Origin of the sequence: Streptomyces sp. A2-16 (assembly GCF_018128905.1) — a bacterium.
GTDB lineage: Bacteria > Actinomycetota > Actinomycetes > Streptomycetales > Streptomycetaceae > Streptomyces.
Genome location: NZ_CP063808.1, coordinates 4,386,770 through 4,502,112, shown reverse-complemented (window position 1 = coordinate 4,502,112; position 115,343 = coordinate 4,386,770). Strand labels below are relative to the sequence as shown.

Genomic DNA, 115,343 nt, shown 5'->3' with positions numbered 1-115,343 from the left:
GACCACGCCTGCTTCACCGGCTACTTCCATGACCCGGCCGGACGGTTCGAGACACCATCGCCCTACCAGGCGCTTCAGTCGGGGCCGCTGGGCGAGACCCCGGTCCCGGGCCGGACCCGGGCCTTCCTTGCCGAACTGGCCGACCGCGGCCCCGCCCCCTGGTTCCCGCAGGCCGCCGAGGAGTTCGCCCGTCTGACCGGCGTGACCGAGACGGTGGCCCGGCTCGTCGTGGCCGGTCTGCCGGGGATCGACGTCTACGAGCGCAGCTTCCTCAAGTCCGAGACACGCACCCTCATCGGGGTGAAGGTGGCCCCGGCGGCGGTCGCCAAGGACGAACTGCGCGGCGTCGACGGCGCGGTGCGGGCCGCGGTCGTGGGCGCCCTGCTGCCCGCCGAGCCCGCCCGCCTGTGGACCGAGGGCCCGGACGTGGCGGGCGCCGCCGCGGTGTGGAACGCCAAGGTGGGCAAGCGGGTGGCCGTCCCGGAGGCACTGCTCGGTGACGCGATCCGCGCCTTCCGCCACCCCTCCTGGCCGATCCGGCAGGCGCTGCCCGCCCTGCTGGACCCGGCCGCCTCGCCCCGGCTCAGCCGGGACCTCACCTGGGCGATCAACGGCGATCGGGCCAAGCCCGTCGGCGACGACACGGACGGGTTCACCGCGGAGACGCTGGTCGGCGCGGTGGGTCTGCTCGCCTGGCTCGCCCACCGGCTGCCCGCGGGCGACCCGGTCCGCGCCGCGCTGCCCCCGGCCCTCACCGCGGTGCGTGAACGGCTCGCCCATCCCGGACTGATGCTCGACCTGAGGCGCTACATCAGTCTCCCCGACTTCCGGAAGACCGCCGGCACTCCCACCGAGGTCGGTCCGGGCTTCGAGCGGTACGGCGCCGTCGTCCTGGCCACCCACGACGACCAGCCCGCCCCGGCCATCCGTGTCGACCTTCTCGACGAGGCAGGCCAGGACCCCTACCTGCCCGCGGTGCGCGTCGACAACCAGCGGCCCTACGGCGCCGAGGTGGCACTGCGTCTGGTCCGCGACCGGAAGCTCGCGGCCCTGCTCGCCGACCCCGGTGAGCCGATCGCGGGAGACCGGGGCAAGGACGCCACCTGGTGGCCGCAGGACCCCGGTCGCTCGGTTCCCGATCTGGTCACCGAGGTGGCCAAGGAGTACGGGCTGGGCGAGGACGCCGCCACGCTCTATCTGATGCTGCTGGCCATGCCCGACCCGACCGACCGCATGACGGCCCGGTGGACGGGCTGGAAGCCGGCCCGGCTGAAGGCCGCGCGCGCCGAACTGGCCGCCACCGACCTCGTGGTGGAGGCCAGCCGGACCCGGGCAGGCCGATCGCTGTTCCTGCCCGGCGGCTGGGTCGAGCAGTCGGCGCCGCGGGTGCCGCTGGAGCGCTGGAAGCTGCCCTTGTTCGGCGAGATGAGCGACGAACACGCCCCGTTCGGCGTGATCGTGCCGTTCGAACCGGCCGCGGACCTGTTCCGCAGGGCGTGGCAGCGCGTCCAGGACGGCGACGCTCCCCGCTTCGAGGAGCTGAAGGTCCGCCGCGGCCGCCGCCGCTGACGTATCACCGGCCCGGGGCGCCGCCCACCGGCGGCGCCCCTCCCCCACCTGGAACTCCCCCCACACATCGACACCGACCGAGCTACCGAGCAAGGACATCCATGCCCCTGACCGACACGGCGACGGCCCTTCCGGCCCGGCAGACCCTGCCCGCCGAAGAACGCTTCGCCACCGAACTCGCCTTCCTCGCCGCCCACGACGACGGCCCCCGCCCACCCGGCTGGCTGCTGACGCCCCGCGCCGTGATCACTTTCGTCTGCGGCAGCGGCGGCGAAGCCCTCAAGCTGCCCGACGCGCCCGAGGGGCTGCCGGACGAACTCGTCGTCGCCCCGAAGTTCGTCGGTGAACGCGCCCTGGTGGAGCGGTGCGTGGTCACGCTCGCCGGAGAGCGCGGGCTGCTGCTCGTCGGCGAGCCGGGCACCGCCAAGTCCATGCTGTCGGAACTGCTGTCGGCGGCCGTCTGCGGCACCAGCGCGCTCACCGTGCAGGGCACGGCCGGCACCACCGAGGACGCCCTGCGCTACGGCTGGAACTACGCCCTGCTCCTCGCCCAGGGCCCCACCCCGCAGGCCCTGGTGGACTCGCCGGTGCTCGCCGCGATGCGCACCGGAAGGGTCGCCCGCGTCGAGGAGATCACCCGCTGCCTGCCCGAGGTGCAGGACGCCCTCGTGTCGATCCTGTCGGACCGGCGGATGAGCGTCCCGGAGCTGTCCGGAACCGACGACGCCCAGGTCGCCGCCGCACCTGGATTCACCGTCATCGCCACCGCCAACCTCCGCGACCGCGGAGTGTCGGAGATGTCCGCGGCCCTCAAGCGCCGCTTCAACTTCGAGACCGTGCACCCGATCGCGGACGTCGAGGCCGAGACCGAACTCGTCAAACGGCAGGCCACGGCCGCCGTCGCACGGGCGGGCGCCGCGTTCGGCGTCGACGACGCGGTGCTCGACGTCCTGGTGACCGTCTTCCGCGACCTGCGCGCCGGACGCTCCGCCGAGGGCTGGGACGTGGAACGCCCGGGCACGGTGATGTCCACCGCCGAGGCGGTGCAGGTCGCCGTATCCCTGGGGGTGGCCGCCGCCTATCTCCCCGGAGGGGACTCGCTCGACCTGGTGCCCGGCCATCTGCTGGGCGTGGTCCGCAAGGACGACCCGGCCGACCACGCACGCCTGCTCGGCTACTGGGACGGCCCGGTACGCCGCCGCGCCGAGGACGGCTCGGCGACCTGGCGGCGCCTGTGGGACCTGCGGGAGAACCTTCGGTGACACTCGCCCTGGAACCGAGGGCGGCCCTTGCCGCCCTCACCGACTGCACCGCCCCGTACCTGCTGGGCGTACGGCACCACAGCCCCGCGCTCGCCGCCGCGGTGCCCTCCCTGCTGGACGCCGCCCGCACCGAGGTCGTCTGCGTGGAACTCCCCGCCGACTTCCAGTCGTGGCTCCCCCATCTCGCCGCGCCGGGCACCCTCGCCCCGGTCGCGCTGGCAGGGACCGGCGAGGGCGGCCGGCTCGGCTTCTACCCCTTCGCCGACTTCTCGCCCGAACTCGCGGCGATCCGCTGGGCGAGGGAGCACGGGGCGGAGGTCGTCTGCTGCGACCTGCCGATGTCCGATCCCCGGTGGGGCACCGAGGGACCCGCCGCGGCCGACGACGGCCGCGGCCGGTCCGCCGAGGCGCCCACCGCGTTCGCCGCGGCGCTGACCGCGTCCGGGACCGGCCGCGACGGCGACGACATGTGGGACCGCAGTGTGGAGGTACGCGCCCCGGGCTGCGCCCCCGAGGCGGTCCGCCGGGCCGCACTGGGCGTCGGCTGGGCGCTGCGCCGTGACGCCGAGTCGGCGGGCGGCGTGCCCGCGGTCGATCTGGCGCGCGAGGCGCACATGCGCGAGGCGATCGCCCGCGTCTCGGCCGACGGCCGGCGGGTCGCGGCCGTCGTCGGAGCCTTCCACGCACCCGCACTGACGACGTGGAACACGGCCGGGCCTGCCCGGCCGGTCGATGCCGAGGACCACCCGGCCGTGGTCACCTCCCTCGTGCCCTACGCGTTCGACCTGCTGGACTCCCGTTCCGGCTATCCGGCGGGCATCCGCGACCCGCGATGGCAGCAAGCAGTGTTCACCGCGAGCGGCGACCCCGAGCGGCTGCACGACGCGGCCGCGCGGGCCGTCACCGACGTGTGCCGCGAACTGCGGGCCGCCGGACACGTCGCCGGCACGGGCGAGGCCCGCGAGACCCTGCGGGTCGCGTGCGACCTCGCCCGGCTGCGCGGCCTGGCGGCACCCGGCCGCGGCGAGGTGCTGGAGGCGCTCACCACGGTCATGGGGCAGGGCGAACCGCTCGGCCGTGGCCGGGCGCTGGCCCGGGCACTGGAAACCGTCCTGGTCGGCACCGACCGGGGCCGTGTCGCCCCCGGCACCCCCCGCTCCGGTCTCGGACCCTCCGTCGAGGCCGAACTCGCCTCACTGCGGCTGCCAGGGCCGGACGACCCCGCACCGCGCGAACTACGGCTCGACCCGCTCCGCTCGGCCCTCGACGCCCGCCGAGAGATCCTCCTCCAGCGCCTGACGGTGTGCGGCACCGGGTACGGCGAGCCGATCCAGGTCGCGGGCACCGGCGACGCCGCGCCTCTGACCACCCGGTGGCGGCTGGCCTGGAATCCGTCGGTGCCGGTCCGCCTGGACCTGGCCGGGATCCGGGGCGTCACCGCGGCCCTGGCCGCCGAGGGCACCCTGCGGGAGACCTTCCGCAAGGAAGCGGCGGAGGGCGGAGCCACCAGCGCCCTGGTCCTGGCGGGACTGCGCGACGCAGCCCGCTGCGATCTGCCCGCGCTGGTGTCCGAGCGGCTCGCCGACGCCGCCGAGGTCCTCCCCACCTGTGCCACCCTGCCCGAACTCCTCGCCGCCCTGGACTTGTTGGAGGCCCTCAAGCGCGGCCATCTGCCCGGCACCACACCCGACAGCCGGCGGGACGCCGCGCAACTGGCCACGGAGCTGATGGAGTCGGCCGTACGGTCTCTGCCGGGCCTGGCGGGCAGCGACGACCCGCAGGACGCGGAGGCCCTCGTGGCACTGGCCTCACGGGCGGGCGAACACCGCCTGGGCCTGCGCATCGACGGCGCCCTGGACGATCTCGCACGCCACGGGTCCCCGCTGCTGCAAGGTGCCGCGCTGGCCGCCCGGGTCATGCTCGACCTGGACGACGCCGACACCCTCGGCCGCAGGGCCGCGGGCTGGATCGACAACGCGACCGGACCGGACGCCCGGCACGCGATGAGCCGCCGCCTCACCGGGCTGGTCAGCGCAGCCGCACCGCTGCTCCAGTCGGCGCCGACCGCCCTGGACCCGCTGCTCGACCGGATCGACACGCTCACCGACCAGGGGTTCCTCGACCGGCTGCCCGCTCTGCGCGGCGGCTTCGACACCCTCAGCCCGGCCGGCCGCGACCGGCTGCTGTCCACGGTGACCGAACGCCTCGGCGACCGTCTCGACCTGTCGCTGAGCGCCTCACCGCAGTTGCTCGCCCTGTGGACGGCCGCCGACACGGCGGGCCGGGCGGCCGTGACCTCCCTGCGCCCACCCTTGGGAACGGGACTGCACAGCACCGCGGCCACCCTGGAGGACTCCAGCCGGGACGAACCCAGAGCTGCCGAGGCACCGGCCGGCCCTGCCCCGCACCTCACGCCGACCGACCGCTGGCGTCTGCTGCTCGGCCGGGAGAGCGAGAAACTGCCGCAGAGCGCCCGCCGTCTCGCCCACGCGCTCGACGAGCTGTACGGCACCGGCCGCGGCGAGGGCTCGGCGGACCTCGGGCGGGAGGGTGGCCAGGGCGGCGGCCAGGACGCCTCCTTCCCGACCGCCCGCGAGTGGGCGCAGGAACTCGACGCGCTGTTCGGCGCCGACGTCCGCGAGGAGGTCCTGGCCCGGGCCGCCGACCTGGGCCGCACCGACGTCCTGGCCGAGCTCGACCCCAATGCCGTACGCCCTTCCGTCGACCTGCTGACCTCCGTGCTGTCCCTGGCCGGCGGGATGCCCGAGCAGCAACTCGTCAAGCTGCGCCCGCTGGTGCGCCGCCTGGTCGACGAACTCGCCAAGGAACTGGCCACCAGGCTGCGCCCGGCACTGACCGGACTGGCCACCCCGCGTCCCACCCGCCGTCCGGGAGGACGGATCGACCTGCCGCGCACCCTGCGGGCCAACCTCGCCCACACGCGCCGCACGGACGACGGCCGCACCCTGGTCGTCCCGGAGCGGCCGGTGTTCAGCACCCGTTCGCGCCGGGAGGCGGACTGGCGGCTGATCCTGGTGGTCGACGTGTCCGGGTCGATGGAGGCGTCCGTCGTCTGGTCGGCGCTCACCGCGGCCGTCCTGGGCGGAGTGCCCACGCTGAGCACGCACTTCCTCGCCTTCTCCACCGAAGTGATCGACCTGACCGACCGGGTCGACGACCCGCTGTCGCTGCTGCTGGAGGTACGGGTCGGCGGGGGCACCCACATCGCCGCCGGCCTGGCCCGGGCCCGGTCGCTGGTGACCGTGCCCAGCCGGACCCTCGTGGTGGTGGTCAGCGACTTCGAGGAGGGGTATCCGCTCGGCGGACTCCTCGGCGAGGTGCGGGCCCTCGCGAGCTCCGGAGCGCATCTGATGGGCTGCGCCGCCCTGGACGACACCGGCACCCCTCGCTACTCGGTCCCGGTGGCTCAACAGCTCGTCGCGGCCGGCATGCCGGTCGCCGCCCTCAGTCCCCTCGCCCTGGCCCGCTGGGTGGGCGACCGCCTCCGCGGAGAGAACCGATGAACACCGAACTGCCGCCCGTGGCGCCCGAGGTGGTCGCCGCCGCCGTGGAGCAGCTGACGTCCCGGCTGCGCAGGAAGCTGGACGCCGCGATCGAGACGTACGCGACGCTGCCCGTCACCGCGGACGGCACCGTACGGCGCGTGCGGTGCGGCGAGGACGCCGAGGTCACCCTCGCGCCCGGCCCGTCGGGGGCGGTCACGGACCCCGCGCAGGCGCAGTGCAGCTGTCTGCTGGCACCGCGGTGCCTGCACCGTGCGGCGGTGCTGGGGGCCGCGCCGGTGGCCGACGCCGACGCGGTGGCCGAGCCCGCCGCGGCTGAGGCCGACGCGGTGACCGAGACCGCGGACCAGTCGTCCGAGGGCGGCGGCGAGGCGGCCGAACCGGACGGCGGCGCGCGGGAGTCCGGGACTCCGGTCGACGATGTGACCGCCGGACCGACGACCGGCCCAACCGACCCGACCGGCCCCACCGGACTGACGGGCCCGACCAACCCGCCGGGCCCGACCGCGGCACAGGTCGCCGCCGCGGCCGGGCTGTGGGCCGCGGCGGCGGCAGTGCTGGCCGCCGGCGTGCCCGGTGCAGGCGCCGTACCGCAGGCGGAGGTGTTGCGGGCCGCGCACACCGCCCGGCTCGCCGGCCTGCACCGGGCCGAGGCCGCCGCCCTCCGGGTGGTCCGTGCACTGCGCGCCGCCCGGGCCCGCCATGACGGCCACAGGCTGGCCGACCTGGTCGCCGGGCTGCGGGAGCTGCTGCTCACCAGCGGTCTGCTCGCCGCGTCCGATCCCCACCCGGCCCTGGTCGGCACCGCCCGGCGCAGCTACCTCCCCGGCGGGGGCCTCAAGGTGCAGGGTGTGTGCCGGGAGCCGGTGATCTCGGCCACCGGCTACGGCGGGGTCGTCACCCATGTCCTCGCAGACGACGGGCGCTGGTTCTCCGTGTCCGACGTCAGGCCCGGCGGACCGGCGCGGGCGCGCGGCGCCGCCACCGCCACGGTCTCGCTCGGCTCGGGCAGTGTCGATCATGCGCAGCTGTCCCGGGGCGGCCTGCTGATCTCGGGAGCGACGCTCTCCCCGGACGGCCGCCTCGGCGCCGGCAAGGGGGTGCGGGCCACCCCGGTCCCGGGTCTGTCCTGGACGTCGGGGCCGCTCGCCCGTCTGTTCGCCCGACCGCTCGCCCAGGCCGCCGCGGCACGGCTCGCCCCGGGCGACGACGTGGCGGGGGCCGGGCCTGAGGCCGGTGAGCTGATCGGTTGCGACGTGGTCGTCGTAGGGGCGGCCGAGGACCACCTGTTCGCGCGAGAACTGACTCCCGAGGGAGCCGACCGCGAAGGGCTGTTGATACGGCTGGTGCCGGCCAACAGCCATCCGGAGCTGGCTCACGCGGCCAACTTCCGCAAGCTTGCCTCGCGCCCGGGGCTACGGCTGCGCCTCGTGGGCCGCCTCGACCCCGACCGTGCCGCGACCCTGCGTCCGCTGGCGGTCGGCCCCGTCCCGGACGGTACCGCGACACTGCTGCTGCCGCCCGAGTGGGCCGGCCACGCCGATCTGGGGTACGACCGGCTCGAAGGCGCCCACTTCCCACCGGCCGGTGACCTGCCGCCGGTGGAGAGTCCCACGGCGCTGCCGCCGGATCCGGTGACCGAGGCGCCCCTGTGGCGGTTGCGGCGGCTGGTCGAGGTCGCGGTCTCCGGTGGTCGTCGCGCCGCTGCCGAGCCCGCCCGGGACGGTGCCCGGGCCTCCGGCTCCGCGGCGCTGCGCCGCAGCGGTTTCCGGACGGCAGCGGATCTGACGGAGGCCCTGGCCGCGGAGGCGGACCGGCGGGGCCGCGACGTGTTCGGCCGCACCCAGCAGGCTGATCCGGACGCCTACGCGCGGGTATGGCTGAGCGCGGCCGTCTACCTGTCCGGCACCGAACGGGCCCTGGTCGAGGCGACCTGGCAGCCCACGCCGGCGGCATGACCTTCGCACCGTTCCCTCCTGTCGGACACCGAGTCCGGCAGGAGGGAACGACCAGACCGACGCGGTGATCTTGACCTTGGACCGCACCGGGCCGCCGAGACGCTGCCTGCCGTTGGATCTCCCCGAACGCAACACCTTCAGCGTCCCGGTCACGATGCGGGTCATCGAGACCGCGCCGTACGGCGCAACAGGCCTCAGCCGACGTTGAAGTCGAGGTTGGTCACGTACCAGGAGCCCTCGATCCTGCTGGACTCGACCTTGATGTCCAGCTGGTCCTGCGTCACCCCGGTGGAGTGGGAAAGGACGATCTTGTCGAGGGCTTGGCCGTCGACGTTGATCCTGGCTGCGGGGACCGTGACCTTGTCACCTGTGCCGAGGGCCTGCGTGACCTTCACCTTCGGGTCGGCGGAAGGCGGGTCAGGGGTGAACGACTTCTTGAACTGTCCGAGCGTCGCCTCCATCCGCTTCCGCTCGGGCGCTTCGTCACCGCACGTCTTCTCGCTGCCGACCTGCGCTGGCTGGGAACCGTCCGCCGGTTCCGCCATCAGCAGGCACGCCTCCTCGACATCACCCTTGATGAGCGCCGCGACCCAGCCGGAGACCGCGTTCTCGGCCGAGGACCGGTCCACGCCCGTCGCCGATGACGAGTCCCCCTCGGGCGACTTGCTCTTGTCGTCGACGGGGGAGCTGCTCGCGGGCTGCTTCTGGCTCTCGCCGGACTTCGGGTCCTCCGAGCAGCCGGACAGACCCACGACCGCCGCGACCGCAGCTCCCGCGATCACACCTATCCGCCTCGTCCTCTGATCCACTAACACCACTTCGACAGCCTTTCCCTGGAACCGCAAATGCAACAGCGGAACCATGAGTTGACTCGCGTCTCGGTTCCGCTTCACCCTCAAGACGGCTGAGAAGTCGGAGCGGTTCTGTTTCGAACGGACGCTTTCGCATTCCGAGCACCAGTGACGGATCACGTGCGTTCGACGCGCGGTCGGGCACGTGTGCAGGTGCCGTGACGGTGTCGGCGTTCTCCCGCTCAGCACGGATGCTCTTCTATCCTGGGCCACATGTGTCCGGGCCCCGTCCGTGACCGTTCCAGCGCGAGCATGGGCCCGCCAGACCTTGGCCGAGGGGGCGTTCGTGACGGGGTCGGAACGTGTCGCTGTCATCGGGGCAGGAGTCGTCGGGGCCTGCGTGGGATGGAACCTCGCCCGGCTCGGAGCCCAAGTGGTCCTCATCGATGCGGGCCGGCCGGGTGAGGGGGTCACCGACTGGTCCTTCTCGTGGGTCAACGCGAGCAACAAGACCGTGCGCAGGTCCTACTTCGACCTGAACGTGGCGGGCATGGCCGCCCATCAGGCACTCGCGAGGGACATCGGAGCGGACTCGTGGTGGCATCCCAACGGCCATCTGCGCTGGCCGGACCCCGCAGCGCAGGCGCGGGTCCTGGAGACCGTCGACCTGCTGGCCGACTGGGGTTACCGGGTCGAGGTGCACAGCGGGGCCGAGGTGCGCCGCCGCCTGGAACCGGCGCTCGCGGTACCCGACGCGGCACCCGTCGTGTTCTACCCCGACGAAGCCTGGGTCCACGGACGCCGCCTCGTCGCCCGCCTGACCAGGGAAGCCGTCGGACGCGGAGCCGAGCACCGCTTCGACACCGCGGTCCGTGACATCTCCACCCGCACCGACGGCAGCATCCGCGGCGTCACCCTGACCGACGGAAGCCGACTCGACGTCGACGCCCTCGTGAACGCGGCAGGGCCCGACGCCGGCCATGTCGCCGCACTCGTCGCGCGGCAGCTGCCGATGCGCCGGGAACCCGGCATCGTCACCCGGGTCGACTGCTCCCCCGTACCGGTCCACCGGGCCCTGCACGCACCCGGCATCGAGATCCGCCCCGACACGGAGACCTCGGTCGTCCTCCACAGCCGCGACACCGACGCCCTCATCGACACCGACGCGGAGCCGGACGAACTCGCACGCCACCTCCACGCCTCGGCTCGGCGTGCCGTCCCCGCACTCGGCAGCGCCCGCATCGCTCGGACACGGGTGGTCAACCGGCCCATCCCCGCCGACGGATTCCCCTCGGTGGGGGCCGTGCCATCCGTGCCGGGGTACTTCGAAGCGGTCTCCCACAGCGGAATCACCCTCGGCCCGGTGATCGGCCGACTCCTCTCCACGGAGGTCGTGAGCGGGGAGCGCGACGCGCTGCTCGCGGACTTCCGCCCGCAGCGCTTCATCGAATGAAGACCCAGCTCTCCAACTGGACAAGATCCCGGCAGTGGCCGGAGTCGTCGACCGGCCGCGTAGACGGCCGGACATGCTCTTCATCGACCGCGACCAGATCTACGTCGCCGGCTGCAGCAACGGCGGCTACATGAGCATGAAGCTGACCGCCGTCTCTCCCACCCTGTTCGCCGCGTCCGTGCCGATCTGCGGCATCGTCACGGATCGCTGTCACCCTGCGCCGTCGGTACGCCGTGGTCGACGTGATCGGCAGGGACAGGAACGGCCATCAGGCGTTCGCCACCGCCGCCGACGTTCGCCTCGCCGTGCTCCCTGCGCGCTGCAAGCGGTCAAGGCGAAAAAACTGCGGATCTTTGCGGCAACCTTTTCGCGCTCTCGAACCACTCAGTGTTGTCCGGCCAGGTGGTCCGGTCAGAGCAACAGGTGAAAGAGAGAGCACAGGCATGTCCCTTGAACGGGAACACAGACATGTCCCCAGCCCGCCCGCGTCATCGGTGGCGTCTCGCGTCGGCGGCCACCGTACCGACGGCCGCGCCCGAGGTGGCGGCCCGATGCACCGTAGCCGTCGGTTGTTCGCGCGTCGGGGTTTCTGGGCGGCCCTCGTCATGGTCGTAGTGGCTGGCTCCGCTGTCGTGGTCAGCCAGGCATCGGCGGAAACACCCCTGGATCTGAAGAAGTGGTACGTGCTGGTCAACCGCAACAGCGGCAAGGTGCTGGATGACCGCGCCTTCGCCAAGAACGACGGCGCGGCGGTGGTGCAGGCGACGCGCACCGGCCGGGCCAACCAGCAGTGGCGGTTCGTCGACGCGGGTGACGGGTACTACCGGCTGCTGAACCGCAACTCCGGGAAGGTGCTGGACGACTTCGGCTGGTCGAAGACCCCCGGCTCCGCCATCGTGCAGTGGAAAGACCTGAACGCCACCAACCAGCAGTTCAAACTGGCCAAGTCGCAGAACGGCATCGTGCGTTTGATCAATCGCTTCAGTGGCATGGCCGTCGGGGTCCGCAAGGCCGCCAAGGCCAACGGGAGCGGCATCGTCCAGAACCGCGACCGGGGCAGCGCCGATCAGCAGTGGAAACTCGTCCCGGTCGGGAGCGTCGGCACAAGCCCGTCGTCTCCGTCGTCTCCGGGGCCGTCGTCTCCGGGGCCGTCGTCTCCGGGGCCGTCGTCTCCGGGACCGTCGTCTCCCGCGACCGGTAACGGCAGCTCGATGAAGAGTTTCCTGGGCAGCAACAGGGTGCTCATCGGCGGCTCGATGACTGACGCCTCGGCGAACGCCGCGCCGTTCGACGTGCGCTACGCCTATATACACAGCCAGCCCGCGCCCACGTCGGCCGCCTATACGGCGTCGCGTTGCAAGGACGAGTGGTCGGGCTGGTGGGGCTGCTGGGGCGGCAGCAGCACGGCGCCCGGAAACCAGGTGACCTGGCAGGACAGCGTGGCGGCCCAGGCGACCTACCAGGGCAAGTCGCGACCGCAGAAGTACCTGTGGACCTGGTACTCGCTGCGCGACCTCGGGGACGCGGCAGGCGAGGGCGACGGCCCGGGCGAGGTCAAGGCCATCAACAGGACCGACCTGCTCACCCGGTACCTGAACGACTACCGGTTCTTCCTCCAGAAGATCGGCACATCGCACGACATGATCGACCTGGAGCCCGACTTCTGGGGCTTCGCCCGGTCGCTCGGCAATCTGCACCAGGTTCCCTCGCAGGTCAAGGCCTCGAATCCGACCGACTGCGCATCGCAGGAGAACAGCGCCTCCGGTCTCGCCCAGTGCCTGATCCACATGACACGCAAGTACGCGCCGAACGCCGGCGTGGGGCTGCACCTTTCGTGCTTCGACTGGGAGAGCGACATCCAGAAGTGCGTCAAGGACTACGCGGACCTCGGGGCGAAGAACGCCGACTTCCTGGTCACCGATGTGTCGGACCGCGACGCGGGCTGGTACGCACAGCCTGCCCACGGCAGCCGTGACACCTTCTGGACCGACCAGAAGGCCGCCGCCTCACTGAAGTTCTGGAAGACGATGGCCGAGTCCGTGGGCAAGCCGATCGTCCTGTGGCAGATCCCCGTGGGCAACATGGCGGGGAACAACACTCCCGGCCACTTCAAGGACGACAAGGTGGACTGGTTCTTCTCCCACATGGACCAGGTGGCGAACGCCCACATCGCCGGCCTGCTGTTCGGTGCGGGGTGGACGGAGCAGACGACGCCTGAAACCGACGGCGGAAACCTGATCCGCAAGACGATCGCCTATCACAACTCGGGCGGTACACCGCTCAAGTAGGCGCTAGGGCGCCAGGCGCGATCGCGGCCCCATCTTCTTCGATGGGGCCGCATTCGTTGCCTGACGGCGGCGATGAGAGCGGTCACTGATCTGACCGTTTCCGAGCATCGAGCTGTGCGGCAAGGGGGCTCTTCCCTCTGCCGCACAGCGGTGTTCACCGGGTCGGGACGAACCCTCCCCGGACCGACGCGGAGCCGCCAGACCCCTGCGCGTCGACGCGGTAGCCGTCGCCCGCAGCACTGCGCACGGCGGTGCCGTTGTTGAACTGGGCGGCAAACTCGAAGCCGGCGGCCGGGACGGTGCGGCCCGGCTTGAGGACCCAGCGGTAGACCAGCGCGCCGTCGACCTCCTGGACGGTGACGGTGAAGTCATCACTCGGCAGGGTCTGCCAGGTGCCGGTGTTCTTCACCGCGCCGGTCTGCACGATACGGATCTCGATCGTGAGCGAGGTGAGCGGCTGGGTCGTCTTGAGGGCGAGGTTGCTCTGTGTCCAGTAGATGGTGCTGCGCGAGTCCAGCGAGCCGGCTGACCACAGCGGTCCGTTCTGGCTCTCGCCGGCGCTCGGCGATGGACTGGTGGTCGGCGGAGTCGGACGCGAGCTGCCCGGGGTCGTGGCCGGGGCCGGCGCAACAGGGGTGGGGCGGGGCGACGTCGGTCGCGGGGAGCTGACGGCAGGGGACGGGGTGGCGGGCGTGGTCACGGTGGCCGACGGCGACGGCGACGGGGCCGCCACGATGGCGGCGACGGCGAGACCGCCGGTCGCCAGAACGCCGGCGGCGGCGAGCCCAGCGAGCGCGACCCTGGTCCCAGACCTCGCGAAGGGCCGCGCGCGGTGGCGTACGGCCGGGCCGGCCATGCCGCGTTCCACCCGGGCCAGCATCCGCGCACGGTCGGGCCGGTGGGCCTCGGCGGCCTCCCGCAGCTGACGGGTGATGTCCTCGTTCACCGGTTCCTCCTCCCTGTCACCAGGTCCCCGGCCGCTCCTGCGCCCAGTATCTTTACCAGCTCGGCCATTCCCTTCGAGGTCTGGCTCTTCACCGTTCCGACCGAGATGCCCAGCGCCACCGCCGTGTCCTTCTCCGACAGGTCGAAGGCGTGCCGCAGCACCACGCAGGCACGCTTGCGGAACGGCAGCCGGGCGAGTGCCGCGCGGACGTCCAGTACGGCCGCCATGTCCGGCCCCTCCACCTTCTCGGGGCTGCGGGACCCGAAGAGCGTGATCCGGCGTCGCTCGCGCACCGCGCTGCGGATCCGTCCGCGCGCCAGGTTGGCCACCACACCGCGGGCGTAGGCCAGCGGGTGGTCGGCTTGCCGCAACCGGTCCCAGCGCTGCCACAGGGCGACCAGGGCATCCGCCGCGAGGTCGTCTGCCGCGTCGGTTTCACCGGTCAGGAGGTGTGCCAGACGGGCGAGTTCGGCATAGTGGCGTTCGAAGAATTCGTGGAACTCCGCGGACGCGTCGTCGAGGAGCATCCCTCCGTCGCCCTCTCCTGGCAGTGACGTGTGCATTGGTTGCACATTTAACAACATCGGGGGCGCAGCCTAACAGCGCTCAGCTCGGGACCAACCAGCGGTCGTGCCCGTTTGCGGGCCGGTGAAGGCCGGCCGGCGGGTCGGCCGATGGCGGGCGAACGGGACGCGGGTCGCTTGCGCGACGTACGGCTGCACGGCGATGCTGTCGACGGTCAGCTGCTCCCCGTAGACGCCGGTGATCCTGAGTGCCCCGCCGTGGCCGGTGGCCACTACCTGGCGGCTGACGGCCGGTTTGATCCGTCCGGCCAGGGCCGCCGCCTCGGAGCTCGCGGGCGCGGTGCGCACCCGCACCGCCGGCCGCTTCAGACCGGTATCGGACGGGGTGACAGCCCGCACGCCCGCGGCAGACGCCTCGGCCGCACGCCCGGCACCGGTTCCGCTCCCTGTGACGACGGTCACAGCCAGGCACGCCGACAAACCGACGATCAGCGGTCCCGAGGAATGCCCGTGAACAGTGCGTGCCTGCGCCACGGTTGGGCCGCTGCGTGTTTCGTTGCCCTCATGCCCGTCCATCCGATAGTTCCACTCGGTCTTCCGGCTCCCAGTTGCCGCCGAGGACGAGAAGGTTGCCGCCGCGACGCATATTTCTCGAAACCCCAACCGACGCGCGGCTGGGGTTCCTCGAGGTGGTGACTGTCGATCAGGCGGGTCAGCGCTGCAGGGTGAGGATGCCCGGCCGCCACGGCAGCTGGTCGTAGGGGCCGCTCGCGGAGGGGGACTTGCCCTGGTAGAGGAATTGCAGGTTGCAGGGGTCGACGGTCATGGTCTGGTCGGGGTTGTTGCGGACCAGGTCGCCATGGCTGATGTCGTTGTTCCAGGTGGCGCCGCTGTTGGCCTTGCCCGCGAAGGGGCTGCTCTCGCTGGCGGCCTGCGGGGTCCACGAACCACTCAGGCTGGTGGCGGTGAACGAGCGGAAGTAGCGCCCGTTCGCCCGGCCGCTGCCGGCCGCCGCATCGGCGAGCACGGTCGGCGTGCCGGCGCTCGGCGTCAATGCGGCCAGGGCGACCAGCGGTACGGCAGCACCCGCGGCGGCGAGCACCGAGGCGGCGGCGATCAGGCGGCGGGTTGCCGTACGGCGGCGATGAGAGGGGTTCTGATCTGGCAACGGCTTGTCTTTCTTGCACGGTGAGCCTTGCTCTGAGACCCAGTTGCCTGCGAGTTGCCGCAACGCGCACAAAGGTTGCCGTGATCGGGGAGGAATTGCGGCGGAGCCGTCCTTGGCGTCCCGTCCGCCGGTGGCGTGGTCGTACAGGTCGGCGAGGACGCGCTGTCCTGGATCTACTGTTCCTGCGGCCCGACCGCGAAGGCCGGGGTGTGGGACCGCACGGCGAAGAACAACATCACCGTCCCCTCCGGCGTAGTCGGGGGTAGGGCAAGCGCAAGACCATGACTGCACGGAGAACGCCGAGTCCCCGTGCAGCTGCCCATCGCGGCGGGCAGGTTTCCGTGACCTGGCACGGCACCGTGATCGTGGTCGGCAAGGTGCCTGCATCAAGGCGGCCGGCGCCCTTCAGCGAGCCTGCCCGTGCCCCTGCCGCGCCTCGGTCGCGTCACGGAACGCGGCCAGCGCGGCCCGGCGGCGGTGCAGATCCGCGATGTCTGCGTCCATCCGCTCCAGGTGCGCGGTCATCGTCCGCAGTACCTCCGGGCAGGGCTCGATCCCCGGCCCGGCGTCGGTGGCGCACGGCAGCATCTCGCGGATGGCGTCGGTGGTCAGCCCGGCCGCCAGCATGCCCCGGATGCGGGCCACGATGTACGGGGCGTCGGGCGCGTACACGCGGTATCCGCTGCTGTCGCGGTCGGGGCACAGCAGGCCCTGCTCCTCGTAGTACCGCAGCAGCCGGGCCACCACTCCAGTCCGCCGTGACAGCTCGCCTATCAGCACCGACTCTCCTCACCACGCCTGGGACTTGACCTTCACACCGGTGTGATGGGTCAACGTACGAGGCATGCGCGATTCATTCCCCGCCCTCGCCACCACCGTCACAGGAACCGGCCCAGGACTGCTGCTCGCCCACGGAGCCACCGGCAGCATCGAAGGCAACTTCGCCCCGGTTCTGCCCGCCCTCGCCGCCGCCCACACCGTCGTCGCCCCGGACTACCCCGGCTCGGGTGGCACCCCGGTCGCCGCCGCCCCACTGGACCTCGATGAGCTCACGGACGCGGTCGTCGACTCCGCCGTACGGCGCGGCGTCGGCCAGTTCGCGGTGCTCGGCTTCTCGCTCGGCACGCTGGTGGCGGTGCGCGCCGCCGTACGCCATCCCGAGCGGGTGACCGCGCTCGTACTGACCGCCGGGTTCGCGCGGCCCGACGACCATCTGCTCGGCCTCCTCCCCGGCTGGCGGGCCGAGGCGCCGCCCGCACTCCACCCGCACATCGATCTGGTCCCCTCCCTCGACACCACCGGTGACCTGGCCGAAGTCGCCGTCCCGACGCTGGTCGTCGCAACGACCGCCGACAGCATGGTCCTGCCTGCCGGCTCCCGCGCATTGGCGGCCGGGATCCGGGGCGCGCGGTACACGGAGATCGACAGTGACCATGTGGTCATGGTCGAGCGGTCGGAGGAGTGGCTGAAGCCCGTCCTCGACTTTCTCCACCCTCTTTCGCTTTCGGAAGGGCAGGACGGTGAGGCGGAGTGAAACTGCAGGTCGTCCTCCCGAACGAGGCCGCGGGGGCCGACCCGCGCCGACTCGCCGACCTGGCACGGCAGGCCGAGGCCCTCGGCTACGACACGGCATGGCTCCCCGACCACATCCTGCCGCCCGGTGAGTACGGCCCGGTGTACGGAGGGGTCTTCGAACCGTTGGTGACCATGGGCTGGCTGGCAGCCGCGACCACCCGGATCCGGTTGGGCACCTCCGTGCTCGTCCTGCCCCTGCGCAGTCCTTTCGTGGTGGCCAAACAGGTCGCGACCCTCCACGGGCTGTCCGGCGGACGGATCACCCTGGGCGTGGGGATCGGCTGGGACGAACGCGAGTTCACCGCCGTCGGCGCCGACTTCAGGAGCCGGGCGGCCCGCACGGACGAAGCCATCGCACTGCTCCGGCACCTGTTCCGGGCCGGCCGGGGGCCCTTCGAGGGCCGCTGGTACGGCTTCGAGAGAGGCGTCTTCGAGCCACGCCCCGACAGTCCGGTGCCGGTGATGACCGGCGGTGTCACAGACGCCGCCCTGCGTCGGGCGGCCCGGTATGCCGACGTCTGGCAGGGCGTGGGCCTGGACCCGGCAGCGTTCGCCGAACGGCTGGCGTACCTGCGGGCGCGTACGGACGGCCGCGCTGTGTCCCCCGGCACCCGGATCGACTGGCATGGCCCGGACAGCACCGTCGGCGAGGCCGCCCGCACCGCCGAGGCCTTCCGGGCCGCTGGAGCCGAGCACCTTGCGGTGCACTTCGGCGCCCCGGACGGTTACGCCCGACGGATGGCCGCCTTCGCCCGACACACTCCTGACAGCCTCTACCGACAGTGACCAACCACAGCGTCCAGGCCTCCCGATTGCTCACGCCGAACCGACGCGACGCGACGAGCATCGTCGGCAGAGAGACCAGCGGGGACAGGCTGCCCGCGATCGTGATGTCAACGCCGTAGAGCGAGCAACATGATCGTCGGAATCAGGAGCTCGCCGCCGGCGACGCCCATGATCGCGGCGCCGACGCCGATTCCGAACCCGGCGACGACGCCGATGACGGTGTCGACCGGTCGGCTGAACGGTTTCACCGCCGCACCGTTCCGCCCGGTCACCCGGTTGGCATCAGTGCCGGATGGGCGGCGCGGGGCGCTCTGGCTTGTACTGCGGCCTCGGGATCTAGGTGTATTGATCACGAGCGTTGTTAACAGTGGGCGGTGGAGCCGCGGTCAAGGCGGCGGCGCGTCAATCAAATGATCTCCTCGGAAGGTCCAACCCTCGCGAGGGCTCCTGACGCACGATCAGGTATGCGGAGCGCCGCCGTCCGATGCCAGACGCGTGAGCCACTCGCGAAGCAGGTGCTGCTCGGCGTCGCTCAGGACGTCGGTGTCGTCGGGGAGAGCTGCGCGCAGCGCGCGGGCCGCCGCGGCAGGGCCGGTCTCCGTGGTGGGGACCGTCGGTTCGACGCGGGTGATGGCGGCGACCATGGACTCGCGGAGGATGGCCAGCAGCTCTGGATTGCGGCGGTCCGCGGGAGTGGAGTGCCAGGCGGTGACCGCGCCTTGCCCGGTGGCCTGGATGATCTGGGCGGCCAGTTCCTCGTCGACCCGCAGCCACCCCCCGGCCGCCAGTCGGCGTACCCGGCCGTAGAGGATCTCCAGGCCCGCACGGTGGGCCATGTCCACGTCCCGACCGGTGGCCCTGCTCATCACCGCGAACAGCTCGGGGCGCGAGACCCCGAACTCCACGACCAAGTCCCAACCGCGGCGCAGCTCCCCCACCGGGTCCTCAGGGGCGAGGTCGAGCTGCGCGCGCTTGCTCTCCAGGAACTGCCTATAGCCGTGCTCGGCGACCGCCTCCAGCAGCCCCTCCTTGTCGCCGAACAGGCGGTAGATCGCCGGCGGCTGCATTCCGGCGGCGGCGGCGACCGCGCGGGTGCTCACCGCGTCGGGGCCGCCCTTCTCCAGCAGTTCGACGGCCGCCTCGACGATGCGGCGACGAGGGCTGTCGGTGGAGTCGCGTCTAACCATGAACCGATGGTATCGAAGATTTGATTCCACCGGAATTTCCAGTGTTATCATTGAAGTGATTCCACTGGAAACATCGCTGGGAGAACCCGATGATCATCGTGACCGGAGCCACCGGAAAGCTCGGCCGCCGTACCGTCAAATACCTCTTGGAGCGCGTCCCCGCCGACCGTGTCGGCGTCAGCGTCCGCGACCCCCGCAAGGCCCAGGACCTCGCCGACCACGGCGTCCGCGTCCGGCACGGCAGCTTCGACGACCCCGCCTCGCTCGTGCATGCCTTCGAGGGGGCCGAGCAACTGCTCCTCGTCTCCCTCGACCGCACGGGCGAGGAGTGCGTCACCGGCCACCGCACCGCCATCGAGGCCGCCGTAAAGGCCGGCGTCGGCCGCATCCTCTACACCAGCCAGATGGGCGCCGCCCACGACTCCCACTTCCAGGCATGCCGCGACCACGCCCAGACCGAGGACCTGATGCGCGCCACCGGCCTGCCCTGGACCGCGCTGCGCAACGGCTTCTACGCTTCGAGCGCCTTGCAGTTCCTGGAGTCCGCCCGCCGCACCGGCGACATCGCCCTCCCCGCCGACGGTCCCGTCGCCTGGACCGGTCACGACGACCTCGCCGAGGCCACCGCGGCGATCCTCACCGAGGAGGGCCGCTTCGAGGGGCCCACCCCGCCGCTCACCGCCTCGGCGACACTTGACTTCGCCGACGTCGCAGAGATCGCGACCCAAGTCACCGGACGGCCCTTCATCCGCACCGTCGTCCCGGACGACGCCTTCCGCGAGCAGGTCCTGGCGCACGGCGCCCCGGCCCCGGTCGTCGACCTGTTGCTGAGCATCTTCGCAGCGGCGCGGAATGGCGAGTTCGCCGCCGTCACCTCGACGCTGGCCGAGCTGATCGGGCGAAAGCCCGCCACCTTCCGCACTCAGCTGGAGCAGGCCTGGGCCGAATAATCCAGTGGGCGCGCAGACAGCCCCGGCCTGACTCACCGCCCACAAGAGCTCATCCTCTGTCGCCCGAGGACGTCGATCACCAGATCGGCGGCCTCGGGCACGAACCCAGGCTCCGCATCAGCTTCCGGACCATCCCAGAGGTTTCCCGTGCCCCACCCCGATGACAGGCTGACCATCCACGGCAGACGACTCCTCGTCGACCGCGTCCGCGCCGACAGGCCCAGCACCACGTCGCCGACGAAATGAGCATCTCCCGCACCACAGCCCACAAATGGGTCCGCCGCCGGCGAGCCGAAGCGGATCCGGGGTTGCATCGCAGTTCCAGTCGCCCCCTGGCTACACCGCACCGAACCCCTGCCGATGTGGAGAATCGCATCTGCGAGCTACGGCGCCACCGCGAGCTCGGCCTTGCACGGATCGACCCGATCCTTGGGATACCCCGACAACTACACAACGGGCAGTTGGAGCCGGTTCAAGGACTCCGCCGTGCTGCTGCCACGCCTGGCGGCTGCCGCTGTCCCGGCAACCAGCGCTTACGCACCTGCTGCGCGCCCACCCGTCGAGCCCGTGGACACCTCGTCGCCCGGCAATTTCGTTGAGCGCACACCCTGCAATCGTGTTGGCTGGCGGCACCGAACTGGCAGTACCGCAGGTGTCCGCTTGGCCGTAGCAGGGAGTTGAACGTGCAGGACAGTGTTGTCGATCCGGTTGCCCACAATCGGGCAGCTTGGGACAAGTACGTCCAAGAGGGCAACGAATGGTCGAGGCCGGTGAGTGCTGAGGATGTCGAGCGCGCCCGCGCGGGCGACTGGTCGATCGTTCTCATCGGGCATGAGCCGGTCGACCGTTCCTGGCTGCCGACGGACCTGACCGGCAAGGACGTGTTGTGCCTGGCCTCCGGCGGTGGCCAGCAGGGGCCGATCCTCGCTGCCGCGGGTGCGCGGGTCACCGTATTCGACAACTCACCCGGCCAGCTCGGCCAGGACCGGATGGTGGCGGCGCGCGACGGACTCGAGCTGCGCACCGTCCTGGGCGACATGCGCGACCTCGGCGCCTTCGGCGACGCCACATTCGACGTCGTGTTCCATCCGGTCTCCAACCTGTTCGTACCAGACCTGGCAGCGGTGTGGCGTGAGTGCTTCCGCGTCCTGCGACCGGGCGGAACTCTGCTCGCGGGCTTCCTCAACCCTGATGTGTACTTGTTCGACCACGAGGCGCTCGACGAGCGCGGCGAGCTGACCGTCGTGCACAAGCTGCCCTACAGCGATGTCACGCACTACTCCGCCGAGGAGCGCGCCACGAAGTTCGGCGCGGATGCCGCTCTTGAGTACAGCCACACCCTCACCGACCAGATCGGCGGGCAACTCGCCGCGGGGTTCGTCCTGACCGGCTTCACGGAAGCGCCGCACCAGTCCAACGCATCCGCTTCCTACATGTCGCACTATCTTGCGACGCTGGCGGTCAAGCCGGGCTGACCCGGATGCGGGGCCGACCGAGACGGCCGTGTCTCCGAGCGGCCAAGTGGAGCGCTGTGCCAGGCCGCCCCGCTCAAAGGCGAACCGATGGGAGCGTCGGGGCCCACGAGCTCGTCTGAGCCGGACTGCAGCATCGATGAAGTGCGGGAGGGCTGCGGATATCGCGTGGCGGGGCCGGCACCCCGTCATACCTCAGACGTACCGGAGCCCGGCGACGAGTGGTACCGCGGTTCCACTCGGGCGGCCAAGTGTCCCCCGTGGTCCCAGGGGCCCGGCCGGCCCCGCTCCTAACCTCGACTGCACAGGTCAGGCGCCCGGCCCGGCCGAGTCCCGAGGTGAAGGGCCCACCCCATGATCGAAGCGCGTGAGCTGACCAAACGGTACGGCGACAAGACCGTCGTCGACGAGTTGAGTTTCACCGTCAAGCCCGGTGAGGTCACCGGCTTCCTCGGCCCCAACGGTGCCGGCAAGTCCACCACCATGCGCATGGTGGTCGGTTTGGACACCCCCACCAAGGGCTCGGTGACCGTCAACGGCACGTCGTACGCGAGGCACGCGGCACCGCTGCACGAGATCGGCACTCTGCTGGAGGCCAAGTCCGTCCACCCCGGCCGTAGCGCGTTCAACCATCTGATGGCGCTCGCGTACACGCACGGCATTCCGCGCCGCCGTGTGGACGAGGTCATCGAGCTGGCCGGGCTGACCAGCGTGGCCGGCAAGCGGGTCGGGGCCTTCTCGCTCGGCATGGGCCAGCGGCTCGGCATCGCAGCGGCCCTGCTGGGCGACCCGGCGATCGTCATGCTCGACGAGCCGGTCAACGGCCTGGACCCCGAGGGCGTGCTGTGGGTGCGCAATCTGCTGCGCTCGCTGGCCGACGAGGGCCGGGCGGTGATGCTCTCCTCGCACCTGATGAGCGAGACCGCGCTGATCGCCGACCATCTGGTGATCATCGGGCGCGGTCGGCTGCTCGCGGACACCACGGTCGACGACTTCACCCGGGAGGCGAGCGGCGGCGGCGTGAAAGTCGCCACCGCCGAAGCGACCAGGCTGCGCTCACTGCTGGCGGGCCCGGACGTCACTGTCTCCTCCTCGTCCGCCGAGGAACTCCTCGTCTCCGGGCGCGACGCCCGGGAGATCGGCCGGATCGCGGCCGCGAACGGGGTGGCGTTGTACGAACTCACTCCCCAGGCCGTCTCGTTGGAGGCCGCCTTCATGGACCTGACCCGGGACGTCGTCGAGTACCAGAGCCATCCCGCCGAGACCGAACGAAAGGCAGCCTGATGACCGTCACCCAACTCTCCCCCACCCGGGCCTACAAGGTCACCGGTCCGCGGGTGCTGCGCGCGGAGTGGGCCAAGTTCTGGTCGCTGCGCTCCAGTTGGATCACCCTCGCCGTCGCCGTGGTCCTGCTGGTCGCCCTCGGTGCGATCGCCTCCGCCACCTACAGCCCCGACGCGACCACCCAGGGCGGGCCGCCCGGACCCGGCTCCGGCGAGCAGGACGCCGTCAGCCTCGCCCTGCTCGGGGTGACCTTCGCGTCTCTGGCCGTCGGCGTGCTCGGCGTCCTGCTGTCGGCCGGCGAGTACACCACCGGCATGATCCGCTCCACCCTCACCGCCGTCCCCCGCCGCCTGCCGGTCCTGTGGGCCAAGGCCGCCGTGATCGGCCCCACCGTTTTGGTCCTGACCACGCTCGGCGCCCTGGCCGCCTTCCAGCTGGGCACCCTGGGTCTGGACGGCGAGAAGATCGCCCTGTCCGTGGGCGACGACGGTGTGCTGCGCAGCCTTGGCGGTGCCGGTCTCTACCTCGCCCTGGTCGCCGTCGCGGGTGTCGCCCTGGGCATGCTGCTGCGCTCCAGCGCCGGCGCGATCGCCGTCCTGGTCGGTGTCCTGCTCATCCTCCCGGGCCTGGCCTCCCTGCTGCCCGACTCCCTCTACGACAACATCAACCCCTACTTCCCCAGCAACGCCGGCTCGGCGATGTACGCCCTGCACCAGTCCTCCGACGCCCTGTCCCCTGCGGCGGGACTCGCCGTCTTCGCCGGGTGGGTGATCCTCGCCCTCGCCGGAGCCGCCTGGCGTCTCCTCAAGAGCGACTCCTGAGCAGCGGTGCGAGACAGTGGGATCATGAGACGGGCCGCGACCATCGCCCGGGGAACGGCCACCGCACCGTCCCCCGGGCTCGCCGATGTCTGGGCGCATCCGCTCCTGCGCAGCATGCTGCGCGCTCAGAGAGCCCGACGCCGACTGGACCAGCGGCATCCATGGGTGCTCGACACCACGGTCGTCCTCGTCGTCGCCCTCTTCAGCCTCCCCGACCTGCTCTCCCACAGCCGCCGCGGCCCCTTCGGTGAGGCGATGGACCGCGGACAGTGGCCCACCCCGGTGCTGGCCGCCTTCGCCGTCGCAGTCGTCCTGCCTCTGTGGTGGCGCCGCAGGAACCCGACGGTCACGTACTGCGTGATCTCCGCGTTGTTGCTGGTCCAGTGGTCGCTGGGCGTGTGGCAGCAGACCGGCATGGCCGTGCTCGTCGCCCTCTACAGCCTCGCCCTGCACGGATCGCTGCGCGCGCTCGGCTGGGCCGCCGCTCTCACCGCGGCCCAACTGGTCCTGGCGGTTGGGCTGCTGGCCCCCGTCGAGCACCCGTTCCTCGGCCTCTTCTTCCTGATGGGCACGACGACGGCGGCCATCGCCATCGGCCTGACGCTGCGGATCCGCCGCCTCTACCTGGCAACCCTCGAAGACCGGGCCACGCGCCTGGAGATCGAGCAGGACCAGCGCGTCCGGCTCACCACCGCCGCCGAACGCACCCGTATCGCCCGCGAGATGCACGACATCGTCGGCCACAACCTCTCCGTCATGGTCAGCGTGGCCGACGGCGCCGCCATCCTCGCCACCAACCGCGGCGAGACAACCGCCGACGCCCTGCGGATCCTCGCCGACACCGGTCGCCAGGCCATGAGCGAACTGCGGCGGGTCCTCGGCGTGCTGCGCGAGGACCAGGGCGACGAACGGCTGCTCGGGCCACAGCCCGGCATCCGTGACCTGGACCCGCTGCTGACGCGGGTGCGCGCCGCGGGACTGCCCGTGACCTACCGGACGACGGGCGACCTCGACACCCTCGGCAGCGGCGTTCAGCTCACCGTGTACCGCATCGTCCAGGAAGCCCTCACCAACACCCTCAAACACGCCGGCCCGGACGCCACGGCCGACGTCACCATCGCCAAGGACACCGACACCGTGCGCATCACGGTCGCCGACACCGGCCTGGGCGACCGCGGAACGCGGTCCGGCGACGCCGGGCACGGCATTGTCGGCATCCGCCAACGGGCCGCCATGTACGGCGGCACCCTCACCCTCGGCCCGCGTACCGTCGGCCACGGCTGGCTCGTCGACGTCGTCCTCGACGTACCCCCGGGAGATCATCTGCCATGACCACCGTCCTCATCGCCGACGACCAGCCCCTGCAACGCATGGGCGTGCGCATGCTTCTGGAGGGCACCCCCGGCCTGACCCCGGTCGGCGAGGCCGCGCACGGCGCCGAGGCGGTCCGCATGACCGCCGAGCTGCGCCCCGACGTCGTCCTCATGGACATCCGCATGCCCGGCATGGACGGCATCGAGGCCACTCGTCGCATCGTCGCCGCCGGCGGCCGCACCCGGGTCCTCATCGTCACGACCTTCGACCTCGACGAGTACGCCTACGAAGGCCTGCGCGCCGGAGCGGGCGGCTTCCTCCTCAAGGACGCCCGCCCCGAGGAACTCGTCGCCGGCATCCACGCGGTCGCCACCGGCGACGCCGTCGTCGCACCCCGCCTCACCCGTCGCCTCCTGGACGCCTACACCCACCGGGCCCTGGCCCCCACGGACACCGCACCCGCCGAGGACCCCCGCCTGAGGGCTCTCACCCATCGCGAACGCGAAGTACTCGTCGCCATCGGACAGGGCTGGACCAACGCCGAGATCGCCGAGCACCTCGTCCTGACCGAATCGACCGTCAAGAAGCACGTCGGCCGCGTCCTCGCCAAGATCGGTGCGCGCGACCGCATCCAGGCCGTGATCACGGCGTACGACACCGGGCTGGTCAGAGCCAAGCCGTGATCGGCCGCGGACGCCGGGAGCAGTGCCGCAGGGGTTCCGCCGGCGTGTGGCGAGACCAATCCACTATGCCGGTCGCCCTGCCCAAGAGGGGACCCCCATGTGCGGAAACCTCTCGTCACCGCGCTCTTCGTTCTGGCCGTCGCCTGGGCGGGGGCGGCGCGCGGTCGCGGTGCCTGTCGGCGTCACGCTCGACGCCTGCGACACCCAGCCTGCCTGCTCCGCCCCGGACCGCACCCGTGCGCACCAACCGATCTCCACGGTTGCATTCGCGAATCAGATTCCCTGTGGCCGGGCACACCGCATCATTCCGTAGGGATACGGAACTCGAATGTAGGCCGGTCCCACGGCACGGCGGGCGGGTTCGCGAGGGCGGTTCCGGTTCGCACCGCACCGACCCGGCGATAGAAGTCCTCGGCGGGGACGTGCGACACGACCTCGACTCGGTCGAGTCCGGCGGCCCGGGCCTCGGACTGCATGTGCGCGACAAGCAGCCGTCCCAGCCCACGCCCTTGCGCTTCGTCGGCGACGAACAGCAGGTCGAGCTCCGGTGGAGCGAGGACGAGTGAGTAGAACCCCAGGACCCGGCCACCATCATCGTCAGCACCTACGGCCACGAAGGCGCGGTGGGCTTCGATGTAATCGGGACCGACGCGGTAGTCCGCGACTGCGGCCGCGTACATACCCGCGTAGGCGCTCGAGCCACGCACGATCCGCGTGAGCCGTTTGGCATCCCTCGGGACTGCCCTCCGTATGGTGATCGGCTGGCTGCTCGGGGACGTGCGTGAACTCATCGGGAGAGTATTTCGCACCGAGGAATACCTTCGTGCGGCGGGTCGGCTGCAATCGGCGACGTTCTCCTGGCGCGAGCCACCCACATCCCACCGGCAGGCACCGGCAGGCACCGGCAGGCACCGGCAGGCACCGGCACTGTCATCCCGCTGCCTCAGTCGGTCGGCGCGCGATGTCAGTGCCGTCTGCGACGATCCCGCAAGGTTCAGGGAGACCAGGGCGGGAGGGTTCATGTCGTTCGGCTTCAAGACGTCATGGCTGGCAGTGCGCGATGCCGGGCCGGAGGAACTGGCCGACGCCCTCGACCTGCGGCACCGGCAGCGCATCGACTGGGAGACCGGCACCGAACTCGCCTACCGGCAAGGTGTCTTCGTCGCCAGACCGGTTCCGGAGTGGACGCTCGCCCACGGCAGGTTCCACCTGACGCACGGGACCGACGCCGCGCACCCGGATTTTCCCAGCTGGCTGCGAGCGCTGGCCGCACGTGTCGGGGACCTTCAGTACTTCCACACCGAACGTGTCACCGACTACCACGCCTGGGCCAAGGTCGAATCCGGTGAACTGACCCGCGCTTACTGCTACATCGGCATGAGCGGTGAGATTCCCCTGCGCCAGGGAGAACCCACCGCCATTGAAAGGGAACTCGGCGTCGGGCTGGTCGGGTGGGAAGAGGTCCGGCAGGACTGGGGAGAAGCCGAATGGGACGCCTGGCATGACGCCATGCCCACGGAGCGGCAGGTGATGCGCATCGCCGCCGACTGGAGCGTCTGCCCGCCCATGATCGAGGACGGCTCCGTCACCGGGCCCGGAATCCTTGGATTCCCACCGGGCGTCGAGCCCGTACGCCCCTTCTGAGGCCCTGAGGCCCTGAGGCACTTGCAGTGCGCCTGACCTGCCTTCCGGGTTCGCCCCGAGGTGACGGTCGCCAACACCGTGCAGAGCCATGACGGCGCGCGCCGATGAGACTCCTGCCGTACCACCCTGGCCAGTGCAGCTCCCCACGCGACTTGGCCTACTGCTACTGCGCCTACAACTTCTCAACTCACCGCTGCCGTGGCGGACTTCCCCGGTCACACCTCTTGACGGCTTTGGTGTAGACCTTTAGGTTCACCAGCCAGCAGACCCTCCACGCATGCATCCTCCGCACACATACGTGAACACCTGTGTTCACCTCTCACCGCCCCAAGGCAGGCGGCGTCCACCCCCACCCAGGACGAAAGGCCCCCACCATGCAACGCCTCGCCCTGCGCTGCGCTCTCGCCCTCTCGCTCGGCCTCACCGCTGTAGGCACACTCGCAGCGCCCTCCGCCTCGGCCGCCACCGGCACGATCACCGGCCTGGGCGGCAAATGCCTCGACGTGGCCGGTGCGAGTTCGGCCGACGGCACGGCCGTACAGCTCTACGACTGCAACGGCACCGCCGCCCAGCAGTGGACGGTCGGTTCCGACGGCACCATCCGGGCTCTCGGCAAGTGCCTTGACGTCACTGGCAGTTCGACGGCGAACGGAGCCCAGCTCCAGCTCTGGACGTGCAGTGGCGGCGCCAACCAGAAGTGGACGGTCAGCACCGCCCGCGACATCGTCAACCCGGCCGCCGACAAGTGTCTCGACGCCACCGGCAACTCATCCGCCAACGGCACCCGCACCCAGATCTGGACCTGCACCGGTGCCGCCAATCAGAAGTGGAACGCGCCTGCCGCCGACGGGGGTACGACTCCGCCCGGCTCCGTTCCGATGGCCGTGGCGCCGTACCTCTACAACGGCTGGGGCAATCCACCCAGCCCTACGAATGTCATGAACGCGACCGGCGTGAAGTGGTTCACGCTGGCGTTCGTCCTGAGCAACGGCTACTGCAACCCGCAGTGGGACGGCGGCCGGGCGCTGACGGGCGGAGTCGACCAGCAGACCGTCAACACCGTGCGGGCGAACGGCGGCGATGTCATCCCGTCCTTCGGCGGCTACAGCGGCAACAAGCTGGAGAGTTCCTGCTCCAGCGCCGGCGAGCTGGCGGCGGCGTACCAGAAGGTCATCAGCGCCTACTCGCTGAAGGCGATAGACATCGACCTCGAGGCGGACGCGTACAGCAACGGCACCGTGCAGCAACGAACCGTGGACGCGCTCAAGACCGTCAAGGCCAACAACCCGGGCATCAAGGTGTACATCACCATCGGCACCGGGCAGAGCGGTCCCGACACGAGTCTGATCAACCGGGCCGCGTCGTCGGGGCTGACCGTGGACGCCTGGACGATCATGCCGTTCGACTTCGGTGGCGCGGGCCAGAACATGGGCACCCTCACCCAGCAGGCAGCCGAAGGACTGAAGGCCGCACTGAAGAACGCGTACGGCTACAGCGACGACGCGGCCTACCGCCGCATGGGCATCTCGTCGATGAACGGCATCACCGACGACCACGAGACCGTCACCACCGCCGACTTCCAGACCATCCTCAACTACGCGCAGGCACATCACCTGGCGCGGTTGACGTTCTGGTCCGCGAACCGTGACCGACCCTGCCCGGGTGCCTACCCGAACGACGACACCTGCTCGGGCGTGAGCCAGAGCAACTGGCAGTTCACCAGCATCTTCGCCCGGTACACCGGCTGACGTCGAAAGCGCTCTCGCCCGGGGGCTACCGCCTACCGGAGTGACCACCCGTAGACCACACGGAAGGGATCGACCAGAAGATGAGCACCATCAGATCCGGCCCCACCCGCGCACTCCTGCGGATCCTGCTCCTGCTGGCCACGCTGCTGGGCCTCGCGGCCGTACCGCCCGTCGCACAGGCGAGTACCACCGCAGCCCCGTTCAAGGTCCTCGCCCTCTACAGCGGCACCTACGACGCGGCGCACATCGACTTCGACAAGGAGGCGAACGTCTGGTTCCCGCAGCAGGCGGCCGCCAACGGCTTCACCTACACGGCCAGCACCAACTGGGACCTGCTCGCCAACGGCGGGGTCAACGCCTATCAAGTCGTCCTGTTCCTCGATGATCTGCCGCAGACGTCCGCCCAACGCGCGGGTTTCGAGGCGTACATGCGCGGCGGGGGCGGCTTCATGGGCTTCCACGTCTCCGCGTTCACGACCGACGCGGCGAGCTGGTCGTGGTACCACAACACGTTCCTCGGCTCGGGCAACTTCGCGTCCAACACCTGGGGGCCGACCGCGGTGACCCTGAAGGTGGAGGACCGTACGAGCCCGGCCACCGTGAACCTGCCGGCCACGTTCACCTCGTCGGTCAGCGAGTGGTACAGCTGGTCCAGGGATCTGCGGCAGAACCCGGACATCAAGATCCTGGCATCGATCGACCCGAGCAGCTTCCCGGTCGGCACGGACCCCAACCAGTCCTGGTACAGCGGCTATTACCCGATCCTGTGGACCAACACGAAGTACCGGATGCTGTATGCGAACTTCGGCCACAACGCGATGAACTACACGACCAACACGCGGCTCTCGTCGACGTTCGCGAGCGCGGCCCAGAACCGATTCCTGCTGGACGGGCTCAAGTGGCTGGGCGGGGGCGGAACCACGACTCCGCCGACCGGCGACCAGATCTCCGAGACCGCCTGGTACAGCGTGCAGAACGGCGGCAACGGCACATGTGTGGACGCCCGTTCGGCAAGCACCGCGAACGGGACAGCGATCCAGCAGTACGCCTGCAACGGCACGACAGCGCAGCAGTACCAGTTCCGGAGCACGGACAGCGGGTACATGCAGATCACCGCCCGCGGCAACCCCGCGCAGGTGATCGACGTGACCGACCGCTCGACAGCGGACAACGCGCCGTTGCAGCTGTGGGCCTACTCCGGCGGCACGAATCAGCAGTGGCAGCCGGTGCGTGAGACGAGCGGGCGCTATCACTTCGTCGCCCGGCACAGCGGCAAGTGTCTGACGGCCGCCGCACCGACGACGAACAGCGTCCAGCTCACCCAGCGGACCTGCGACGGATCGGCCACCCAGGCCTTCCAGCTCACCGCGCAGTCCTGAGCCACTGCGCGGTGTCACCGCCCCCTTGGGTCACCACGCCCAGGTGGTGAAGCCAACTCGACTCCACCCGGCCGCAACCCATGCCCGCGCGCGTGACATCGCACGCGGGCATGCCGGTTGACCGTCCGCACCGTCAGCGGGCAAGCGGGCACCGGACGCCCGACGGGCGTCGATCAGTTCGGCAAAATACCGCCACCAGTTTGACGGAAAGCCCTTCCATCAGTCTCTCGGCTTGCCAGTCTCTGTCTGCACACGCCGGATGTCATGTCCGCGATCATCACGTCGCCACGGAGACCCCCCATGCCTCGAACCACCAGCAGAACGTTGCGGCTTGTCAGATTCGCCGCCGTCACGGGTAGCGGCGCCGCTCTCGCCGTCACCTTGACCGGCAGCGCCTCCGCCGGCGTGCTGCAGAACCTGCCCGAGAACGCCACCGCCTTCCAGCAGCACTTCGAGCCCGTGTACGACTACGACACGGACTCCTGCTACCCGGCCGCCGCCATCGACGCGAACGGGAACCTCAACGGCGGCCTGAAGCCGACCGGCCCCGTCACCGGCCAGTGCCGCGGTGGTCACCTCGACCACGCCAACACCTACTCGCGAGCCAAGTGCAACAACGGCTGGTGCGGCATCATCTACGCCAGCTACTTCGAGAAGGACGAGGCCTCTCCGGGCATCGGCCACCGCCACGACTGGGAGTGCATGGTCGTATGGGTCGAGCAGGGGGCGGACACGCCGTCGTACCTGTCCGCCTCCCGGCACGGGGGCTTCAGCACGCACCCGATCGCCGATGTTCCGATGAGCGGCCAGCGGGTCATGGCGGTCTACCACAAGGACGGCGCCAGCACCCACGCCTTCCGCTTCGCCAAGTGGGGCGAGACGGCGGAGAACGACACCGGCGCCTGGCACCAGGAGAACCTGCTCACCTGGGACAACCTCGCACCCAACCTGCGCACCCTCCTGAACGGCTCGGACTGGGGCAACGCCAACCTCCCGCTCCAGGACTCCAAGTTCAACGACACGCTCAACAAGGCGAAGCCGGGCGAAATCCCCTTCGACCCGTTCGCATGACCCGTACGCGTCACCGGTATGCGTGACTGGCGGGCCGGCATCGCGCCGAGACCGCAGGACATGAAGGTCGCCGCCCCGCATGTCGGGGCGGCTGCCACCGACGTTGGCAGCTGGGCTGGGGCTTCGGCCGTCCGGCGACTGTGCCGGAGCGGTCATGCGTTTGAAGCTGCACACCTTTCCTGATCGCGTCAATGGCGTCGCCGACGCGAGGTGGCCGTGTCTACGCTGGCGGCGTGACGGTGGTGTGGGTGACGGGCAATTCAGGGACGGGCAAGTCCACGGTCTGCGGGGTGTTGCGGGCGCGTGGTCACGTGGCGCTCGACGCCGACGAGGACGGCTTCTGTCGCTGGATCGACCGGGCCACGGGCGAGGTCGTGCTGGATCCCCCCGATCCCGTTCCCGAGGGCTGGCTCGACCACTACGGGTGGACGATCGTCCGTGAGCGTGTTGAGGCCCTCGCCGAGGAGTCTCGTCTCCGAATCGCGTTCTTGTGCGGGTCGGCGGAGAACGAGGACGACGTCCGCGATCTTTTCGATGCCCTCGTGTGCCTGGTGATCGACGAGGACACCCTCCGCCACCGGCTCGCGACCCGCACCACGAACACATTCGGTCGACATCCCGAAGAGCTTGCAGCTGCCCTGAAGTGGAACCCTCGGATGCGAGCGCTCTACGACAGCCTCGGCGCGACGATCATCGATGCATCGAAGCCGGTGACCGAGGTGGTGGACAGCGTGATCGACGCAATTCAGGCGCCGAGAGGCGATGCGTGAGTTGCGGCCCGTTTCGCGCTTCCCGGCAGGCGAGAACCAGACGGTACGCCCCCTCCACCCCTACGAGGCGCTCCACCGAGGGTTCCGGCCGAGGTAGCGCAGCAGGAGCGCCACGTCGTCGTCGCCCGGCTCCGGGGCCAGGGCGGCGGCGTACGCGCCGTATGCGCGGAGCGGCTCGACGATCTCCCTGGCGACCTTGAGCAGGGGGCGGGCCAGATCGGGCGTGAGCGGTGACGGCCCGCCCGTCGCGCGGGCGATGTCCCAGGCGTGGACCGCCGCGTCCAGCCCGCACGCTGCCGAGCCGGACCACGGGGACAACCGGTGCGGCGGCACCGGCACGGGCACCTCGGCGGCATCCCGGTCGGCCCCCGCCCACGCCTTCGCCGCCCGGTCCAGGGCATCCTCCAGGAACGCCGCCGGGTCCGCCCCCTCCATGTCGCCCGACGGGTCGAACGGGTTGAAATCGGGGCCGGGCTCACCGGTCAGCGCGGCGGCGAAGCCGATCTGGTCGCCCACCGCGTGCTGGAAGACCTGGGCGACACTCCAGTTCTCGCACGGCGTCGGCAGGTGCCAGCCGTCCGCGGGGACGGCGTCCACCGTCGTACGCAGCGCTTCGTGGGAGGCGTCCAGGACGTCCCAACCGCTGGAGATCACGCCATCGCTCATCGAAAAAGCCCCCCATGCGTCCACTCCGGGCCCGTGACGACCAGGAGAACCAACACGTAGGACTATCTGTACCAGTGGTACCAAGCCTGGGACGAGCAATGCTCAAGACCTGTGGATCGGCCTCGGTAAGGGTGCCTCGCGGAACGCGGAGGGCGTACCTTCCCGAGTGATCGACTTCTGGTCATCGAGTATGCCCGCGTTGGCGCGCGGGTCGGGCGCGCCTGTGCTCAGCGTAGTCAACAACGACGGAACCACCGAGACCGGCTTCCTGATGGACGACATCGTCCGCGAGGGCGCCCGGCGGATGCTCGCCGCGGCCCTGGAGGCCGAAGTCAACCAGTACATAGCCGAGTTGGCCGACCAGCGTGACGAAGCCGGTCGCCGGCTGGTGGTCCGCAACGGTCACCACCGTGAGCGCACTGTGACCACGGCCGCAGGCCCGGTCCCGGTGAAGGCGCCGCGCGTGAACGACAAGCGCGTCGACACTGCCACGGGCGAGCGCGAGCGGTTCTCGTCGAAGATCCTGGCCCCCTGGTGCCGGAAGTCCCCGAAGATCAGCGAGGTCCTTCCCCTCCTCTACCTGCACGGACTGTCCTCCGGCGACTTCGTGCCCGCCATGGAGCAGTTCCTCGGCAGCTCGGCCGGGCTTTCGCCGGCCACCGTGACCCGGCTGACCAAGCAATGGAGCGATGACCACGCCGTCTTCCAAGCCCGCGACCTGTCGGAATTCGACTACGTCTACGTGTGGGCCGACGGCGTCCACCCCAAGATCCGCCTCGGCCAGGCCCGCTCCTGCGTCCTGGTCCTCATGGGAGTGCGCACCGACGGCCGCAAGGAACTCATCGCGCTCGCCGAAGGACTGCGCGAGTCCACCGAGTCCTGGGCCGACCTGCTACGTGACTGCCGGCGGCGCGGCATGCGGGCCCCCGAGCTCGTGGTCGGTGACGGCGCGATGGGCCTGTGGCGGGCTCTCACAGAGGTGTTTCCGCAGGCCAGGCATCAAAGGTGCTGGGTTCACAAAACGCGGAACGTCGTCAACGCCCTGCCGAAGTCGGCCCAGCCCGGAGCGAAGAAGGCACTGCAGGAGATCTACAACGCCGAAGACCGCGACCACGCCGAGAAGGCCGTCAAGGACTTCGATCGCGCCTACGGCGCGAAGTGGCCCAAGGCGGTGAAGAAGGTCACCGACGAGGCCGATGAACTCCTGGCGTTCTACGACTTTCCCGCCGAACACTGGGTCCACCTCAGAACGACGAACCCGATCGAATCCACCTTCAGCACCGTCAAGTTGAGGACGGCGGCTGCCCGGTACGACCTGGTCGGGATCGATCCGCGGTTCGTGGGGCGCAGTACGCCGATCGACTGCGGCTGGCCGACCGGTATCTGGATCCGTTCCGCCGGGACCGGCCGGGCCGCGTTCGACCACCAGGTCGCCGTCCAGCGGGAGCTGGCCGCAGGGTGCGTACGCCGCCACGGTGACGTACTGCCGTACGTGACGACCCGCAACACCGCCCGGGACATGGACGTCGTCCGCGCGGTGCTGGGCGAGCGCCGGATCTCCTACCTCGGGTACTCCTACGGCGCGTATCTCGGCGCCGTGTACACGCAGTTGTTCCCGGGGCGCACCGACCGGGTGGTCCTCTACAGCGCCGGTGATCCGCGCCGCTGTAATCCGAGGCCGTGGGTGGGCAACGAGCCTGTGGTGGAGCGGGCGTTGGGCGCATGGGCGTCCTGGACGGCGGCCCGGGACCGGGAGTACGGGCTCGGGGCGAGCCGGGACGCCGTGCTCGCGACCGTCCACCGGATCGTCGGGGCGGCGTCGGAGCGGGCGTTGCGCGTCGGCTCGTACGACATCGACGAGCATCTGGTGCCGTATCTCTTCTGGAACGGTGTCGGCACCGACCGCGCCGCGGGCCGGGCCGCGTTCGCGCGCTCGGTGGCGGTGCTGGAGAAGGCGGCGCGGCGGATCGCCGTCGCGCCGACTCCGGAATTGGAGGGGAGCCTGCGGTTCGTGCTGGACGCCGCCAGTTCACACTACGGCAGCCCGGCCGCCGCGATCCTGTGCGGCGACGCGGCGGCCCCGCGCGACCCGGAGGCGTACTGGCGCGACATCGAACGCGGCCGCGCCCGCCACCCCCTCTTCGGCCCGCTGACGAACAACATCTCCCCGTGCGCCTTCTGGCCCGATCCCCGCGCGAGTCCCCGACCCGGATCGCCAACGCCTCGTCCGCGCTGATCGTCTCCGCGACCGGCGACACGGCGACCACATACCGGGGCAGCCGCGCGATGCACCGCCTGCTGACGGGTTCCCGGCTGCTCACCCTGGACGGGGTGATCGCCCATGGGGTGTACGGCGTGTACGGCGACGCCTGCGTGGACGGCACGGTGAACGCGTACCTGGCCTCGGGCAGGCTCCCGCCGGGGACCCGACGTGCCGCAAATGAGGGTGTCGTCAACTGCCGCATGGGGGCCGGTACTTCCACTGCGGGAAGTACTGGCGCCATTCGGCGCGGGTGATCGTCGGGTGGGCGGTGGCGCAGATCCGTTCGGCGACGCGGTCGATGTCGGGGTCCCAGAGGAGGGCGGTCCAGTCCTCGCTGCCGGTGGCGAGGGTGCGGCCGTCGGGGCTGAAGGCGACGGTGTCGACCGGTTTGGTGTGGCCGGTCAGCAGCACCGGCTCCCGGGCCTCACCGCCGCCTGTCAGCCCGTACAGCCGCACCTTCCTGTCGGCGCTCGCAGCGGCCAGGGTACGGCCGTCGGGGGCGAAGGCGACGGACATGACGCCGTCGGTGTAGCCGGTGAGGCGGTCGCGGGCGAGGGGGTGGCGGAGGTCGGTGAGGTTCCAGAGGCGTACGGTGCGGTCCTCGCTGCCGGTGGCCAGGGTGCGGCCGTCGGGCGCGAAGTCGACGGACTTCACGGCGCCGGTGTGCCCGGTGAGGACGGACAGCCGGACGGGGCGGCGCGGGCCGGTGACGTCCCAGAGCGTGGCCTTGTGGTTCCGGCTGGCCACGGCGAGGGTACGGCCGTCGGGCGCGAACGTGACGGAGTCCACGGCACTGCTCCCCGGCAGGGCGGACAGCAGGCGTGGCTCGCTGACATCGGTCGTGCTCCAGAGGCGTACGGCGCCCTGCTCGCCGCCGGTGACGAGGATGCGCCCGTCGGGGCTGAACGCGAGCGTGTTGACGTGCCCGATGCGTGCGGGAACGGTACGCAGCAACCGCGGCCCCTTCCCCACGTCCCGCAGCCGCAGCGTGCCGTCGGCGCTGGCGCTGGCCAGGGTGCGGCCGTCGGGGCTGAAGGCGACGGAGTTTACGGGCCCGGTGTGGCCGGTGAGCGGCGGGAGTTGGCGCGGCCGGTCCCGGTCGGCGAGGTCCCACAGGCGCACGGTGCTGTCGTAGCTGGCGGTGGCGAGGGTACGGCCGTCGGGGCTGAAGGCGACGGAGTAGAGCGAGCTGGTGTGGCCGGCGAGGGCTGGCCCGGGGAGATCCCAGAGCCGGGTGCTCTGGTCCTCGCTGCCGCTGGCCAGCGTGCGCCCCCGGGGCCCGAAGGCCAGCGCCCGCACACTGCCGGTGTGCCCGGTGAGCACGGCCGCCTCCCGCACGGAACCGTCACCGTCCACGTCCCACCGGCGTACGGTGCCATCGGTACCCCCGGTGGCGAGCCGACGCCCGTCCGCGCTGAAGGCGACGGCGTTGACGGCATCGGTGTGCGTGGCGAGCGTCTGCGTCCGACGGGGCCGGTCGGGCCGACCCACGTCCCAGAGTCGCACGGTGAAGTCGGCTCCGCCGGTGGCGAGTTGGCGCCCACCGGGGGCGAACGCCATGGCGTTGACCTGGCCGGAGTGGGCGGTGGGGGTGGCGGGGGCGGTGGGGTCTGTAGCCCCGGTGGGGTCTGGTCGGCTGACCTGGTCGACCAAGCCCGCCTGCCCCGCCTGGTCTACCTGCCCCGCCTGCCCCGGCACCGTCGACAGTCGGCGCAGTCGCTCGCCCGACTCCGTCAGTTCCCAGAGCCGTATCGCCCCGTCGCCGTGCCCCGTGGCCAGCGTGCGGCCGTTGCCGTGGAACGCGGTCGCCGTGATGTCCGTGCCCGCGTCCAGCGTGGCGAGGCCGCGGGGGCTGTGGGGGTTCGTCAGCTGCCACACCCGGATGCCCGCGCGGGCGACGATCGCGAGAGTACGTGCGGCAGGGCCGACTCCGAAGCCGAATCCCACGCCGGCCACCGGACCGTCGCCGCCCGGCAGCCGTGCCGCGAGCCGGGGGCGGCGGGCGTCGCCGATGTCCCATACGCCCACCGTTCCGTCCTCGCCCCCGGCGGCCAGCAGCCGCGCGTCGGGGCTGACGGCGACCGTGCGTACGGAGCCGCCGAGGCGGCCCAGCGTGACCGGCCCGTCCGGGCGGTGCGGGTCCGGTACCCGGCGCAATCGCACCGTGCGGTCGGCGTCGCCGGTGACCAGGACGCGGCCGTCGGCTCCGAACGCCACCGCCGTGATGGCGCCGGACTGGCCGGTCAGCTGGGTGGCGTACGGCGTGGCGAAGGTGCTGAGGACGCTGCCGCGCGCCTCCGGGGTGGGTGACAACTTGTACGCGGCCAGGCTGAGTTGGGCGGCCAGGGCCGGGTTGACGCCGCGCAGTGCCGCCGCCCGTTCCGCCGCGCGCTGGGAGCCGACGACGTCGCGCTGCTGGTCGGCCGCCCGCTGGGCCCGTACGGCGAGGGCCGCCGTGGTCGTGGTCAGCACGAGCAGGACGCTCAGCAGCCCCACGCCGAGGCGCCGGAACCGGGCCCGGCGCCGCACCGCCGCGTGTTCCGCCGCCCGGGCGGCCAGACCGGCGTCCAGGAACTCTCGCTCCGGTACGGACATCGTCGTACGGTCGAGCCCGGCGGCGAGGGAGAGAGCGGTGCCCCGGTACAGGGCTCCGGGTTCGCGGCCCAGCGCCTCCCAGGCCTGGGCTGCGTCGGTGAGGCGGCGTGCGGTGCGGGTGGCCTCGCGGTCCTCTGTCAGCCAGCGGTGCAGTCGGGGCCAGCATCGGATCAGCGCCTCGTGGGCGAGTTCGACGCGCTCGCGGTCGAGGGTGAGGAGGCGGGCGCCGGCGGCGAGGTCGAGTACGGCACGGATCTCGCCGTTGAGGTCACCGCCGGCACCGACCCCCTCCCCCTCCCCCGTTTCCGGCCCCTTCCCCGCCAGCCCGTCCAGTTCCTCCAGGCGGGCCGGGCGCCGGGTGTCCTCCGTGCCGTCGCCGAGGGCGGTCAGCCGTACGAACACCTGCCGGGCCAGCTGTTGCCGGCCCGGGTCCAGACCCTGGTAGAACTCCTCGGCGGTGCGCGCGAGGGCGCCCTCCAGACCGCCCGCCGCCTCGAAGGCGTCCCGGGTGAGCGCGTTGCCCCGGCGCCGCCGCCAGGTCTGCAGCAGGGCGTGCGACAGCAGCGGGAGTACGCCTGCCTGGCCGTGGGCCTGGGCGATGAGCGTGGCGAGCAAGGCGCCCTCGATGGTGAGTCCGGCGCGCTGGGCGGGCTGTACGACGGCTCGGCGTAGTTCGTCGAGGCTCATCGGCCCGACGGGCACCTGGGCGTCGCGCATGGCCTCGACGAGGGGCGCGTGGTGGGTGCAGTGGGCGTAGAAGTCAGCGCGTGCGCCCAGGGCTACGCGGCATCGGCCGCCGGGGTCCGAGGCGGCGAGGACGAGGGCCTCGATGAAACGGTCGCGTTCGGCGGGGTCCCGGCAGAGCGTGAAGACCTCCTCGAACTGGTCGACCACCAGCACGAGTTCACGGTCACCGGTGTCGTCGTCCCGGGCGTTGATCTGCCGTACGACGCGCCCCAGGTTCTCGGGGTCGTCCCGCAGTTCCCCGTACAGGGCGCCCGGCGCGAGCCCCGCCATCGCCCCGAGCCGCACGGCGCACTCCTCCAACGGCCGGGCCCCGGGCGTCAGTACGAGCACGGTCGCCCCCTCCGCCTCCCGCAGCCGCGGCACCAGCCCGGCCCGTAGGAGCGAGGACTTCCCCGACCCCGAAGCCCCGATCACCACCACGAACCGCTGCCGTTCCAGCCGCCCGGCCAGCTCCTCCAGGAGCCGCTCACGCCCGAAGAACCACTCGGAGTCCTGCTCCCGGAAGGACCGCAGCCCGGCGTACGGCGCAGCCGGCCCGCCGCCCTCGGGCTCCGCCCTCACCTCCCCGAGAGCCCCGGCGACCTCCCGCCACCGCTGCCCCCACTCCTCGGTGTCCCCGTCACAGGCCCGTACGTACGCCAGCGTCACCGCGAGCGTCGGCAGCCGCTGCCCGGCGGCGGCCGAGGACAGGGTCGAGATCGAATAGTGCGCCTGCTCCGCGAGTCTCCGGTACGGCGGATTCCCCGCCTTCCGCCTCAACTGCCGCAACCCAGCGGCGAATTTGACTAACGGACCGTCCCCCGCGTCCAGCGGTCGCTCCCTGCGCGGCATGGCCGCACCTCCCCGATGGTCCCCGCAGCTCCCCGCGACTCCCCGTTCCCCCGTGTCACAGCTCGCACGGCGGGTCGCATTTTTCAGGAGTTGTTTGTTCGACACCAGGCTTCGAACACGAACAATCACCAACGGGCTACATCTGGGCAGATCCGATCCACAGCTCGGGGGAAACAGATGCGGCGCACCGAGATCAGGACATTCCGCCCACACATGGGTGGGCAGTCGCGATCCGCCGATGCCATCCTTCTCCCGATCAGGGGTGCCGGTGGGGCGGGGCGAGGGCGGTGGGTGTTGGCAAGATCGCGGTACCGGGGTGTCGTTGCTGTCATGGTGGGGCTTTCGGTCCTGCTCACGGGGCTGGGCGCGGGTGGCCTGACCAGGGAGAGGACTGCTGACGCGGCAGCGCCGCCGCCCGTCTCGCCCACCAGCTCGGCGCCGACTCCGGCCGAACGCACTGCCCTGACCCGGGCCCGGGAGTCCGGGAAGCGGGTCGAGGTGGTGGCGAAGCGGACCGAGACGATGGAGGTCTACGCCGACCCCAAGGGCCACTTCACCGCAGTGCTGCACCCTGGCCCGGTCCGGGCGCGCCAAGACGGCAAGTGGGTGGCGATCGACACCACCCTGGTGCGGCGGCCGGACGGTTCGGTCACCCCGCGTGCCGCGGCGGTGTCGCTGGCCTTCTCCAAGGGTGGTCAGGAGCCTTTGGTACGGCTCGGCCAGGGCGGGAAGCAGGTGGCGCTGGGCTGGCCGGACCCGTTGCCGGCACCGGTGCTCAAGGGCGACACCGCCACGTATCCGGAAGTGATGCTGGGCGTCGACCTCAAGCTCACCGCGGGGTCGGCGGGCTTCAGCGAAGTGCTGGTCGTCAAGACGCGCGCGGCCGCAAAGAACCCGGAGCTGCGCAAGGTGCGGTTCGGCGTGCAGACGAGCGGGCTCACCCTGAAGGCGGGCAAGGGCGGTGGATCCGAGCTCGTCGACGCCAAGGGGAAGACCGTCTTTTCCTCGCCGGCTCCCGCGATGTGGGACGCGGCCTCGAACGAGGCGGTCGGCCGTTTCGAGATGGCCAAGAACGCGATCACCGTCATCCCGGACCGGAAACTGCTCACGGCCCCGGACACCAAGTTCCCGGTGTCGATCGACCCGGACTGGTGGGTCCCCTTCGGCGGCTGGGCCAAGGTCTTCTCGGGAAAGCTGGACTCCTCGTTCTGGCACGGCGGCGGGGACGTCGAGCCGCCCGGCAGATTCGGCGGGCAGAACCTCGGCAAGGTCGGCAAATGCTGGCTCGCCAGCGGAACGTGCAACGGCATCGGCGCGGCTCGTACGTTTGTGCAGTTCGACATCAGAGGCCTGCACGGCGCGCAGGTCGTGACCCCGAACGGGTCGTCCGGTGCGGAGTTCAACGCGCACGAGGTGTACGCCCCGGCCTGTGGCGGGGGCACCAGGAGATTCGGGGTGAGCCTGGTCCACGCCAACCCGTTCGGCGCCGACCTCACCTGGCGTAACTCGCAGATGGAATTTCCGGCTCCCATCGGCGGGACACGCAGGGAGATGCACGGCTACGAGCCGGGCGGAGCATGCGGGCCGGCGAATATCGGCTGGGGCGTCGGCGACCAGGTGCGGTATTCCAACGACCAGCGCGCGACCCACGTCGCGTTCGCGCTGATCGCCGAGGATGAGACCGAGGACTACAGCTGGAAGAAGTTCGACGCGTACTCGCTGCTGGTGCACTACAACTGGCCGCCCGACGTGCCGAAGAATTTCAGCTGGTCGGCGGGAACCACGACGCGCCCGTGCAGTACGGACGTGAACAACCCGGACTATGCCAGCAACGCGGCCGCTCCGATCACGCTGCGGGCGACCGGGACCGACCGGGACGGCGACAACCTGTGGATGCGGTTCGAGCGGTGGACCCGGCATGGATCCATGCACGAGCCGCCGAACGCCCCTGGGCCGCTGGTCAATGGTTCGGAGTTCACCGACGTCATCCCGCAGGGGACCTTCCAGCACGGGTTCCAGCTCTCATGGCGGGCACGGGCCGGCGACAACTGGGGTCCCAGCCTGTTCGGGCCGCAGACAGGCACCGGGATGTGCCAGCTCGACATCGACAACGAAAAGCCCGGGAGGCCGTCGGCCAAGCCGCCCTCCGAGTCGACCGTGGGTGCGCCGGCCGAGTTCACGGTCAAGGCCAATGACCCCGATGTGGTCGAGTTCCGGTACGGCCTGGCACAGGGCGGCAGCCAATGCCGTACGACCCGCAGCGTGCCCGCGGAGGAACTGGGTGGTGAGGCCTCGTTCAAGGTGACGCCGATGAAGGCGGCGGACTGGGACATCTGGGTGACGGCCGTCGACCGGGCCGGCAATGTGAGCTCGGACTGCGAGCGCCATACGCTGAAGGTGGCGAAGGGCGCGAGCCCAGTGGCGCAGTGGGCGCTGGACGGTCGCTGGACCGATGCCGGCGTGACCGACCCGACGGGCGGTCACAACGGCACCGTGGCCCTCGGGCCCACACGCTGGACCAAGGGCCGGGCTGGGGACGCGCTGCACTTCACCGGCGCCAGCGACTCCTATGTCGCGCCCGGCGGTGGGCCCGCGGTGGCCACGAACGGGAGCTTCTCGGTGTCGGCATGGGTGAAGCTGGACCAGGCGAACGGTGTCACCCGTACCGCGGTCTCCCAGGTGGGCGACCGGATGTCCGCGTTCTCGCTGGGGTACATCGGCGAGGTCAACCGCTTCGGCTTCCGGATGGCGACCAAGGCCACCGACGACGCCGAGCTGATCACCGTGACATCGCTCAAGGCCGCCCAAGTCGGCGTGTGGACCCATCTCGCGGGCGTCTACGACGTCCCCACCCAAACGATGACCCTGTACGTCAACGGTCTACGCCAATACAACGTCACCGCCGTGGTGACTACACCGTGGGAATCCAGCTCGGTCCAGATCGGCCGCGGCAAATCGCGGGGGACCTTCGGGGACAACTGGGCCGGCGACATCGACGAGGTGCAGATCTATGACCGGGCGCTCAGCGACCTGACCTACCTCGATCCGGGGGAGGACACGCCGCGCAGCGAGGTCGATCGCCTGGCCGGGACACCGGTCGAGGAGGCGTACTACCCGCTGGACGAAGGCTCGGGCGGCAGCGCGGGCGACGCCTCGGGGAACTACCGCACCGTCGGCCTGAGCAACGCGAGCTGGGTCACGGGCAAGGTCGGCAGCGGTGCGGTGCGGTTCGCGGACGGGACCGGCGCCGGGCTGACCTCCCAGCCGCTGGTGGCGCGCACCGACACCAGCTTCACGGTCGCCGCGCGGGTAAGACCCGATGTGCTGGACGACACGGCGCGCACCGTGGTGAGCCAGGACGGCGGCCAGCACAGCGGGTTCTTCCTCCAGCGCCGCAAGGTCGGCAGCGACCACAAGTGGTCCTTCCACCTGGTCACCGCACCGGACCAGACCAACCCGACCCCGCTGTCGGTGGACGCTGCCGGGGCCGGGACGACGCCGGTCCAGGGGGAGTGGGCGGCGATCGCCGCCGTCCATGACGCGCAGACGGGCGAGATCCGCATCTACGTCAACGGGCACCTGGCCGGGACCAAGGCGGTCGGCACGCAGAACTCGAACGTGACGGGCCCGCTGGTCATCGGCCGGGGGAGGTGGAACGGCCAGCCGGCGGGGAACTGGATGGGATCGATCGACGAGGTCCACGTCTATAACGGCGTGCTGGCGGACCGGGAGATCGCCGAGCTCAGCGCCCAGACGGAGCCGCAGCCCCCGTCGGCCTTCGCGGGCGCCTTCGGACAGTTCGCCGGGCATGACGGAAGGCGCTACACCGGCCCTGGTCCGGTGCCGCCGGGGTACTACTTCGAGGGCACGCGCGGGTTCAGCGCACCGGAGGGCGCGCCGGACACCCGGCCGGTCTACTCCTGCCGCTATGACGGAGGGTTCTTCCTCGACCACGCGGCCAACTGCGCAGGATACGAGGTTCTCGGCACCGCAGGACGGGTTTACATGAACCCGCCCGAGGGCGTTCCCACATTGCCGGTCTACCGGTGCGTGGTGATTGCGAGCGGGGACCACTACCTGTCCCATAGCGACGCCTGTGAGAGCACGCCGGACAAGGTGCGTACCGAGTTCCTTTTCGGATACGTACGAACGCTCACGCCGCTCATCCGCTATCGCGGGCCGGACGGGGAGCGCTGGACCAGCACGCACGCGCAATTCCTGCCATCCGGCTATAAGACCGAGAAGGTGCTGGGCTACGTGTCGCTACGGAGCATCGAAGGCGGCCCACCGCAGCTGAAGCTGTGTGAGGACAGCCGCTCCGACGTGTTCGACGAGTTCGTGTCCACGGACGTCGCATGCGAAGGCCAGAACGACATGGGTGCCTGGCCCAGCGGCCACCTGTGGTCTGAGCCACCCGACGGCATGGAGAGCCAACAGCTGTACGCATGCCGCAGCGAGGGCGCCGAGTGGTTCGAGTCCCTCGACCCGTTCTGCGAGGGGAGCGCCGACTTCGGCCGCCCGCTCGGCTACGTGATCACCCGCCCCTGACGGACCTGAGGAAGTCGCCATGATCATGCGTCGTTTCATAGCTTCGGGTACCGCAGTGACCCTGGTGGTCGGGCTGGTCGCGGGCATCCAGTCGCCTGCGGGCGCGGACGAGAGCTGGCCGCCGATCAAGCCGGACCGCGCGCACCTGGTGGACACCGCCAAGGTGCCCGTCAAGGCACCGCCGCCCGACAAGGTGGCCGAGGCCGTGGCCAAGTGGAAGCCGGCTGCGTCGTGGCCCGCCGCGGGGAAGGCGGAGGTGACGCCACCGGCGGCGGCGACCCAATTCGGGGCGCGGCGGGTCCGGGCCAAGGCGCTACCGGTATGGGTCGGTGCCGCCAGCGGATCGGTCTTGCTGGGCGGTGCCGGGAAGTCGGCCACACCACCCACGGTCCAGGTGGAGATGATCGATCACCCAAGCGCGAAGAGGCGGAGCGTCGACGGGCTCATGCTGAAGCTGAGCCGTACCGACGGGAAGACCGAACCCGGCAAGGTGTCCCTGACCGTCGACTACTCGTCCTTCCGGCACGCCTACGGCGGTGACTGGGCGGCCCGGCTGCGCCTGGTCGAGGTCCCCAACAACGGCTCGGCGGGGAAGGTCCTGACGACGACCAACGACGTTGAGGCCGGGACGGCGACCGCGGACGTGACGGTGGCCAGGGCGGGTTCGACCTTCGCGCTCACCGCCGCCCCGAACGGGGAGACGGGCGACTACAAGGCGACGTCGCTGTCGCCCTCGGGTTCGTGGGCGGTGTCGACGCAGTCCGGCGACTTCACCTACTCGTATCCGCTGAAGGTGCCCGCCGCCCCCGGCGGCCTGGAGCCGGACCTGTCGCTGTCGTACTCCTCCGGGTCCGTGGACGGCCAGACGGCCGCGACGAACAACCAGGCCTCGGCGATGGGCCTGGGCTGGGACATGTGGCCGGGCTCGATCGAGCGCTCCTACATGGGCTGCGCCGACGACATCACCGACCCGCTCAAGAAGACCGGGGACCTGTGCTGGGAGACCGACAACGCGTCGCTGAGCCTTGACGGGCGCTCCTCGCGGCTCGTGTACGCAGGCGGCAACAGGTGGCGGCCGGAGAAGGACGACGGGAGCCGGATCGAGCGGCTGACCGGGGTGGACAACGGCGACAAGGGCGGCAGCGAGGGAGTCGGCGAGCACTGGAAGCTCACCACGACCGATGGCACCCAGTATTTCTTCGGCCAGACCAAGACGTCGGCGTGGACGGTGCCGGTGTTCGGCAACGAGGACGGCGAGCCGTGTAAGCAGGTCACGTTCGACGCGTCGTGGTGCGACCAGGCCTACCGGTGGAACCTGGACAAGGTCATCGACACCCACGGCAACACGATCACGTACTCGTACACGCCGGAGACGAACAACTACGGTCGCAACCTCAGCGGGGCGAAGACGACCCGGTACGTCCGCGGCGGGATCCTGGACCGCATCGAGTACGGCGGAAGGAACGGGGAGCATCCGGCCGCCCAGGTGGTCCTGGACCACGCCGAGCGCGGCGGCCCGGACCTTCCGTCCGACCAGGCGTGCGCAGACGGGCAGAACTGCGGGACGAAGTTCTCCCCGACGTTCTGGTCGACCAAGCGGCTTTCCACCATCACCACGCAGGTGTGGAACGGCAGCGCCTACAAGGACGTCGACCGGTGGACGTTCGAGCACAGCTACCCGCCCAACACCGACAACACCACGCCGTCGCTGTGGCTGCACGGCATCACCCACACCGGGCTCGCGTCCGGGGACAACATCGTCGGCCAGGCCATCGAGCTGCCGAAGGTCACCTTCAGCGGGACTCAGCTGCCGAACCGGCTGAACTCCGACACCGACGGCCTGCTGCCGATGAACAAGTGGCGGATCAACCAGATCAACAACGAGTCCGGCGGCACCGTCTCGGTCTACTACGACGGCACCGACTGCTCGCCGACCTCGCCCCCGGCCGCGCAGGGCAACACCAAGCGCTGCTTCCCCGCGATCTGGACACCGGACGGCGACATCCAGCGCAACGACTGGATGAACAAGTACCGCGTCCAGTCGGTCGCGCTCCAGGACCGGGTCGGCGGGCAGCAGACCGAGACGACCAGCTACGAGTACGTCGGCGGTACCGCCTGGAAGTACGACGACAACCCGCTGGTCCCGGCCGCGCGCCGGACGTGGAGCCAATACCGCGGCTACGAGAAGGTGCGCGTCCTGAGCGGAGACCCGACGAAGGTCACGCAGTCGTCGACGCTGCACCAGTACTTCCGCGGAATGGGCGGCGACCCGATCACCGACTCCCAGGGTGCGACCTGGCCCGACGATGACCAGCTGTCCGGCTTCCAGCGCGAGCAGATCACCTACGAGGGGGCTGGGGGGCCGGTGGTCTCCAGCGTGATCAACGATCCGTTGAAGCGCGATCCGACGGCCATCCACGGCACGCTGAAGTCCCATGTCGTCGAGGTCGAGAAGACGGCCACCCGGACGACCCTGAAGCCCGGAGGCCTGCGCACCACCGAGGTCACCACCAAGTACAACGCCGAGGGCCTGCCTATCGAGGTGAACGACCTCGGCGATGTCGACGTGGCGACCGACAATCGGTGCGTCACCACCCGCTACGCCCGCAACGAGACGTCGTGGCAGCTCGAGCTGGTGTCGGAGGAGTGGACCGACGCCGTCGCCTGCGGCACCACGCCTTCGTACCCCCGCGACGCCGTTTCCCATAACCGTACGTACTATGACGGCGGCGCCCTCGGAGCGGCACCGACGGCCGGTGACGCGACGAAGGTCGAGGAGCTCAAGGCGTACGTCGACGGCGAGGCCACTTACATCCCCAAGACCAGGTCCACCTTCGACGGCTACGGCCGGGTTCTGGAAGCCGTCGACCCGCTGAACCGCAAGACCACCACCAGCTACTCGCCGCAGACCGGTCTGCCGACGTCCACGACGGCGACCAACCCGATGGACGTGGCCAACCTGTCGGACGACCATGTCACGACGACCACGCTCGACCCTGTGCTGGGCCGGCCGGTGAAGGTCGCCGATCCCAATGGCCGGCGCACGGATCTGACGTACGACGCGCTGGGCCGGCTGGTGGGAGTGTGGAAGCCCGGCCGCAGCAAGGACAGCGGCGACAGCCCGAACACCCGCTACGCCTACGGAGTCCGCCCCGACGGGCCGAGCTGGGTGTCCACGGAGGTCCTCAAGCCGAACGGCAACACCCAGACGGGCTACGAGTTGTTCGACGGCTTCCTGCGCTCTCGCCAGAAGCAGGCGGTGGGACCCGGGCCAGCCGGTCAGGGGCCGTTGCGAGTGCTCACCGACACGCTGTACGACTCCCGCGGGCTGGCTGTCCAGGCCAACGGACCCTACGCCGACACCGGAACACCTGGCACCACGCTCGCAGGCGTTGATGACACCAAGGTGCCCGCTATGACCCGTACGACCTTCGACGGGGCAGAGCGACCCACCGTGACGGCCGTGCACTCCCTCGGCACCGAGCTCCACAAGACGACGACGGCGTACTTCGGCGACCGCACCGAGACGACTCCGCCTGAGGGCGGCACGCCGGTCACCACCTACACCGATGCCAGAGGCCAGCTCAGCGAGCAGCGCCAGTTCTATGCCGCGGCCACTCCGACCGGCGACCACAACACGACCCGCTACACCTACACCAACACTGGCGAGATCGAAACGATCACGGATGCCGCGGGCAGCACGTGGCGCTACACCTATGACCTGCTCGGCCGGCAGGTGGGCATCTCCGACCCGGACAAGGGCCAGAGCACCAAGACCTACGATGACGCCGGGCAGCTCACCTCGACGAAGGACGCACGTGGCAAAACCCTCGGCTACCGGCACGACGCTCTCGGCCGCAAGATCGAGGAACGCCTTGAGACGGCCAACGGCCCGAAGGTGCTGGCGAACTGGACATACGACACCCTCTTCAAGGGACAGCTCACCTCGTCGACTCGCTATGTCGGCACCGAGAAATACACAACGGCGATCACCGGATATGACGCCGCCTACCGACCCACCGGCAAGACGCTCACCTTGCCCTCCAGCCTGTCCCCGCTGAACATCAGCCTTACCACCAAGTCGACGTACAAGGTCGACGGCAGCCCGGCTACTGTCACCCTGCCCGCATTGCCCGGTGTCGCAGAGGAGACCCTCACCTACGGCTACGACAGCCTTGGCCTTCCCTTCGAGATGAAGGCCAACAGCGGCTTCAAGTACGTGTACGACACCGCCTACTCGGAATTCGGCGAACTGTCCCAGATCCAGTTCGGTGACCTACCGGCATCAGGCCAGACAGCCCAGCAGGTCGCACAGACCTTCTACTACAAGCAGGGCACCCGGTGGCTCGACCGGGCTGTCGTCCAGCGTCAGGGCGGCCAGCCGGGCAGCGTGCAGGATCTGAACTACAGCTACGACAAGGCGGGCAACGTCACCTCGGTCGCCGACCGGCCGAAGATCGGCACCGCCGACGTGCAGTGCTTCACCTACGACGGGCTCCGGCGCCTCAGCGACGCCTGGACCACCACCGCCGCCACCTGTGGCTCGCCGGGCAACAGCGGCGGCGGACCGGCGCCGTACTGGACGAGCTACACCTACGACGCCGTCGGCAACCGGCTCTCCGCGACCCAGCACGGCGTTGGCTCGGGAGCCGCCGCGACGGCCACCACCAGCCGCTACAACTACCCGGACGACGACGAGGAACAGCCCAACACGGTTTCCTCGATCACCGCAGGCGGGACCGCGGTGACCGCCGCGGGCGCCTACGACTACGACGAGACCGGCAACATGACCACCCGGCCCGGGCCATCGGGGACCCAGACCCTGACCTGGAGCCCGCAAGGCAAGCTCGAGACCATCACCTCGGGCTCGGTCACGACCACGAACAGCTACGACGCCGATCAGGGCCTGATCGCCAGCACGGACACCGGCGCCACCACCGTCTATTTCGGCGGCGACGAGATCCGCTACGACAAGACCACCCGCCGATCCGCCAGCACCCGCCACTACACGTTCTCGGGTCGCACGATCGCCGTCCGCGATGCCGGCGGGCTCAAGTGGCTCAGCCCCGACCACCACGGCACGGACGGGGTCATCGTCAACGCCGCCGACTCTGCGACGGCCCTGCGCCGCAGCGACCCCTTCGGCAACCCTCGCGGCACCCAGCCCGCCTGGACGGGCTCCCGCGGCTTCGTCGGCGGCACCGAACTGCCCTCGGGCCTCACCCAGCTCGGCGTCCGCCAATACGACCCGAACCTCGGCCGCTTCCTCTCCGTCGACCCCGTTCTGGATCCCAAGGATCCGCAGCAGCTCAACGCGTACGCCTACGCCATCAACAACCCCACCACCATGACCGACCCGGATGGTCTGAAGTACTTCATCGATCTCGATGGCAGCGATGCCGCACCGAGCCGTTCGGCCGCCAAGACCATGGGCTACTACAACTGGAAGATGGCCATCTACAAGGCCTCGATGAGGGTATGGAAACGACGGTGCCCGCCTTTCGGCAGCTTTGGCTGTATTCTCAACAAGCCCAGGAAGCCGAACCTCTTTGATCCGAGGGACATCAACCCGCGCTACGTCAAGCCCAAGGCGAAGCCCACGTCCAAGCCAGAGTCCAAGTCCAAGCCCGCCGAGCCCGTACAATTCGATCGGCCTATCGTCACGGAGGATTTGAACAACTCCGACGCCAAGGGCTCGACGTCCATCTGCCCATCGGTGGCGATTGCCGCCGGTTACGGTGCCGGGGCCAACGCCTGCCTCTCGATGGACTCCAACGGCTTCACCTTCAACGCCGGTGTGAAGCAATTCGGCACGGAAGGCGCCTTCGCCGCCGCGGACATCGGTCTCATGTACAACAGTGGCTCCGCGGACCAGATCAACGGTGGAAGCGGCACATACGCCCAGGCGTCCCTCGGCGGCCACCTCGGCGGCGGGGGCACCCTGGCGGCAGGTGTGGAGCGCAGCTTCGACGGCGAGCTCGCCTCGTACGCACAGGCTTCCCTAGGTATTGGTCTCGGTGCCGCGGTGGGAGAAGCCGGCGTGACACACGGCGTGAACTCCGGCTATTTCAAGTGGCCGTGGGTCGACCACGTCAACGTCCGCGTCGTCGACCTCCCCTATCGGAACCCGCTCGCCCCGAAGACTTCGGGCTGGGATCGATTCTCGTAGCCGAGCCGCCGTCAGCGGGTCTTGCGGTAGAGGACGGCGTGGGAGATGCCGAAGACGGGGCGGATGGAGGCGGCGATCGTGCCGTGGTCGTTGATGTCGACGACCTCGCCTTCGGTGGTGATGCCCTTGGCGGCGAGGTCGGTCCAGCGGCCTCGCTGCCACAGGGCCGGGTGGACCTGGCCGTTGGCGAGCTGTGACTCGGCCAGGATCTGGTTCCGGTCGTTGATCGCCACGAGCCGGGTGGTCGACCCGCCCAGGGTGCCCAGGTCGGTCAGTTTGCGCTTGCGCCAGAGCGTGCCGCGTTCGGAGCGGTCGGCGGAGAACGTCCAGCCGATGGTCCAGCCCCGGTTGTTGATGCCGTAGGTGTTGCTGCGGTCGAACGCCCGGGCGCCCAGGTCGGTGACCTTGCCCTTGTGCCACCGGGCCGCGTGGAACCCGGTGGCGCCGTGCAGCCTGCCGCCGGCGACCTGGCCGCGGTTGTTGATGCCCGAGGCGTCGTCCAGCGGGAGCTTGCGCATGCGTCCCTTGGACCACAGGAAGGCCTTCCTGCGGCCGTCCTTGGTCGTGCTCAGGCCGACGACCTGGCCCCGGTCGTTCATCGCGGTGGGGAAGCTGGACGGGCCGCCCAGTGTGCGGAGGTTGATCAGCTTGCCGGCCCGCCAGAGGTAGGCGGTGTTCTCGCCGTCGACCCTGCCTGCTGGTACCACTCGTTGCCCTCGCGCCGTAGCCGCCGCTCCGTCCGGGTGAGCGACGGGTCCGCCGACGCGGAGTTGATGGTCTCCTGCTCGCGCAGCCCGCCGATCAGGAGCGACCACAGGTTCTCCACCACGTTCTCGGAGAACCCCGCGTCCGTCATCAGCGCGCGGTACACGGACCACTCCGGGTGCGCGGTCGGGTCGTCGGTGTGAGGCCGGTCGGCCGCATTCGGTCCAGGGAACTTCCGCTGTACGACCGTCCCCCGCGCCCTCGTCCGGCCGATCACTCGGGCCATCGCGGCGTTCCCGGCGGCCCCCTGCAGACTCCGCGCCCATGCCACGGGGGACCCGGACCGGTCGCTCACCTGGGGTTTCGTCACTGGCGGTGCCGGTGCGGCCCTCGTCCTCTGTCCGGTGATGCAGCTCGGGGAGCAATGCTCAGGACTTGTGGATCAGCTTCTCTGGAGGACGCGCGAAGGGCGTACCTTCCCGAGTGAGTGATCGTCAAGTCACCGAGTAGGCCCGCGCTGCGAACGCGGGTCGGGAAGGCACGCCCGTGCTCAGCGTAGTCAATGAAGACGGCACCACCGAGTCCGGTTCCCTGATCGACGAGATCGTCCGCGAGGGTGCTCGGCGGATGCCGGCCGCGGCTCTGGAGGCGGAGGTGGACCAGTACATAGCCGAGCTCGCCGGGCAGCGTGACGAGGCCGGTCGCCGACTGGTGGTCCGCAACGGCCGGCACCGGCCGCGGACCGTGACCACGGCTGCTGGGCCGGTTGAGGTGGCCGCCCCGCGCGTGAACGACAAGCGGGTCGACGAGACGACGGGTGAACGTCAGCGGTTCTCCTCGAAGATCCTGGCGCCGTGGTGCCGGAAGTCCCCGAAGATCAGCGAGGTGCTGCCGCTGCTCTATCTCCACGGCCTGTCGTCGGGCGACTTCGTGCCCGCGATGGAACAGTTCCTGGGCTCCTCGGCCGGGCTGTCGCCGGCCACGGTGACCCGGCTGACGCAGCAGTGGGCCGCCGACCACGCCGAGTTCCAGCGCCGTGACCTGGCCGAATCCGACTACATCTACGTCTGGGCCGACGGCGTCCACCCCAAGGTTCGCCTCGGCCAGGCCCACTCCTGCGTCCTGGTCCTGATGGGCGTGCGCCTGGACGGCACCAAGGAGCTGATCGCGCTGGCCGAGGGCCTGCGGGAGTCGACGGAGTCGTGGGCCGACCTGCTGCGGGACTGCCGCCGCCGGGGCATGCGCGATCCGGCCCTCGTCGTGGGCGACGGTGCGATGGGCCTGTGGAGGGCGCTGGCGGAGGTGTTTCCGCAGGCCAGGCACCAGAGGTGTTGGGTTCACAAAACAAGGAACGTCTCGAACGCGCTGCCGAAGTCCGCGCAGCCCGGCGCGAAGAAGGCTCTGCAGGAGATCTACAACGCCGAGGACCGTGCGCACGCCGAGAAGGCGGTCACCGCGTTCGAGAAGGCGTACGGGGCGAAGTTCCCCAAGGCCGTCAAGAAGATCACCGGCGAGGTCGACGAGCTGCTGGCGTTCTACGACTTCCCCGCCGAGCACTGGGTCCATCTGAGGACGACGAATCCGATCGAGTCGACCTTCTCCACCGTGAAGCTTCGGACCAAGGTCACCCGCGGCGCCGGCAGCCCGGCCGCGGCCCTCGCGATGGTCTTCAAACTCGTTGAGTCCGCCCAGGCCCGCTGGCGAGCGGTCACCGCACCGCACCTCGTCGCCCTCGTTCGAGCCGGCGCCCGCTTCGAGAACGGCCTCCTCGTCGAACGAGACGAGACCCTCGCAGCGTGATCCACCTCAACTGATCCACAGGTATTGACAATTACTCCCTTGGGACACGTTTTACGCGGTGTCGTGCAACTGCGGCCCACGCCCTTTCTGTCTGACAGGGAGATGGGCCCGTCAGGGCCGAAGAGCGAGCAGACCGGGGCAGTTCGTGGGACGGCGCAAGAGCAGCATATGGATCGCATTCGTCACGGGTGTGACACTGATGGGCGCTAGCGCCTGCGGCGGAGGCGGCAGCGACAAGGCGAGCGGGGACGACGCGAAGGCGTCGACGAAGCCGAGTGCGAGCGCCTCCCCGTCACCGACGAAACCCGCGGGCCCTCCGATGCTGCTGGAGACGATCACCCCGCAGACGGGAACCACGGTCGGCGTGGCCATGCCGATCTCGGTGATCTTCACGAACCCTGTGGCGGCCAAGGCGCGGGCCACAGTGGAGAAGCACATGAAGGTGAGTGCCTCACAGGCGGTGGTCGGCGCCTGGCACTGGATGGGCGACAAGCGCGCCGACTGGCGCCCGAAGACGTACTGGCCCTCCGGTACGACGGTGAAGATCGACGCCGACATGACGGGCGTCAGCAACGGCAACGGACGCTACGGCGTACACGACTACACGCACACCTTCAAGATCGGTGACGACGTCCGCGCGGACGTCTCGGTGACCGGCCACACCATGAAGGTGACCCGGAACGGCGCGCCGGTGCGCACCCTGTCGATCAACGCGGGCAGCGCCGAGTATCCGACGTGGGACGGCACGATGGCCGTCATCGACAAGCAGGAGAAGGTCCACATGACCTCCTGCAGCGTCGGCATCAGCTGCGACAAGGGCAGCCCCAACTACTACGACCTGACACTGCCCTGGGACATCCACCTCACCCAGTCCGGCACCTATGTCCACTACTCGACCGGCGACCCGAACCCGGGCAGCGGCAGCGCCCGCGGCTCGCACGGCTGCGTCCATCTGTCCCTGTCGGACGCCAAGTGGTTCTACGGCCAGGTCAAGCAGGGCGACCCGATCACCATCACCGGCTCACCCCGCGGCAAGGCCCCGGCCGACAACGGTTACGCCGACTTCAACCTGGGATGGGACCAGTGGCTCGCGGGCAGCGCCTCCGGCGAGGAAACGACAGCCACGCTGTGACACACGTCGGTACCTGTTGTGCGAGCGGTGCACGGTCGTGGACACGGCCCGGCGACCGCTCGCCTTCACTGGCCCGGCAGTTGAGCGACTGTGCTCATCCTCCGAGCGGTGGCTGGGGCGGGACCGGGCCCTCGCCCGCGTAGGTGTCGCCCCGCGGTGCCGACGGCTCGTCGTCCTCGGCGAGCGTCAGAGTGGGCCAGGGTCCGGCGAGGGCTGCGTCGTCCAGGGCGATGCCGAGGTGGTCGAGGACCAGGGCCACGACCGGTGCCATCCCGGTGTCCTCGCCCTCGTGCGCGGCGAGCGCGGCTTCCACCCGCTCCCACCAGGTTCCGGTCTGCTCGGGCCGGGTGTGTTCCATGCCCGGCTCGAAGTTCTCGACGCACTCGCCGTCGCGCCAGTACTGAAAGACGTCGAGTCCTTCGGTGGTCAGCACGTTGTACGTCTCGGTACCGCGGGACAGTCGCGTGAGCACTTCGGTCCAGGATCCGACGGCCCCGTCCTCCTCGACGCAGAAGGTCCAGTCGCCGAGCCTCCCGGACCGCAGCAGCGAAACCGTTCCGTCGCCGGAGTCGCCCGAGGGAAGGTCCGAGGCCTCGTCCGCGTCGAGCGGACGTGCCTGCTCCGGATCGGCCCCGTACCGGGCGAACACCTCTTCGGGGTCCAGCCCTCGGGTGAAAGTGACGCACATCCAGGCCGTCGCCCAGTTGAGCGCGCGCACGTCCACGCCTGCCGTCATGCCCTGCCTCCATCATTCGCGCCCGGCATCGCCTACCGGGGTCGAGCCTTCCGGGCTCCCCGTGGCGATCGAGGCGCGACGGGGAGCCCGGTCCATCATGCATGCCTCAGACAGCGCGACCGGCTGCGGGGCGGAACGCCCGATGGGGTCCTATGCCGTGAACTCGATACGGAACGGGTCACCCTCAACGAGGCGCTGGTACTTGCGAAGTGAGCCCAGGACCCCACCCGCCGAGCTGTTGGCGCGCTGAGTGATGTGGAGTCGCAGGCAGGTCTCGTTGCCCGAGACCGGGCGGTTGGGCCAGGTCGCCGGGGCGGACCACAGGCCGTTCACCACCTGCGGGGTCAACTCGGCGCACAGGTTCCCGTCCTGGCCGCCCTCCGACGTGCTGGCGGGCGGGAACTCGTCGCAGCTGTCCTTGCCGGCCACCCCTGGGTACAGGTTGGTGAAGGGGGTGCAGGTCGCGGTGCGATTGGCGGTCGCCTTGGCCTGGTTGACCGCATGCAGAACGTCGGTGCCCCGGCGCTGCATGATCTGCTCGTAGATGGGGACGACGATTCCGTACTTCTCGTGCGCCCTCGAATAGCTCAGCACGGGCATGTCGTTGGTGGGTATGACGCAGCCGCGCAGCCGGGGCTGCTCCTTGTCGCATCGGATCTCGCCGCCCGCGGGGCTGGACCAGGAGGCGCTGGGGTCGACCGGGGTCGCTCCGGGCATCGTCACGTACATCTTGTAGTTGGTCCGGAAAGAGGAGCGCGTGGTGTCCGCCGCGAAGGCGTCGCCGCTGTACTTGGTCTTCCCGGTCTTCTCCGTATTGGGCGTCATCTCGGAGGCGCCGTACCACGGTTGCTTCGTCACCGTCTTGCAGCCGGCATCGCAGCCCACCTGCATCTTCACCACGAGGCTCTTCACATCGCCGGTGACCCGGACCAGCTTGGCGGTGATCGTCTCGTTGAGGTCGAGGGACTTGTAGGAGGTGGCGAGCGTGGAGTTGACCTCGATGAGCCCGGTGCCGATCGTCTTGCCGTTCGAGTCGTAGAGGGTGTAGGTGACCTCGGCGCCGTTCAGGCACAGGCCGCCGGTGCGGCTCCAGGTCCAGTTTCCGGGATTGGTCAGAACGCACGAGGGCGGGGGCGGCTCGGGGTCGTCCGTGTCCGGCTCGAACTCCGTCCCGAGGCCGTCACCCGAGGGGTCGTCGGCGGCGAGGCCGGCGGCGGCCAGGGACGGCGCGGCGGCCTTCGTACGGGTCGCCTTGCCCGTACCGACGTCCACGCTCACGCACGCGGTGACCGCGTCGGGTACGGTCGCGCGGACCCCGGCGGGGAGCCGGGAGCAGGAGTCCTCGGCGGCGAAGGCAGCGCTCTCAAAGGTCGTGGCGGGAGCGGTGGAAGGACCGTCCGTGGTCTTGTCCGTCACCCCGGTGAGGGATGTACGAGCCGGTTCGGCGCCGCCCTCGGCAGCGCCGGCGGTACCGGTCGCGGTGAGGGCCATGGTGACAAGGGGAGCGAGCAACATCCACCGGATGCGTGATGAGGTCATGACTTCTCTCTGCTGTGGTGGGAGAAGGAAGGGGTGAGGCGGCCGGGCGATGGCCCGGCCGCCGGATGCGCGTGCGTCGGTGCCGGATGGCTCAGAAGATGGACGACAGGGCCTTCGCGGCCCCCGACACGACGTCCTCGCCGACATCGGCGATCTTGCCGACCACGGGCTTGATGAGCTTGCCGCCGGCCGCCTTGTCCGCGGCACCGAGCCACTTGGACTGGCCGAAGGTGACCAGGCTCAGGCCGGTGCCGATGGCGGACTCGACGAACTCGCCACTGGAGAAGCCGTGCTCGATGCCGGTGAAGAGGGTGCCGAGGGCGCCGGCACCCATCGAGACCGCGCTGAAGAACCCGGCGGCCGCGGCGGCCGGGGGGAAGACGAACGCGGCGAGGGCGCAGCCCGCGGCCAGGAATCCGGCGCCGACGCTGATCGCGTTGAACGCGTCGGCGTAGAAACCGGCGTCGTTCCACCACTCGTCGGCTTCCGCGCCGGTGCCGTTGGGGTTGATCTGGTCGTTGGTGCCCTTGTCGGCCGGGTCGATCTTGGCCTCCCGCTCACGGCGGGCCTTCTCGGCTGCCGCCTCGGCGGCCGCCCTGACCTCGGCCTCACGCTTGGCCGCGGCGATCTGCTTCGCCTGGGTGGCCGCGGCGGCCGCCGTCGCCGCGTCCTTGCCCGCCGCGATCGCTGACGCGCGGGCGGAGGCGGCCGAAGCCTGGGCGCTGTACGACGACTTGAGGGCGGCGCGGGCGGAGTCCATCGCCTTGTTCGCCGAGTAGTTCGCGGTGCGGGCGGCACCCCGGGCGGTCGAGGCCGCCGCGCTCGCCTTGCTGGCCGACGCCTTGGCGTCGGCCGCGGACTTGTCGGCGGCGTCCGCGTTCCGCCTGGCCTCGTCGGCGTAGTTGTCGGCCTTCGCGGCGGAGTCGAGTGCCTTGGCCGCCCACTGCTTGGCCTCGGCTGCGGCGTTACGGGCGTCGGCGCCGGCCTTCGAGGCCAGGGCGGCGTTCTCCTGGGCCTTCTGGGCGATCTTCGCCGCGGCCGCGATGGCGCCCCGGACGGCGGCGACATGGGTGGCGGTGTCGTGGTCGAGCTGAGCCGTCCGGTACTGCACCAGCGAGACGAAGTTGCGGCGCATCCAGGTGGGCCCCTCCATGGCCACCTCGGCGTACGCCTTGGTGAAGGCACCCCCGGTGTTCATCAGCGAGATGGTGAGGACGGCGTCGTCCTCCCGTATCGCCTCGGGGTAGTCGTGGTCGAAGAAGTTCTGCAGCGCCTCGGTGGTGTTGATGGTCAGTGCCTTGTTCGCCGCGGCGGTGACGGCCCGGCCGGGGTTCGAGGCCAGGATGCGACCGATCGCCACCCGGTTGTCCTCGTCGGAGGCCTTCTTCATGCCACTGGTGAGGAAGTCGCCGACCGCCTTGGCCTCGGGGCTCTGCAGGGCGCCCTTGGCGGCTTCGGCGATCTTGGGGCCGGCGATCGTGGCCACGTGGAGCGTGGTCTCCCGGTCGTCCTGTCCCTGGGCCAGGACCCGGTCGAGGTCGATCCAGGCGTACACGTCGTCGTCCGTGCCGGACAGGGCGAACTGGGCTGCCTGCCGGGTCCAGGCGCCTCTGGAGTTGAGCAGGGCGACGGCCGCCTTGCGCCCCTGGACCGCCGCGAGCGTCATGTCGCTCGCCGCCAGCGCCTGCTCGGCGCTCGCGATCAGGTCCTTGGTCGCCTGATCGGTCTGCTGAGCCTGGGCGACCTTGTTCTGATAGGCCGCCAGCTCCTTCGTCTCGATCTCCGCGAGCTGCCTGACTTCCTCGATGGCCTGCAGTTTGTCCTGCTCGAGGGTTTGCGCCTCGGCGTTGCGCGCGTTCTGCTCCACCACGAGGGCGTCCGAGACGGCCTTGGTGGCCGTATTGGCGGCCAGTACGGCCGCCGCCGCGTGGGCGGTGGACCTGTTGGCGTAGTCAACGGCCTGGCCCGCGTACTTCACGGCCTCCTCGGCGGCGGCCGCCGCCTTGTCGGCGTGGTCCGCCGCGGAGTTGGCGGCGTCCCGGGCGGTGCGGGCGGCCGCGGCCGCGGTGTTGGCGAGGGACTGCGCGGCGGAAGCGGCGTTGGTGGCCCGGTTCGCGGCACTGGAGGCGATCGCGGCCTGCCGCTTGGCCTCCGCGGCCTCCGACTGTGCGGCCCCGGCGGCAGCGCCGGCCTGGGCGGCGGCGTTCGCGGCGGCGGCCGCGTTGCGTGCGGCGCCGGCGGCGGCCGAACCGGCCGCGGCGGCCTTGGTTCCGGCGACGGCGGCCTGGTCGGCCGCCTTGGCCGCCGTACGCGCCTTGGCCGCGGCGTTGCGGGCGGCGACCGCCGCGTTCTTGGCGGCCTCGGCCTTGCCGGCGTCCTTGGAGGCGCCGATCGCGGCGTTGTAGGCACGGGACGCGGCGCTGCCGGCGTTCGCGGCGGCCTGAGCGGCGCCGGTGGCGGCCCAGGAGGCGCGGCGCGACGCCGACACGGCTGCGTTCGAGGCGTTGATGGCGTTGCGGGCGGCATCGGCGGCGCCCTTCGCGGCGGAGGCGGCCTTACGGGCCGCCGCCCCGGACTTCTGCACATCATCCTTGGCCGCGGCTGCCTCGGTGGCAGCCTTCTCCGCCGCCTCCTTCGCCTTGTCGGCGGCGGTCTGGGCGCGCGCCGAGGCCTCGACGGCCAGATTCGTCTCACGCTCGGCGCGCTTGCCCTCCCGGACGACGACGGCGACGAGCTCCTCGATCGTCGCCGACTCCTGGTCCCGGGCGCGGGCGATGTGCTGCCCGGTCTCGATGAACCACTCCACGTCGGACGCGGTGCCGCTGAGGGCACGGTCGGCGTACTTCTGCACCTCCGGGCCGGCCTGCGTCAGCATGGCGGAGACCTGCACCCGGGCGTCCTCCAGGCGCGCGTCGTACTGGGTGTCGGTGAGAAACGTGATCAGCGTCGGCTGGGTGCCGCTGTTCAGGGCGGCGGTGGCGTCCCGCCGGACCGCCCGGTCGCCGGTGGCCGACACGACGGTGGTGGCCACCTGGAGGTCCTCGAGGATGGCGGGTCTGAAGCCGTCCCTCAGGAAGTCGGCGATGGCGGCGTCACCGCTGTCGAGGGCGGCGACTGCCGCACGGCGCAGGCCCTTGCCCGCGCGGTCCAGGCTGCTGACGATGGCGACGCGGTTGTCCTGGACGGTCTGGGTCGGCAGCGTCTGGGTCAGGAAGGTCTGAATCTCGCTGTCGGAGCCGGCCAGGGCCGCGGCGGCTGCGGCCTTGACGCCTTTCCCGCCGGATATCCAGGCCTTGACGACTTTCGCTCGCTCGGTGTCCGGCAGTGGGATCGGGTCGGGCGCCGCGCCGTCTGCCGCGGCGGCCACCGGGGTGAGGAGCACCGAAGGTGTGGCGGCTACGGCTGTGGTGGCGGCGAGCGCACCGAGCACGCGGCGCCGGCTCCAGAAAACGGTCTGCATAAGAAATGTGTCCCCGTGAGTTGTTGACGGGACATGTCGGATCTCATGGACGAGCAGGTCCCCGACGCGCCCGTGGAATGGAATGCCATTGGATGCGAAGCGGCGTGCAGGTGGCGCTTCTTGTCGTGCAGGACCATATCAACTGCCCCGCAAAAAGCGACCCGTTACGGACGCCCTCCCTTCAACTTCGGTTGCAGATTGAACTTCTGACGACACCTCAGTGAGCATTTACAGTTCCTTCACAACCTTCCGCGCAACCTTTTCCAGATGTGACGCGGATCACGAATTATGGATGCGGAATGTCGCTTTATGCAGTGTTCTAGGCGCTCGACCTGAGCGTCACTTCATGTTGGTATGGCGATGCGGATGACGATTACCGAGACGGGGGACCTCTCACTTCGAGAGGTAAAGGGACTGTTTTCCAGGGGAGTTGGGACATACCCGGCGGAGCGATAGTGATATCGCGTTCCCGCACACCCGAATTCGCACCCGGTGATGAACATCCAGCCGTCGGAGACGAACTTGGGGATGCAATGAAGAAATACAGCAGAGTGTCCGGGCAGCCGCAGCGCAAGCGGTTTGCGCTGCGCGCACTGGGCGCGGCCGCGGTCGGCGCCCTGGCGTGGGTCACGGTGACCGCGGGCATCCCGGGCGGGTCGTCGCACCCGACGAGCTCCGCCGCGCTGGTCGCGGACGACGCCCCGGGGTATGCGGTGGAGGACTTCAACTATCCGCTGGCGGACAAGATCCTGGCCGAGAAGAAGATCCTCCTCAAGCGCGGTGACGGGCACATCACCCTGGCCGACTGTGCGAGCGGTACCGGCCTTCTGGAGATCATGGCCCGCGACAAGGCGGACAAGATCTGCTTCAAGGTGGTCGGCAACTCCGGCTGGCTGACCCTGGAGATCCCCGCGGTCTACGCGATCAAGGGCAACGACTACACGACCGCGGTCGACATGACCGTAGGCACCGAGGAGAAGTCGTTCGACATCATCAAGAACTCCTGGACGCCGGTGGGTGAAGCCGCGGACACGGAGGGCCGAGATCACATGCTCGTCGAGATCAGGGCCTCCAAGTAACGCCGGCTCGACGCCGCCACGCTCACCGCTCCGCGGTCCGATACCCACCGGACGCGCGGCCCCAGTGACTAGGAATCCATGTTGATGCACCTCTCCAGACGCCCCCGTCTCACCGCGCTGGCCGCCGCCCTGGTCGCGGCCCCCGTCATGATGGGCTCCGGCACCGCCACCGCACTCACCGGGACCGACGAACCGGCACAGTTGAACTACGTCGCGAAGATCAACGTCGGCGAACAGAGTGCCTGCACGGGCACGCTCATCGATCCGCAGTGGGTCCTGACCGCGGCCACCTGCTTCGCCTCGGACGGCAAGCCCCCCGCGGGCAAGCCCGCCGTCACCACGACCGTGACGGTCGGCCGCACCGACCTGACCCAGACCAGCGGCAGTGTCCTGCAGGCCGTCCGGCTTGTCCCCCATGCCGACCGGGATCTGGTGCTCGTCAAACTCGCCGCCAGGATCACCGATCCGAGCATCAAGCCCGTCCGGCTGGCCACCACACCCGCCACCGCGGGTGAGGCACTGGTGAAGGCCGGATTCGGACGCACCAAGACCGAGTGGGTGCCCGACAAGCTCCACTCGGCCACGTTCACCGTCGCGTCCGCCACGGCCACGACAGTGGACCTCAACGGCTCCGACACTGCCACCGTCTGCAAGGGCGACGCCGGCGGTCCCGCCCTGCGCACCGTCGACGGCACCACGGAACTCGTCGCCGTCAACTCCCGTTCCTGGCAGGGTGGATGTCTCGGCATCGATCCCGCCGAGACGCGTACCGGTGCCGTCGACACCCGTGTCGACGACATCGGCGACTGGGTCGAGCACGCGGTCTCCCGCAACCCGGACGACGTCACCGGCGACGGCAAGGCCGACCTCGTGGCCATCAAGGACGACGGGCTCCTCTGGGTCTACCCCGGCACCGGGAAGGCGACCGGCAGTACCTTCGGCACCCGGTTCCAGGCCGGCACCAGCTGGCAGAGCCAGGACGCGGTGACCGTCGGAGACCTCAACAACGACGGCTTCGGCGACCTCCTGTCCCGTCAGGCGTCGGACGGCACGCTGTGGGTCTACCCCGGCACGGGCAAGCCCGGCATGGAAGCCTTCGCCACCCGCTACCAGGTCGGCAGGAGCTGGCAGACGCAGGACATCACCCGCACCGGGGACTTCAACACCGACGGACTCACCGATGTGCTGACCCGGCAGGCGTCGGACGGCACACTGTGGGTCTACCCCGGAACGGGCAAGCCCGGCATGGAAGCCCTCGGCACCCGCTACCAGGCCGGCACCGGCTGGAAGAGCCAGGACATCATCACCACCGGCGACCTCAACAACGACGGGCGCCCCGATGTGCTGTCCCGACAGGCCTCGGACGGCACACTGTGGGTCTACCCCGGCACCGGACGGGCCACCGGCAGCACCTTCGGCACCCGCTACCAGGTCGGGACCGGCTGGAAGAGCCAGAACGCCCTCCGCACCGGGGACTACAACGGTGACGGGCTCACCGACGTGTTGTCCCGTCAGGCATCCGACAACACGCTGTGGGTCTACCCCGGCACCGGAAAGCCCGGCATGGAAACCCTCGGCACCCGCTACCAGGCCGGCACCGGCTGGGGGCCCTACCGCATCCTCTGAGCGGCGGGGCTGATCCCGATCCTGCCGCCAAGGGGCCGGAGTTCACGGCGAAGGCCGCGGTAGTCCGGGGTGGTTCCCCGAGAGACCTTCTCTCGGGGAACCACCCCGGATCCGTCTGAGGACGTCGAAGGCCCGGCGCAGTGTCTCCCGGGGCTGCTCGTCGTCAGTCAGCAGCCCCGTACGCCCGGGTGAGCGTTCCGGATCGAGACCCGTTTCGGCACCGGACCCTCGTGGTCCCGACAACTGGGGACGACCTCAGCCGGCAGACCGGCCGAAACTCTGTGCACTCACCGTGTCTTGTACGAATCGCCGCAGGTGCGCGCGCACGGCGTCAGGCTGCTCCAGCCAGGGCTCGTGCCCGGCGTCCTCGATCCGCCTCAGCGGAAGATCGAGCCGGAGCGCGAGTGATTCAAGAGCCGACATGGGCCGGGGATCCTCGACGCCACCGAGGAGTTCTGTTCGCACGGGCAGGCACGTGCGCAGCTCGGCCAGATGCTCATCGAGCGGGTCCGCACGGCCATCCCGGCCAAGTTCACGATTCATCGTCCAGTTGACGGGACGACGCCGCCGGGCGGCCTGCGCAGCCCAGTGCCACCCGCGTTCGGCATCGGCATGGTCGGTGAACCAGGCCAGCGTCAGCAGCTCGACTTCCTCGTCCTCCGTGCGGTCCGCCGCCTCCTCCAAAGCGCTCAGCCGCTCGCGCTGGGCTACGGACATACGGCGATCGCGCTGCGCTCGGTACCCGGAGCGCCAGTCACCGACGAACGGCCCGCACATCAGCAGCATCGCGGCAACCCGGTCGCGGTGCGCCAGGCAGAAGCGGCTCGCCAGATCGGTGCCGTAGGAATGCCCGATCAGCACGGCCTGGGACACATCCCACGCATCGAGCAGCTCGGCCAGATCGTCGACATGCCGGGCGAGGGAATGGTGCCCCCGCCACAGCGACCGGCCCGTGCCGCGCTGGTCGTACCGGTACACGGGCGCGAGGTCCGCGACCATGCCGGAGACATCGCCCAGATAGTCAGGCAGACCCGGTCCGCCATGGAGCATGACCACGGGAGGGTGCCGAGTCGTGTCCCCGAGAGCCGTCCAGTGCACCTGCGCCTCGTCCGTCATCGACACGAAGCCCTGCGTCTCCATCAAGGTCACCGCCGAGAACCTACCGGTTCCACTGAGGCTCCGCCGAAAATTGAACAGCGAACCTAGAGGAAGGCCGCGAGGGCGAGGGCGACCGAGAGCACGGCGGCGGCAGCGGGCCACCGCAGCCAGCGGCGGCGCCCGGCGGCGATCGCCGCCGCCATGAGGTACTCGGCCACGATCCCGATCGCGGTCGCGGCGGCGAGCAACAGGGCACGGTTGCCCGCCTGTTCGCCCAGGGTCACCTGGCGGTTCTGTTCGGCCGTCAGGGCGGGCCACTGCTCGGGTTCCGCGCTCAGCGCCCTCACCGTGACCGGGTCGACTCCGTCGGCGCGGACGGGCGCTCGGCCCATGTACTCGGCCATACGGCGCAGTTGGGCCGCGACAGCCGTCTCCGCGCGGGCCACCTCCAACTCGGGCCGGGTGTCCCGCGCTTGCTGGGTGTCCAGCGCCAGTGTCGTGCGCACGGCGGCTCGGATGTCGGCGACATGGGCTGCCTGGACGCTGCGGGTGAGGAACGCGGACCGCTCTCCGCTCGCCGCGATGTCGGTGGTCAACTGGACTGCCCGGCGCGCCGCTTGGGCCTGGGCGCGCTGTTCGCTTCCTGCCGCCGCGAGCTGCCCCAGCGGCAGGAAGAAGAGCAGGCAGAAGACGGCGAGGTGGCACCACGCCGACCGGCGGCCCTGGGACGGAGCGGTGGCCGGCTGCGGGATGATCTCCGGCTCCCGGAGAACGCGAACGCCGGGCGGCGCGGGGCGGCGCCATGCTCGTGGCCTCACCACACCGGCCGCGACGGCGGCGGCGATCACCGCGGCACCCGCGATCCCTGCCGAGACCAACCCCCACGAGGCCCACCGGTCCCCCTCGCGCAGGGTCGCGTCAGGATTGAGCGCGTACAGCTCGGGTGAGCGTTCCTGCGCGTTCGCCAGCCGGCGGGGGACGTCGTAACCGAGGTTCCGGGTCAGGTAGGTGTCGTTGCCGACGAGGAGTCCGGGCGGGGCGGCGTGGCGCAGGCTGAACGCGGTGCGGGAGGCCAACTCGTGTTCGGACACGGCCAGTTCATTGTCCTTGCCCAGCGCCGACAGGGCTTCGGCGCGGGCTTCCTCAGCGGCCACCAGGAAGGCCGGCGGGGCCTCGTCCGCGTAGAGATGTCGTACGTCCTCCTGCACGGCCGCCTGCCGTTTGACGTCCTCTCGGACGGCGTCCTGATACGAGCCGCCCGCCTGGCTGAACTGCCAGGTGCAGACCAGCGTGGCCAGTGACACGATCAGGATCAGACCGATCTGGACTCGGATGCGCACACTGAAGCGCGTACGAGGTGCCGGGGGCGTCGGGGACGGCGGGGGTGTCGGAGGCGTGGGGGACGGCGAGGGCGTCGAAGGCGTGGGGGACGGCTGGGCGGTCACGAGTCGACGCGCCGGAAGACGAAGCGGAGGCCGTCTTCGTCGGTGAGGGTGAACACCTCGCCGGCCAGCGACCACACGAAACGCTGGGGCCTCAGTGAATCCGGCCGGTCGGTGTAGTCGTCCCCGGGGTGCGCGGGATCCTTTCGCGTGGTCGTGGCGGACGAGGGTCGCAGGGTCAGTGTCCGACCGTCGACCTCGACGGCTCCGGCGGTGCTGCGCTTGAGGAGGTAGAACTCGCTCGACGCCGCGGACAGGGGGTAGGTCAGCACCCCCGCGTACGCGTACCTGCCGTCGGCCGTGAAGCGGTACGCCAGCGTGGTGTTGGAACCTGGCTGCGCGCTCTCCCAGGCGCCGACAAGCGCGGCGGGAACGGCCCCGGCACCTGCGGAAGTCACCGGGGCGGTGGAAACGGTCGGACTCGGCAGGGGACTTGGCTCATCGTGTCCCGTGGCACAGGCCGCGGACACCCCCGCCACTCCCATTGTCAGCGAGATCATCAACGCTTTGCGGACGCCATATGACAGTATGCGGACATTCATCAAACTGCCCCCCCCAGCTCCTCGATTCTCGGGAAAGCCGGTCATCCCCCGCTGATTTGGCGTACGTAACTCACGCCGTCGAGCAAGAGATTCTCGAACGCGTAGCCGTAGCCCGCGTCGAACGGGGTGATCGACCAATCCCTCACGTACAGGGGACCACCGGGAATGTGCAGAGTCATGGCCGAGCCGTCCACTACCGCCGGACCACGCAGAACCTGGCCGTTGTTGTAGTGCACCGCCACGTATCCCTCGGCAAAGAACTCGATCTTCGTCGCCCGCGCGCTGCCCTGGCCGTCGCCGTCCCACTCCCCCACCAGTTCCTGCGGTACCTGGCCCGCGAGGGGGGTGCGCGGACCGGAATCGGGCTCGGCAGGCGTGTCCGACGAGGTTTCCGGCACCGGGGCGGGCGGCGCCGACGGGGGCTGGATCGTGGGACCGGACGAAGTCGTCGGTGGGTACGGATCCGTCGGCGAAGCAGATGAGCCGCCGCTCGTCCCGCACCCCACGACCAGGAACAGTAAGGTCACCGCGATCCCCCGCATGAGCGGTGCTTTCATCGCGGCCCCCTTGAAATCACCCGCCCTGCAATCCCGCGAGCGAGCGTAGACCCAGCCTCTTCCTTGGGAGAGCGCCCCGCTGGATCCGGTCAGCCTTTGGCAATTCCCGCACCTGAATCGCCTCGGCGGATTTCATCTTCTTCCAATCAGGGCGAGCAGCCGGATGCCACGAGATTTCAGCGCGGCTTTCCGGCGCGGAAGGGCGGGGCTGTTCGCTGCCGTTCGGTCCTCGTGAGGGCCGCGGACCAACTGGGCGACGATCTCCGCTGCCCGCTCGGGCCGCTCCTCGAACCAGGCTCCGAGGCACTCTTGGACGGCCTCCCCGACACAGGCCCGCACAGCGGTGTTGCCCAGCAACCCCACTGTGGCGCCCAGGAATTCGGGACGGTCGAGCTTCACCGACACGACCGCCGTCAGACCCTCGCCGATCCGTGCCACATCGAGATCGGGGTCGGCCGCCGTCAGCAGCCCCCGCCTGCGCGCGTACGCGGTGACCGCGGCCGCCACTCCGTCGCGGAAACCGTCCACGTGCGTGCCACCCTGGCGGGTCTCCACGCTGTTGGCGAAGCTGCGGATCCGCTCCTCGCGGGACCCGCTCCAGAGGAAGGCCACCTCCATGGCCCCCGCCATCCGCGGATCCTCCCGCTCGCATCCGATGACGTCCGGGTGGAGGAGCGCCCCCGCCTGCGCGTGGAGAGCGGCGACGAAGTCCCTCACTCCGCCCGGGTATCGGAACCTGACCGCCCGGGCCTCGCCCGCCGGGCGTTCGTCGGTGACGGTGATGCTCAGGCCCGGGTTGAGGAAGGCCACCTGCCGCAAGCGTTCGGCCAGTACGGCGAACGAGCAGCGCGTCGTCTCGAAGATCTCGGTGTCGGGCCAGAAGGCGATGGTCGTCCCGCTTCCGGACGCGGGTCCCACGGTGGCGGGCGGGGCGACCGCGACGCCGCGCGCGTACTCCTGGGCCCGAAGGACGCCGTCGCGCCGCGCCTCGGCCCTCAGCCGGCTCGACAGGGCGTTGACGACGCAGAGCCCCACGCGGGGGTGACCGACGGTCGCGGTATACCGGTCACCGGGATCGGGGCCGGCGTGGAGGCTGGTGAGCAGCGTTTCGAGGCCCGGGTTGCCGGTGTTCCCGGTGGTCTCGAAGACGTCCCCCGGCCCTTCGTCGGAGACCCGCACGCCACCGTCGCGCGTCAGTGTGACGTCGAGGGTGCCGCCGCGGCCTGGCGGAGACTGGTTCACCGCCCGGCCGACGACCTCCCACACCATGTGCAGCACCCCGCGCTCGCCGACCGAGCCGATCCACATCCCGGGCCGCTTCCGAACAGCTTCCCGCCCCTCCAGCACTTCGATCGCGGCAACGTCGTACTCCACGCCTTCTCCACTCACGAAGACCCCTCCCACGGCTTCCGGTAGACCTCTCCACCCTAGGCTGGATTCAAGAAAACACCAGGTCAGAGCCATTTCGCTGGAGCCGTGGACGGGCGGGTGACAGCGTGCCGGGGAGCGTTCGACCCTGGGCGGCGCACCGACCCGCAAAGCGTGTCCTGGGCCCCGCCGATGCCGTGCACGACCCCGTCTTGGGGGCCGCTGAGGGCCCTGATTTCGGGACGTCGCGCAGTTCAGGTGAAGGACAGCAGCATGTTCGTCTCGCCGATGGCCAGTGGGGTGCCGATGGCGCAGAACAGGCCTTGGACGACGCTGGTGATCGGCATGCGCAGCCGGGCGTGGACGTAGCACGACACGGCGAGCGCACACGGGATGAACCAGACCACGACCAGTTGAAGCGGCGACACATCCTCGCTCTTGGCGGGCGTACTCCCCGGCGGCCCCGAGTGCGACATCCCGACGACGAACATCAACAGAGCCACTCCCGCCAGGGCCACGGCATCGGCCACCGCCAGCAGCAGCGCGACGGCGGCATCGGTCAGCCGCGAGGGCCGCTGCCTCTCCGCCTCGATGTCCTCACCCTCATCCGTGACGGACCGCCCGCGGAAGTGCCGGCGCAGTCCGCCGATACCGTTCCGGGTTCTCTCCCACCAGGCCACTGCTCGACTGCACCATGGAGGCGGCGATTCCGCCCCGGCTCGGTCCATAACGACTCGGCTGTTCTCTCAGGACGCCCTCCGCAGGCCGCCGGGAAGCGGCGTTGTCGGTGGGCTCTGCCAGGGTGTGCGTCGTGGATGAACTGGTGGAGCGTGTCGACGATCAGGATCGTCTGCTGGGTGTGGCGGTCGGCCGACGGCAGGCCATCCGGGAGGGCTGGCTGCACCGGGTCGCCGTGACGGTGTGCCGTGATGAGCGTGGACGGATCCTCGTGCACCGGCGGTCGGAGCAGGTGTCGCGTTTCCCCGGGCTCCATGAGGTCGAGGTCGGTGGCGCCGTGGCCGTCGGTGAGACCTATGAACAGGCCGCCGCGCGGGAGCTGACCGAAGAGCTGGGCATTCGTGTGCTGCCGCGCCTGTTGTTCACGTTCCTCAACCGCAGCGGTTTGAGCCCTCACTGGCTCGGCGTGCACGAAGCCGTGGTGCCGGATGCCGTGGTCCCCGATCCCGACGAGGTCGCCTGGCATGGCTGGCTGACGGAACCGGAGCTGCGGTCAGCCCTGCTGGAGTGGCGCTTCACGCCCGACAGCCACGAAGCCTTCAGCCGGTATTCGGCGTTCCGGACCACGCGGTCGTGACTTGGCCGGCGGGGTGTGACCGGCGTACGGCACACGTCAGGCCGTCGGCTGCGCAAACCGCGGGCACAACTCAGCATTCCGATCCAGCGGCTTCCAGGGGCCGAACGGCTCCTCCAGGGCCGTCGCAACGACCGGGGCCGTCGCCGCCCAGTGCTCCGAGCCACCGTCTGCGCCGGTCAGTACCGAGTGCACCAGCGCGTTCCACATCGGCCTCCAGAGCAGCGAGGACTGCGTGATAGCTGCGCCGTGCAAGGTCGTGCGCACCTGCTCGGTGCCGCCCAGACATTGCTCGGAGCTCGTCACAGGATCATGGGTGGGCCTTCTTGAGGCGTCACCAGCAGATGCGGCTGCACGCCAGGGAGACGAAGGCGTGCCTGCTACCGGTCGGCCACGAGGAAGTCCTCCAGGATTTCGACAAGCCGCGTCGGCTGCTCCTCGGCCGGGTAGTGGCCGCAGTCGTCGAGGACGACCCCCGTGACGTCGTCGGCTGCCAGCCGCATCGTCTGCGCGGCATTCGACCCGCTCCACAGCGCGCCGCCGACGGCAAGCACCGGGAGCGTCAGCCGAATCTTGCTGCGTTGCTCGTTCTGCGCGATCGTCTCGTCCAGCGCCCGGTAGTACGCGAAGCTCGCCCGCAGCGCGCGAGGATCCGCGGTGATCGCGTCGACGTAGGCGTCGACGGCGTACGCGGGGATCGCGGTCGGCGTGGCGGCCTTGGTGGCGAACTGCCAGCCGAAGAAGAGCTGTTCCCGTCCCCGGACCAGTTCCTCGTTGAGGTCGGTGAGTCGGTTGAAGCCGAACTGCCAGAGCCTCAGGTTGGCCGCGGCCGGGCCGAAGAACGGCGGGGACGGCGTGAGACCGGGGATCACCGCTTCGAGGATGGCGAGCCGGCCCACCCGCTCGGGGTGATCGGCGGCGAGGGCGTATCCGGTCCACGTGCCGATGTCGTGGCCGACCACGTCGAACCGGTCGTGCCCCAGCGCGGCCATCAACGCGACCAGATCGGCGGCCAGCGTGCCGGCGTCGTACCCGTCGTCGGGCTTATCGGAGAGCCCGGCCCCGCGCGAGTCGACGGCGACGACGGTGTGCCGGCGGGCGAGCGCGGGCATCACCTCCCGCCAGGCGTACCAGGTCTGGGGCCACCCGCCGATCAGCAGCAGCGCCGGGCCCTCCCCACCGGTGACCGCGTGCAGCCGCAGTCCGTTCACCTCCACGAGCCGGCTCGTGAAGACGTCGAGGAATCCGTCCGGCAGTCGCAGCGAACTCAAGTTGGTCATGCCGACGACCTTACCCATCTTTGAACGATCGGTACAAGATGTGTAGAGTGACGGACCATGGCAGGCCGCAAGCAATTCGACGTGGACGAGGCGCTACGACGTGCGATGCACGTCTTCTGGCGCTGGGGTTATTCGGAGGCCTCGATCGATCGCCTGACTGAAGGCACGGGCCTGGGCCGGGGCTCGCTCTACGGCACCTTCGGCGACAAGAGCGCCCTCTTCCGCAAGAGCCTCCAGCGGTACGCGCAGACCTACCACCCGCTGTACGAGCAGGCACTGTCCGGCCCCCACCAGAGCCCGAGCGCCGTTGTGGCCGCCTACCTGCAGGTCGCCCTGAACCGCATCGCCGACCCGACGGTCCCGGACGGCTGCCTGCTCACGGTTTCGGCAACGCAGATCCCGGCCCTTGACGCGGAGGGACGGGCGATGGTCCGCGCCATGATCGACGGTTTGCGGGCGCGGCTGGAGCAGGCGTTGCTGGCGGCGGGGGCCGGTGAGCAGGAGGCGGCAGAGCTGGCGTTGTGCACGCTGGCGACGAACAAATCCCTGGCAGTGCTGAGCCGCGCCGGCTTCTCGGGCGAAGACCTGGCAACCGTCGCGGCAGCCGCCGCAAAGAATGCCAAGGCTTCGCCGAACCGGCCGGCCGAACCGTCGGGGCCGCGGTAGGCGGGAACGGCTCCGTCGCCCATGGATCTGCAGAGACCTTGGGGCAGCCGGCGGCTCGGCAGGAAGTGACTCGGCCCAGCCCTCATAGGGGCTGAGCCGACCCTTGAGCGGAGTGCCCTTCCCGTCGCAGATCAGATGGTGTTGGCTGCCAGTCTTCCGCCGGTCGACCGGCGATGGGCCGGCCGCGTCTCCCCGTTCTTGGCGCGGACCTGGGACCCGTCCACGCACGCGCGGGTCCAGTCGAGTTCCCGGCCGCGTGTCGCTCCGCGAGCAGGACGCGGTGCGACCTGTCGAAGACGCCTGCCTGCTGCCGGCGGTCCGGGCGCCGCCGGCAGGTCTGCCCCGAGCCGAACCCCAGCTCCAGGCGGAGCTGCCAAGCGACGTCCTGGTGCAGGACGTACAGAATGCCCTGCAGACACAGCCGGTCCGCCACCGGCTTGGCCCCGGAGACCGCTCGGGCCAAGGCGGCAGCAACGGCTCGATCAGCGCCCACACGTCGTCGTCCACGATCCACGGCCGAGCCTTCATCCGGGTAGCGGGGCCTCGATGTTCACTGGATGAACAGCGGCGTTGTACGAGCAGAACGGCCTCCGGATACTCGCATGTGACCCGAGGAGCGCTCGCGTGCTTGCCGCGGGTCGGCAGCCGACCGTTACGAGGGGACGCCGACATGATCATCCTGGACGAAGCCCAGCTCACCGCGGCCGTGCTTGCAGAGACGGAGCGAGCCGGAGACCCGCGCGTCAAGGAGATCACCCAGGCGTTGGTTCGCCATCTGCACGGCTTCGCTCGCGAAGTACGGCTGACCGAGAAGGAGTTCGACACCGCCATCAACATCGTGACCAGGCTCGGCCGGCTCACCACACCCAGCCACAACGAGGTCAGGCTGATGGCGGGCTCGCTGGGCCTGTCAACGTTGGTTTCCCTGATGAACAACGGCACCGAGGGCAGTCCGACCTCGGCCAATCTGCTCGGCCCGTTCTGGCGCCAGGGCAGCCCCGCCATGAACAACGGCGAGTCGATCGTCCGCTCGCCGACCGAGGGACCACCGCTGTTCTTCACCGGCCGGATCGTCGACACCGATGGAACGTCGGTCGTGGGCGCGGAAGTCGACATCTGGCACGCCTCACCGGCCGGCCTGTACGAGAACCAGGACCCCGAGCAGGCCGAGTGGAATCTGCGCGGCAAGTTCTTCAGCGACGCGGAAGGTGTGTTCGCCTTCCGCAGCATCAGGCCTTCCGGTTACCCGATACCGATGGACGGGCCCGTGGGCGATCTCCTGACCGCGCTCAAACGCCATCCCTTCCGGCCGGCCCACCTCCACGCGCTGATCCACAAACCGGGCTACAAGACGATCGCCTCCCAGCTCTACAGCCACGACGACCCCATCCTGGAGACCGACGCGCAGTTCGGCGTCGTACAGAATCTCGTCGGCATCTACACGCGCCACGAGAACGAGCCGGCACCGGATCCGGACGTGACCGAGGCCTGGTACAGCCTGGAATTCACCTTCGTCGTCGAGCGGGGTGAGTCCTGGCTGCCGACGCCGCCCGTGTCGGCCCAGCGCGACACCGAGGCGGACGGCGCGTGACGTGACCGCGCCATCACCGGGGCCGGTGCGTGCCCTGTTCCACCTCAACCCCGCACGAGGACACTCCGCACCCCCGAGAGGAAACCGGTGATCACCGAAGCAGAACGTCACGCAGCCGCGGCTGCCCTCATACGGGCCGACCGTGATCGTCAGCCGATCACCCAGCTCAGCCTGACCTATCCAGATCTCGAGATCGTCGACGCCTATGCCATCCAGCAACTCTGGGCAGCGGAGCGTGTGGCGGCCGGAGCTCGGCTCGTCGGACACAAGATCGGACTGACGTCTCGTGCCATGCAGATGGCCTCGCAGATGACGGAACCCGACTACGGCTTCCTCACCGACGACATGGTCGTGAACGACGGCGCCTGCCTCGACGCCAGCCGGTACACGAAGCCCAGACTGGAGGTCGAGCTCGCGTTCGTGCTCGGCGCGGACCTGCACGGGCCGAACCTGCGCGTCCACGACGTCCTGCGGGCGACGGAGTACGTCGTCCCCGCGCTGGAGGTCATCGACTACCGCACCGAGGTGCCGCGCTCGATCACCGACACCATCGCGGACAACGCCGCCGCCGCGGCGATGGTCGTCGGTGGGCGGGTCGTGCGCCCGATGGACGTCGATGTCCGGTGGGTGGCTGCGACGTTGGCGAAGAACGGTGTGATCGAGGAGTCCGGGGTCTCGGCCGCCGTCATGGGGCACCCGGCGGCAGGCATCGCCTGGCTCGGCAACAAGCTCGCCGCGGTCGGCCGGCATCTTGAAGCCGGTCAGCTGCTGCTGTCGGGCTCGTTCACCCGGCCCGTCTCGGTCGAGGCGAACACCGTCATCCACGCCGACTTCGGCCCGCTGGGCTCGATCGGGGTGGCGTTCCGGTGACCCTGCACAACCCGCCGGTCGGCGCATCGAGGCCCGCACCGGGCCAGTGGACCCTGCCGCCGAACGCGTTCAAAGCGGCGCTCGCCCGAGGCGAGCAGATGATCGGCATGTGGTGCTCGCTGGCAGACCCGTACCCGGCCGAGATCGTCGCCGGCGCCGGCTTCGACTGGCTGCTTCTCGACACCGAACACTCGCACGCCGATATCGCGACCGTACTCTCACAACTCCAGGCGGTCGCCCCCTACCCCTGCTCGCCCGTGGTGCGTCCCCCGGTCAACGATCCCGTCGTGATCAAGCGGCTCCTGGATGTCGGCGCGCAGTCGCTGCTGATTCCGCAGGTCGAGTCGGCCGAAGAGGCGCGCGACGCCGTCGCCGCGACCCGTTACGCCCCCACCGGCGTCCGCGGCGTGTCGGCATTGACCAGAGCCACCCGCTTCGGCCGGGTCAACGACTACGCCGAACTGGCACACACCGAACTGTGCGTGCTCATCCAGGTGGAATCACGGCACGCCCTGGAGCAGATCGGGCAGATCGCGTCCGTCGATGGCGTGGACGGGATCTTCATCGGCCCCAGTGACCTGGCCGCCAGCCTCGGTCATCCCGGAGACCTCAACGCACCGAGTGTCATCGAGGCGGTGGAGGGGGCCATCGGGCGCGTGCGATCAGCGGGCAAACCTGCCGGCGTCCTGACGACCGACCCCGCGTTCGCGCGACGGTGCATCGATCTCGGGACCACGTTCACCGCCGTCGGCGTGGACGTAGGCCTGCTGGCACGCGGCGCCGACGTCCTCGCCCAGGCTTTCCGGCAACAGGCCGCGACGGCTGCCGCGCCTGCCGCCACGAACGGGGACCCGGGGACCCCGTGACGGGGAAGCGGATGAGTCCCAGCCCGGTGACTTCGCCGTGTGGGCCTGCCCAGTTGGCGGGCCCCCGGGCGGCTGCCAGGCCGGCGAGAACGTCCTGCGTGACTGCGCGACTGGCGCAGGTCACGCCGTCGTGGTCGAGCGCAGTGCGCGCAAGGCCGCCTCTACGCGCACGAGTTCGTCAAGCATCGCTGTCGCGGATCCGGTCATGACGTCGTTCGCGACCAAACCCTCTCCCTCGTCGATGAGTTGGTGCACAAAGGCAATCGACACCGACTCGACGACCGGTGTCATCTTCAAGGTGGTCACGACCTGCTTGATCATCTGCGCGGCCCGGGTGCCGGCCGAGACACCCCCGTAGCTGACCAGGCCGACCGGCTTGTACTGCCACTCGCGGTGCAGGTAGTCGATGGCGTTCTTCAACTCGGCGTTGTAGCCGAAGTTGTACTCCGGCATCACGAACACGAAGGCGTCCGCCTCCGCGACCTTGGCGCTCCAGTCACGGGTGGGCTGGTGGGTGTACGTACCCAGGCGCGGGTGGTGCGGTTCGTTCATGAACGGCAGGTCGACCTCGGCCAGGTCCACCAGCTCGATGTCGTCGAATCCGCCTTGTTCCTTGGCGTGGTTCTCGAACCATTCACCGAGGGTGCGGCCGATCCGGCCCGGCCGCGTGCTCGCGATGATGATCTTCAGCTTGGCCATGGGAAGTTCTCTGCTCCTTTGATACGGGACGCGGGATGCGGCGACATGACTGACTTGGGCTCTGGCGTGATGTGGGTGTACCGAGATGCGATCGCCCTAGTACGCGGCCGGGACCAATTGGGACAGCTCGCTCAGCTGATGCCAGGTCCGGTTGTGGTAAACCAGCGGACCCGAGGCGTCACTTCGGGCGTCGGCGGCCGTCGGAGCATGGTGCGCGTGGGTGGCGTTGACGACGACGAGCGTCGAAGCCCCGGCCGCGCAGGTGGCCGCGATCCTGCCCCGGATGCTTACCGGAGCCGCGACGAAATGCGGCTCGCCGGTCGGCAGCCGGGTCCAGGAGGTGGTGTCCGCGAAGCGGTCCGCTCCGCTCGTCGCGCAAAGACGTGCGAGGTCGACCTGACCGGCCCCCAGTAGGTGTACGACCACGGACGACGACTCCAGGATCGTCGACGTCGACGAAGAGAGGGTCGAGGCGGAGAACACGAGCAGAGGGGGTGTTGCGCTCACCGATATCACCGATGTCGCGGTCAGGGCGACCGGACCTCGGCCGGCGTCAGCGGTCACTACCGCTACGCCGCCCGCATGGTTCCGGAACGCCTCGCGGAAATCGTCAGGCGACAGCCCCGGCTCCAGGGAAAGATCGTCGATCAGCGCGACGTGCTCTCGCGCCTGCTTGAAGTTGGTGAGTTCGGACATCGGCGGCGTCTCCAGTCAACATCGACGAAACGATGTATTCATGGAACCCGAAGGGCCGACCTGCCCTCTTGCCCGATCTCACCAAATTGCCCTGTACCGATTGCGCCGACGAACCAACGTCTCGTCGAGCGACTGGTTGGGGGTCGACGCGGGAGAACCTGTGTCCGGGCCGATGACGACCGCGCGGCTCGACTAGGCGCCCGGTTCGAGTTGACGGGGCCTGATCTCCGGCCGAGCGGTTCCTCCGTGCGCTTGACGCGACAGACGACGGTCTTCTTCGCCACGATGACGGCGCGAGTCACGTCCTGCGGTGGGCAGTTGGGATCGCAGGTACACCCGCACCGTCTCGCGCAGCACGCGCGGTGTATCTCCGCTTCCGCTCAGCTTGTTCCACGGTGTAGGGCTCGGTGTGGCCGGGCTCGACCGGTTCGCGCGGGTGATACGGATCGCCCTCGTCGGCGGCGGGCTGCAGTTCCGGGTGGACTTGTTGGAGACGCGATTTACGTGCCGGCCGCCGCGGCATCTCCACCTCCAGCTCATCGGCAAGGTACTGGCGGGCGAATTCGCCGTCGGCGTCCGCCACGGTCTCGGCTGTGGACGCGATGGCCTTGTTCGCGCTTGCCGGCTTCTCACGTGCTCCGGCAGCGCCGCTGGGGCGGGCGTGTTCTCAGGCGGTCGGGGGTTGTCCGGTCCAGGCGGCGCGCAGGAGGCGACCGGGGCCGTCCGCGGTCACCTCTCGGGGGTTGGCACCCAGCACGTCGGAGAGCAGGATGAACTCCTGACGAGTGGGGTCACATGTGTGCCCGACGGCGGTGAGGTAGTCCACCGCGTACTCCCACTCCTGGATCGTGGGGCGCAACTCACGGACGTAGCCGTGCAGATGGCGCACGAGCCCTTGGAGCAGCCCACGCAGCCGGGGGTCCGGGGTGTCACGGAAACTGTCCACGGCGGCCGCCGTTATCGCCTTCGCCGCCTCGTCGGTTCCTGGCATGGCATACCTCCAGTGGTGGCGCGCGATCGAGGAAACGGATCTCGGTGGACGAACTGGCCGCCGTCGTCGCACGTGCCGTCCCGGCCGGCGCCGGGGTGGTGCCGTACACCGAGAACAGCATGATCAACACGGCACCGAAGGCCGAGGGCGACGCGGTCGAGCCCGACCTGACCAACGCCGGCAAGGTCCCGGTGATCGAACTGCCCACGGCGGCGTGCTTGGTCAGGCGCCGTCGTTCTTCGGGATGAGCACCTGCAGTTCCGTGATCAGCCCGTCCACGTCGACGGTCACGTGCTCGATGCCGCTCTGGGATCCGAGTCGGCCGTCGGCGGCGCGCCACGCCGCTATGAAGCGGACCTCGATCGTTCCTTCGTCGAGCACCGTGGTGGTCCACACGTGCTTGCTGTCGGCCATGTCCGAGTAGAGGTTTCGGTAGAACTCCGTGATGTCGGCCAGGCCGGTCACCGGAGGGAGTTCACCGAACTGCACAGTGGCCTTGGGCGCGAACACCGCCTCGAGCTGGTTCAGCGCTTCGGGCTCGTGCACCGCGCGGTCGACGGTCGTCATGTAGCGGTCCACCACTGTCTCGATCGTCCGAGTCATTGCTTTTTCTCTTTCTGGTGAGGTGTCAGCCCATCAGGGCTTGTCGAGCTCGGCGCCGACCGGGGTGAAGGCCGCGCGGATCAAGGGGCTACCGGGTGCCGAACAGTGGCGCGCGATGCCGTTCGCTTCCTGCGGTCCCCGGGGGCGGCCGTAGACGTGATCGCCACGGCGGCGTCACCGCAACTGCCGTGCCCCGACGGCAGGTCGGCATGGCTCGTCGGCCCTAGATGGTGTTCAGGTCCAGCCCGAAGTGGGCCCTCGCCGTCGTCACGGTGATGACGGGCACGTGCTCCGCGATCTGCGCCTTCGACATCTGCGTCACCAGGAAGTAGTCCTGCAGCGGCAGACCCTTCCGCGCCACCGAGGAGCCCACCGAGCGGAACAGCAGCTCAGTGGCCTCGTGGGACAGCCGACACGACGCGTACAGCACGTTGCCGAGGGCGACCCAGTCCTCGAAGGTCGGGTGGTCACCGCTCGCCCAACGCTCGCCCAGCCGCTCGTAGTCGCGGGCCGCTGTGAGAAGGACCGCCTGCGCGGCGTCGATCGTCGCCCGCGCCTGGCCCCAGATCCTCTGGCTCTCTTCGTGCTTGTACCGCTCGACCAGCGGCGGGTACAGGCGCTTCTTGGTCAGGATGGTCTCTTCGTAGGCGTCGAGTGCCGCCCACGCCGCTCCGACCTGGACAGCCGCGAGCGAGGCCGGATACAGCGGCTGGATCTGGCCCAGGTACAGGGGGTTGCCGGTGGAACGGGTGCCGTGCGTGCCGTCGGGGAAGTTCGAGTATCCCCACTCGAACAGGGGAGACACGTTCTCTGCCGGGATGACGACGTCCTCCACGACGACCGTGTTCGACCCGCTCGCGCCGAGGGCCATCGTGGCGTGCGCTCCCCAGTCGTCCCGGACGGAGTAGTCCCCGCGTGGGAGGAGAGCCACGGCCGGGACGGGGTCACTGCCCTCGGCCAGGACGATCGTGCTCACCATCGCGTGGGTCGAGTACGGGACACCGGACGAGTACGGCCACTCCCCCGTGAGGCGGTATCCGCCTTCCGTGGGGACGAGCGCTCCTCGGGGGGTGGCGGAGTGCGGCGCGATGAAGACGCCGTCCTCGCCGAAGGCCTCCCGCACGACCTCCTCCGGGAAGTGCGCGACCAAGGGGATCGTGTGACCGGTCCCCAGGGTCAGGCACCAGCCGATGCCGGGGTCTCCGCGCGAGATCTCGATCATCGTCCGGTAGTACGTCTCCAGGCCGAACTCGTACCCGCCGTACTTCCGCGGCTGCACGAGGCGGTAGAAGCCGGCGTCCTCGAACGCCCTGTGGAGCTCGGCCGAGTACCTGCCCTCCTCCGCTGCTTTCACGCGATTCTCGCGAAGAGTCGGGCGCATCGCCGCGGCACGGGCGATGACCTCCTGCGGGGTGAGGTCCGGCTCCGGTACCCGGAGATCGCCGATCACAGTTGTTGTGTCGTTCGACGACATCGTCGTTCCCTTCGTCCGCTCCTTCTCACCCGGCCTCGTTGCCGTGGGATGAGGAGTGGACCGAGTCAAACCCCCCGCACGCGCGCGTCGCTTGCCCCGATACGCCAAATCCGGCGCAGCGGATTGCCCCAGGGAGGCAAGCGAAATCGGCGCACACGGAACGAGCATGAGAAACGGCTGCTCGACGAACGCGCAGTCCTACGACGAAACGACGGAAGAGTTGGTGGCGATGGTCGACGAAGACTTTTCGTGCCCACTGGCGGATCGGGCAGCGAGCCTGCGCGAGCCGGCCGAAGAAGGGTGCCTCTGATGGCGAGTGTCCAGCACCTGGCCGTACGCGTCTCGGACATCGAGCGCTCCACGAGGTTCTACGTCGAGACATTCGGCGGTAAGGAAGTCCTCCACCCGTACCACACCGGCAAGCAGATGACCGAGATCATCTTCGGCCTGAAGGACACCGACTACCGCATCGGATTCATCGAGCTGCCCGACGGCTTCGGCCTCGAACTGTTCCAGTTCCTCCCCGATCGCCACCCTACGATCGGGGTGCCGCAGCCGGAGGCGTCGTTCATGCACTTCGCCATCGCCGTCGACGACGTCGAGGCCACGTTGGCGCGTGCAGTGGCGAACGGCGGGGAGGGCTTCGGCGATCCGGCCGGGTGGGCTCCGAGCGACCCCGCGAAATACGCCTACGTCAAGGACCCGGACGGCAACATCCTCGAAGTGAACGACACCACGTGGGAGCGCATCCTGCACTCCGCGATCGAGCTGTACCCGGAGGCCGAGCAGTAGCATGGGCTGAATCGAAGGGAGGGGCGAAGCACCGTCCCCGCCCTTCCCGCCGGCGCCGCCCCTTCAGCGGGATGCGCGCAGAGAGTGTCCTGCCGGCAGGCCCGACCACCTCGGGCGCTCGCGACGATGCGAGAGGGGATGCGGATGTCCGCCACCGGGTCCTGGGTGTGTCGGCTGCACCCCACCGCTCCCCCTGACGAGCTCGAGCCGACCTGCCTCCCGGAGACCTGGAACCGGACCGTTGCCGGCATCGGAATCGGGGCGTCCTCGTGGGCCGTCGAGTTCTGTCACGAGCTGGCGGGGCTCGCTGTCGACCCCGACGTCCTTGCCCTGCGCCGCGCCGAGGCCACGGAAGAGCTGCGCCCCACCGCCGAGGCGGTCGTCATGGAGGCCCTGGTGGCTCTTTGCCTCGGCCGGCCGGTCCCCACGACGGTCCCCCCGGAGACCACCCGGCAGATCGCCCGAGCGGTGAGACAACGGATTCCGCTGGAGCGCATACTCGCGTTCCAGCGGGTTTCCCATGCTCGCTTCAGCGACGCCCTTGTCCACGAGTTCCGTCGACTTGTGCCGGCCGATCAGCAGTCGGAGGGGCTCTCCGACCTGTCGCGGTTTCTGGTCGACCTCGTGAGTTCGTTCTCGCTCGCATGCAGCGCCGCGTACGCGGCCGAGGAGCAAGCGTGGCTCACGAGCATCGACGGCTCGCGTGGGGAGCTGGTCAGGACTCTGCTGCGCGGCGACCACACGGACCTGAACCCGGCCAAGGCGCTGCGGTACGAGCTCGCGAACCGGACCCATGTCGGCCTGATCCTGCGACGCGACGCGCGCGACGACGACGCGGAGTCGGAGGGACTCGACCGGGTGGCCGCCAAACTCCTGACGCGCATCGGCGCGACCGCACACCTGGTGATCCCGTCGGACGAGCGCGAGGTATGGGCATGGGGCGGGTTCACCGACCCGCGGAGTGCGGCGGTCCGATCGCTCCCCGTGGTGCCGGGTGCCCTGGTCGCGGTCGGTCGCCCGTCGCGCGGCCTCGACGGCTTCCGAGCCACGTACGACGAGGCGAAGGCAGCGGCCCGCGTCACGCTGTACTCGCCCGCCCGCGCACGCGGCCGCACGGTCTTCTTCGAGGACGTCCGGCTCGCGGCGTTGCTCACCTCGGACCCGGAGCGGGCGCGAAGCTTCGTCCGGGACGAGCTCGGGGCCCTGGGGCATCCGCGAGAGGCGCTGCTCCGGGAGACCGTGCGTGTCTACCTCGAATGCAACTGCAGCCCCGCGACAGCAGCGGCGCGGCTCGACGTGGTGAAGAACACCGTTGTGTACCGCATCCGGCGTGCTGAAGAGATGCTGGGGCGGAGCGTCAAGGAACAGCAGGGCATTCTGTGGGCAGCGCTCCATCTGGTCGATGTCGTCGACCCCGCGGAGTCTCAGTATTCGGCCTGACGACGGTACGTGCAGCCGCGTGCCCCTCGACTGCAGGCAAACAGGTGCTGCCGCGGCGGTGGGCACAACGGACGCCGCAGGTAGTTGGCCCGTCCAACAAGGCCGCCGGTAAGGTCGTCCATGTGACAGGGGAAGAGGCGACACCAGGAAAGTCGGGAGCGGCGTCCGGGCGGCAGCAGCGCCGGAGGCACCCCGATGATCCCGGTCGTCAGCGCGACCCGGTGGGCACGCGGCGGGCCATTCTGGCCGCGGCCGGCGCGGAGTTCGCCGCCCATGGTTTCGACGAGGCCCGGGTCGTGCGGATCGCGGAGTCGGCCGGCGTCAGCCATCAGCTGATCACCTACTACTTCGGGGGCAAACGCGGGCTGTACGAGGCGCTGAGCGAGCAGTGGCTCGAGGAGTCCATGCGCGTCAGTCATGCCCGTACCTTCGCGGATGCCGCGCGGCGCTACGTCCACTGGGCGCATGAGGACCCCGCATGGGTGCACACCCTGACGCGCGAAGAGCCCGGCACGCGCCCGCCCGCCGAGGACGAGCGGGCCGCCGAGTTGTTCAAGCACGTCGAGGAACTCCGCGAGCGGCAGGCGCGCGGTGAATTCCGGAGCGACCTCGACGTGGGGGCCGTGGCCCTCGTCTTCTTCGCCGCCTCGATCGCTCCGGTGGCCATCCCGTGGATCGCCCGTGAACTCGGCCAACAGGACCCGCAATCAACGGAGTTCATCGACCACTACGCGGAGCAGGTGGGCCGGATCGTCTCCGCGCTCGCCGAAGCGACACCAGCGACACAGGCGCCACAGGCAGCACAGGACAAGGGCTCGCCGGTGGACGGCGAGCCCCAGGACTGACGACCACCGGATCCCTGGGTTCCGGGAGTCCGTGCGCCGCTCAGCCCGGCGGCAGCCGCCGGGCCATCTGCAAATGCGCCAGCTGCCATCCGCCCGACTCGGCCGCCACCCAGACCCGGGTGACGGCGGCCTGGATGACGAACGGGGTCAGCTCGGGCACGAAGGCGACCCGCATCTCCTGGAGACAGCTGACCACGGCCGTGGTGCCGAAGCGCTGGACGGTCACGTCATGGGAGTCCACCTGGCTGGTGCGGCCCAGGCGTGCCGCGTACCGCAGCCAGTCGTCGACGCCGTGGATGTGGCCCACCGCCGAGTGCACGATCACGCAGTCGGAATGCATCAGGGCGCGGAGCGCCGGTTCCGGGTCCGGGAGGGTCTGTGCGGCGAGCCAGGCGGCCTCGGCCTCCTCGACCGTGGCGGGAGCGGAGGCGGGGACGGGGGCAGCGGCGGCGACGGGGGCAGCGGCCGGGGCGGGGGCAGCGGCATCGAGGTCTTTCGCCGCGGTCGATGAGGTGGTCACAGTTCCAGCTCCAGGATGGGGGACTTCGACCGGGACGAGCAGGGGGTGAACAACCCCTCCCCGCGCTCCTCGTCGGTCAGGACGTCGTCCCGGTGGTCGGGCTCACCGGTGCGCACCCGCACGATGCATTCGCCGCAGATGCCCTGTCCGCACGAGTTGGGCGCCGCGACGCCGTTCGCCAGCAGGACGTCCAGGACGCTCTGGTCCTCGGGGACGAGGTATTCCGCGCCCGTGGAGGACAGGCGCACGGTGAATCCGCCCTCCCCTCCCCCGCCGGGCTCGGCCGCGACCGGGGGCGAGGCGCTGAAGCGCTCCTTGTGCAGGGCGGACGCGGGCCATCCGAGCTCGGCCGCCCGCCCCAGCACGTAGTCCATGAACCCGCCGGGACCGCAGACGTAGACCGCGGTCCCGGGAGCGGGGTCCCCCAAGTCACGTCGCAGATCCAGGCGTTGCTCCGGGGGCTCGTCGTCGAAGTGGAGGGTGACGCGCGGGTGGTGCTCCAGGTCGGCGAGGAAGACGGCCTCGCTCCGGCTGCGGGCGCAGTAGTGCAGGTGGTAGTCGCCCCCGGTGGCGTCGAGGCTCTGGGCCATCGCCAGCAGCGGGGTGATGCCGATGCCGCCCGCGAGAAGCACGTGCCGGCGCGCGGACGCCAGGCCGAAGCGGTTGCGCGGTGCGGCGATGCGCAGCGTGTCGCCCTCGGTGAGGGCGTGCATGGCGCGTGATCCGCCGCGCGAGGCGGGTTCGTCGAGGACCGCGAGCCGGTACTGCTTGCGGATGTCCGGTGGTCCGCACAGGGAGTACTGCCGGATCAGTCCCGCCGTACCGACCTGTACGTCGATGTGGGCGCCGGGCTCGTACTCCCACAGTTCGCCGCCGTCGGCCCGGGCGAGGTCGAGGACCGCGATTCTCGGCGTGGCGTCGTACCGGGCCACGACGACCGCGTCCGTCCAGGTGGTGCTCACGTTTCGGTCACGCCCCTGCCGCCGTGGGCGCTGCCGCCCGGTCCGTCCCCGTGGGCGCCGCCGGCCGGGTGACGAGGCCGGCCTCCACGCGGCGGACCGGCTCGTCGGGGGTGGCGACGCCGAGCGGGGTGCGTCCGGCCTCGACGTCGTCCAGCATCGTGCGCAGCATGCGCCGGAGCATGACGACGCCCTTGTCGGACGGCGCCAGGGTCTCCTCGGAGTGCTGGGTGATGGGGCCCTGTGACCACTGGGCCTCGTAGTCGCCGGGGAAGCGCTGTTTCTCCTCCTCGCTCAGCTGCCAGCCGTCCTTGCCGTTCTGCTTGATGCCGAACATGAAGGACGTGGCCCGCTCGGGGTCGGCGGAGCGGATGGAGAAGACCAGCCGGTGGTGGGTGTCGTCGGCGGGGACGACCCAGATCAGCATGTCGTTGCGGACGTCGGGGGTCGAGCGGATGAAGTCGGGCAGGGCGATGATGTTGGGCAGCATGCACTCCACCGACCACTCCAGGTCGACGGGTGCGCCACCGTCGCCCTTGGTGTCCTGGTAGCGCCAGACGTACTTCACGCCGTTGTCGGTGCGGTGGTAGGTGGTGCGCTCGGCGGCGGTGCGGTGGTCGTAGTAGTGCTCGGGGAAGCCGGTCGTGCCGGTGCCCTGGAACTGGAACCCGCTGTGGTTGGAGTGCAGCCACGCCGCGTGGACGGGGTCGACGGCGTTCTCGAACAGCTGGAGCCAGTTGTAGTCCTGCTCCAGGCCGATGACCTCGGCGCCGGGCACCATCCAGCTGGTGTGGTAGCTCTCGCCCTCGGCCAGGGGTTCGAGGCTGTCGTAGCGCGGCAGCGGGGGCTTCAGCTCGGGCGGGCCCATGTAGACGAAGACCAGGCCGTAGGCCTCCTCCACCGGATACCACGGCTGACGTGCGAGATTACGGCGCTTGCCGCCGTCGAGTTCGCAGGCCTGGTCCAGGCAGTGGCCCTGCACGTCGAACTTCCAGCCGTGGTAGCAGCAGCGGATGCCGTCCTCCTCCACGCGGCCGTAGAAGAGGCTGCTGCCGCGGTGCGCGCACCGCTCGAAGACGACGCCTGGGCGGCCCCGGCCGTCCCGGAAGATGATCAGGTTCTCGCCCAGCAGGCGCACGCGGTGCGGAACGTCGCTGGTCAGGGCGGTGGAGCTGGCGATCGGCTGCCAGTGGCGACGCAACGCCTCGCCCATCGGGGTGCCGGGGCCGACCTCGGTCAGGCGGGCGTCGTGGGAGGAGGGCTTACGGCCGTAGCCGGTTCCCGTGTCGGGCACGGTCGTGTCGGTCATGTGGACCATCTCCTCGGCGTTGAGGCAGTGGGGACGCGTGTACGAGGGCCGCTCGAAGGGGTCGGACGGCCCGCGGTCGAGGCTGCTTCGCGCTGTCGCGAGGCGTCATGGCACGAGCGTGCGGCGGCTCTTCCGGCACGCTCGGACAGGGGCGGACGGGCACCTCGAGCGGTGTGCGCCCCTGAGGCGTTCATGCTGTTGTACGGCTCTGATGAAAAACTGTCAATGGCGCCGACCTGCTTTGATGAATTACTTGCAGACCCCTGTCGGATCGGCGGACACCCTTGTTACGGTGACCCGGCACCGAGGTGACGCCCCACTCGCGGACCAGCCGCACCTCGCGACAACACCTGAGAACGTGCCGAGCCGGCGACCGCCTCCCCGCGATGTCCCGCAGCTCCTCCAGCGCGCGTTCGCTCCAGAGCCGAAGGAGACGAGATGTCGGGACCCAGCGCAGGACCCTCCGTATGAGCACCGGACACAGCGCCGAGTACGACTACGTCGTCGTCGGCGCCGGCACGGCCGGCTGCGTCCTCGCCGCGCGCCTGTCCGCGGACCCCGGGACACGGGTGCTGCTGATCGAGGCCGGCCCGCCCGCGGACCGCGGTCTGCTCGTTCAACTCCCCCTCGGGGTCGGGCTGCTGTCAGGACGCAGGGACATCGGCTGGGGTTACGAGTCGGAGCCCGAGCCGGGCCTGAACGGCAGGCGTATCCCGGTCCCGCGCGGCCGACTGGTCGGCGGCACCGGATCGATCAACGGCTCGACCCATGTCCGCGCGCACCGCCTCGACTACGACGACTGGGTCAAGTCCGGTGCGACGGGCTGGGGTTGGGATGACCTGCTGCCGTACTTCCGCCGCTCGGAGAGCAGCTGGCGCGGGGACACCGAGCACCACGGCGGGTACGGCCCCGTCACCGTGTCGACCACCGTCCGGCGAGGTCCCTTCGGCCGCCGTCTGGACCGCGCCGCCCGATCGCTGGGCATCGGGTTCCCCGACGACACCCAGAGCGGGGACCCCACCGGAGCAGGCCAGGTCGAGAACGCCATCCACCGCGGGCGACGGCACAGCACCGCCGCCGCGTACCTGCGCCCCGCGCTGCGGCGACGCCCCGGCCTCGCCCTGCTCACCGGGGTGCTGGTGGACACGCTCGTGCTCGACCGGGGACGCGTGACGGGCGTCCGTGTCGTGAAGGGCGGACAGAGCCGGGTGATCCGGGCGGCCCGCGAGGTCGTGGTCTGCGCGGGTGTCTACAACTCGCCGCAGCTGCTGATGCGTTCGGGCATCGGACCGGCGGATCACCTGCGCGAGCACGGCATCGAACCGGTGGCGGACCTGGCCGGCGTCGGCGCCAACCTCCAGGACCACCCGGCGGCTCCCGTGCTGTTCGACGTCAGGGATCCGGTGACCTTCCACGAGCACCTGCGCGTCGACCGCGCGGCGGTGGGCGCGCTCCGCTGGCTGCTCACGGGGAACGGTCCGCTGGCCGGGATGCCCGAGTTCCTCTCGGCGTACATTCGCACCCGCCCCGACCTGGACCGTCCCGACGGGTTCCTCGGCATCCTGGCCGGCGGTTTCGACGCCCGGCCGTGGTTCCCCGGCATCCGGCCGCTGAAGGACCGGCACTGCGTGGCCCTCAACGCCGTCGCGACCCCCCGCAGCCGCGGCGAGGTCAGGCTGGGCTCCGCCGACCCGGCCGCCCCGCCGCGGATCACGTTCAACCTGCTCACCGAGCCGGAGGACGTCGCCGCGCTGCGGGAGACCGTGCGCACCACGCTGGCCCTCCTGCGCAGCCCGGAGGTCTCCCCGATGATCCGGGCGGAGCTCGCACCGGGCTCCGACGTGCGCACCGACGCCGACTTCGAGCGCTATCTGCGCGAGACCGGTTACTCCGCCAACCACGCCTGCGGCACGTGCGCCATCGGAACCTCCGAGAGCGCCGTCGTCGACCCCGAGCTGCGGGTGCGCGGCATCGACGGACTGCGTGTCGTCGACGCGTCGGTGCTGCCGACCGTGCCCGGCGCGAACATCAACGCCACCGTCATCGCCGTGGCGGAGAAGGCCTCGGACCTGATCCGCGGGATCCCGGCAGCCTCCGGTGCCCCGCTCCAGGAGAGGACCGCCGGATGAGGGAACCGCTGTCGTACGCCATCGCGCACAAGGCGGCCGAGACCGCGCTGGACGCGGCCCGGGCCGAGGGGGCGCGGATCTGCGTGGCGGTCGTCAACCGCAGCGGCATCACCAAGGTGCTGCTCAGCGACGACGGAGTCGGCCCCATGGGGATCGAGACCGCGCGCCGCAAGGCCTACACCGCCGCCGTCACCGGCGTGCCGACCTCGCAGTTCGCCGCTTTCGCCGCGTCACCCGCGATGGCGGTCGCGCCCGTGCACCACGTCGACGCCGGCCTCCTCGCCGTGCCGGGCGGGGTGCCCATCACCGTGGACGACGGCGAGGTCATCGGTGCCGTCGGCGTCGGCGGAGCCGACGCCGAGACCGACGAACGACTCGCCTCCCGCGCCCTGGAAGGCCTGAAGGACCTGACCGCGTGAGCGCCTCCGCCACGCGTGACACCGAAGGAGAACGACCGTGATCGAGGACTTCCTCGTCGTCGAGGGCGTGGCCCACAACTACAACTTCCGGCCCGAGAACTGCGTCAACCCGCACATCGGGGCGGCCATCGGCGAGCATCTCTACGGCCTGCACAAGCGGGTCAGCGGCCCCGAGTACACCCTGGCACGCTCCACCTACATGCAGGGTGCGGGCGCGGACATCATCGGCCGGGCCCTGCTCGCGGAGAGCCAGACCGACGTGATCGCCTATCACGAGACGCCGATCTACGGCCATTTCCGGGACGGGGGCTCGGCGCTGGGCGTCGGCCTGGAGATGCGCGAGAAGTGGCCGGAGCGCGTGCTGATCTACGGCGCGGTGTCCCCGCTGCGCCCCGGCGCCCTGGACCGGGTGGACGAGCTGGTGGAGAAGCACCGGGTCAACGCCCTCAAGCTCTATCCGATCGATGTCGTCGAGGGCCGGGTGACCGCGCTGGACATGGGTGACCCGGAGATCTGCTTCCCGCTGCTGGAGCGGGCCCGGCAGCACGGTCTGAAGGTCGTGGCCATCCACAAGGCCCTCCCGGTCGGGCCCGGGCCGACCTCCGCCCTCGGGATGAGCGACGTGGAAGCCGCCGCGCTGGCCTTCCCCGACCTCACCTTCGAAGTCGTCCACGGCGGCATGGCCTTCGTCGAGGAGACGGCCCTTCAGCTGGAGTCCTTCCGCAACATATGGGTCAACCTGGAGGCCACGTCCTTCATGGCGGTCTACGCGCCCCGCCGCTTCGCCCAGGCGATGGGTGCCTTCCTCCAGGCCGGTGCCGCCGAGCGGATCATCTGGGCGACCGGCTGCGACGCCGTCCACCCCCGGCCGGCGATCGAGGCGTTCTGGAACTTCGAGATGCCCCGTGACCTGATCGAGGAGTACGGGCTGCCCGAACTCACCAAGGAGATCAAGGCCGACATCCTCGGCCGCAACTTCCTGCGGATGCACGGCATCGACGAGAAGGACCTCCGCGCGCGCATCCGCGGCGACGAGTTCGACACCACCGAACTCCAACAGCCGTGGGGCGGACGCGTCGCCCCGGTCGACGACGTACTGGCCGGTGCCCGATGACGGTCACGGAAACCCAGGTCCGCGCGACGCTCAACGAGATCCTCGATCCGTGCAGCATCACCGCGGGAGTCCCCGCCGGACTCGACGACATGGGACTCGTCGGTGACGTTCGCGTACAGGACGACGGCGCCGGCGGCCAGCGCATCGCGGTCACCGTCGGCGTGACCGAGCCGAGCTGCGTGCTCATCGGCTCGTTCGCGACCGAGGCCCAGGTCCGGCTCACCGCTCTGCCCGGTGTCTCCGCAGTGGACGTACGGCTGGCGGACGACTTCGACTGGACCCCGGACAGGCTCGCACCGCACTACCGGCAACGGCTCGACGAACACCGTGCACACAAGCGTCGCACCCTCCCCCTTCTCGCCATGGCCAGGACAGGACCAGCCGTTGACCAGTGAGACCTCACAGCAGCCGCACACCTTCGACCCGACGGCCGTGGCGGCGAACAACGCCGCGGTCATGGGCCGCTTCATGGAAGGGCTCAGCCGGGCACCGCTCCCGCCCGAGAGGGTCGACCCGACGTCCGTCCGGGTGGTGCGCGACATCTCCTACGGCGCGGCACCGGGCGCGGACCTGCGGATGGATCTGTACCTGCCGACGTCGTCCGCGCCGGCCCCCACCCCCGTGATCGTATGGCTGCCGGGTGGCGGCTGGCGGCATCAACGCCGGGGCTACGGACCCCACTTGCCCAGGCTCTTCGCCGAACGCGGATACGCCATGGCGGACATCGAGTACCGCTCCTCCGAGGTCGACGTCTGGCCCGCGCAACTGCACGACGTCCAGGACGCGTTGGACCACCTGCACGCCCTTGCGGGCACCTACGGCCTGGACCCGGCGTCGATCGGCCTGTGGGGCAGCTCGTCCGGCGCGCACCTCGCACTGCTCACGGCCTTCGCCACCGACGCCGACGGTTCCCCCCGCGTGCCCGGCGTACGCGCGGTGGTGGCGGGCTATCCCCCGACCGACCTGCTCCGGCTCAATGAGGACGCGCTGCCCGGTGGAATGCTGGGCGTGGACCCCTCCGATCCGGCGTGGGGTCTGCTGGGCGGCCCGCCGTCGGACCGGGCCGCCGCCGCGGTCGAGGCCAGCCCGGTCCGGCAGGCCCACCCGCGGGTGCCGCCCGTGCTGCTCCTGCACGGCGACGCCGACCTGCTCATCGGCCCGGCCCAGAGCCGCCGCCTCCACGACACCCTGGTCGCCGCGGGCGCCGAATCCCATCTGCTGCTGGTGCACGGCGCCGACCACGGCCTCCTCAACACCGGCGCCTGGGAACTGAACCCCATGACGGCGACGGTACGATCCTCACGCTTCCCGGACGCCGAGCGCTCCGTGCGGCTGACCCCCCAGCTGATCGAGCGCTTCTTCGACCGCCATCTGCGAACGGACCCTTGGAACGCCTGACCCGCCACGGCGCTACGACGACGGCATCGGCCGCGCTCCGCCGCCCCCTCCGTGACTCGCCTCCGTGACTGCACCTGGCTGCCGGAATCCGGGGCGGGCGCTGCGGCCCGCCCCGGATTCCGGCAGGTTCAGGAGGCCGGGCCGCAGTTCAGTCCGGCGAGGTTGATCGTTCCGCGCTGCACCTTCGCTTCGTGCGGCTCGGCGAAACCGGCGTCAGTGATGTAGAGCCGGTTTCCGCGTACCGCGACGGAGGTGGGTGAAGCGAGGCCGTCCGAGGCGGTCAGGACGGTCTCGGTGGCCCCGTCGGGGTGGACGACCGCGACCTGGTTGAGGCCGTTCTGCGCGGCGAACACCACGTCGGAGCGGTCGTTGAGAAAGTTGAAGTCGTCAACGCCGGGGAGGCCGTTGGTCACGGTGTGGATCCGGCCCGGGGCTCCGCTGGCGGTGACGGGGATCCGCAGCAGGGTGCCCTTCGCGAGGTTGGAGACCCAGACGGCGCCTCTGTGGAAGCGAAGCCCGTTCGCGCCGAACGGGACGGACGGGTCGGGCGCGAGGGCGGGGTCGGTCAGCCAGGCGGTCGCCTTTCCGCCGGATGTCGGGACGGCCCAGACAGTGCCCTTGTTGCTGTCGGCCACGTACAGGGTGCGCCCGGCAGGGTCGAGGGCCAGGCCGTTGGGGAGTCCGTCGGTGGGCAGAGCGGCGACGCGGCGAGGGGCGCCGCCCGGAGGCAGCTCCCATACGCCGGCCCGGGAGGCGTCATCAGAGACCACGTTGTAATAGGTGGTGCCGTCACGGTCGCGCGCGATGCCGCTGAAGGCGTCGCCCGGCTGCCCCGCCACGATCACCGTGCTGCGCCCGGACGGGTCGATCCGCAACAGTGCGGGGCGCTCGCCCGCCGCAGTGTGCCCGCCCAGAGTGGAGACGGTCAGCGAATTGTCCGGGTTGACAATGAAGTTCTCCGGGGAGTCGCCCGCGGTGAAGTCGAGTGCGGCGAGAGTTCTCACGTCGGCGACGACCGGCTTGGCTGACTCCTGATGTGTCACTGCGGAGGCGTACGGCGCCGAGGCGAGGACGGCCGCCGCCGCGATCAACGCCGCAAGTCCTGACCGGTGCTTCAGAAGGGTTGCCGTAGGGACTGCTGTGGAGATTTCCATATGGCTCATCGCACTTTTCTCGGAAGGGCGCGGATGCGGCTGCACGGGAAGGGAGACATGAAAGGATGGGGCTGCCTGGGACCGGGCGGGATGCATGGTCAGTCCTGGGTGGCGGGGAGAGGCAGGAGTCGCCGGTAGGCGGGGACGGCGACGGCGGCGACAACGACGTGCATGACCATCAAGGCGATGACAGCACCCCAACTGGTGCCGGTCCGGCTGTCGGAAATGCCGACCATGATGTCCGGGACCAGGCTGACGATCAGGACGACGGGCACGAGCGTGCGCAACAGCCGGGCCGGGCGTGCCGAGCGTGCGCGAATGATCGCCCAGGCGGCAGCGGCGGCCAGAGCGCCGAAAACGGTGAGGGGGGCGTAGGCGGAGAGCTGGAGGGGCTGGAAGTCGTCCGAGGCGCCGGCGGCGTGGGCTATCGCGGCGACGATGGCGTTGACGGCGACGGCGACGGCAGCGGTGCCGATCAGACCGCCGGTGACGACGAGGGCGCCGGGGCGCGCCGGGCGGGTGGCGAGCTGGTGGCTCATGGTGATTCTCCGGATTCGGGTGGGGAGGAGACGGAGGAACGGAGTCGGGTCAGCCGGCGATGACGACAGAACGACGGCTGGTGGTCGTGTCGTTGAGCGCGGTGAGCATCCATGCGGCGACGTCGGCGCGGCTGATGGTGTCGCCCATGCGCAGGGTGGCCGACCCGGGCAGCAGCTTGGTGACACCTGTGGCGGGGCCGTTGGTGAGGCGGACGGCGTGGACGAGGGTGTAGTCGAGGTCGCTGGCGCGCAGCGCGTCCTCGGCGGCCGCTTTGTCCTTGACCATGGCGCCCATGGCCGTGCTGGACATGAGCTTGGCGGGCGCGCTCAGACGCTCGCGCAGCACGGCGAAGGAGGAAAGCTCCACGAACCGGGTGACGCCGGTGGTGGTGGCACCGGATATGACGGCGCGTGTGGCGTCGGTGATGACGGTTCCGCCGGTGGCGCCGAGCGTGCTGACCACCGCGCCGACGCCCGTCATGGCCTGCGTGACGTCACCGGCGTCGGTGGCCTGCCCCGCAACCACCTCGAGACCGGGTCGGGCATCCAGCTTCCGGGGTGAGCGGACGAGCGCGCGCACGGTGTGGCCCGCGGCCAGGGCCTGGTCGACGACGAGGCGCCCGGTGGCACCGGTGGCACCGAGTACAAGCAGCTTCACGGGAGGACTCCTCAAGGGTTCGATGCTGCACGGAAACCCCGGGCAGTGACTTCAAGCGTTAACTCAAAACTAGCGACAATGACTTCAAGCTTCAAGTGAATGCGAGGCGGATTCACTTCAAGCGTGAAGCATCGGTACAGTGGAGGGCATGACGAACACCCCGGCTGACGAGGCTCCCCGCTGGCTTGACGAGGAGGAACGCCGGGCCTGGCTCGGCCTGGTCGGCATCATGCGGCGGCTGGAACACGGGCTCGACACGCAACTGCGCGAGGAAGGGCTGACGCACTTCGAGTACGGGGTGATGGCAGCGCTGTCGGAGTCGCCGCAACGGGAACTGCGCATGAGCGCGCTCGCCTCGTACGCCGAGGGCTCGCTTTCCCGCCTCTCCCAGGTCGTGGCCCGCCTCGAACGCAAGGGATACGTCCACCGCCGCCCTGATCCGGCCGACGGCCGGTACACCCTGGCCACGCTGACCGACGAGGGATACGAGAAGATCGTCAGCGCCGCTCCTGGCCACGTCGCCGAAGTGCGCCGCCTGGTGTTCGACCCGTTGACCAAGGCGCAGGTCAAACAGCTCTCCACCATCGGCCGGCGCATCCTGCACGCCCTCGACCCCGACCACAGCGACGACGACCGCGACTGAGCCCTTCACACCGGCCGGGCACCCACCCGTGGGCTCAGGAGCGCCGCCTGCCCGGCGTCGGCGCGCCTCTCGAAGCGCACACACAGACAAGCCGGCTCGCGCGCCCGGCTGCTGCCGCTTCTCGCTACCGCGGGGCCGGTGTCGCATCGGAGTCCCGACCGGCGATCCACAACCGGCTCCGACCAGAAGCGACGGGGAGTCGACCCCTCATGCGACAAGCGCGAGTCGTGATCGCCGCCGCGTCCGGCCTGGGCGTGAGTCCGACACAAACGCTTCGGCCGCGAACTCCAGCTCGCCCTTCCGAGGGAGCACAGTCGTCGCATCGGCTCGGGTCCGGTCGGCTCGGGTCGGGTCCGGTCGGGTCGGCTCGGGTCGGGTCCGGTCGGCTCGGGTCGGCTCGGGTCGGCTCGGGTCCGGTCGGGTCGACGTTCCCGGGAGCGCCGGGCACACCATGCGAGGTCACACGGACCTGCACCCAGGGATCAGCCACACCCAGGGGTCGCGACGACGGCACCGATGCACCCACCCGCCGCACCGACCGGAGGGCAGGCGCAGACAGCGACCTACGCGACGATCTTCGCGACGGAATCGCGAGCCTGCTGCGCGATGCGGTCGTCCGTGACGTCGTCCGCCCCGCCCACGCCGATCGCGCCGATGACCTCCCCGTCGGCCGTCATGATCGGCACGCCGCCCGCGACCGGCAGAAGGTTGGCGTCGACCAGGTGGGGAGGTGCCACCTGCATCTGCGGGGACGCGGCGAATGCCGCGAACTTGGCCGTGGGGACACCGCTCACGGCCGATGTGTAGGCCTTGCGTCGCGCGGTCTCCACGCCGAGGAGGCCGACACCGTCGTCGCTGAGGAGGACCTTCGTGACGCCACTTCGGTTGACCACGACAGCACACACCTGGTGCCCGTCGGCCCTTCCCGCTTCAAGAGCGGCAAGTGCGGCGCCGTGCGCGATCTCGTAGCTGAGCGGCTCTCGCATGGAGCGGGTCCTTTCCTCGACGACCGGGCGCCCAGTATGCCGACGCCCGACGTAAATGTGAAGCGATCCTCGCATTCACATCACGGACCCGGAGCTACTGCGCCGACGCGCCGAGGAGGTACAGGCAGGCGACGCTCACGAGCTCGTCGGTGAGCTGACGCCACGTCAGCGGCCGGTCGGACTCGAACAGTTCGCCGTACAGCACGCGGTTCTGGCAGGTGCCGTAGATCAACCGGTAGACGACGTCCAGGCGCAGCTCCGGCTCCGGCGCGTCGATCATCGGCACGATCGGCTCCAGGAACTGCCGGAAGACACGGTTGGCGTCCATGGCGGCCTCGGACCCGACCCGGGCCACGGCGGTATCGGTGGCACCCGCGGCCAGGAAGACGCGCATCAGGCGCTCGTGGACTTGATACGTCTCGGTGAGCCCGGTGACCGCCGAGGTGACCAGTGCGGTCGGATCCGTTCGCAGCGGAGCGAAACGGTGGATGATGTCGGCGCGAAACTGGTCGATCATGTCGTGCTGCAGCGCCGCGAGCAGGCGGTCCTTGTCGCCGAACCGCCGATAGACGCTGCCCACCGAAACGCCCGCCCGAGAAGCGACGGCGGCGACAGTGAGCGCCTCGGTACCGCCCTCTTCCAGGAGGGCCGTCCCCGCCTCGAGGATCCGCTGCTGGGTGAGCCGGCTGCGCGCCTGCTGCGCCGGGGGCAGATCGAGTGTCGGTTCGGTAGTCACCGTCCCAGCCTAAAGGCAGCCAGGGGCCATACGCCCCGGGCATGGACGGCACCACGCCCTACCGGCCCGCGTCCGCCATCAGGCCATCTCTCCCGGCCCGAGGGAGCACCTGGACATGACCCTTGACGCACAACCGAGTGAAATGCGAATGTGAATTAACAATCCTATTTGAGGCTGCACATGGTGGTGCCCTCGCAGGTGACCTCCCCCCTGCTCTGCGCGCCACCGGTTGTGCGCCCGAGCCGCACGGGAGACAGCACGATGACCACCACTTCAGACGTCGACACCGGCACGGCCTACGGCCGCCCGAAGCCCTCGTACAACGCCCGCCTGCGCGAAGTCGGGCCCGGTACACCCATGGGCGAGGCGCTGCGCCGCTACTGGCACCCCGTCGCCAGCTCCGAGACGCTCGTTGCCGGTGCCCTGCCCCAGAAGACCCGCGTCCTGGGCGAGGACCTGGTCGTGTTCCGGGACGGGCAGGGCAACCCCGGTGTCGTGATCGAGCGCTGCACGCACCGCGGCGCCAGCCTCTTCTACGGCCGCGTGGAGGACGACGGCATCCGCTGCTGCTACCACGGCTGGAAGTTCGACGTCCAGGGCCACTGCATCGAGCAGGCGTGCGAACCGGGCCTGGGACGCAGGCGCGACGCCGCCCGTCAGCCGTGGTACCCCGTCGCAGAGCGCTACGGCCTGGTCTTCGTCTACATGGGTCCGCCCGAGCTCAAGCCCGAACTCCCCCGCTACGACGCGCTGGAGAACCCGGCGGAGGACGAGAAGTACTTCGCCAGCTGGCCGGTCCCGCACGCCGCGGTCCTCGGCATGCCGACGGACTTCAGCTGGCTCAACATCTACGAGAACTCCGCCGACCCGACGCACGTCACCTGGCTCCACTCCACCCACAGCGGGTACCAGATGCTGGGCACCGGCACCTTCGGCTACCCCGAGAACTTCTTCGACCCGGCCACCATCGCCGAGCGCCTGACCTACGAGCGCACCGACCACGGTCTGAAGTACACCCAGCGGTTCGAGATGGAGGGCGAGGACGGCGAGGTCACCGAGTACGGCTTCGCGGTCGATCAACACCTGCCCAACGTCTTCGGCCTGCCGGACTACGTGAAGCCCACGCCCGACGGGCGGCCGGACCAGTTGCTGTGGGTCGTGCCCTCCGATGACACCAGCCACCGGCTCTTCTTCTCGATCCGCACGAACGATCCCGAGCGCATGGTCCGCTTCGTCATCGGCATCACGCAGAACGGCAAGCAGAACCACGAGCTGACCGACGAGGAGCGTCAGAGGTTCCCGGGTGACACGGAGGCACAGGGCTCGCAGGGAGCGATCACCCTGGACTCCGAGGAGACCCTGGCCACCGGAGACCGCGGCGTCGTCATGCTGCGTCGCATGCTTCTCGCGATGGCCGACGACGTCGAGGCCGGGCGCGACCCGATCAACATCGTCCGCGACGCGTCGGAGGTCCACCGCGTCGAGACCGGCCTCTTCACCCTCGGCAGGCGCCCGGCGGGCGACGACGCCGTGGCCGCCGCGGTCTGAGCGAGAACGATGAACAACGAGTGGCTCGACACGATCGTGGTCGCCCGGCGCGACGCGACCAGCCGAATCGTGGTGCTCGACCTGGTCAGGCCCGACGACGGTGAGCTCCCGGAGTTCGCCGCCGGCGCTCATGTCGACGTACTCGTGGACGGTGCGTCCGGGCTGATCCGGCAGTACTCCCTGTGCGGGCCGCCGCAGGACCGCACCCGATACCGGCTGGCCGTGCTGGCCGAGGCGGCGTCGCGCGGCGGCTCTCTGGGGATGCACCGGCTCCGTGAGGGCGACCGGCTGCGGATCTCGCGTCCGCGCAACAGGTTCGGTGTCTCGGACGAGGCCCGCCGTCATCTGCTGGTGGCCGGCGGCATCGGCGTCACTCCCCTGCTGGCGATGGCGCACGCACTCGAAGCCAGGGGCGCGGAGTACGAGTTGCACTACTGCGGCCGGAGCCGGGCGGATTCGGCGTTCGTCGAGGAGCTGGAGAACAACCCCCGCGTGCGGCTCCACTTCGACGACGGCCCGGACGAGCAGCGCTTCAGCGTCGCCGGCGACATCGGCCCGCCCGACCCCGGGGCGGCGATCTACGTGTGCGGTCCCGGGGGCTTCATGGACTTCGTGATCTCCTCCGCACGCGGAGCGGGATGGCCCGCCGAAGCGATCCACAAGGAGCGCTTCGCACCCGTGGAGGACACCGCAGCACACACGGCCGGCGGAGCCTTCACCGTGCGGCTCGCCAAGTCCGGGCACGAGTACGAGATCAAGGACGGCGAGAGCGTCCTCGACGTCCTGCTCGCGGCCGGCGTCGACGCCCCCTACTCCTGCCAGCAGGGAATCTGCGGCGAGTGCATCGTGCGTGTACTCGCCGGAGAACCCGACCACCGCGACGACATCCTGACCGACCGTGAGCGCGCCGACGGCATGTTCACCACGTGCTCCTCGCGAGCACACTCACCGATTCTGGAGCTGGACCTATGACGACAACGACGTCCACCGCAACCACCGGGACCATCGAGGCGATCGAGCAGGCCGAGGCCGCGTGGCTCGCGGCGCTCACCGAGAGCGAAGAAGCGATCGCCTCTCTCATGCTGGAGGACAGCCGCGCCGTCCACGGCCCCGTCGGAAAGATCGACGACGGAAGGGCCTTCGCCCATTTCACCTGGACCCGCCGCCGCCACGTGTTCGCCAAGGCGGAGGAACTCAGCATCACGGTCCGTGGCACCACGGCGATCACCACGTGTCTCCAGGAGATGCACATCATCTTCGACGAGAACCTCCCGCCGTTCCCGGTCCAGGAGACGGTGACGCGCGTCTGGGAGGAGACCTCCGAGGGCTGGCGCCTGGCGCACCTGCACCAGTCCAAGCGGATGCCGCCGGTCTGAGGCCCGGGAGGGCCGACCAGGTCACCCCCACTCCGCTGTTCGATGAACGGACAAGAGGCTTCAGCCCGGGCCATCGGCCCCAGAGAGTTCGACACGAAGAGTTCGCGCGGCGATCGCCGCTGTCGTGAAGGTGAGGCAACACATGTCAGCCACTGAGACCGAGGCACCCACGTCCGGTGCGGTCCGGACCAGCGATCTCCTCATCGCGGGCGAGCACGTCGCGGCCAGGGACGGCCGCTATTTCGAGACGACCGAGGCCCTGACCGGTGAACCGATCGCGCGGGTCGCGGCGGCCTCCGTCGAGGACGTCAACCTCGCGGTGGACGCGGCGGCGGCCGCGCTTGCGGAGTGGTCGAGCCTCCCGCCGGCCGCACGCCGGTCGGTTCTGGAGCGTGCGGCCGTCCTGCTGGCCGAGCGCACCGACGAGATCGTGGCCACGATGAGCCGCGAGATGGGGGCCACCCTCCCCTGGTGCGGCTTCAACGTGCATGTCGCGAAAGGCATGTTCGTCGAGGCGGCCGCCCAGGCGTACGCGGCCGTCGGCGAGGTCATCCCGTCCGACGTGCCCGGCCTCACCGCCCTCGGCGTACGTCAGCCGGTCGGTGTCGTCGTCGGCATCGCACCGTGGAACGCACCGCTGATCCTCGGCGTACGGGCCATCGTGTGGCCGCTGGTGTGGGGAAACACCGTGGTCCTGAAGTCCTCCGAGCAGACGCCGCTCACCCAGGCCGCCATCGTGCAGGTACTGCACGACGCCGGCGTGCCCGCCGGAGCGGTCAACCTCATCAGCAACGCGCCCCAGGACGGCCCGAGCGTCGTCGAGGCGCTGATCGCCCACCCGGCCGTGACCCGTGTGAACTTCACGGGATCCAGCAAGGTCGGTCGCATCATCGGCGAGCTCGGCGGTCGCCACCTGACCCGTGTGGTCCTCGAACTCGGTGGCAAGGCGCCCTTCCTGGTGCTTCCCGACGCCGATCTGGAGGAGGCCGCGGCCGCGGCCAGTTTCGGTGCCTTCATGAACCAGGGCGAGATCTGCATGTCGACGGAGCGCGTCATCGTGGACAGGACGGTCGCCGACGAGCTCTGCTCCCGTCTGGCCGAGCGTGCCGCCAAGCTCGTCGTCGGACCGCCGAGCGATCCCTCCTCACAGATCGGTCCGCTGGTCCACACGGCCGCCCGGGACCACGTGGTCGCGTTGATCGAGGACGCCCGCGCCAAGGGCGCCCAGGTCCTGACCGGTGGCACGGCCGACGGCCTGTTCGTGCAGCCCACCGTGCTGCGCGGGGTCACTCCGGACATGCGCGTCTACAGCGAGGAGTCCTTCGGACCTGTGGTCTCGATCATCGAGGTCGATTCGACCGACGAGGCCGTCGCGGTCGCCAACGACACCGAGTACGGACTCTCCGCCGCGGTCTTCGGCAAGGACGCGGCCGCCGCACTCGACGTGGCCCGCCGGATCAGGTCCGGCATCTGCCACATCAACGGCGCCACCGTGCACGACGAACCCCAGATGCCCTTCGGCGGTGTCGGCGCCAGCGGCTGGGGCCGGTTCGGATCCCGCGCCGCGCTGGAGGAGTTCACCGAGTTGCGCTGGATCACCATCCAGTCGGGATCCCGCCACTACCCCATCTGAGGATGCGACGAGGTCGGTGGGGTGCGCGTGACTGCTGTGCATCCCACCTGCGGCCTGGGCTCCCCCGGCTGTGGTTCCTTGCCGCGGCTTTCAGCCCTGCGGTGGGAGCGGCATGGCTGGCGGACGCCCGGGAGACGAAAACCTCCCTACAACTCGACCGGGAACTGGAGGAGTTCTTCCGGTCTCTCTGATGAGACCCCTGTGCCGGGGATCTCCGCCCCTCAAAGGAGTCAACAATGTCGCAGAGCGACAAGGATCGCCACGAGATCCGGCAGCTCGTGGAGAACTGGGCGCTGTGGCGCGACGCCGGGGACTGGGATCGCTTCGCCACGGTCTGGCATCCGCGTGACGGCTGGATGAGCGCCACATGGTTCCAGGGAAGTGCCACCGACTTCATCAAGGCCAGTCGTGAGGGCTTCGAGAACGGGGTCAGCATCCTCCACTTCCTGGGCGGCCACACCGCGGACATCGTCGGCGACCGGGCCGTCGCCCAGACGAAGATGACGATCAATCAGCGCGCGGGCATCGACGGCGTCGAGGTCGATGTCGTCTGCACCGGCCGCTTCTACGACTTCCTCTCCCGCCACCAGGGGCGCTGGACCCTGGTGCGCCGGCAGCCGATCTACGAGAAGGACCGGCTCGACGTCGTAGATCCCGCCGCCTCGTTGCCGTTGGATTCCGAACTGCTGGACCGGTTCCCGGTCGGCTACCGGCATCTGGCCTATCTCCAGACCAAGGCGGGCTTCACGGTGAGGGACGGGCTCCCCGGCCTCACCGGTCCAGCAGTCGAACAGCTCTACTCGGAAGGCAAGCAATGGCTGGCGGGAGCCTGATGAAGTTCACCCACGCAACCCTCCCCCAGCGGGTGGTGTTCGCGGCCGGGGAGTCGCCCGCCGCCGTGGCCGCGGAGGTCGAGGCGCTCGGCGGTGCCAAGGTCATGCTCATCGCGTCGGACCGCGAGAAGGAGCTGGCCGACCCGATCGCGAAGGAGATCCCGGTCGTCCTGCGTCACGAGGAGGTCGTGATGCACGTACCGGTCGACGTCGCGGCACGCGCCCTCCAGGCCGCGGCCGGAGCGGGCGCGGACATCCTGGTCAGCGTCGGCGGCGGCTCGACAACGGGTCTGGCCAAGGCGGTGGCGTTGACCACCGGGCTGCCGATCGTCGCGGTACCCACCACGTACGCCGGCTCCGAGGCGACCAACGTATGGGGCCTGACCGAACGCGAGACCAAGACCACCGGCGTGGACGACAAGGTGCTGCCCGCCTCGGTCGTCTACGACGCCGGTCTGCTGACCACGCTGCCCGGCGAGATGACCGTGGCCAGCGGCCTGAACGCGATGGCGCACTGCGTGGACTCGATGTGGGCGCCGCGTGCCGATCCGATCGACCGGGCGTTGGCGCAGGAGGGCATCCGCGCACTCGCGACCGGGCTACCGGCGGTGGCCGAGGACTCGACGAGCGTCGAGGGCATCGAGCAGACGCTGTACGGCGCCTACCTCGCCGCGGTCGCGTTCGCCTCGGCCGGCTCCGGGATGCATCACAAGATCTGCCACGTCCTCGGCGGCATGTTCAACCTCCCGCACGCTCAGACCCACGCCGTCGTGCTGCCCTACGTGCTGGCCTTCAACGCCCGGCACGCTCCGGAGGCGGAGGCGCGGATCGCCCAGGCCCTCGGCACGGTCTTCCGTACCCGGACCGCGAACGGCGGTCTCGCCGCCCTGCGCCGGGTGCTGGACGCACCGAGGGCGCTGCGCGACTACGGCATGCCCGGGGACGGCATCGCCAAAGCGCTGGGGCCGATCACTCAGGCGATCCCCGACAACAACCCGGCCCCCGTCACCGACGAGAACCTGACCGCGCTGCTGAAGGCGGCGTGGGCCGGCGACCCGATCAACTGAAAGAGGCCGTCATGGCTACCTACGTCAACCCCGGTTCGGCCCAGGCCCACGGCACCGTCTACCGCGAGGTGTCGCCGGAGCAGCAGGCGGTCGAGCAGCAGCTCGTCGACAACGTCGTGGCCTCCTTCGACGCCTGCCAGGACCCACGGCTGCAGGAACTCATGACCTCCCTGGTCAAGCACCTGCACTCCTTCATCCGCGAGGTCCGGCTGACCGAGGAGGAGTGGGGGACGGCAATCGACTTCCTCACCAAGGCAGGCCACATCACCGACGAGGTCCGGCAGGAGTTCATCCTGCTGTCCGACACCCTCGGCGCGAGCATGCAGACGATCAACGTCAACAACCAGGCGTACAAGGGCGCCACCGAGGCGACCGTCTTCGGGCCGTTCTTCGTCGAGGACTCCCCGGCCATCGAGCTCGGCGACGACCTGGCCTTCGGCGCCCCCGGCGAGCCCTGCTGGGTCGAGGGCACCGTCACCGACACCGACGGCACCCCGCTCGCCGGCGCGCGGATCGAGGTCTGGGAGGCCGACGAGGACGGGCTCTACGACGTGCAGTACGAGGCCGACAAGCGGGCCGGCCGGGCGCACCTCTTCTCCGCGGCCGACGGCGGCTACCGCTTCTGGGGCCTCACCCCGACGCCGTACCCCATCCCGAACGACGGACCCGTCGGCAAGATGCTCGACGCGGTCGGCCGCTCACCGCTGCGCGCCAGCCACCTGCACTTCATGGTGTCCCACGAGGGGGCACGCACGCTGGTGACGCACATCTTCCCCGAGGGCGACCCGATCGGCCGCAAGGACACCGTGTTCGGCGTGAAGGACTCCCTGATCAAGCGGTTCGAGCGGCAGCCCGCAGGCACGCCCACGCCTGACGGCCGCGTCATCGACGGCACGTGGAGCCGGGTGCGCTTCGACATCGTGCTCGCCCCCAAGGGCGTATGACCTGCCTGCCAACGCTTCCCGTCTCCCAGGGCCTCGGCCCTGGGAGACGGTCCGTCTGTGACGGGGGCTCGGTAGCACTCGAACCACGAGTACGCCCTGCCCACGGTGGACACCTCCGGGACCCTGACCCTCCACGGCGGTAGCGGTCCACGGGCAACGACGGCGAACGCTGCGGACGACCAGTCGTCCGCAGCGTTCGTTCGGCCTTCGACGGGAGTCAGGCCGGCAGCAGTTCCGCGAAGTCGCGCAGAGGTCGCGACCCGTCCCAGTCGACTGATGCCCGCCAGGCGCCGGTGAAGATCTCTCGCGTGATCTCGCTGTCCTGGACCAGCTCGATCATCCCCGGGGCGTCCTCACCGGCGTCCAGGAAGTAGACGTCACCTCCTGGGGTCACATCGTGAAAGCGCACCGCCGATCCGCCCGCCTCACGGCGTTCGACCTCTTCCCTGACGTTCGGCACGGCCTTGGCGACGTGGTGGAAGCCGTAGCCGTGACGTTCGTAGGCGTCCTTGTAGATGGACGGCTGGTCGTCGAGGGTCTGGACGAGTTCGACCATCGTGTGCCCCGAGAAGGCGAGGGCGAGGGCGAACTCGGCCTTCCCCGGCTCACCGCGGTAGGTGGAGCCCTCGCCGCCGATCCTCTCGTTCATGAACCAAGGCCCGACGCCCAGTTCGTCGGTCCACCAGCGCACCCCGGCAGCGAGGTCGGGGACCGTGTACGCGACCTGGATGATGGCGTCGGTCGGCTGGCCGAAGGGAAACTCCATGGTGGTTGTCCTCACTCGGGTTCCGAGGCGCGACTGGCGATCGGCGACGTCCGTCGCCGCTATGTCGGCGGGCGGGTGAAGCCGGTGGCGCCGCCGTCCACCGGGAGGGCCGCGCCCGTGATGTAGCCGGCTTCGGAGGAGGCCAGGAAGAGCACGGCGTCGGCGAGCTCGTCCGGTTCTCCTTCTCGGAGCATGGGAGTGCTGAGCCTGACCCGCTCCCGGAAGGCGTCGGCTCCGCCTGGTGGAAGGCCCGTCGTGCGTGTGGCGATGTCGGTGTTCATGCCGCCCGGGATGACGATGTTGACCCGGATTCCCTCGCCGACGACTTCGGCGGCGAGGATGCGTGTCAGGTGTTCGAGTGCGGCCTTGCTGGTCCCGTAGGCGGCGGTTCCCGCGCCGGCCCTTCGACCGGCTGCAGAGCCGCAGAGGACGACGGCACCGCCGGGTGCGAGCAAGGGCCTGAGACCCTGCATGAGGAAGAACGAGCCCTTGACGTTGGTGTCGAACACCGTGTCCCAGGTGGCTTCGTCCATGTCGTCGAGGCGCTTGATGCCCGCCTGCCCGGCATTGAGGAACGCGGCATCGACGTGGTCGACCTGTGCGGCGACCTCCGTGACCGCGGCCCTGATGCCGGCCGGCGAGGAGAGATCGGCTGCCACGGCGATCGTGCCCTCGCCGATCAGACTGCTCGCGATCTTCAGCTGGTCGGGATCGCGCGCGATGATGACCACGCGTGCGCCCTCACGCGCGAACGCCTGTGCAGCCGCCAGTCCCAGTCCTCTGCTGCCGCCGGTGACGAGGCAGGTCTTCCCGAGGAAACGCTGACGCCGGTCCCTGACGGTCCGGTCGTGGGGTCCGGCGTCAGTCGTGTCGTTCATGGTTCTCCTTCGTGGGGGTCAGGAGTGGCGGTTCATGCGTCGATCTCGATGCCGCCGAACGGGGCTCCGCCGTTGAGGACGCGCTCCTCCGGCGGGATGGGCGCAAGGCTCACGCGCACGTCGATGCACGTCGGCCTGCGGGCCGCGAGCGCGGCCTCGATCGCCGGGCGGAGCTGGTCGAGTTCGGTGACGTCGACACCGTCCGCGCCCAGGGCTCGTGCCACGCCGCTGTAGGAGCCGTTCTGCAGGCGGTTGTTGGTGACGCGGTCCTGTCCGAAGAAGAACTGCTGGGTGTGCAGAGTGGCGCCCCAGGCCTGGTTGTTGAGGACGATCACGATGACCGGGAGTCCGGCGCGGACGAGGGTGTCGAACTCGGCGAGGCTGTAGCCGACGGCGCCGTCGCCGGTGACGAGGATGGTCGCCTTGTCGGGGGTCGCGTACTGCGCTCCTACGGCCACGCCGAAGTTGCTCCCCATCGAACTCAGGTAGCCGTGCCCGAGGTAGTGGGCCAGCGGGGCGAGGGCGATCGTCTCGGAGAGCCACAGCTCGGTCAGGGCGCCGTCGACCACCACGGTGGCGTTCTCGGGGACGCTCTCGGCGATCGTGCGGACCGCGAGGTACGGGTGGATCGCGTCGTCCCCGTGTTCCTCGGTCTCGGCGGCGAGCGCGGATCGCCGGGTGGCGGAGATGTCCCGCAGGGTCTTCAGCCAGTCGTCGCGCCCGGGGGGCACGGGGCTGTCGCCCAGGCGCTCGTTCAGCACGCCGACCGTGCCGATCGCGTCGGCCTGGATGCCGAGTTCGACGTCCTGGAGGCGGCCGAGTTCACGGCCGTCGGGGTCGATCTGGAAGATCCGTGCGCTCTTGGGGAGCAGTCGGCCCGTGCCGAACTGGGTGGCCATGCCGAAGCGCAGCCCCAGCAGCAGGACCAGGTCGGGCCGCTCGTCCTCGGGGACGGTGGCCAGGGTCTGGAGGAGACCGACGTGCCGCTCGGAGCCGACGATCGCCCCGAGACCCTCCCAGTCGGAGAAGAGGGGCACTCCGGTACGGGCGGCGAACTCGTGCAACCGGGTCCGTGCGTCGGCGGTGACGAAGGACTTGCCGACCAGCGCGATCGGCCGCTCGGCCGTGCTGAGCGCCTCAAGGATCCGATCGACACCGTCGGCGGAGGCGATGCCGCTGCCGTCGATCTCGACGCGGTAGTCCTCGGCCTCTTCGACGTCGACCTGCCGGCGCAGGACGTCCCAGGGAATGTCGAGGAGCACCGGCCCCTTGGGCTCCGACTGAGCGATCCGGATCGCCTGAGCGACCAGGCGTGGGATCAGCTCGGTACGGGTGACGCGGTGCGCGAACTTGGTCACCGGGGTTGCCATCGCCACCTGGTCGAACCCGGCCTGCTGGTCGTTGACCTGGTCCGTCTCAAGGGGCCCGGAGCCCACGACGTAGAGGACCGGTGTCCGGTCCAGATGGGCGTTGGCGACAGAGGTCAGGACGTTGGTGAAGCCGCCGCCGGCCGTGACGACGGCAACCCCCAGCTTTCCGGTGACGCGCGCATAGCCCTCGGCCGCGTGGCCCGCGTTCATCTCGTGGCGTACGTCGACGACCCGGAGCTTGGCATCCAGGGCGTCCTGGAGGATGCCGTCGATATGCGCTCCGGGCAGGCCGAAGGCGACGTTGACTCCGGCTCGCTGCAGCGTTCGCACGACGAGCCCACTACCGGTTTCGGGTGCCATGGGATTGATCCGCCCTTCTGGACGTACTCAGGGTTTCAAGAGAGATCACTGGGGACCGGGCCGTGTCTCGGGCCGTCCGCACCGGAGTCTCCGGCGTGGCCCGGGTGACGACAATGGCCGTGTTCGTTGGTTGGTCAACGCCTTGATCGACTTGGGAACATCGCGACCTCGCCGACCGGACGGCCAGGGGCGGAGCCTGGTGGCTGGTTCAGGCCGAGGCCGAGACAGCGACCTCGGGGTCGTACTCGTAGATCCAGCCGTTCGCCCTGAGGGGGTCGGCCTGCGCGTAGGCGAGGTCGCGGGCCTGCTGCTCGGGGCCGTCCGCAAGGTGGTTGATGTGCGACCTTCCGTGCGACACCTCCTGCAGGCGCGCCGTGCGAGGCCGACGAAGCCCTTCGTAGCGCCCCAGCGCCGCGATCGGGTGGTCCGGGTCCTCGGCAAGGCAGAGGGCCAGGACAGCGCCGTCCTCGATCGCCTGGGCGGCGCCCTGGGCGAAGAACGGGAACATCGGGTGGGCGGCGTCACCCAGGAGGGTCGCGTTGCCGCGGTTCCAGTGGTCGAGTGGCTCGCGGTCGAGCAACGCCCAGCGTCCCGGTGTGTCGGCCGACCTGATCAGCTCCACCAGACGCGGATCCCAGCCGGCGAACTCGTCGAGCAGTTCCTCGAGCGTCGCGGTGGCCGTCCACGACTCGACACTGCTCGTTCCGGCCGGTGCGAAGGCGACGAGGTTGACGTACTCCTCGCCGGAGACCGGGTAGTGCACGAGGTGCCGGTCGGGGCCGATCCACAGGGTCTGGGCGCGCCGCCTCGCGAACTCGGGCGCCTTCGCCGCCGGTACGAGGGCCCGGAATGCGCAGATGCCCGACTCCCGGGCCTGGGTGGGCCCGACGACGGCGCCGCGCACACGTGAGTGGACTCCGTCGGCGCCGACGAGGATGTCCGGGCGGATCGTGTCACCGTCCTCGAACCGCAGCACCGCCTGGTCGCCTTCGAACTCGACCGAGACGCAGCGCTTGCCGAGGTGGACCGAGTGCTCGGGGACAGCCGACCTCAGGGCGTCCAGCAGGTCGGCGCGGTGGGCGGCGTAGGTGTGCTCGCCGTACAGGCGTTCGCAGCCGTCCCGAAGGTTCTCCGCGGAGAGGACGGCGCCGTTCTCCCAGCGCCGGAACTCCCAGCCGATCTCCATCCGCACCGCGCGCTCGACGAACCGGTCCAGCACGCCGAGACGCCGGAGCAGGCGGGCGGCGTTGGGGGCGATCACCAGGCCGGCACCGACCTCGGTCAGGGCGGCCGCCTGCTCGTAGACGTCACTGTCGAAGCCCTTCTCGCGAAGGAAGGCCGCGGCGGCGAGGCCTCCGATGCCGCCGCCCAGGATCGCGATCTTCGGGCCGGCTTCCGTACTGATCATGCTCTTTCACTCCCGTGGACCTTGAGCGAGGTAGGTGACTGCTGCGGTACGCAGACTTCAGCAAACCGCGCATTGTTAGAACAGGGTCATCCATCCAACGAACATGAAAGGTAGAGTGATCGGCGCCGCACACGATGAAGGAGAGGCCCATGCCTCGTGCGAACGAACCAGGACGCACCGTCAGCTCCCGACTGTGGGATCTGCTGTTCGCCTTCGACCCCAACAACACCGAGCTGACCCTCGCCGACCTGGTCCGGCGCACCGGAATGCCGCACGCCACCGCGAGGCGCCTGACACTCGAACTCGTGGCGGCCGGCGCGCTGGAGCGCACCAGCGACAACCGGTTCGCGATCGGCCTGCCCCTGTGGCGCCTCGGGACCCTCGCACCGCGCGCCGAGACGCTCCGCAGCGCCGCGCAGCCGTTCGTGGAGGACCTGTACACGGCGCTTCGCCAGCATGTGCAGCTGGCCGTCCTCCAGGGCGACCAGGCGGTGATCATCGAGCGGCTGTCGGCGGTCAACGCCGTCGGTCTGACGTCGCAGGTCGGCGGCCTTCTGCCCCTGCACTGCTCAGGTGTCGGCAAGGTGCTGCTGAGCCACAGCAGCCCGGCCTTCATCGATGAGGTGCTGGCCGGAAGACTGCAACGCTTCACGCCCCGGACGATCGTGGACCCGGCCGAACTCCGTGGCCAGCTGGCGTCCTGTCGCTCGACCGGAACGGTGGTCGTCAAGGAGGAGCTGAGCGAAGGGGCCGAGTCGGTCGCGACGCGCATCGTCGACGGCCGCGGCAAAGTCGTCGCGGCCCTCTCCGTCGTGGTGGCCGCGGGCTCGATCAAACTGCAAGCGGCCGTACCCTCCCTGGTCACGAGCGGACTGGGACTGTCCCGGAGTCTCGGCTGGAGACCGGGCATTCCCATTCGCACCGCGTGACCCTTCGCGGGGCGAGGAATCCGGCACGTCATACCGACGGTTGCCGCCGGGAGAGCTGCATGTGGCCGAGGCGCCATCCCTCGTCGGTCGAGAACCACACCCGGGTGGCCACGGCCTGCACCAGGAACGGCGGCAGGTCGGGCAGGCGCCGGATGCGCATCTTCTGAAAGCACGTCACGACGGCCCGTCCCCCTCGCTCACGGCACGTCACTTCGCTGGTCTCGGCCTCGACGGTGGATCCCATGGACGCGTTGTAGCCCAGGAAGCGCTCGCGGTCATGGATGTTCCCGACCGGACCGTGGACGATCACACAGTCGGGGAGCATGAGGTGACGCTGTTCCTCGTCGCCCTTGGTGATCGCGACGAGCCACGCCGCCTCCGCCTGAGCGACCGTGGCCGGCATGCGGTCGTCGTTCGTGCCGGTCGGCTCCGAGTATGCGGTGGTCATTGTTCGACTCCTGTCCGAGTGCATCTGTCGATCGTTGTGTCGTGTACGCCGCGGCCCGCCGCGACTGCCGCTCCTGGGGAGGAGGTGGAGTCGCGGCGGGCGGGAGGTCGGTCGGCCTGGCCGGTCTGCGGCCCGTGTCCCGGACCAGGCGCGTTCGTCATGCGGTCAGTCGACGAGGGTGTGCGGGTCGTCGTCGAGATGAGCCTGGTCCACGCCGCCGCGCACGCCGACGAGAATGAGCGCCGCCGCCACGAGAGCCGCCACGCCGGCGAGCACGTACGCGATGGAGTAGCTGCTGCTGAGGGCGTCGAAAGCGACGTCCTTGAGCGGGTTGAAAGGCACCACCTTGCCATCCGGCAGTGTGATGTCGGCCGGCACCGAGTTCGCGCCGAGCGGGCCCGATTGCACGGCGTGCACCGCTGCCTCGAGCTGTGGTCTCTGATCCGCGGGAGCATGGGCCGCGGAGGCCTGGAACGCCTCGTAGGCCTTGCTCAGTGCGGGATCGCCGGCCAGCTTGCGGGCGATCTCGTCGGAGGCCCGGCCCAGTGCGACAGCACCGGCGATCGCGGGGCCGAGGGCGAACCCGAGGTCCCGGAACGTGCTCGTGACACCGCTCGCCATACCGGCGAGGTGGTTGGGCAAGGTGTTGACGGCGACCGCGGTGATGGAGGCGAAGGCGAGTGCCGAGCCGACGCCGGCGAGGATCAGCGGCCCGACGATGGCGCTGATGGAGCGGCTGGTCGTCGGGATGACGGCGAACCACAGCCCGCTGGCACCGATGAAGGTCAGGGCCGTGCAGAGAACCCACCGGGGGTTGTAGCGCTCGAGCAGCTTGGAGGTGAGGGGCAGCAGTACGAAGCCGATGCCCCCGAAGAAGAGGTAGGCGACGGAGCTCTGCAGTGGGCTGAATCCCTGGATGATGGTGAGGCGGATACTCGTGCTGTACATGATCACGAGGAACGCGAACATACCGATCAGGGTGACCACCGTGTTGATGGCGAACGCCCGGTTCCGGAACACGCTCAGGAGAAGCAGCGGCGCGGACGCACGGCTCTCGGCGAAGACGAACAGCGCGAGGAAGGCGGCCGCGGCGATGAACGCGATGGCGATCTGAGGGCTTCCCCAGCCGGTCTCGGAGCCCTGGATCACGGCGTACATCAGAGCGAACAGGCCGAGCGCGGCAGTGATCTGACCCGGCCAGTCGACGGAACGGCCCTCGGGCGAGGCGGAGTTCTGGGCGAGGGCCAGCGACAGGACCACGCTCACCGCGGCGATGACAAGGACGCCGACGAACGCCCAACGCCAGTTCGCGTTCCCGGCCCAGCCGAGGTCGATCTTGGCGGCGAGGCCTGCCAGCAGCGGGCCGAGGAAGCCGCCGACCGAGAGCGCGGTGGCCCAGATCGCCACGCCACGCGCGCGGGTGGCGGTGGTGTGCGTACCGGCCGCCACCATGGCCAGGCTCGTCGGGAAGATGGCCGCGGCCCCGACACCACCGAGGACTTGGGCAAGGATCAGCAACGTCACCCGGGTGTCGGACGAATGTCCCGCACCCGGCACCAGGATCGCGAGGGCCGACCCCACGGTTATGAGCGCGGCGCCCCCGACGAGCAGGCGCTTGCGGCCGAAGAGGTCGCCGAACACGCCGAAGCCCAGTCCCAGGGCGGCGACGGGAAGCATGAAGGCCTCGGTGATCCACGTCAGTTGGGCCGAGGACGGCGCGAGATCCTGCTGGATCAGCCCGTTGATGAGCGAGGGGACGGACAGGGCTATCTGCGCGAGGCATACGGCGAGAACCACCGCGGCCAGGGTGCCCGGGGCAAGGGTGTATCTGCCACCCTCTCCCTCCGTTGCCTTGGGTGAATCGATCTGAACCATGGACGACTCCTTGGCGCAAAGCGCTGCTGTCGGAACCGGCGTCCGCTGCCGGACCCTGCTGTGGGTGCTTTCGTCGCGGTCATCCCGGCAACGCCGCTGCCGTGCCGCCCCTGAGCCTTGCGGAGTGCCTCCGCGCCGCCCTTCCACCGGACCTGAGTCAGGACGCTCGGCGCGGTGGCCTACCCGCCGAGCAGCGTCAAGGTAGGAATGACCCCCGTCACGCTCAACAGCCATGTTCATTGGACGAACAAGCCGCCACTGATCCGCGGTCCTGAGGCGCACCATCCCGGGAGGACGGCCTTGCCACGGCCGCCCGGAAGCACTGGAAGCACCGGAAGCACCGGAAGCACCGGAAAGGAGCAGTGACTCATGGCTGGGAGGCTGACGGGCAGGACCGCCGTCGTGACCGGGGGCAGTACGGGCATCGGGCAGGAGATCGCCCGCAGGCTCGCGGCAGAGGGAGCGGACATCGCGGTCGCGGACATCGATCCGGCCGACGAGACGAGGGATCTCGTCGCGGAAACCGGTCGGCGATTCTTCAGCGACAAGGTCGACGTCTCGGACGAGGACGCGATCGTCGGGTTCGCCGCCCGGGTCCGACGTGAGCTCGGCGCCGCCGACATCCTGGTGAACAACGCGGCTGTCGTTCTGCTGGCCGATATCGACCACGTGACCTTCGACGAATGGCGTCGCACCTTCGCCGTCAACGTGGACGGCCCCTTCCTGGCCTCCAGGGCGTTCCTGCCCGACCTGAAGGAGTCCGGGTCGGGACGGATCATCAACATCACGTCCGCGAGCTACTGGACTCCGCCGCCTCCGTTCGTCTCCTATGTCTCCGCCAAGGGCGCACTGAACGGACTCACCTCGGTCCTGGCCGCCAACCTCGCCGCTCACCACATCACCGTCAACGGCGTCGCGGCGAGCCTGGTCCGGACGGCCACGGCCGCGGAGAAGACGAGCGAGCTCTTCTTCGAGCAGACCGTGCGGATGCAGAACATCAAGCGTGTGCAGATGCCGACCGACGTCTCGGGCGTCGTGGCGTTTCTCGCCTCCGACGACGCCGCGTTCATCACGGGGCAGATCGTCGTCGCGGACGGTGGGAGCACGCGCCGGTGAGGGGTCTCTTCCGCCGAGGCGGGCTCCGGAGGGAGGGAAACTGAGGGCGGCCTGGTCCAACTCCTGCCCACCGAGTCCTGAACTGGCAGTTGCTTCGGTGAGTGCGGTCACGCGCGGCGCGCAAGGTTGTGCAGATGGGCAATGCCGAGCATCGCGTGGTGAACGCCTGCCTCTGTCAGCCGGCAGTCACGGAGGGATCTTCCAGGTCTCCCTGCGCGCGAAGGCGGGCTCGACGCGAGCACACGGATACGGCGGTGCGAGGCGTTGTGCTGCGGCTTCCATGGCGCAGGCTCCTGGCCTGGAGCGCGCGGTGCGGAATTAGCAGCCCAGTGCCGCGGTAGCCGCCGTCAGCGATGGTGGTGACCCGGCCGACCACGGCCTTTGCGCCTGATTATTGCCAGCCTTGCAGTCGTTTCGGCTCTGGCGTGGTCCGATCAGAAGGGCGGAATCCGCTCGGGTACGAGTCCGGCCTGGCGGAGTAGTCCGTACAGATCGGTCTCGCCCCAGAACTCGACGATCCGTCCCTCACGGAGCCGATAGGACTTGACGCCCGTCATGGTGAGGTCCCGGCCACTGCGGTCGTGGGTGTAGGTGAGTGTGAACGCCACCGTCACCCGGTCACCGGCAGAGAAGAGGTCGTCCACCTGTACGCGACAGTTGGACAGCCCCGAAGTCAGCACCGCTCCCACCGGATACTGCCGCCCCTGCCCATGAAAGCCCGCGCCGTGAACGACGACGTCCTCGGCGACGAGTTCGTCGAACTCGGCGACGTCCCTCGTCTCGAAGACCCGAAGATAGCGGCGGACGATTTCGGCATTGCGCATGCTGACGGCTTCGGCTGAGTCGGCCATGGAGGGACCGTATCCATCGACCTACCGGACTCACCACTGCATGCAGGTGACTTCACCGGCCAGGGCCGCGTCCACGACATGAGCCGCAACGGCTCCGCCTCCTAGGACTGGATGGAGCCGGGGCACCGGCCGGCGGCGAGGATCTCTGCCTGCGCGTGGTCAGCGATGCGTTCCGCGATGTCCGGTGCCGCGCAGGAGACCGGTCTTCGCCAGCTGGTTGCGCGGGCGCCCGGCACTCCGCATGAGTGGAGGGAGGAGTCGACGGGACCAACAGACCTACAGAACCACTGCACCGTCGCTGAACCACCGCCTGATCCGAACCACAGCCATGACCGCAGCACCAGCCCATCCGAACCAGGGCACCACACGCCACCGCCTCCGGAAGCAGACGCAGCCTGGCGCTTCGTCATTCGGGTGTCGAACGGGACAGCAGGAGAAGCGAAGATGTGACCATGCCTGGTCCTCGGGTCACCCACGTTCTGTTCGACTTCTTCGGCACCCTGGTAGACCACTCCCCCGGCGGCGCCGAACGCGACTTCGCCCGTTCGCACGACCTCATACGAACCCTGGGCGCCACGCTGACGTACGACGAGTTCCTGGCGGCATGGTCGAAGACCTCCGAACGGTTCACCAAGCTCAGCGACATCGACGACCGGGAGTACGCGATGACCGACATCGGCACGTCATTCCTGCGCGATGTCCTCGGCCACCCACCGGCACGCACCGATGTCGACCAGTTGGTGCACACCTATCTCTCCGAGTGGAACATGGGCGTGCGCCACCTGCCGGGCATCGGAGACCTGCTCGCATCGCTGGCCGCCGAGTACCGGCTTGCGGTGGTGAGCAACACGCAGGAAGCCGACCTCGTCCCGGGCCACCTCGAAGCGATGGGGGTACGGCAGCTGTTCGACGCGGTGGTCACCTCCTTCGCGGTCGGCCGGCGCAAGCCGCACCCCACCATCTACACGACCGCGTTGAACGAACTCGGGATCGCTCCCGGCGCGGCCGTGTTCGTCGGCGACACCTACGAAGCCGACTACCGCGGCCCTTTGCGAGCCGGGATCCGTTCGCTCCTCATCGACCCGCACGGCGAAGCTGACATACCCCACGAGGCACGCCTCTCCTCGATCTTCGAGCTGCCTGCCCGTCTCGCGGCACTCGACTGAGCATGCGGCGATCGACACCACGCGACCCACAACTCAACTGTCGACAAGGACCACAAGGACTGCGAACCGGGCGCGGTGCTGATCGGCGGTGCTCACGGTCAACTGGCATCAGCTGGCAGCCTGTGTCCCGATCAGCTGCGTGCAACCGCCCCTAGGGTGTTCATCGCGGAAGCCCAGTAGTCGGTCCGGAGGCCCCATGTCCCTGCAGATGCAGCTGGTTGCGATAACGCTCGACTGCCCTGATCCGCTGGCTCTGGTGGCGTTCTATCAGCAGGCCACTGGGCTTGAGCTGCATCCGAAGTCGGACGCTGACTTCGCGGGCCTCAATGGTGAGCACGGACTCTTGATCGGTTTTCAACGGGTCGACGATTACCGGGCTCCGAGCTGGCCTGACCAGATCGTTCCCCAGCAGCTTCACATCTGTTTCAAGGTGGATGAGGATTTGGCCACGGCCGAGGCCCGGCTGCTGGAGCTGGGGGCCGGCACGCCGGATCATCAGCCGCATGGGGACAAGGCGCGGGTCCTCACCGATCCGGTTGGGCATCCCTTCTGCATCGTCATGCGCTGATCGGCGCCCGTCCCCGGCGGGTTGGCCGGTCCTTTCGCGCTGGAGCGGGCTTCGGCGGCGTCCAGAACACGGACTCCTTCTTCGCCTGCTCGACAGCAGCCCGGACATCGTTCGACTCGACCTGAGCAGCCTGCCCTTTTCGGCTCTGACCGAAAGGTGTTGGTCCACCTTCCTGGCAGCAGACACCCTTGTGACGTGCAGCGACGGCGACGGCACACCGTCTTCGTCACGTCACATCACGTCACATCACGTCCAAGAGGAGGTGTTGGTCCATGCGTGCCCGTGAGCACTTCAGCGCTGCAACCGCGGCCATCGGACGAGTGCTACGGCCACTGCAGCAGCCCCCGACCACGCAACTGGGCCTGCATCCGGAACGACAACGCCTGGCACCTCCTCCTTCGCGGACCAAGTGAAAAGGGTCTGTGAGCGGTTCTCGGCCCCAACCTGACGACCCGCCTGGTCGATCTCGGTCGCACCCAACTCATCCACTTCTGGCCGCCCCTCCCCCACGGCATCCCGCTCTTCCAGCGGGGCCGTCCGGGCCACCGACACTCCCACCACCGGACAGCCGTCCGCCTGAGTCGGCCTCCTGGACGAAACCGATGCACCAGACCCCATACCTCGTCGGTCGGAGGCACGGGAACGCGCTGTTGAGGCATGCCACTTGCACCGAGTCTCGACCCTTTTGACGCATCGGCCCCTCGATGCACAACCCGTCCGCAGGAGTCAGACGCCGGCCACGTCGGACCACCGCGGGCGGCCAGGTCCGCAACGGGACTCGTGTGCCGGACGACAACCGCTGCCCGCCGATGGCGGTTCGGTACCCACTGCCGAGACCCGTCCCCGCCTCACATGAGAGGACGCCATGCGCAAGGCTGTGATCGGCCTGTTCCTGATGTCGGCCGTACTGACCAGCTGTGCCGACATCGAGCACACCCCGCGCCACACGGTGGGCCTGCCGCCGGCCGAGGCAGCGCCCCTGACCGATGCCGAACAACTGCGGATCTCAGACGCCCAGCAACGGCTGATCGGCACGTGCATGAGACGCCAGGGGTTCGAGTTCTGGGAAGCCGAGCAGCTCAGCCTGGCGGAGAGCCGCACGCTCGGCTACGTACTGGACGACGTCGACTGGGCCCGTGAATACGGCTACGGCAGCCGCCTGGACGCCAAGGATGCCGCCGCCCGGGCCGCCAACCCCAACCTCGCCTACCGCAAGACCCTCTCCACGCAGCGGCGACAGGCCTACGACAAGGCTCTGGACGGCGGACTCGACGTACCGGTGATCTCCGTCAAGATCCCCGGTGGCGGGACCGTGAGCAAGCAGATGGGCGGTTGCGTGGCCGAGTCCGAGAAGAAGCTCTACGGGGATCCGCGGGAATGGTTCCGCGCGGAAAAGACCTCCGGCCACCTCCGCTCGCTCTACGTGCCCAAGGTACTGGCCGACCAGAGGTTCTCCGCGGCACAGAACGCCTGGTCGCGCTGCATGAAGAAGGCGGGCTACGACTACAAGGACCCGGGGGCCTCCCGCCAGGCGGCGATCGCACGTTCCGACCGAGCGGCCGAGCCGAAGGTCTTCGAGGCCGAGCGGAAGCTCGCCGTCGCCGACGCGACCTGCGCGCGGGCCACCGACCTTCGCCCCATCGGCGAGGAGCGCGAGCGCCACTACGTCGCCCAGCTGCGCGACCGCTACGGCGACGCTCTAGACACCTACTTCCGGTTGCAGCACCAGGCACTCGACCGCGCCAGGAAGATCGTCGGCCCTCGGGTCTGACCACCTCTCACCTCCACGGTCCGTCCGTGGGAACACATGCCTCGTTCAGAGGCGGACATCAAGGAGTACGTCATGCGCAGATCAGGCACAGCCGCCTTCGTCGTCGCCCTGGCATCCCTCGGCCTCATGGCACCGGCCACCTCCGCCTCAGCGGGGACGCAGGAGTGGGTCTGCGCGAGCAAGTGGCCGGGCCGTGACGGCTATGTTCGGGCCTGGGACGACTACGGCTGTGACGGCTTTCCCCTCGGCCAGGACCAGGGAGACGACCGCTTCTGGGGCGACAGCGCCGGTGGGTTCCAGGGACTGGCCCAGATGAGGGCGACCTCAGTGATGAACAGTGGATACATCGGAGGCAAGGACGTCGTCGCCTTCTACGCCGAGAAGGACTATCAGTACGACAAGGGCTACGTCTGCCTCGCTCCGGGAGAGAGGTGGGCCGACCTCCTCACGGACAACTACTTCGCCAACACGGGGGAGGTCGTCAACGACCGCATCAGGTCCCATCGGTGGGTCACCGCCTCCGCCTGCGCTCTGGGCAGCTGGCTCACCTGACCGCAGCGCAACATCCGCCCATGGGCCCGCCGCTCATCGACTGCGGTGGGCCCGGCGGACCGGTTGAGCTACCGGAGGTGTTGGCAGTGGCGCAGCGGATTCCGTGGTGATCCGCAGGTCGTCGA

99 protein-coding genes and 4 pseudogenes (1 of these 103 cut by a window edge) are annotated in these 115,343 nt (G+C 70.0%); 58 read left to right on the top strand and 45 right to left on the bottom strand.

All coding sequences use genetic code 11. The features are described from left to right. The 4 genes from IOD14_RS20205 to IOD14_RS20190 all read left to right on the top strand — a co-directional run. Window positions 1-1,569: the final stretch of a DNA-binding protein gene (locus tag IOD14_RS20205; protein WP_212671001.1), read on the top strand. The gene continues 3,336 nt to the left of window position 1, outside the view; only the last 1,569 of its 4,905 coding nucleotides appear in the window; its start codon lies off the left edge, out of view; the stop codon is at window positions 1,567-1,569. A gap of 101 nt (window positions 1,570-1,670) precedes the next feature. Beyond that, a complete protein-coding gene (locus IOD14_RS20200) occupies window positions 1,671-2,831 on the top strand; it encodes an AAA family ATPase (RefSeq protein ID WP_123993100.1) in 1,161 nt (386 codons plus the stop codon). Continuing rightward, a complete protein-coding gene (locus IOD14_RS20195) occupies window positions 2,828-6,355 on the top strand; it encodes a DUF5682 family protein (protein WP_212671000.1) in 3,528 nt (1,175 codons plus the stop codon). The genes IOD14_RS20200 and IOD14_RS20195 overlap by 4 nt, the downstream gene beginning before the upstream one ends. Continuing rightward, window positions 6,352-8,313: an SWIM zinc finger family protein gene (locus tag IOD14_RS20190; RefSeq protein WP_212670999.1), complete on the top strand. Its 1,962-nt coding sequence runs from the start codon at window positions 6,352-6,354 to the stop codon at window positions 8,311-8,313. Before IOD14_RS20195 ends, IOD14_RS20190 begins: the two co-directional genes overlap by 4 nt. Window positions 8,314-8,507: 194 nt before the next feature. Here IOD14_RS20190 and IOD14_RS20185 read toward each other — a convergent pair whose 3' ends face one another. Continuing rightward, window positions 8,508-9,095 carry a hypothetical protein gene (locus tag IOD14_RS20185; RefSeq protein WP_123993103.1) on the bottom strand — a complete coding sequence of 196 codons (588 nt, stop codon included), beginning with the start codon at window positions 9,093-9,095 and terminating at the stop codon, window positions 8,508-8,510. A gap of 355 nt (window positions 9,096-9,450) precedes the next feature. Here IOD14_RS20185 and IOD14_RS20180 point away from each other — a divergent pair, with 355 nt between their 5' ends. From IOD14_RS20180 to IOD14_RS20170, 3 genes are all read left to right on the top strand, one after another. Next, entirely contained in the window at window positions 9,451-10,557 is a 1,107-nt protein-coding gene (locus IOD14_RS20180; protein WP_212670998.1) for an FAD-dependent oxidoreductase, read from the top strand. Window positions 10,558-10,630: 73 nt separating this feature from the next. Next, window positions 10,631-10,984, top strand: a complete 354-nt coding sequence (locus IOD14_RS20175; protein WP_212670997.1) for a prolyl oligopeptidase family serine peptidase — start codon at window positions 10,631-10,633, stop codon at window positions 10,982-10,984. 124 nt (window positions 10,985-11,108) lie between these two features. Beyond that, the gene (locus IOD14_RS20170; RefSeq protein ID WP_249125984.1) at window positions 11,109-12,845 is read left to right on the top strand and encodes an RICIN domain-containing protein; all 1,737 of its coding nucleotides are present in this window, start codon (window positions 11,109-11,111) and stop codon (window positions 12,843-12,845) included. 154 nt (window positions 12,846-12,999) lie between these two features. On the opposite strand, the gene IOD14_RS20165 is transcribed toward IOD14_RS20170, so the two are convergent. The 5 genes and pseudogenes from IOD14_RS20165 to IOD14_RS20145 form a co-directional block, all read right to left on the bottom strand. Beyond that, the gene (locus IOD14_RS20165; RefSeq protein ID WP_212670996.1) at window positions 13,000-13,791 is read right to left on the bottom strand and encodes a hypothetical protein; all 792 of its coding nucleotides are present in this window, start codon (window positions 13,789-13,791) and stop codon (window positions 13,000-13,002) included. Continuing rightward, complete coding sequence (locus IOD14_RS20160; protein WP_212673332.1) at window positions 13,788-14,318, bottom strand: SigE family RNA polymerase sigma factor; 531 nt, start codon at window positions 14,316-14,318, stop codon at window positions 13,788-13,790. The genes IOD14_RS20165 and IOD14_RS20160 overlap by 4 nt, the downstream gene beginning before the upstream one ends. Before the next feature lie 69 nt (window positions 14,319-14,387). Beyond that, complete coding sequence (locus tag IOD14_RS20155; protein WP_212670995.1) at window positions 14,388-14,891, bottom strand: hypothetical protein; 504 nt, start codon at window positions 14,889-14,891, stop codon at window positions 14,388-14,390. A gap of 136 nt (window positions 14,892-15,027) precedes the next feature. Further along, window positions 15,028-15,309, bottom strand: a pseudogene (locus tag IOD14_RS20150) (non-reducing end alpha-L-arabinofuranosidase family hydrolase); the annotation flags it as partial. 579 nt (window positions 15,310-15,888) lie between these two features. Further along, on the bottom strand, window positions 15,889-16,263 hold the full coding sequence (locus tag IOD14_RS20145; RefSeq protein WP_212670994.1) for a MerR family transcriptional regulator: 375 nt from the start codon (window positions 16,261-16,263) through the stop codon (window positions 15,889-15,891). Between the two features lie 64 nt (window positions 16,264-16,327). Between IOD14_RS20145 and IOD14_RS20140 the strand changes: the two genes are divergently transcribed. Together IOD14_RS20140 and IOD14_RS20135 are read left to right on the top strand one after the other, a co-directional pair. Next, on the top strand, window positions 16,328-17,017 hold the full coding sequence (locus IOD14_RS20140) for an alpha/beta fold hydrolase (protein ID WP_212670993.1): 690 nt from the start codon (window positions 16,328-16,330) through the stop codon (window positions 17,015-17,017). Next, window positions 17,014-17,844 carry a TIGR03619 family F420-dependent LLM class oxidoreductase gene (locus IOD14_RS20135; RefSeq protein ID WP_212670992.1) on the top strand — a complete coding sequence of 277 codons (831 nt, stop codon included), beginning with the start codon at window positions 17,014-17,016 and terminating at the stop codon, window positions 17,842-17,844. The genes IOD14_RS20140 and IOD14_RS20135 overlap by 4 nt, the downstream gene beginning before the upstream one ends. Before the next feature lie 107 nt (window positions 17,845-17,951). Here IOD14_RS20135 and IOD14_RS44350 read toward each other — a convergent pair whose 3' ends face one another. Beyond that, the gene (locus IOD14_RS44350; protein WP_249125983.1) at window positions 17,952-18,092 is read right to left on the bottom strand and encodes a hypothetical protein; all 141 of its coding nucleotides are present in this window, start codon (window positions 18,090-18,092) and stop codon (window positions 17,952-17,954) included. A 210-nt stretch (window positions 18,093-18,302) separates the two neighbouring features. Next, the gene (locus tag IOD14_RS20125) at window positions 18,303-19,031 is read right to left on the bottom strand and encodes a TetR/AcrR family transcriptional regulator (RefSeq protein ID WP_212670991.1); all 729 of its coding nucleotides are present in this window, start codon (window positions 19,029-19,031) and stop codon (window positions 18,303-18,305) included. Window positions 19,032-19,120: 89 nt separating this feature from the next. On the opposite strand from IOD14_RS20125, the gene IOD14_RS20120 reads away from it, so the two are divergent. From IOD14_RS20120 to IOD14_RS20090, 7 genes and pseudogenes are all read left to right on the top strand, one after another. Next, window positions 19,121-19,981: an SDR family oxidoreductase gene (locus tag IOD14_RS20120; RefSeq protein WP_212670990.1), complete on the top strand. Its 861-nt coding sequence runs from the start codon at window positions 19,121-19,123 to the stop codon at window positions 19,979-19,981. Between the two features lie 147 nt (window positions 19,982-20,128). Next, window positions 20,129-20,421: pseudogene (locus IOD14_RS20115) on the top strand (leucine zipper domain-containing protein); the annotation flags it as partial. 243 nt (window positions 20,422-20,664) lie between these two features. Next, window positions 20,665-21,456, top strand: a complete 792-nt coding sequence (locus tag IOD14_RS20110; protein WP_212670989.1) for a class I SAM-dependent methyltransferase — start codon at window positions 20,665-20,667, stop codon at window positions 21,454-21,456. A gap of 351 nt (window positions 21,457-21,807) precedes the next feature. After that, window positions 21,808-22,737 carry an ABC transporter ATP-binding protein gene (locus tag IOD14_RS20105; RefSeq protein WP_212670988.1) on the top strand — a complete coding sequence of 310 codons (930 nt, stop codon included), beginning with the start codon at window positions 21,808-21,810 and terminating at the stop codon, window positions 22,735-22,737. Further along, window positions 22,737-23,558: an ABC transporter permease gene (locus IOD14_RS20100; RefSeq protein WP_123993117.1), complete on the top strand. Its 822-nt coding sequence runs from the start codon at window positions 22,737-22,739 to the stop codon at window positions 23,556-23,558. Before IOD14_RS20105 ends, IOD14_RS20100 begins: the two co-directional genes overlap by 1 nt. Before the next feature lie 24 nt (window positions 23,559-23,582). After that, on the top strand, window positions 23,583-24,890 hold the full coding sequence (locus IOD14_RS20095; protein WP_212670987.1) for a histidine kinase: 1,308 nt from the start codon (window positions 23,583-23,585) through the stop codon (window positions 24,888-24,890). Further along, entirely contained in the window at window positions 24,887-25,555 is a 669-nt protein-coding gene (locus IOD14_RS20090; protein WP_212670986.1) for a response regulator transcription factor, read from the top strand. The genes IOD14_RS20095 and IOD14_RS20090 overlap by 4 nt, the downstream gene beginning before the upstream one ends. Before the next feature lie 302 nt (window positions 25,556-25,857). Here IOD14_RS20090 and IOD14_RS20085 read toward each other — a convergent pair whose 3' ends face one another. Beyond that, the gene (locus tag IOD14_RS20085; RefSeq protein ID WP_212670985.1) at window positions 25,858-26,346 is read right to left on the bottom strand and encodes a GNAT family N-acetyltransferase; all 489 of its coding nucleotides are present in this window, start codon (window positions 26,344-26,346) and stop codon (window positions 25,858-25,860) included. Between IOD14_RS20085 and IOD14_RS20080 the strand changes: the two genes are divergently transcribed. The 5 genes from IOD14_RS20080 to IOD14_RS20060 all read left to right on the top strand — a co-directional run bounded on the left by IOD14_RS20080 (window position 26,306) and on the right by IOD14_RS20060 (window position 32,167). Further along, window positions 26,306-27,199, top strand: a complete 894-nt coding sequence (locus tag IOD14_RS20080) for a hypothetical protein (RefSeq protein WP_249126346.1) — start codon at window positions 26,306-26,308, stop codon at window positions 27,197-27,199. The two genes, IOD14_RS20085 and IOD14_RS20080, sit on opposite strands and share 41 nt — an antisense overlap. 374 nt (window positions 27,200-27,573) lie before the next feature. Then, on the top strand, window positions 27,574-28,947 hold the full coding sequence (locus IOD14_RS20075; protein WP_212670984.1) for a chitinase: 1,374 nt from the start codon (window positions 27,574-27,576) through the stop codon (window positions 28,945-28,947). 80 nt (window positions 28,948-29,027) lie between these two features. Continuing rightward, window positions 29,028-30,326, top strand: coding sequence for a ThuA domain-containing protein (locus IOD14_RS20070; RefSeq protein WP_212670983.1), 1,299 nt, complete (start codon window positions 29,028-29,030; stop codon window positions 30,324-30,326). A gap of 300 nt (window positions 30,327-30,626) precedes the next feature. After that, window positions 30,627-31,397, top strand: coding sequence for an NPP1 family protein (locus IOD14_RS20065; RefSeq protein WP_212670982.1), 771 nt, complete (start codon window positions 30,627-30,629; stop codon window positions 31,395-31,397). Window positions 31,398-31,630: 233 nt separating this feature from the next. Then, a complete protein-coding gene (locus tag IOD14_RS20060) occupies window positions 31,631-32,167 on the top strand; it encodes an AAA family ATPase (RefSeq protein WP_212670981.1) in 537 nt (178 codons plus the stop codon). Between the two features lie 60 nt (window positions 32,168-32,227). Here the strand turns inward: IOD14_RS20060 and IOD14_RS20055 are convergent, their stop codons facing one another. Further along, window positions 32,228-32,833 (bottom strand): TIGR03086 family metal-binding protein, encoded by a 606-nt coding sequence (locus IOD14_RS20055; RefSeq protein WP_212670980.1) that lies wholly within the window; start codon window positions 32,831-32,833, stop codon window positions 32,228-32,230. Window positions 32,834-33,056: 223 nt separating this feature from the next. Between IOD14_RS20055 and IOD14_RS44345 the strand changes: the two are divergent. The 3 genes and pseudogenes from IOD14_RS44345 to IOD14_RS20045 all read left to right on the top strand — a co-directional run. Continuing rightward, window positions 33,057-34,130: pseudogene (locus IOD14_RS44345) on the top strand (IS256 family transposase); the annotation flags it as partial. Between the two features lie 42 nt (window positions 34,131-34,172). Beyond that, window positions 34,173-35,069 (top strand): alpha/beta hydrolase, encoded by an 897-nt coding sequence (locus IOD14_RS44340; RefSeq protein ID WP_249126286.1) that lies wholly within the window; start codon window positions 34,173-34,175, stop codon window positions 35,067-35,069. After that, window positions 35,003-35,350, top strand: a complete 348-nt coding sequence (locus tag IOD14_RS20045; RefSeq protein ID WP_212670978.1) for an alpha/beta hydrolase — start codon at window positions 35,003-35,005, stop codon at window positions 35,348-35,350. The genes IOD14_RS44340 and IOD14_RS20045 overlap by 67 nt, the downstream gene beginning before the upstream one ends. On the opposite strand, the gene IOD14_RS44765 is transcribed toward IOD14_RS20045, so the two are convergent. Beyond that, entirely contained in the window at window positions 35,286-39,197 is a 3,912-nt protein-coding gene (locus tag IOD14_RS44765) for a WD40 repeat domain-containing protein (protein ID WP_282959519.1), read from the bottom strand. The two genes, IOD14_RS20045 and IOD14_RS44765, sit on opposite strands and share 65 nt — an antisense overlap. Window positions 39,198-39,599: 402 nt before the next feature. Between IOD14_RS44765 and IOD14_RS20035 the strand changes: the two genes are divergently transcribed. Together IOD14_RS20035 and IOD14_RS20030 are read left to right on the top strand one after the other, a co-directional pair. After that, window positions 39,600-43,817: a LamG domain-containing protein gene (locus IOD14_RS20035; protein WP_212670976.1), complete on the top strand. Its 4,218-nt coding sequence runs from the start codon at window positions 39,600-39,602 to the stop codon at window positions 43,815-43,817. 19 nt (window positions 43,818-43,836) lie between these two features. After that, entirely contained in the window at window positions 43,837-49,986 is a 6,150-nt protein-coding gene (locus IOD14_RS20030) for an RHS repeat-associated core domain-containing protein (protein WP_212670975.1), read from the top strand. Window positions 49,987-49,997: 11 nt separating this feature from the next. Here IOD14_RS20030 and IOD14_RS20025 read toward each other — a convergent pair whose 3' ends face one another. Together IOD14_RS20025 and IOD14_RS20020 are read right to left on the bottom strand one after the other, a co-directional pair. After that, a complete protein-coding gene (locus tag IOD14_RS20025; protein ID WP_212670974.1) occupies window positions 49,998-50,693 on the bottom strand; it encodes a hypothetical protein in 696 nt (231 codons plus the stop codon). Next, window positions 50,630-50,977 carry a hypothetical protein gene (locus IOD14_RS20020; protein WP_212670973.1) on the bottom strand — a complete coding sequence of 116 codons (348 nt, stop codon included), beginning with the start codon at window positions 50,975-50,977 and terminating at the stop codon, window positions 50,630-50,632. Before IOD14_RS20020 ends, IOD14_RS20025 begins: the two co-directional genes overlap by 64 nt. A gap of 260 nt (window positions 50,978-51,237) precedes the next feature. Here IOD14_RS20020 and IOD14_RS20015 point away from each other — a divergent pair, with 260 nt between their 5' ends. Both IOD14_RS20015 and IOD14_RS20010 read left to right on the top strand, forming a co-directional pair. Next, window positions 51,238-52,491, top strand: a complete 1,254-nt coding sequence (locus tag IOD14_RS20015) for an IS256 family transposase (RefSeq protein ID WP_212670972.1) — start codon at window positions 51,238-51,240, stop codon at window positions 52,489-52,491. Between the two features lie 199 nt (window positions 52,492-52,690). Next, window positions 52,691-53,623 (top strand): L,D-transpeptidase, encoded by a 933-nt coding sequence (locus tag IOD14_RS20010; protein ID WP_249125982.1) that lies wholly within the window; start codon window positions 52,691-52,693, stop codon window positions 53,621-53,623. Between the two features lie 94 nt (window positions 53,624-53,717). On the opposite strand, the gene IOD14_RS20005 is transcribed toward IOD14_RS20010, so the two are convergent. The 3 genes from IOD14_RS20005 to IOD14_RS19995 all read right to left on the bottom strand — a co-directional run bounded on the left by IOD14_RS20005 (window position 53,718) and on the right by IOD14_RS19995 (window position 59,358). Further along, window positions 53,718-54,359: a DUF6461 domain-containing protein gene (locus IOD14_RS20005; RefSeq protein ID WP_249125981.1), complete on the bottom strand. Its 642-nt coding sequence runs from the start codon at window positions 54,357-54,359 to the stop codon at window positions 53,718-53,720. 150 nt (window positions 54,360-54,509) lie between these two features. After that, window positions 54,510-55,898, bottom strand: a complete 1,389-nt coding sequence (locus IOD14_RS20000; RefSeq protein ID WP_249125980.1) for a hypothetical protein — start codon at window positions 55,896-55,898, stop codon at window positions 54,510-54,512. Window positions 55,899-55,989: 91 nt separating this feature from the next. Further along, window positions 55,990-59,358, bottom strand: coding sequence for an ALF repeat-containing protein (locus IOD14_RS19995; RefSeq protein ID WP_212670971.1), 3,369 nt, complete (start codon window positions 59,356-59,358; stop codon window positions 55,990-55,992). Window positions 59,359-59,909: 551 nt separating this feature from the next. Here IOD14_RS19995 and IOD14_RS19990 point away from each other — a divergent pair. Then, window positions 59,910-60,437 carry a hypothetical protein gene (locus IOD14_RS19990; RefSeq protein ID WP_249125979.1) on the top strand — a complete coding sequence of 176 codons (528 nt, stop codon included), beginning with the start codon at window positions 59,910-59,912 and terminating at the stop codon, window positions 60,435-60,437. Window positions 60,438-60,521: 84 nt separating this feature from the next. Further along, window positions 60,522-62,063, top strand: a complete 1,542-nt coding sequence (locus IOD14_RS19985) for an FG-GAP-like repeat-containing protein (RefSeq protein ID WP_212670970.1) — start codon at window positions 60,522-60,524, stop codon at window positions 62,061-62,063. A 255-nt stretch (window positions 62,064-62,318) separates the two neighbouring features. Here IOD14_RS19985 and IOD14_RS19980 read toward each other — a convergent pair whose 3' ends face one another. The 6 genes from IOD14_RS19980 to IOD14_RS19955 form a co-directional block, all read right to left on the bottom strand. Further along, entirely contained in the window at window positions 62,319-63,203 is an 885-nt protein-coding gene (locus tag IOD14_RS19980; RefSeq protein ID WP_249126284.1) for an alpha/beta hydrolase, read from the bottom strand. Between the two features lie 62 nt (window positions 63,204-63,265). Continuing rightward, complete coding sequence (locus IOD14_RS19975; protein ID WP_212670969.1) at window positions 63,266-64,501, bottom strand: hypothetical protein; 1,236 nt, start codon at window positions 64,499-64,501, stop codon at window positions 63,266-63,268. 101 nt (window positions 64,502-64,602) lie between these two features. Beyond that, the gene (locus IOD14_RS19970; RefSeq protein WP_212670968.1) at window positions 64,603-65,001 is read right to left on the bottom strand and encodes a hypothetical protein; all 399 of its coding nucleotides are present in this window, start codon (window positions 64,999-65,001) and stop codon (window positions 64,603-64,605) included. 185 nt (window positions 65,002-65,186) lie between these two features. Then, complete coding sequence (locus IOD14_RS19965) at window positions 65,187-65,702, bottom strand: hypothetical protein (protein ID WP_212670967.1); 516 nt, start codon at window positions 65,700-65,702, stop codon at window positions 65,187-65,189. Between the two features lie 132 nt (window positions 65,703-65,834). Then, the gene (locus tag IOD14_RS19960) at window positions 65,835-67,076 is read right to left on the bottom strand and encodes a DNA gyrase subunit B (protein ID WP_249125978.1); all 1,242 of its coding nucleotides are present in this window, start codon (window positions 67,074-67,076) and stop codon (window positions 65,835-65,837) included. Window positions 67,077-67,324: 248 nt separating this feature from the next. Next, window positions 67,325-67,750 (bottom strand): hypothetical protein, encoded by a 426-nt coding sequence (locus IOD14_RS19955; RefSeq protein ID WP_212670965.1) that lies wholly within the window; start codon window positions 67,748-67,750, stop codon window positions 67,325-67,327. Between the two features lie 122 nt (window positions 67,751-67,872). On the opposite strand from IOD14_RS19955, the gene IOD14_RS19950 reads away from it, so the two are divergent. Next, complete coding sequence (locus tag IOD14_RS19950; protein ID WP_212673326.1) at window positions 67,873-68,385, top strand: NUDIX domain-containing protein; 513 nt, start codon at window positions 67,873-67,875, stop codon at window positions 68,383-68,385. A gap of 377 nt (window positions 68,386-68,762) precedes the next feature. Here the strand turns inward: IOD14_RS19950 and IOD14_RS19945 are convergent, their stop codons facing one another. Then, window positions 68,763-69,662: an alpha/beta hydrolase gene (locus IOD14_RS19945; protein ID WP_123993137.1), complete on the bottom strand. Its 900-nt coding sequence runs from the start codon at window positions 69,660-69,662 to the stop codon at window positions 68,763-68,765. A 57-nt stretch (window positions 69,663-69,719) separates the two neighbouring features. On the opposite strand from IOD14_RS19945, the gene IOD14_RS19940 reads away from it, so the two are divergent. From IOD14_RS19940 to IOD14_RS19920, 4 genes are all read left to right on the top strand, one after another. Next, window positions 69,720-70,328 (top strand): TetR/AcrR family transcriptional regulator, encoded by a 609-nt coding sequence (locus IOD14_RS19940; RefSeq protein WP_212670964.1) that lies wholly within the window; start codon window positions 69,720-69,722, stop codon window positions 70,326-70,328. Window positions 70,329-70,584: 256 nt separating this feature from the next. Further along, complete coding sequence (locus IOD14_RS19930) at window positions 70,585-71,919, top strand: dioxygenase (protein ID WP_249125977.1); 1,335 nt, start codon at window positions 70,585-70,587, stop codon at window positions 71,917-71,919. Window positions 71,920-72,006: 87 nt separating this feature from the next. Then, window positions 72,007-72,789 (top strand): fumarylacetoacetate hydrolase family protein, encoded by a 783-nt coding sequence (locus IOD14_RS19925; protein WP_212670961.1) that lies wholly within the window; start codon window positions 72,007-72,009, stop codon window positions 72,787-72,789. Further along, window positions 72,786-73,655 carry an aldolase/citrate lyase family protein gene (locus tag IOD14_RS19920; RefSeq protein ID WP_212670960.1) on the top strand — a complete coding sequence of 290 codons (870 nt, stop codon included), beginning with the start codon at window positions 72,786-72,788 and terminating at the stop codon, window positions 73,653-73,655. Before IOD14_RS19925 ends, IOD14_RS19920 begins: the two co-directional genes overlap by 4 nt. 120 nt (window positions 73,656-73,775) lie before the next feature. Here the strand turns inward: IOD14_RS19920 and IOD14_RS19915 are convergent, their stop codons facing one another. The 4 genes from IOD14_RS19915 to IOD14_RS19900 form a co-directional block, all read right to left on the bottom strand. Further along, complete coding sequence (locus IOD14_RS19915; protein ID WP_212670959.1) at window positions 73,776-74,354, bottom strand: NAD(P)H-dependent oxidoreductase; 579 nt, start codon at window positions 74,352-74,354, stop codon at window positions 73,776-73,778. 96 nt (window positions 74,355-74,450) lie between these two features. Continuing rightward, a complete protein-coding gene (locus IOD14_RS19910) occupies window positions 74,451-75,050 on the bottom strand; it encodes a flavin reductase family protein (protein ID WP_212670958.1) in 600 nt (199 codons plus the stop codon). Window positions 75,051-75,348: 298 nt separating this feature from the next. Continuing rightward, a complete protein-coding gene (locus IOD14_RS19905; protein WP_212670957.1) occupies window positions 75,349-75,633 on the bottom strand; it encodes a hypothetical protein in 285 nt (94 codons plus the stop codon). An 84-nt stretch (window positions 75,634-75,717) separates the two neighbouring features. Then, a complete protein-coding gene (locus IOD14_RS19900) occupies window positions 75,718-76,041 on the bottom strand; it encodes a dioxygenase (RefSeq protein ID WP_212670956.1) in 324 nt (107 codons plus the stop codon). A gap of 44 nt (window positions 76,042-76,085) precedes the next feature. Here IOD14_RS19900 and IOD14_RS19895 point away from each other — a divergent pair, with 44 nt between their 5' ends. Further along, window positions 76,086-76,289 (top strand): hypothetical protein, encoded by a 204-nt coding sequence (locus IOD14_RS19895; protein ID WP_349252432.1) that lies wholly within the window; start codon window positions 76,086-76,088, stop codon window positions 76,287-76,289. Here IOD14_RS19895 and IOD14_RS19890 read toward each other — a convergent pair. Together IOD14_RS19890 and IOD14_RS19885 are read right to left on the bottom strand one after the other, a co-directional pair. Next, entirely contained in the window at window positions 76,264-76,644 is a 381-nt protein-coding gene (locus tag IOD14_RS19890) for a nuclear transport factor 2 family protein (RefSeq protein WP_212670955.1), read from the bottom strand. The two genes, IOD14_RS19895 and IOD14_RS19890, sit on opposite strands and share 26 nt — an antisense overlap. Before the next feature lie 223 nt (window positions 76,645-76,867). After that, complete coding sequence (locus IOD14_RS19885; RefSeq protein ID WP_212670954.1) at window positions 76,868-78,118, bottom strand: acyl-CoA dehydrogenase family protein; 1,251 nt, start codon at window positions 78,116-78,118, stop codon at window positions 76,868-76,870. 309 nt (window positions 78,119-78,427) lie between these two features. Between IOD14_RS19885 and IOD14_RS19880 the strand changes: the two genes are divergently transcribed. From IOD14_RS19880 to IOD14_RS19870, 3 genes are all read left to right on the top strand, one after another. Further along, the gene (locus IOD14_RS19880; RefSeq protein ID WP_160160198.1) at window positions 78,428-78,910 is read left to right on the top strand and encodes a VOC family protein; all 483 of its coding nucleotides are present in this window, start codon (window positions 78,428-78,430) and stop codon (window positions 78,908-78,910) included. A 384-nt stretch (window positions 78,911-79,294) separates the two neighbouring features. Beyond that, window positions 79,295-80,350: a helix-turn-helix domain-containing protein gene (locus IOD14_RS19875; RefSeq protein WP_212670953.1), complete on the top strand. Its 1,056-nt coding sequence runs from the start codon at window positions 79,295-79,297 to the stop codon at window positions 80,348-80,350. Between the two features lie 122 nt (window positions 80,351-80,472). Further along, window positions 80,473-81,195 carry a TetR/AcrR family transcriptional regulator gene (locus tag IOD14_RS19870; RefSeq protein WP_249125976.1) on the top strand — a complete coding sequence of 241 codons (723 nt, stop codon included), beginning with the start codon at window positions 80,473-80,475 and terminating at the stop codon, window positions 81,193-81,195. Window positions 81,196-81,235: 40 nt separating this feature from the next. Here the strand turns inward: IOD14_RS19870 and IOD14_RS19865 are convergent, their stop codons facing one another. The 3 genes from IOD14_RS19865 to IOD14_RS19855 are packed head-to-tail and all read right to left on the bottom strand — an operon-like array spanning window position 81,236 to window position 83,983. After that, on the bottom strand, window positions 81,236-81,715 hold the full coding sequence (locus tag IOD14_RS19865) for a nuclear transport factor 2 family protein (protein ID WP_249125975.1): 480 nt from the start codon (window positions 81,713-81,715) through the stop codon (window positions 81,236-81,238). Beyond that, complete coding sequence (locus IOD14_RS19860; RefSeq protein WP_212670952.1) at window positions 81,712-82,677, bottom strand: PDR/VanB family oxidoreductase; 966 nt, start codon at window positions 82,675-82,677, stop codon at window positions 81,712-81,714. The genes IOD14_RS19865 and IOD14_RS19860 overlap by 4 nt, the downstream gene beginning before the upstream one ends. 7 nt (window positions 82,678-82,684) lie before the next feature. Beyond that, complete coding sequence (locus IOD14_RS19855) at window positions 82,685-83,983, bottom strand: aromatic ring-hydroxylating dioxygenase subunit alpha (protein ID WP_212670951.1); 1,299 nt, start codon at window positions 83,981-83,983, stop codon at window positions 82,685-82,687. 467 nt (window positions 83,984-84,450) lie between these two features. Between IOD14_RS19855 and IOD14_RS19850 the strand changes: the two genes are divergently transcribed. The 5 genes from IOD14_RS19850 to IOD14_RS19830 are packed head-to-tail and all read left to right on the top strand — an operon-like array spanning window position 84,451 to window position 89,043. Continuing rightward, entirely contained in the window at window positions 84,451-86,112 is a 1,662-nt protein-coding gene (locus IOD14_RS19850; RefSeq protein ID WP_212670950.1) for a GMC family oxidoreductase N-terminal domain-containing protein, read from the top strand. After that, on the top strand, window positions 86,109-86,531 hold the full coding sequence (locus IOD14_RS19845) for a heme-binding protein (RefSeq protein WP_212670949.1): 423 nt from the start codon (window positions 86,109-86,111) through the stop codon (window positions 86,529-86,531). The genes IOD14_RS19850 and IOD14_RS19845 overlap by 4 nt, the downstream gene beginning before the upstream one ends. 37 nt (window positions 86,532-86,568) lie before the next feature. Further along, the gene (locus IOD14_RS19840) at window positions 86,569-87,645 is read left to right on the top strand and encodes an amidohydrolase family protein (protein WP_212670948.1); all 1,077 of its coding nucleotides are present in this window, start codon (window positions 86,569-86,571) and stop codon (window positions 87,643-87,645) included. Beyond that, on the top strand, window positions 87,642-88,040 hold the full coding sequence (locus IOD14_RS19835) for an iron-sulfur cluster assembly protein (RefSeq protein WP_123993153.1): 399 nt from the start codon (window positions 87,642-87,644) through the stop codon (window positions 88,038-88,040). Before IOD14_RS19840 ends, IOD14_RS19835 begins: the two co-directional genes overlap by 4 nt. Then, complete coding sequence (locus IOD14_RS19830; RefSeq protein ID WP_249125974.1) at window positions 88,030-89,043, top strand: alpha/beta hydrolase; 1,014 nt, start codon at window positions 88,030-88,032, stop codon at window positions 89,041-89,043. The genes IOD14_RS19835 and IOD14_RS19830 overlap by 11 nt, the downstream gene beginning before the upstream one ends. A 128-nt stretch (window positions 89,044-89,171) precedes the next feature. Here the strand turns inward: IOD14_RS19830 and IOD14_RS19825 are convergent, their stop codons facing one another. From IOD14_RS19825 to IOD14_RS19815, 3 genes are all read right to left on the bottom strand, one after another. After that, a complete protein-coding gene (locus tag IOD14_RS19825; RefSeq protein ID WP_249125973.1) occupies window positions 89,172-90,134 on the bottom strand; it encodes a hypothetical protein in 963 nt (320 codons plus the stop codon). Window positions 90,135-90,295: 161 nt separating this feature from the next. Then, window positions 90,296-90,736 carry a DUF6069 family protein gene (locus IOD14_RS19820; protein WP_212670947.1) on the bottom strand — a complete coding sequence of 147 codons (441 nt, stop codon included), beginning with the start codon at window positions 90,734-90,736 and terminating at the stop codon, window positions 90,296-90,298. A gap of 49 nt (window positions 90,737-90,785) precedes the next feature. Then, window positions 90,786-91,394 carry an NAD(P)-binding oxidoreductase gene (locus IOD14_RS19815; protein WP_212670946.1) on the bottom strand — a complete coding sequence of 203 codons (609 nt, stop codon included), beginning with the start codon at window positions 91,392-91,394 and terminating at the stop codon, window positions 90,786-90,788. 148 nt (window positions 91,395-91,542) lie between these two features. On the opposite strand from IOD14_RS19815, the gene IOD14_RS19810 reads away from it, so the two are divergent. Next, window positions 91,543-92,037: a MarR family transcriptional regulator gene (locus IOD14_RS19810; RefSeq protein WP_123993156.1), complete on the top strand. Its 495-nt coding sequence runs from the start codon at window positions 91,543-91,545 to the stop codon at window positions 92,035-92,037. 563 nt (window positions 92,038-92,600) lie between these two features. Here the strand turns inward: IOD14_RS19810 and IOD14_RS19805 are convergent. Further along, window positions 92,601-93,023 carry a heme-binding protein gene (locus IOD14_RS19805; RefSeq protein ID WP_123993157.1) on the bottom strand — a complete coding sequence of 141 codons (423 nt, stop codon included), beginning with the start codon at window positions 93,021-93,023 and terminating at the stop codon, window positions 92,601-92,603. A gap of 94 nt (window positions 93,024-93,117) precedes the next feature. Then, entirely contained in the window at window positions 93,118-93,759 is a 642-nt protein-coding gene (locus tag IOD14_RS19800; protein WP_123993158.1) for a TetR/AcrR family transcriptional regulator, read from the bottom strand. A 261-nt stretch (window positions 93,760-94,020) separates the two neighbouring features. Here IOD14_RS19800 and IOD14_RS19795 point away from each other — a divergent pair, with 261 nt between their 5' ends. The 7 genes from IOD14_RS19795 to IOD14_RS19765 all read left to right on the top strand — a co-directional run bounded on the left by IOD14_RS19795 (window position 94,021) and on the right by IOD14_RS19765 (window position 101,160). Next, a complete protein-coding gene (locus tag IOD14_RS19795; protein ID WP_123993159.1) occupies window positions 94,021-95,307 on the top strand; it encodes a Rieske 2Fe-2S domain-containing protein in 1,287 nt (428 codons plus the stop codon). Window positions 95,308-95,316: 9 nt separating this feature from the next. Continuing rightward, window positions 95,317-96,279 (top strand): PDR/VanB family oxidoreductase, encoded by a 963-nt coding sequence (locus tag IOD14_RS19790; RefSeq protein WP_212670945.1) that lies wholly within the window; start codon window positions 95,317-95,319, stop codon window positions 96,277-96,279. Beyond that, complete coding sequence (locus IOD14_RS19785) at window positions 96,276-96,683, top strand: nuclear transport factor 2 family protein (protein ID WP_123993161.1); 408 nt, start codon at window positions 96,276-96,278, stop codon at window positions 96,681-96,683. Before IOD14_RS19790 ends, IOD14_RS19785 begins: the two co-directional genes overlap by 4 nt. 142 nt (window positions 96,684-96,825) lie before the next feature. Further along, a complete protein-coding gene (locus IOD14_RS19780) occupies window positions 96,826-98,316 on the top strand; it encodes an aldehyde dehydrogenase (RefSeq protein ID WP_212670944.1) in 1,491 nt (496 codons plus the stop codon). A 236-nt stretch (window positions 98,317-98,552) separates the two neighbouring features. Continuing rightward, window positions 98,553-99,149 (top strand): nuclear transport factor 2 family protein, encoded by a 597-nt coding sequence (locus IOD14_RS19775; RefSeq protein WP_123993163.1) that lies wholly within the window; start codon window positions 98,553-98,555, stop codon window positions 99,147-99,149. Next, complete coding sequence (locus IOD14_RS19770; protein WP_123993164.1) at window positions 99,149-100,216, top strand: maleylacetate reductase; 1,068 nt, start codon at window positions 99,149-99,151, stop codon at window positions 100,214-100,216. The genes IOD14_RS19775 and IOD14_RS19770 overlap by 1 nt, the downstream gene beginning before the upstream one ends. Before the next feature lie 11 nt (window positions 100,217-100,227). Then, window positions 100,228-101,160: a dioxygenase gene (locus IOD14_RS19765; protein ID WP_212670943.1), complete on the top strand. Its 933-nt coding sequence runs from the start codon at window positions 100,228-100,230 to the stop codon at window positions 101,158-101,160. 217 nt (window positions 101,161-101,377) lie between these two features. Here IOD14_RS19765 and IOD14_RS19760 read toward each other — a convergent pair whose 3' ends face one another. The 4 genes from IOD14_RS19760 to IOD14_RS19745 form a co-directional block, all read right to left on the bottom strand. Continuing rightward, window positions 101,378-101,926 (bottom strand): VOC family protein, encoded by a 549-nt coding sequence (locus IOD14_RS19760; RefSeq protein ID WP_123993166.1) that lies wholly within the window; start codon window positions 101,924-101,926, stop codon window positions 101,378-101,380. Window positions 101,927-101,985: 59 nt separating this feature from the next. Further along, window positions 101,986-102,804: an SDR family oxidoreductase gene (locus IOD14_RS19755; protein ID WP_123993167.1), complete on the bottom strand. Its 819-nt coding sequence runs from the start codon at window positions 102,802-102,804 to the stop codon at window positions 101,986-101,988. Window positions 102,805-102,836: 32 nt separating this feature from the next. Continuing rightward, on the bottom strand, window positions 102,837-104,534 hold the full coding sequence (locus IOD14_RS19750) for a thiamine pyrophosphate-binding protein (RefSeq protein ID WP_123993168.1): 1,698 nt from the start codon (window positions 104,532-104,534) through the stop codon (window positions 102,837-102,839). Between the two features lie 208 nt (window positions 104,535-104,742). Further along, on the bottom strand, window positions 104,743-105,942 hold the full coding sequence (locus tag IOD14_RS19745; protein WP_212670942.1) for an FAD-dependent monooxygenase: 1,200 nt from the start codon (window positions 105,940-105,942) through the stop codon (window positions 104,743-104,745). A 149-nt stretch (window positions 105,943-106,091) separates the two neighbouring features. On the opposite strand from IOD14_RS19745, the gene IOD14_RS19740 reads away from it, so the two are divergent. Continuing rightward, window positions 106,092-106,871 carry an IclR family transcriptional regulator gene (locus IOD14_RS19740; RefSeq protein ID WP_123993170.1) on the top strand — a complete coding sequence of 260 codons (780 nt, stop codon included), beginning with the start codon at window positions 106,092-106,094 and terminating at the stop codon, window positions 106,869-106,871. Window positions 106,872-106,899: 28 nt separating this feature from the next. On the opposite strand, the gene IOD14_RS19735 is transcribed toward IOD14_RS19740, so the two are convergent. Next, window positions 106,900-107,319: a nuclear transport factor 2 family protein gene (locus IOD14_RS19735; protein ID WP_123993171.1), complete on the bottom strand. Its 420-nt coding sequence runs from the start codon at window positions 107,317-107,319 to the stop codon at window positions 106,900-106,902. Window positions 107,320-107,484: 165 nt separating this feature from the next. Then, on the bottom strand, window positions 107,485-109,194 hold the full coding sequence (locus tag IOD14_RS19730) for an MFS transporter (RefSeq protein WP_212670941.1): 1,710 nt from the start codon (window positions 109,192-109,194) through the stop codon (window positions 107,485-107,487). Window positions 109,195-109,563: 369 nt separating this feature from the next. Between IOD14_RS19730 and IOD14_RS19725 the strand changes: the two genes are divergently transcribed. Continuing rightward, a complete protein-coding gene (locus IOD14_RS19725; RefSeq protein WP_212670940.1) occupies window positions 109,564-110,310 on the top strand; it encodes an SDR family oxidoreductase in 747 nt (248 codons plus the stop codon). A gap of 107 nt (window positions 110,311-110,417) precedes the next feature. On the opposite strand, the pseudogene IOD14_RS44325 reads toward IOD14_RS19725, so the two are convergent. Both IOD14_RS44325 and IOD14_RS19720 read right to left on the bottom strand, forming a co-directional pair. Further along, window positions 110,418-110,730: pseudogene (locus tag IOD14_RS44325) on the bottom strand (transposase); the annotation flags it as partial. A 14-nt stretch (window positions 110,731-110,744) separates the two neighbouring features. After that, entirely contained in the window at window positions 110,745-111,161 is a 417-nt protein-coding gene (locus IOD14_RS19720; RefSeq protein WP_212670939.1) for a nuclear transport factor 2 family protein, read from the bottom strand. Window positions 111,162-111,613: 452 nt separating this feature from the next. Between IOD14_RS19720 and IOD14_RS19715 the strand changes: the two genes are divergently transcribed. The 4 genes from IOD14_RS19715 (at window position 111,614) to IOD14_RS19700 (ending at window position 115,218) form a co-directional block, all read left to right on the top strand. Continuing rightward, entirely contained in the window at window positions 111,614-112,327 is a 714-nt protein-coding gene (locus IOD14_RS19715; RefSeq protein ID WP_212670938.1) for an HAD family hydrolase, read from the top strand. A 196-nt stretch (window positions 112,328-112,523) separates the two neighbouring features. Continuing rightward, the gene (locus tag IOD14_RS19710; RefSeq protein ID WP_212670937.1) at window positions 112,524-112,895 is read left to right on the top strand and encodes a VOC family protein; all 372 of its coding nucleotides are present in this window, start codon (window positions 112,524-112,526) and stop codon (window positions 112,893-112,895) included. Between the two features lie 865 nt (window positions 112,896-113,760). Further along, window positions 113,761-114,666 carry a hypothetical protein gene (locus IOD14_RS19705; protein WP_212670936.1) on the top strand — a complete coding sequence of 302 codons (906 nt, stop codon included), beginning with the start codon at window positions 113,761-113,763 and terminating at the stop codon, window positions 114,664-114,666. 72 nt (window positions 114,667-114,738) lie between these two features. Next, a complete protein-coding gene (locus tag IOD14_RS19700; RefSeq protein WP_123993178.1) occupies window positions 114,739-115,218 on the top strand; it encodes a hypothetical protein in 480 nt (159 codons plus the stop codon). Window positions 115,219-115,343 lie beyond the last annotated feature (125 nt).

Bases quoted from the DNA above. Each gene is read 5' to 3' on its own strand.
- IOD14_RS19765 (WP_212670943.1), top strand. From the start codon at position 100,228: ATGGCTACCTACGTCAACCCCGGTTCGGCCCAGGCCCACGGCACCGTC.
- IOD14_RS19880 (WP_160160198.1), top strand. From the start codon at position 78,428: ATGGCGAGTGTCCAGCACCTGGCCGTACGCGTCTCGGACATCGAGCGC.
- IOD14_RS19900 (WP_212670956.1), bottom strand. From the start codon at position 76,041: ATGCCAGGAACCGACGAGGCGGCGAAGGCGATAACGGCGGCCGCCGTG.
- IOD14_RS20120 (WP_212670990.1), top strand. From the start codon at position 19,121: ATGATCATCGTGACCGGAGCCACCGGAAAGCTCGGCCGCCGTACCGTC.
- IOD14_RS19795 (WP_123993159.1), top strand. From the start codon at position 94,021: ATGACCACCACTTCAGACGTCGACACCGGCACGGCCTACGGCCGCCCG.
- IOD14_RS19810 (WP_123993156.1), top strand. From the start codon at position 91,543: ATGACGAACACCCCGGCTGACGAGGCTCCCCGCTGGCTTGACGAGGAG.
- IOD14_RS19915 (WP_212670959.1), bottom strand. From the start codon at position 74,354: ATGGCCAAGCTGAAGATCATCATCGCGAGCACGCGGCCGGGCCGGATC.
- IOD14_RS19725 (WP_212670940.1), top strand. From the start codon at position 109,564: ATGGCTGGGAGGCTGACGGGCAGGACCGCCGTCGTGACCGGGGGCAGT.
- IOD14_RS19705 (WP_212670936.1), top strand. From the start codon at position 113,761: ATGCGCAAGGCTGTGATCGGCCTGTTCCTGATGTCGGCCGTACTGACC.
- IOD14_RS20080 (WP_249126346.1), top strand. From the start codon at position 26,306: ATGGTGATCGGCTGGCTGCTCGGGGACGTGCGTGAACTCATCGGGAGA.
- IOD14_RS19850 (WP_212670950.1), top strand. From the start codon at position 84,451: ATGAGCACCGGACACAGCGCCGAGTACGACTACGTCGTCGTCGGCGCC.
- IOD14_RS19740 (WP_123993170.1), top strand. From the start codon at position 106,092: ATGCCTCGTGCGAACGAACCAGGACGCACCGTCAGCTCCCGACTGTGG.
- IOD14_RS20030 (WP_212670975.1), top strand. From the start codon at position 43,837: ATGATCATGCGTCGTTTCATAGCTTCGGGTACCGCAGTGACCCTGGTG.
- IOD14_RS20090 (WP_212670986.1), top strand. From the start codon at position 24,887: ATGACCACCGTCCTCATCGCCGACGACCAGCCCCTGCAACGCATGGGC.
- IOD14_RS19785 (WP_123993161.1), top strand. From the start codon at position 96,276: ATGACGACAACGACGTCCACCGCAACCACCGGGACCATCGAGGCGATC.
- IOD14_RS19890 (WP_212670955.1), bottom strand. From the start codon at position 76,644: ATGACTCGGACGATCGAGACAGTGGTGGACCGCTACATGACGACCGTC.
- IOD14_RS19730 (WP_212670941.1), bottom strand. From the start codon at position 109,194: ATGGTTCAGATCGATTCACCCAAGGCAACGGAGGGAGAGGGTGGCAGA.
- IOD14_RS19715 (WP_212670938.1), top strand. From the start codon at position 111,614: ATGCCTGGTCCTCGGGTCACCCACGTTCTGTTCGACTTCTTCGGCACC.
- IOD14_RS19700 (WP_123993178.1), top strand. From the start codon at position 114,739: ATGCGCAGATCAGGCACAGCCGCCTTCGTCGTCGCCCTGGCATCCCTC.
- IOD14_RS20190 (WP_212670999.1), top strand. From the start codon at position 6,352: ATGAACACCGAACTGCCGCCCGTGGCGCCCGAGGTGGTCGCCGCCGCC.
- IOD14_RS20070 (WP_212670983.1), top strand. From the start codon at position 29,028: ATGAGCACCATCAGATCCGGCCCCACCCGCGCACTCCTGCGGATCCTG.
- IOD14_RS20160 (WP_212673332.1), bottom strand. From the start codon at position 14,318: ATGCTCCTCGACGACGCGTCCGCGGAGTTCCACGAATTCTTCGAACGC.
- IOD14_RS20075 (WP_212670984.1), top strand. From the start codon at position 27,574: ATGCAACGCCTCGCCCTGCGCTGCGCTCTCGCCCTCTCGCTCGGCCTC.
- IOD14_RS19780 (WP_212670944.1), top strand. From the start codon at position 96,826: ATGTCAGCCACTGAGACCGAGGCACCCACGTCCGGTGCGGTCCGGACC.
- IOD14_RS19885 (WP_212670954.1), bottom strand. From the start codon at position 78,118: ATGTCGTCGAACGACACAACAACTGTGATCGGCGATCTCCGGGTACCG.
- IOD14_RS20125 (WP_212670991.1), bottom strand. From the start codon at position 19,031: ATGGTTAGACGCGACTCCACCGACAGCCCTCGTCGCCGCATCGTCGAG.
- IOD14_RS19965 (WP_212670967.1), bottom strand. From the start codon at position 65,702: ATGAAAGCACCGCTCATGCGGGGGATCGCGGTGACCTTACTGTTCCTG.
- IOD14_RS20155 (WP_212670995.1), bottom strand. From the start codon at position 14,891: ATGGACGGGCATGAGGGCAACGAAACACGCAGCGGCCCAACCGTGGCG.
- IOD14_RS20005 (WP_249125981.1), bottom strand. From the start codon at position 54,359: ATGACGGCAGGCGTGGACGTGCGCGCGCTCAACTGGGCGACGGCCTGG.
- IOD14_RS20020 (WP_212670973.1), bottom strand. From the start codon at position 50,977: ATGGCCCGAGTGATCGGCCGGACGAGGGCGCGGGGGACGGTCGTACAG.
- IOD14_RS19805 (WP_123993157.1), bottom strand. From the start codon at position 93,023: ATGCGAGAGCCGCTCAGCTACGAGATCGCGCACGGCGCCGCACTTGCC.
- IOD14_RS19770 (WP_123993164.1), top strand. From the start codon at position 99,149: ATGAAGTTCACCCACGCAACCCTCCCCCAGCGGGTGGTGTTCGCGGCC.
- IOD14_RS19720 (WP_212670939.1), bottom strand. From the start codon at position 111,161: ATGGCCGACTCAGCCGAAGCCGTCAGCATGCGCAATGCCGAAATCGTC.
- IOD14_RS20175 (WP_212670997.1), top strand. From the start codon at position 10,631: ATGCTCTTCATCGACCGCGACCAGATCTACGTCGCCGGCTGCAGCAAC.
- IOD14_RS20035 (WP_212670976.1), top strand. From the start codon at position 39,600: ATGGTGGGGCTTTCGGTCCTGCTCACGGGGCTGGGCGCGGGTGGCCTG.
- IOD14_RS20140 (WP_212670993.1), top strand. From the start codon at position 16,328: ATGCGCGATTCATTCCCCGCCCTCGCCACCACCGTCACAGGAACCGGC.
- IOD14_RS19875 (WP_212670953.1), top strand. From the start codon at position 79,295: ATGGAGGCCCTGGTGGCTCTTTGCCTCGGCCGGCCGGTCCCCACGACG.
- IOD14_RS19820 (WP_212670947.1), bottom strand. From the start codon at position 90,736: ATGAGCCACCAGCTCGCCACCCGCCCGGCGCGCCCCGGCGCCCTCGTC.
- IOD14_RS19790 (WP_212670945.1), top strand. From the start codon at position 95,317: ATGAACAACGAGTGGCTCGACACGATCGTGGTCGCCCGGCGCGACGCG.
- IOD14_RS19940 (WP_212670964.1), top strand. From the start codon at position 69,720: ATGGCAGGCCGCAAGCAATTCGACGTGGACGAGGCGCTACGACGTGCG.
- IOD14_RS19945 (WP_123993137.1), bottom strand. From the start codon at position 69,662: ATGACCAACTTGAGTTCGCTGCGACTGCCGGACGGATTCCTCGACGTC.
- IOD14_RS19755 (WP_123993167.1), bottom strand. From the start codon at position 102,804: ATGAACGACACGACTGACGCCGGACCCCACGACCGGACCGTCAGGGAC.
- IOD14_RS19835 (WP_123993153.1), top strand. From the start codon at position 87,642: ATGACGGTCACGGAAACCCAGGTCCGCGCGACGCTCAACGAGATCCTC.
- IOD14_RS20085 (WP_212670985.1), bottom strand. From the start codon at position 26,346: ATGAGTTCACGCACGTCCCCGAGCAGCCAGCCGATCACCATACGGAGG.
- IOD14_RS20100 (WP_123993117.1), top strand. From the start codon at position 22,737: ATGACCGTCACCCAACTCTCCCCCACCCGGGCCTACAAGGTCACCGGT.
- IOD14_RS19745 (WP_212670942.1), bottom strand. From the start codon at position 105,942: ATGATCAGTACGGAAGCCGGCCCGAAGATCGCGATCCTGGGCGGCGGC.
- IOD14_RS20010 (WP_249125982.1), top strand. From the start codon at position 52,691: ATGGGCGCTAGCGCCTGCGGCGGAGGCGGCAGCGACAAGGCGAGCGGG.
- IOD14_RS19845 (WP_212670949.1), top strand. From the start codon at position 86,109: ATGAGGGAACCGCTGTCGTACGCCATCGCGCACAAGGCGGCCGAGACC.
- IOD14_RS20065 (WP_212670982.1), top strand. From the start codon at position 30,627: ATGCCTCGAACCACCAGCAGAACGTTGCGGCTTGTCAGATTCGCCGCC.
- IOD14_RS20095 (WP_212670987.1), top strand. From the start codon at position 23,583: ATGAGACGGGCCGCGACCATCGCCCGGGGAACGGCCACCGCACCGTCC.
- IOD14_RS20000 (WP_249125980.1), bottom strand. From the start codon at position 55,898: ATGACCTCATCACGCATCCGGTGGATGTTGCTCGCTCCCCTTGTCACC.
- IOD14_RS20200 (WP_123993100.1), top strand. From the start codon at position 1,671: ATGCCCCTGACCGACACGGCGACGGCCCTTCCGGCCCGGCAGACCCTG.
- IOD14_RS19735 (WP_123993171.1), bottom strand. From the start codon at position 107,319: ATGACCACCGCATACTCGGAGCCGACCGGCACGAACGACGACCGCATG.
- IOD14_RS19750 (WP_123993168.1), bottom strand. From the start codon at position 104,534: ATGGCACCCGAAACCGGTAGTGGGCTCGTCGTGCGAACGCTGCAGCGA.
- IOD14_RS20055 (WP_212670980.1), bottom strand. From the start codon at position 32,833: ATGAGCGATGGCGTGATCTCCAGCGGTTGGGACGTCCTGGACGCCTCC.
- IOD14_RS19980 (WP_249126284.1), bottom strand. From the start codon at position 63,203: ATGGAGACGCAGGGCTTCGTGTCGATGACGGACGAGGCGCAGGTGCAC.
- IOD14_RS20105 (WP_212670988.1), top strand. From the start codon at position 21,808: ATGATCGAAGCGCGTGAGCTGACCAAACGGTACGGCGACAAGACCGTC.
- IOD14_RS19855 (WP_212670951.1), bottom strand. From the start codon at position 83,983: ATGACCGACACGACCGTGCCCGACACGGGAACCGGCTACGGCCGTAAG.
- IOD14_RS19995 (WP_212670971.1), bottom strand. From the start codon at position 59,358: ATGCAGACCGTTTTCTGGAGCCGGCGCCGCGTGCTCGGTGCGCTCGCC.
- IOD14_RS19985 (WP_212670970.1), top strand. From the start codon at position 60,522: ATGCACCTCTCCAGACGCCCCCGTCTCACCGCGCTGGCCGCCGCCCTG.
- IOD14_RS19760 (WP_123993166.1), bottom strand. From the start codon at position 101,926: ATGGAGTTTCCCTTCGGCCAGCCGACCGACGCCATCATCCAGGTCGCG.
- IOD14_RS19775 (WP_123993163.1), top strand. From the start codon at position 98,553: ATGTCGCAGAGCGACAAGGATCGCCACGAGATCCGGCAGCTCGTGGAG.
- IOD14_RS19710 (WP_212670937.1), top strand. From the start codon at position 112,524: ATGTCCCTGCAGATGCAGCTGGTTGCGATAACGCTCGACTGCCCTGAT.
- IOD14_RS19910 (WP_212670958.1), bottom strand. From the start codon at position 75,050: ATGTCCGAACTCACCAACTTCAAGCAGGCGCGAGAGCACGTCGCGCTG.
- IOD14_RS20170 (WP_249125984.1), top strand. From the start codon at position 11,109: ATGCACCGTAGCCGTCGGTTGTTCGCGCGTCGGGGTTTCTGGGCGGCC.